At 38.4% G+C, this 115,343-nt stretch carries 127 protein-coding genes (1 of these 127 running past the window's edge); 109 read left to right on the top strand and 18 right to left on the bottom strand.

What is annotated here, in order from left to right; all coding sequences use genetic code 11:
- Both GH754_RS09100 and GH754_RS09095 read left to right on the top strand, forming a co-directional pair.
- Positions 1-1,347, top strand: the 3' portion of a protein-coding gene (locus tag GH754_RS09100) for a DNA topoisomerase III (protein WP_153728416.1). The gene continues 840 nt to the left of window position 1, outside the view; only the last 1,347 of its 2,187 coding nucleotides appear in the window; its start codon lies off the left edge, out of view; it ends in the stop codon at positions 1,345-1,347.
- A 37-nt stretch (positions 1,348-1,384) separates the two neighbouring features.
- The gene (locus tag GH754_RS09095; protein WP_153728415.1) at positions 1,385-1,975 is read left to right on the top strand and encodes a class I SAM-dependent methyltransferase; all 591 of its coding nucleotides are present in this window, start codon (positions 1,385-1,387) and stop codon (positions 1,973-1,975) included.
- A gap of 242 nt (positions 1,976-2,217) precedes the next feature.
- Here the strand turns inward: GH754_RS09095 and GH754_RS09090 are convergent, their stop codons facing one another.
- From GH754_RS09090 to GH754_RS09070, 5 genes are all read right to left on the bottom strand, one after another.
- Positions 2,218-3,510, bottom strand: coding sequence for an NCS2 family permease (locus tag GH754_RS09090; protein WP_153728414.1), 1,293 nt, complete (start codon positions 3,508-3,510; stop codon positions 2,218-2,220).
- Between the two features lie 179 nt (positions 3,511-3,689).
- Positions 3,690-5,066, bottom strand: a complete 1,377-nt coding sequence (locus tag GH754_RS09085; protein WP_153728413.1) for an aldehyde dehydrogenase — start codon at positions 5,064-5,066, stop codon at positions 3,690-3,692.
- Between the two features lie 12 nt (positions 5,067-5,078).
- Positions 5,079-5,993 carry a ribonuclease Z gene (rnz, locus tag GH754_RS09080; RefSeq protein WP_153728412.1) on the bottom strand — a complete coding sequence of 305 codons (915 nt, stop codon included), beginning with the start codon at positions 5,991-5,993 and terminating at the stop codon, positions 5,079-5,081.
- Positions 5,994-6,064: 71 nt separating this feature from the next.
- Positions 6,065-7,087: an NADPH dehydrogenase NamA gene (gene namA, locus GH754_RS09075; protein WP_153728411.1), complete on the bottom strand. Its 1,023-nt coding sequence runs from the start codon at positions 7,085-7,087 to the stop codon at positions 6,065-6,067.
- A 68-nt stretch (positions 7,088-7,155) separates the two neighbouring features.
- Entirely contained in the window at positions 7,156-7,929 is a 774-nt protein-coding gene (locus tag GH754_RS09070) for a glycerophosphodiester phosphodiesterase (RefSeq protein WP_323741938.1), read from the bottom strand.
- 164 nt (positions 7,930-8,093) lie between these two features.
- Between GH754_RS09070 and GH754_RS09065 the strand changes: the two genes are divergently transcribed.
- From GH754_RS09065 to GH754_RS09055, 3 genes are all read left to right on the top strand, one after another.
- Positions 8,094-9,725, top strand: a complete 1,632-nt coding sequence (locus GH754_RS09065) for a M20/M25/M40 family metallo-hydrolase (protein WP_153728410.1) — start codon at positions 8,094-8,096, stop codon at positions 9,723-9,725.
- Positions 9,726-9,814: 89 nt separating this feature from the next.
- The gene (locus GH754_RS09060; protein WP_153728409.1) at positions 9,815-10,777 is read left to right on the top strand and encodes an MBL fold metallo-hydrolase; all 963 of its coding nucleotides are present in this window, start codon (positions 9,815-9,817) and stop codon (positions 10,775-10,777) included.
- 12 nt (positions 10,778-10,789) lie between these two features.
- Positions 10,790-11,575 carry an SDR family NAD(P)-dependent oxidoreductase gene (locus GH754_RS09055; RefSeq protein WP_153728408.1) on the top strand — a complete coding sequence of 262 codons (786 nt, stop codon included), beginning with the start codon at positions 10,790-10,792 and terminating at the stop codon, positions 11,573-11,575.
- A 140-nt stretch (positions 11,576-11,715) separates the two neighbouring features.
- Here GH754_RS09055 and coaA read toward each other — a convergent pair whose 3' ends face one another.
- Positions 11,716-12,654, bottom strand: coding sequence for a type I pantothenate kinase (gene coaA, locus GH754_RS09050; RefSeq protein ID WP_153728407.1), 939 nt, complete (start codon positions 12,652-12,654; stop codon positions 11,716-11,718).
- A 247-nt stretch (positions 12,655-12,901) separates the two neighbouring features.
- Here coaA and GH754_RS09045 point away from each other — a divergent pair, with 247 nt between their 5' ends.
- From GH754_RS09045 to GH754_RS09010, 8 genes are all read left to right on the top strand, one after another.
- Entirely contained in the window at positions 12,902-14,176 is a 1,275-nt protein-coding gene (locus tag GH754_RS09045) for a Y-family DNA polymerase (RefSeq protein WP_153728406.1), read from the top strand.
- A gap of 84 nt (positions 14,177-14,260) precedes the next feature.
- Positions 14,261-15,244, top strand: coding sequence for a quinone oxidoreductase family protein (locus GH754_RS09040; protein ID WP_153728405.1), 984 nt, complete (start codon positions 14,261-14,263; stop codon positions 15,242-15,244).
- 1 nt (position 15,245) lies between these two features.
- Positions 15,246-15,698 carry a VanZ family protein gene (locus tag GH754_RS09035; protein ID WP_228550205.1) on the top strand — a complete coding sequence of 151 codons (453 nt, stop codon included), beginning with the start codon at positions 15,246-15,248 and terminating at the stop codon, positions 15,696-15,698.
- 167 nt (positions 15,699-15,865) lie between these two features.
- Positions 15,866-16,384: a YbaK/EbsC family protein gene (locus GH754_RS09030; RefSeq protein WP_153728404.1), complete on the top strand. Its 519-nt coding sequence runs from the start codon at positions 15,866-15,868 to the stop codon at positions 16,382-16,384.
- Positions 16,385-16,651: 267 nt separating this feature from the next.
- Positions 16,652-18,520 carry a GAF domain-containing sensor histidine kinase gene (locus GH754_RS09025; protein WP_153728403.1) on the top strand — a complete coding sequence of 623 codons (1,869 nt, stop codon included), beginning with the start codon at positions 16,652-16,654 and terminating at the stop codon, positions 18,518-18,520.
- Positions 18,495-19,142, top strand: a complete 648-nt coding sequence (locus GH754_RS09020; protein WP_153728402.1) for a response regulator — start codon at positions 18,495-18,497, stop codon at positions 19,140-19,142. Before GH754_RS09025 ends, GH754_RS09020 begins: the two co-directional genes overlap by 26 nt.
- Positions 19,143-19,284: 142 nt before the next feature.
- Complete coding sequence (locus tag GH754_RS09015; RefSeq protein ID WP_323741937.1) at positions 19,285-21,756, top strand: S8 family serine peptidase; 2,472 nt, start codon at positions 19,285-19,287, stop codon at positions 21,754-21,756.
- A gap of 204 nt (positions 21,757-21,960) precedes the next feature.
- A complete protein-coding gene (locus GH754_RS09010; protein WP_153728400.1) occupies positions 21,961-24,432 on the top strand; it encodes a S8 family serine peptidase in 2,472 nt (823 codons plus the stop codon).
- A 63-nt stretch (positions 24,433-24,495) separates the two neighbouring features.
- Here the strand turns inward: GH754_RS09010 and GH754_RS09005 are convergent, their stop codons facing one another.
- The 3 genes from GH754_RS09005 to GH754_RS08995 form a co-directional block, all read right to left on the bottom strand.
- Positions 24,496-25,674 carry a DUF4317 domain-containing protein gene (locus GH754_RS09005; protein WP_153728399.1) on the bottom strand — a complete coding sequence of 393 codons (1,179 nt, stop codon included), beginning with the start codon at positions 25,672-25,674 and terminating at the stop codon, positions 24,496-24,498.
- Positions 25,675-25,768: 94 nt separating this feature from the next.
- Positions 25,769-26,536, bottom strand: coding sequence for a DUF3888 domain-containing protein (locus GH754_RS09000; protein WP_153728398.1), 768 nt, complete (start codon positions 26,534-26,536; stop codon positions 25,769-25,771).
- 111 nt (positions 26,537-26,647) lie between these two features.
- Positions 26,648-27,565 carry an aldo/keto reductase gene (locus tag GH754_RS08995; protein WP_153728397.1) on the bottom strand — a complete coding sequence of 306 codons (918 nt, stop codon included), beginning with the start codon at positions 27,563-27,565 and terminating at the stop codon, positions 26,648-26,650.
- 115 nt (positions 27,566-27,680) lie between these two features.
- Between GH754_RS08995 and GH754_RS08990 the strand changes: the two genes are divergently transcribed.
- The 23 genes from GH754_RS08990 (at position 27,681) to GH754_RS08880 (ending at position 46,228) form a co-directional block, all read left to right on the top strand.
- Positions 27,681-28,223, top strand: coding sequence for an NUDIX domain-containing protein (locus tag GH754_RS08990; protein ID WP_153728396.1), 543 nt, complete (start codon positions 27,681-27,683; stop codon positions 28,221-28,223).
- Between the two features lie 3 nt (positions 28,224-28,226).
- Entirely contained in the window at positions 28,227-29,396 is a 1,170-nt protein-coding gene (locus GH754_RS08985; protein WP_323741936.1) for an endonuclease Q family protein, read from the top strand.
- Between the two features lie 103 nt (positions 29,397-29,499).
- Complete coding sequence (spoIIM, locus tag GH754_RS08980; protein WP_153728395.1) at positions 29,500-30,141, top strand: stage II sporulation protein M; 642 nt, start codon at positions 29,500-29,502, stop codon at positions 30,139-30,141.
- A 107-nt stretch (positions 30,142-30,248) separates the two neighbouring features.
- Positions 30,249-30,716 carry a ferric iron uptake transcriptional regulator gene (gene fur, locus GH754_RS08975; protein ID WP_153728394.1) on the top strand — a complete coding sequence of 156 codons (468 nt, stop codon included), beginning with the start codon at positions 30,249-30,251 and terminating at the stop codon, positions 30,714-30,716.
- A gap of 222 nt (positions 30,717-30,938) precedes the next feature.
- The gene (locus GH754_RS08970) at positions 30,939-31,157 is read left to right on the top strand and encodes a DUF4227 family protein (protein WP_153728393.1); all 219 of its coding nucleotides are present in this window, start codon (positions 30,939-30,941) and stop codon (positions 31,155-31,157) included.
- A gap of 3 nt (positions 31,158-31,160) precedes the next feature.
- Positions 31,161-32,048, top strand: a complete 888-nt coding sequence (gene xerD / locus GH754_RS08965; protein WP_153728392.1) for a site-specific tyrosine recombinase XerD — start codon at positions 31,161-31,163, stop codon at positions 32,046-32,048.
- An 81-nt stretch (positions 32,049-32,129) separates the two neighbouring features.
- On the top strand, positions 32,130-33,308 hold the full coding sequence (gene deoB, locus GH754_RS08960; protein ID WP_153728391.1) for a phosphopentomutase: 1,179 nt from the start codon (positions 32,130-32,132) through the stop codon (positions 33,306-33,308).
- A gap of 13 nt (positions 33,309-33,321) precedes the next feature.
- Complete coding sequence (locus GH754_RS08955) at positions 33,322-34,140, top strand: purine-nucleoside phosphorylase (protein ID WP_153728390.1); 819 nt, start codon at positions 33,322-33,324, stop codon at positions 34,138-34,140.
- Positions 34,141-34,169: 29 nt separating this feature from the next.
- The gene (locus GH754_RS08950) at positions 34,170-35,474 is read left to right on the top strand and encodes a pyrimidine-nucleoside phosphorylase (protein WP_153728389.1); all 1,305 of its coding nucleotides are present in this window, start codon (positions 34,170-34,172) and stop codon (positions 35,472-35,474) included.
- A gap of 208 nt (positions 35,475-35,682) precedes the next feature.
- Positions 35,683-36,849 carry a D-alanyl-D-alanine carboxypeptidase family protein gene (locus GH754_RS08945; RefSeq protein ID WP_153728388.1) on the top strand — a complete coding sequence of 389 codons (1,167 nt, stop codon included), beginning with the start codon at positions 35,683-35,685 and terminating at the stop codon, positions 36,847-36,849.
- A gap of 103 nt (positions 36,850-36,952) precedes the next feature.
- Positions 36,953-37,306, top strand: a complete 354-nt coding sequence (spoIIAA, locus tag GH754_RS08940; RefSeq protein WP_153728387.1) for an anti-sigma F factor antagonist — start codon at positions 36,953-36,955, stop codon at positions 37,304-37,306.
- Positions 37,303-37,740 carry an anti-sigma F factor gene (gene spoIIAB, locus GH754_RS08935; RefSeq protein WP_153728386.1) on the top strand — a complete coding sequence of 146 codons (438 nt, stop codon included), beginning with the start codon at positions 37,303-37,305 and terminating at the stop codon, positions 37,738-37,740. Before spoIIAA ends, spoIIAB begins: the two co-directional genes overlap by 4 nt.
- 16 nt (positions 37,741-37,756) lie before the next feature.
- Positions 37,757-38,512 (top strand): RNA polymerase sporulation sigma factor SigF, encoded by a 756-nt coding sequence (gene sigF, locus GH754_RS08930; protein ID WP_153728385.1) that lies wholly within the window; start codon positions 37,757-37,759, stop codon positions 38,510-38,512.
- Between the two features lie 111 nt (positions 38,513-38,623).
- Positions 38,624-39,238 carry a stage V sporulation protein AA gene (locus tag GH754_RS08925; RefSeq protein WP_153728384.1) on the top strand — a complete coding sequence of 205 codons (615 nt, stop codon included), beginning with the start codon at positions 38,624-38,626 and terminating at the stop codon, positions 39,236-39,238.
- Positions 39,228-39,644: a stage V sporulation protein AB gene (locus tag GH754_RS08920; protein WP_153728383.1), complete on the top strand. Its 417-nt coding sequence runs from the start codon at positions 39,228-39,230 to the stop codon at positions 39,642-39,644. The genes GH754_RS08925 and GH754_RS08920 overlap by 11 nt, the downstream gene beginning before the upstream one ends.
- Before the next feature lie 13 nt (positions 39,645-39,657).
- Entirely contained in the window at positions 39,658-40,110 is a 453-nt protein-coding gene (spoVAC, locus tag GH754_RS08915) for a stage V sporulation protein AC (protein ID WP_153728382.1), read from the top strand.
- A 17-nt stretch (positions 40,111-40,127) separates the two neighbouring features.
- Positions 40,128-41,144 carry a stage V sporulation protein AD gene (gene spoVAD / locus GH754_RS08910; protein WP_153728381.1) on the top strand — a complete coding sequence of 339 codons (1,017 nt, stop codon included), beginning with the start codon at positions 40,128-40,130 and terminating at the stop codon, positions 41,142-41,144.
- The gene (gene spoVAE, locus GH754_RS08905; protein ID WP_153728380.1) at positions 41,144-41,494 is read left to right on the top strand and encodes a stage V sporulation protein AE; all 351 of its coding nucleotides are present in this window, start codon (positions 41,144-41,146) and stop codon (positions 41,492-41,494) included. Before spoVAD ends, spoVAE begins: the two co-directional genes overlap by 1 nt.
- A gap of 26 nt (positions 41,495-41,520) precedes the next feature.
- On the top strand, positions 41,521-42,987 hold the full coding sequence (locus GH754_RS08900; protein WP_153728379.1) for a spore germination protein: 1,467 nt from the start codon (positions 41,521-41,523) through the stop codon (positions 42,985-42,987).
- Between the two features lie 136 nt (positions 42,988-43,123).
- Positions 43,124-44,404: a diaminopimelate decarboxylase gene (lysA, locus tag GH754_RS08895; protein ID WP_153728378.1), complete on the top strand. Its 1,281-nt coding sequence runs from the start codon at positions 43,124-43,126 to the stop codon at positions 44,402-44,404.
- 90 nt (positions 44,405-44,494) lie between these two features.
- Entirely contained in the window at positions 44,495-44,935 is a 441-nt protein-coding gene (locus GH754_RS08890; protein WP_194841320.1) for a peptidylprolyl isomerase, read from the top strand.
- Between the two features lie 146 nt (positions 44,936-45,081).
- Positions 45,082-45,543, top strand: a complete 462-nt coding sequence (locus GH754_RS08885; protein ID WP_153728377.1) for a M50 family metallopeptidase — start codon at positions 45,082-45,084, stop codon at positions 45,541-45,543.
- A gap of 322 nt (positions 45,544-45,865) precedes the next feature.
- On the top strand, positions 45,866-46,228 hold the full coding sequence (locus GH754_RS08880; protein ID WP_153728376.1) for a GNAT family N-acetyltransferase: 363 nt from the start codon (positions 45,866-45,868) through the stop codon (positions 46,226-46,228).
- A 9-nt stretch (positions 46,229-46,237) separates the two neighbouring features.
- On the opposite strand, the gene GH754_RS08875 is transcribed toward GH754_RS08880, so the two are convergent.
- Together GH754_RS08875 and GH754_RS08870 are read right to left on the bottom strand one after the other, a co-directional pair.
- Positions 46,238-46,708, bottom strand: a complete 471-nt coding sequence (locus tag GH754_RS08875) for a DUF309 domain-containing protein (protein WP_153728375.1) — start codon at positions 46,706-46,708, stop codon at positions 46,238-46,240.
- A gap of 147 nt (positions 46,709-46,855) precedes the next feature.
- Entirely contained in the window at positions 46,856-46,951 is a 96-nt protein-coding gene (locus GH754_RS08870; protein ID WP_153728374.1) for a YjcZ family sporulation protein, read from the bottom strand.
- Between the two features lie 238 nt (positions 46,952-47,189).
- Here GH754_RS08870 and GH754_RS08865 point away from each other — a divergent pair, with 238 nt between their 5' ends.
- The 15 genes from GH754_RS08865 to GH754_RS08795 all read left to right on the top strand — a co-directional run bounded on the left by GH754_RS08865 (position 47,190) and on the right by GH754_RS08795 (position 60,691).
- Complete coding sequence (locus GH754_RS08865) at positions 47,190-47,957, top strand: segregation/condensation protein A (RefSeq protein ID WP_153728373.1); 768 nt, start codon at positions 47,190-47,192, stop codon at positions 47,955-47,957.
- Positions 47,938-48,513: an SMC-Scp complex subunit ScpB gene (gene scpB, locus GH754_RS08860; protein WP_153728372.1), complete on the top strand. Its 576-nt coding sequence runs from the start codon at positions 47,938-47,940 to the stop codon at positions 48,511-48,513. Before GH754_RS08865 ends, scpB begins: the two co-directional genes overlap by 20 nt.
- A 66-nt stretch (positions 48,514-48,579) precedes the next feature.
- A complete protein-coding gene (locus GH754_RS08855; protein WP_153728371.1) occupies positions 48,580-48,969 on the top strand; it encodes a hypothetical protein in 390 nt (129 codons plus the stop codon).
- A 97-nt stretch (positions 48,970-49,066) separates the two neighbouring features.
- The gene (locus GH754_RS08850) at positions 49,067-49,930 is read left to right on the top strand and encodes a superoxide dismutase (protein ID WP_153728370.1); all 864 of its coding nucleotides are present in this window, start codon (positions 49,067-49,069) and stop codon (positions 49,928-49,930) included.
- Positions 49,931-50,080: 150 nt separating this feature from the next.
- Positions 50,081-51,190 carry a D-alanyl-D-alanine carboxypeptidase family protein gene (locus tag GH754_RS08845; protein ID WP_323741935.1) on the top strand — a complete coding sequence of 370 codons (1,110 nt, stop codon included), beginning with the start codon at positions 50,081-50,083 and terminating at the stop codon, positions 51,188-51,190.
- Positions 51,190-51,780, top strand: coding sequence for a nucleoside recognition domain-containing protein (locus GH754_RS08840; protein WP_153728368.1), 591 nt, complete (start codon positions 51,190-51,192; stop codon positions 51,778-51,780). Before GH754_RS08845 ends, GH754_RS08840 begins: the two co-directional genes overlap by 1 nt.
- Entirely contained in the window at positions 51,780-52,313 is a 534-nt protein-coding gene (locus tag GH754_RS08835) for a spore maturation protein (RefSeq protein ID WP_153728367.1), read from the top strand. Before GH754_RS08840 ends, GH754_RS08835 begins: the two co-directional genes overlap by 1 nt.
- A gap of 77 nt (positions 52,314-52,390) precedes the next feature.
- Positions 52,391-53,131: a pseudouridine synthase gene (locus tag GH754_RS08830; protein WP_153728366.1), complete on the top strand. Its 741-nt coding sequence runs from the start codon at positions 52,391-52,393 to the stop codon at positions 53,129-53,131.
- A gap of 65 nt (positions 53,132-53,196) precedes the next feature.
- Positions 53,197-53,754, top strand: coding sequence for a thiol-disulfide oxidoreductase ResA (resA, locus tag GH754_RS08825; RefSeq protein ID WP_153728365.1), 558 nt, complete (start codon positions 53,197-53,199; stop codon positions 53,752-53,754).
- 18 nt (positions 53,755-53,772) lie between these two features.
- Complete coding sequence (resB, locus tag GH754_RS08820) at positions 53,773-55,401, top strand: cytochrome c biogenesis protein ResB (protein ID WP_153728364.1); 1,629 nt, start codon at positions 53,773-53,775, stop codon at positions 55,399-55,401.
- Between the two features lie 28 nt (positions 55,402-55,429).
- On the top strand, positions 55,430-56,611 hold the full coding sequence (gene ccsB / locus GH754_RS08815) for a c-type cytochrome biogenesis protein CcsB (RefSeq protein ID WP_153728363.1): 1,182 nt from the start codon (positions 55,430-55,432) through the stop codon (positions 56,609-56,611).
- A gap of 55 nt (positions 56,612-56,666) precedes the next feature.
- Entirely contained in the window at positions 56,667-57,383 is a 717-nt protein-coding gene (locus GH754_RS08810; protein ID WP_153728362.1) for a response regulator transcription factor, read from the top strand.
- Positions 57,383-59,143, top strand: a complete 1,761-nt coding sequence (locus GH754_RS08805) for an ATP-binding protein (protein ID WP_153728361.1) — start codon at positions 57,383-57,385, stop codon at positions 59,141-59,143. The genes GH754_RS08810 and GH754_RS08805 overlap by 1 nt, the downstream gene beginning before the upstream one ends.
- 182 nt (positions 59,144-59,325) lie before the next feature.
- Entirely contained in the window at positions 59,326-59,859 is a 534-nt protein-coding gene (sigX, locus tag GH754_RS08800; RefSeq protein WP_153728360.1) for an RNA polymerase sigma factor SigX, read from the top strand.
- Entirely contained in the window at positions 59,849-60,691 is an 843-nt protein-coding gene (locus GH754_RS08795; protein ID WP_153728359.1) for a hypothetical protein, read from the top strand. The genes sigX and GH754_RS08795 overlap by 11 nt, the downstream gene beginning before the upstream one ends.
- 48 nt (positions 60,692-60,739) lie before the next feature.
- Here GH754_RS08795 and GH754_RS08790 read toward each other — a convergent pair whose 3' ends face one another.
- A complete protein-coding gene (locus GH754_RS08790; RefSeq protein WP_153728358.1) occupies positions 60,740-60,988 on the bottom strand; it encodes a ferredoxin in 249 nt (82 codons plus the stop codon).
- A gap of 196 nt (positions 60,989-61,184) precedes the next feature.
- Here GH754_RS08790 and GH754_RS08785 point away from each other — a divergent pair, with 196 nt between their 5' ends.
- Genes GH754_RS08785 through GH754_RS08770 form a run of 4 tightly spaced genes read left to right on the top strand, consistent with a single transcriptional unit; the run spans position 61,185 to position 64,694 of the window.
- Entirely contained in the window at positions 61,185-62,258 is a 1,074-nt protein-coding gene (locus GH754_RS08785; RefSeq protein WP_153728357.1) for a helix-turn-helix domain-containing protein, read from the top strand.
- Positions 62,242-63,795 carry a RecQ family ATP-dependent DNA helicase gene (locus tag GH754_RS08780; RefSeq protein WP_228550204.1) on the top strand — a complete coding sequence of 518 codons (1,554 nt, stop codon included), beginning with the start codon at positions 62,242-62,244 and terminating at the stop codon, positions 63,793-63,795. Before GH754_RS08785 ends, GH754_RS08780 begins: the two co-directional genes overlap by 17 nt.
- Entirely contained in the window at positions 63,770-64,384 is a 615-nt protein-coding gene (locus GH754_RS08775) for a CPBP family intramembrane glutamic endopeptidase (protein WP_153728356.1), read from the top strand. Before GH754_RS08780 ends, GH754_RS08775 begins: the two co-directional genes overlap by 26 nt.
- Positions 64,356-64,694 carry a hypothetical protein gene (locus tag GH754_RS08770; protein WP_153728355.1) on the top strand — a complete coding sequence of 113 codons (339 nt, stop codon included), beginning with the start codon at positions 64,356-64,358 and terminating at the stop codon, positions 64,692-64,694. The genes GH754_RS08775 and GH754_RS08770 overlap by 29 nt, the downstream gene beginning before the upstream one ends.
- 42 nt (positions 64,695-64,736) lie before the next feature.
- Here GH754_RS08770 and GH754_RS08765 read toward each other — a convergent pair whose 3' ends face one another.
- The 3 genes from GH754_RS08765 to GH754_RS08755 are packed head-to-tail and all read right to left on the bottom strand — an operon-like array spanning position 64,737 to position 65,811.
- A complete protein-coding gene (locus GH754_RS08765) occupies positions 64,737-65,306 on the bottom strand; it encodes a manganese catalase family protein (RefSeq protein ID WP_153728354.1) in 570 nt (189 codons plus the stop codon).
- 27 nt (positions 65,307-65,333) lie between these two features.
- Positions 65,334-65,597, bottom strand: a complete 264-nt coding sequence (locus tag GH754_RS08760) for a spore coat protein CotJB (RefSeq protein ID WP_153728353.1) — start codon at positions 65,595-65,597, stop codon at positions 65,334-65,336.
- Positions 65,590-65,811 (bottom strand): spore coat associated protein CotJA, encoded by a 222-nt coding sequence (locus tag GH754_RS08755; protein ID WP_153728352.1) that lies wholly within the window; start codon positions 65,809-65,811, stop codon positions 65,590-65,592. The genes GH754_RS08760 and GH754_RS08755 overlap by 8 nt, the downstream gene beginning before the upstream one ends.
- 209 nt (positions 65,812-66,020) lie before the next feature.
- On the opposite strand from GH754_RS08755, the gene GH754_RS08750 reads away from it, so the two are divergent.
- The 7 genes from GH754_RS08750 (at position 66,021) to prsW (ending at position 72,582) form a co-directional block, all read left to right on the top strand.
- Positions 66,021-66,662 (top strand): CBS domain-containing protein, encoded by a 642-nt coding sequence (locus tag GH754_RS08750; protein ID WP_153728351.1) that lies wholly within the window; start codon positions 66,021-66,023, stop codon positions 66,660-66,662.
- 102 nt (positions 66,663-66,764) lie between these two features.
- Positions 66,765-67,541 (top strand): metallophosphoesterase, encoded by a 777-nt coding sequence (locus tag GH754_RS08745; protein ID WP_194841319.1) that lies wholly within the window; start codon positions 66,765-66,767, stop codon positions 67,539-67,541.
- A gap of 118 nt (positions 67,542-67,659) precedes the next feature.
- The gene (locus tag GH754_RS08740; RefSeq protein WP_153728349.1) at positions 67,660-68,235 is read left to right on the top strand and encodes a genetic competence negative regulator; all 576 of its coding nucleotides are present in this window, start codon (positions 67,660-67,662) and stop codon (positions 68,233-68,235) included.
- A 241-nt stretch (positions 68,236-68,476) separates the two neighbouring features.
- Positions 68,477-69,757: a Glu/Leu/Phe/Val family dehydrogenase gene (locus tag GH754_RS08735; RefSeq protein ID WP_153728348.1), complete on the top strand. Its 1,281-nt coding sequence runs from the start codon at positions 68,477-68,479 to the stop codon at positions 69,755-69,757.
- Between the two features lie 78 nt (positions 69,758-69,835).
- The gene (locus GH754_RS08730; protein WP_153728347.1) at positions 69,836-70,828 is read left to right on the top strand and encodes a YpdA family putative bacillithiol disulfide reductase; all 993 of its coding nucleotides are present in this window, start codon (positions 69,836-69,838) and stop codon (positions 70,826-70,828) included.
- An 11-nt stretch (positions 70,829-70,839) separates the two neighbouring features.
- Positions 70,840-71,802 (top strand): asparaginase, encoded by a 963-nt coding sequence (locus GH754_RS08725; RefSeq protein WP_153728346.1) that lies wholly within the window; start codon positions 70,840-70,842, stop codon positions 71,800-71,802.
- 87 nt (positions 71,803-71,889) lie between these two features.
- Entirely contained in the window at positions 71,890-72,582 is a 693-nt protein-coding gene (gene prsW / locus GH754_RS08720; protein WP_323741934.1) for a glutamic-type intramembrane protease PrsW, read from the top strand.
- A gap of 30 nt (positions 72,583-72,612) precedes the next feature.
- On the opposite strand, the gene GH754_RS08715 is transcribed toward prsW, so the two are convergent.
- Complete coding sequence (locus tag GH754_RS08715) at positions 72,613-72,783, bottom strand: hypothetical protein (RefSeq protein WP_153728345.1); 171 nt, start codon at positions 72,781-72,783, stop codon at positions 72,613-72,615.
- Positions 72,784-73,228: 445 nt separating this feature from the next.
- Between GH754_RS08715 and sleB the strand changes: the two genes are divergently transcribed.
- The 31 genes from sleB to GH754_RS08560 all read left to right on the top strand — a co-directional run bounded on the left by sleB (position 73,229) and on the right by GH754_RS08560 (position 101,097).
- Positions 73,229-74,119 (top strand): spore cortex-lytic enzyme, encoded by an 891-nt coding sequence (gene sleB, locus GH754_RS08710; protein ID WP_153728344.1) that lies wholly within the window; start codon positions 73,229-73,231, stop codon positions 74,117-74,119.
- Between the two features lie 15 nt (positions 74,120-74,134).
- Entirely contained in the window at positions 74,135-75,475 is a 1,341-nt protein-coding gene (gene ypeB / locus GH754_RS08705; RefSeq protein ID WP_153728343.1) for a germination protein YpeB, read from the top strand.
- Between the two features lie 132 nt (positions 75,476-75,607).
- Entirely contained in the window at positions 75,608-76,258 is a 651-nt protein-coding gene (locus tag GH754_RS08700) for a flagellar brake protein (RefSeq protein ID WP_194841318.1), read from the top strand.
- A 105-nt stretch (positions 76,259-76,363) separates the two neighbouring features.
- Complete coding sequence (locus GH754_RS08695) at positions 76,364-76,522, top strand: DUF5359 family protein (RefSeq protein ID WP_153728341.1); 159 nt, start codon at positions 76,364-76,366, stop codon at positions 76,520-76,522.
- 102 nt (positions 76,523-76,624) lie between these two features.
- Positions 76,625-77,302, top strand: coding sequence for a (d)CMP kinase (gene cmk / locus GH754_RS08690; RefSeq protein WP_323741933.1), 678 nt, complete (start codon positions 76,625-76,627; stop codon positions 77,300-77,302).
- Positions 77,303-77,313: 11 nt separating this feature from the next.
- Entirely contained in the window at positions 77,314-77,892 is a 579-nt protein-coding gene (locus GH754_RS08685) for a lysophospholipid acyltransferase family protein (RefSeq protein ID WP_153728340.1), read from the top strand.
- A 92-nt stretch (positions 77,893-77,984) separates the two neighbouring features.
- Positions 77,985-79,115: a 30S ribosomal protein S1 gene (gene rpsA / locus GH754_RS08680; RefSeq protein WP_153728339.1), complete on the top strand. Its 1,131-nt coding sequence runs from the start codon at positions 77,985-77,987 to the stop codon at positions 79,113-79,115.
- A 15-nt stretch (positions 79,116-79,130) separates the two neighbouring features.
- The gene (fni, locus tag GH754_RS08675; RefSeq protein ID WP_153728338.1) at positions 79,131-80,162 is read left to right on the top strand and encodes a type 2 isopentenyl-diphosphate Delta-isomerase; all 1,032 of its coding nucleotides are present in this window, start codon (positions 79,131-79,133) and stop codon (positions 80,160-80,162) included.
- A gap of 54 nt (positions 80,163-80,216) precedes the next feature.
- Positions 80,217-80,810 (top strand): YphA family membrane protein, encoded by a 594-nt coding sequence (locus GH754_RS08670; RefSeq protein ID WP_153728337.1) that lies wholly within the window; start codon positions 80,217-80,219, stop codon positions 80,808-80,810.
- Between the two features lie 157 nt (positions 80,811-80,967).
- On the top strand, positions 80,968-82,278 hold the full coding sequence (gene der, locus GH754_RS08665; RefSeq protein ID WP_153728336.1) for a ribosome biogenesis GTPase Der: 1,311 nt from the start codon (positions 80,968-80,970) through the stop codon (positions 82,276-82,278).
- 15 nt (positions 82,279-82,293) lie between these two features.
- Positions 82,294-83,331 carry an NAD(P)H-dependent glycerol-3-phosphate dehydrogenase gene (locus tag GH754_RS08660; protein ID WP_153728335.1) on the top strand — a complete coding sequence of 346 codons (1,038 nt, stop codon included), beginning with the start codon at positions 82,294-82,296 and terminating at the stop codon, positions 83,329-83,331.
- 66 nt (positions 83,332-83,397) lie between these two features.
- Complete coding sequence (locus GH754_RS08655) at positions 83,398-83,661, top strand: stage VI sporulation protein F (RefSeq protein WP_323741932.1); 264 nt, start codon at positions 83,398-83,400, stop codon at positions 83,659-83,661.
- A gap of 286 nt (positions 83,662-83,947) precedes the next feature.
- A complete protein-coding gene (locus GH754_RS08650; protein WP_153728334.1) occupies positions 83,948-84,145 on the top strand; it encodes a DUF2768 domain-containing protein in 198 nt (65 codons plus the stop codon).
- A 20-nt stretch (positions 84,146-84,165) separates the two neighbouring features.
- Entirely contained in the window at positions 84,166-84,894 is a 729-nt protein-coding gene (locus tag GH754_RS08645; protein ID WP_153728333.1) for a hypothetical protein, read from the top strand.
- A 323-nt stretch (positions 84,895-85,217) separates the two neighbouring features.
- Positions 85,218-86,696 (top strand): stage IV sporulation protein A, encoded by a 1,479-nt coding sequence (gene spoIVA, locus GH754_RS08640; protein ID WP_153728332.1) that lies wholly within the window; start codon positions 85,218-85,220, stop codon positions 86,694-86,696.
- Between the two features lie 349 nt (positions 86,697-87,045).
- Positions 87,046-87,318, top strand: coding sequence for an HU family DNA-binding protein (locus GH754_RS08635; protein WP_153728331.1), 273 nt, complete (start codon positions 87,046-87,048; stop codon positions 87,316-87,318).
- A gap of 185 nt (positions 87,319-87,503) precedes the next feature.
- Positions 87,504-87,734: a trp RNA-binding attenuation protein MtrB gene (gene mtrB, locus GH754_RS08630; protein WP_153728330.1), complete on the top strand. Its 231-nt coding sequence runs from the start codon at positions 87,504-87,506 to the stop codon at positions 87,732-87,734.
- Positions 87,735-87,855: 121 nt separating this feature from the next.
- Positions 87,856-88,620 carry a heptaprenyl diphosphate synthase component 1 gene (locus GH754_RS08625; RefSeq protein ID WP_153728329.1) on the top strand — a complete coding sequence of 255 codons (765 nt, stop codon included), beginning with the start codon at positions 87,856-87,858 and terminating at the stop codon, positions 88,618-88,620.
- Positions 88,621-88,623: 3 nt separating this feature from the next.
- A complete protein-coding gene (locus GH754_RS08620) occupies positions 88,624-89,343 on the top strand; it encodes a demethylmenaquinone methyltransferase (RefSeq protein WP_153728328.1) in 720 nt (239 codons plus the stop codon).
- A 24-nt stretch (positions 89,344-89,367) separates the two neighbouring features.
- Complete coding sequence (gene hepT / locus GH754_RS08615) at positions 89,368-90,342, top strand: heptaprenyl diphosphate synthase component II (protein ID WP_153728327.1); 975 nt, start codon at positions 89,368-89,370, stop codon at positions 90,340-90,342.
- Between the two features lie 122 nt (positions 90,343-90,464).
- Positions 90,465-90,911 carry a nucleoside-diphosphate kinase gene (ndk, locus tag GH754_RS08610; protein WP_323741931.1) on the top strand — a complete coding sequence of 149 codons (447 nt, stop codon included), beginning with the start codon at positions 90,465-90,467 and terminating at the stop codon, positions 90,909-90,911.
- A 67-nt stretch (positions 90,912-90,978) separates the two neighbouring features.
- Positions 90,979-91,761 carry a CheR family methyltransferase gene (locus GH754_RS08605; RefSeq protein ID WP_153728326.1) on the top strand — a complete coding sequence of 261 codons (783 nt, stop codon included), beginning with the start codon at positions 90,979-90,981 and terminating at the stop codon, positions 91,759-91,761.
- 391 nt (positions 91,762-92,152) lie between these two features.
- Complete coding sequence (gene aroC / locus GH754_RS08600; protein ID WP_153728325.1) at positions 92,153-93,316, top strand: chorismate synthase; 1,164 nt, start codon at positions 92,153-92,155, stop codon at positions 93,314-93,316.
- Positions 93,316-94,419, top strand: a complete 1,104-nt coding sequence (gene aroB, locus GH754_RS08595) for a 3-dehydroquinate synthase (RefSeq protein WP_153728324.1) — start codon at positions 93,316-93,318, stop codon at positions 94,417-94,419. Before aroC ends, aroB begins: the two co-directional genes overlap by 1 nt.
- Positions 94,403-94,765, top strand: coding sequence for a chorismate mutase (gene aroH, locus GH754_RS08590; RefSeq protein ID WP_153728323.1), 363 nt, complete (start codon positions 94,403-94,405; stop codon positions 94,763-94,765). The genes aroB and aroH overlap by 17 nt, the downstream gene beginning before the upstream one ends.
- 14 nt (positions 94,766-94,779) lie before the next feature.
- On the top strand, positions 94,780-95,865 hold the full coding sequence (gene hisC, locus GH754_RS08585; RefSeq protein WP_153728322.1) for a histidinol-phosphate transaminase: 1,086 nt from the start codon (positions 94,780-94,782) through the stop codon (positions 95,863-95,865).
- A gap of 16 nt (positions 95,866-95,881) precedes the next feature.
- Positions 95,882-96,982 carry a prephenate dehydrogenase gene (locus tag GH754_RS08580; RefSeq protein WP_153728321.1) on the top strand — a complete coding sequence of 367 codons (1,101 nt, stop codon included), beginning with the start codon at positions 95,882-95,884 and terminating at the stop codon, positions 96,980-96,982.
- Positions 96,983-96,994: 12 nt separating this feature from the next.
- Complete coding sequence (gene aroA / locus GH754_RS08575; protein ID WP_407690664.1) at positions 96,995-98,284, top strand: 3-phosphoshikimate 1-carboxyvinyltransferase; 1,290 nt, start codon at positions 96,995-96,997, stop codon at positions 98,282-98,284.
- Between the two features lie 56 nt (positions 98,285-98,340).
- Positions 98,341-99,168 (top strand): hypothetical protein, encoded by an 828-nt coding sequence (locus GH754_RS08570; protein ID WP_153728320.1) that lies wholly within the window; start codon positions 98,341-98,343, stop codon positions 99,166-99,168.
- Positions 99,169-99,203: 35 nt separating this feature from the next.
- Positions 99,204-100,457 carry a tetratricopeptide repeat protein gene (locus tag GH754_RS08565; RefSeq protein ID WP_153728319.1) on the top strand — a complete coding sequence of 418 codons (1,254 nt, stop codon included), beginning with the start codon at positions 99,204-99,206 and terminating at the stop codon, positions 100,455-100,457.
- Between the two features lie 88 nt (positions 100,458-100,545).
- Positions 100,546-101,097: a ReoY family proteolytic degradation factor gene (locus tag GH754_RS08560; protein WP_153728318.1), complete on the top strand. Its 552-nt coding sequence runs from the start codon at positions 100,546-100,548 to the stop codon at positions 101,095-101,097.
- Positions 101,098-101,487: 390 nt separating this feature from the next.
- Here GH754_RS08560 and GH754_RS08555 read toward each other — a convergent pair whose 3' ends face one another.
- A complete protein-coding gene (locus tag GH754_RS08555) occupies positions 101,488-101,625 on the bottom strand; it encodes a hypothetical protein (RefSeq protein ID WP_153728317.1) in 138 nt (45 codons plus the stop codon).
- A gap of 208 nt (positions 101,626-101,833) precedes the next feature.
- On the opposite strand from GH754_RS08555, the gene GH754_RS08550 reads away from it, so the two are divergent.
- The 7 genes from GH754_RS08550 to GH754_RS08520 all read left to right on the top strand — a co-directional run bounded on the left by GH754_RS08550 (position 101,834) and on the right by GH754_RS08520 (position 106,813).
- Entirely contained in the window at positions 101,834-102,304 is a 471-nt protein-coding gene (locus GH754_RS08550) for a DUF2487 family protein (protein WP_153728316.1), read from the top strand.
- A 283-nt stretch (positions 102,305-102,587) separates the two neighbouring features.
- A complete protein-coding gene (locus tag GH754_RS08545) occupies positions 102,588-103,103 on the top strand; it encodes a ubiquinol-cytochrome c reductase iron-sulfur subunit (protein ID WP_153728315.1) in 516 nt (171 codons plus the stop codon).
- A gap of 3 nt (positions 103,104-103,106) precedes the next feature.
- Positions 103,107-103,781, top strand: coding sequence for a menaquinol-cytochrome c reductase cytochrome b subunit (gene qcrB, locus GH754_RS08540; protein WP_153728314.1), 675 nt, complete (start codon positions 103,107-103,109; stop codon positions 103,779-103,781).
- 32 nt (positions 103,782-103,813) lie between these two features.
- Positions 103,814-104,578 (top strand): menaquinol-cytochrome c reductase cytochrome b/c subunit, encoded by a 765-nt coding sequence (locus GH754_RS08535; protein ID WP_323741928.1) that lies wholly within the window; start codon positions 103,814-103,816, stop codon positions 104,576-104,578.
- A gap of 65 nt (positions 104,579-104,643) precedes the next feature.
- The gene (gene lhaT / locus GH754_RS08530) at positions 104,644-105,222 is read left to right on the top strand and encodes a lipoprotein heptaprenylglyceryl N-acetyltransferase LhaT (RefSeq protein ID WP_153728313.1); all 579 of its coding nucleotides are present in this window, start codon (positions 104,644-104,646) and stop codon (positions 105,220-105,222) included.
- Between the two features lie 63 nt (positions 105,223-105,285).
- Positions 105,286-106,074 (top strand): sporulation protein YpjB, encoded by a 789-nt coding sequence (locus GH754_RS08525; protein WP_153728312.1) that lies wholly within the window; start codon positions 105,286-105,288, stop codon positions 106,072-106,074.
- A gap of 55 nt (positions 106,075-106,129) precedes the next feature.
- Entirely contained in the window at positions 106,130-106,813 is a 684-nt protein-coding gene (locus GH754_RS08520) for a zinc metallopeptidase (RefSeq protein ID WP_153728311.1), read from the top strand.
- Positions 106,814-106,849: 36 nt separating this feature from the next.
- Here GH754_RS08520 and GH754_RS08515 read toward each other — a convergent pair whose 3' ends face one another.
- A complete protein-coding gene (locus tag GH754_RS08515) occupies positions 106,850-107,722 on the bottom strand; it encodes a YitT family protein (protein ID WP_153728310.1) in 873 nt (290 codons plus the stop codon).
- A 138-nt stretch (positions 107,723-107,860) separates the two neighbouring features.
- On the opposite strand from GH754_RS08515, the gene GH754_RS08510 reads away from it, so the two are divergent.
- The 9 genes from GH754_RS08510 to panD are packed head-to-tail and all read left to right on the top strand — an operon-like array spanning position 107,861 to position 114,893.
- On the top strand, positions 107,861-108,217 hold the full coding sequence (locus tag GH754_RS08510; RefSeq protein ID WP_153728309.1) for a nucleotide pyrophosphohydrolase: 357 nt from the start codon (positions 107,861-107,863) through the stop codon (positions 108,215-108,217).
- Complete coding sequence (dapB, locus tag GH754_RS08505; RefSeq protein WP_153728308.1) at positions 108,210-109,010, top strand: 4-hydroxy-tetrahydrodipicolinate reductase; 801 nt, start codon at positions 108,210-108,212, stop codon at positions 109,008-109,010. The genes GH754_RS08510 and dapB overlap by 8 nt, the downstream gene beginning before the upstream one ends.
- 12 nt (positions 109,011-109,022) lie before the next feature.
- Positions 109,023-109,424, top strand: a complete 402-nt coding sequence (mgsA, locus tag GH754_RS08500) for a methylglyoxal synthase (protein WP_153728307.1) — start codon at positions 109,023-109,025, stop codon at positions 109,422-109,424.
- Positions 109,425-109,447: 23 nt separating this feature from the next.
- A complete protein-coding gene (gene bshA, locus GH754_RS08495; RefSeq protein WP_153728306.1) occupies positions 109,448-110,581 on the top strand; it encodes an N-acetyl-alpha-D-glucosaminyl L-malate synthase BshA in 1,134 nt (377 codons plus the stop codon).
- Between the two features lie 3 nt (positions 110,582-110,584).
- Positions 110,585-111,793, top strand: a complete 1,209-nt coding sequence (locus GH754_RS08490; protein ID WP_153728305.1) for a CCA tRNA nucleotidyltransferase — start codon at positions 110,585-110,587, stop codon at positions 111,791-111,793.
- Entirely contained in the window at positions 111,757-112,755 is a 999-nt protein-coding gene (locus tag GH754_RS08485) for a biotin--[acetyl-CoA-carboxylase] ligase (RefSeq protein ID WP_228550203.1), read from the top strand. Before GH754_RS08490 ends, GH754_RS08485 begins: the two co-directional genes overlap by 37 nt.
- Before the next feature lie 5 nt (positions 112,756-112,760).
- Positions 112,761-113,597 (top strand): 3-methyl-2-oxobutanoate hydroxymethyltransferase, encoded by an 837-nt coding sequence (gene panB, locus GH754_RS08480; RefSeq protein ID WP_153728304.1) that lies wholly within the window; start codon positions 112,761-112,763, stop codon positions 113,595-113,597.
- Entirely contained in the window at positions 113,597-114,466 is an 870-nt protein-coding gene (gene panC, locus GH754_RS08475) for a pantoate--beta-alanine ligase (RefSeq protein WP_153728303.1), read from the top strand. The genes panB and panC overlap by 1 nt, the downstream gene beginning before the upstream one ends.
- A 43-nt stretch (positions 114,467-114,509) precedes the next feature.
- Positions 114,510-114,893 carry an aspartate 1-decarboxylase gene (gene panD, locus GH754_RS08470; protein WP_153728302.1) on the top strand — a complete coding sequence of 128 codons (384 nt, stop codon included), beginning with the start codon at positions 114,510-114,512 and terminating at the stop codon, positions 114,891-114,893.
- The last annotated feature ends 450 nt before the right edge of the window (positions 114,894-115,343 follow it).

Genomic DNA, 115,343 nt, shown 5'->3' with positions numbered 1-115,343 from the left:
CAGCGTGACGCGAACCGTATTTTTGGTTTTTCAGGTAAGGAAACGCTGTCTACTATGCAAAAGCTTTATGAGCAGCATAAGGTCTTAACCTATCCAAGAACTGATTCCCGCTATCTTTCTACAGACATTGTCCCAACCTTAAAAGAGCGGGTAAAGGCCTGTGGTGTAGATCAATATGCTAAGTTTGCCACCACAATTCTAAAAGGGAACATAAAGGCGAATAAAGGATTTGTCGATGATAAAAAGGTCTCCGATCACCATGCCATCATTCCAACCGAGCAAAAGGTTTATTTATCGGAGTTAAATGACAAGGAACGTAAAATTTATGATTTAGTAGTGAAACGCTTTTTAGCTGTACTTCTTCCTCCATTTGAGTATGAGCAAAAAACGATTACAGCTAAAATGGGCAATGAAACCTTCACAGCTAAAGGAAAAACCGTCAAAAAACAAGGCTGGAAGCAAATTTATCAAAACCAGAAAATGGATGACAGTGACGATAAAGAGGACCAAGCTTTACCGAATATCCAAAAAGGCGATACATTCACCAATATTCAATTGAAACAAACAACAGGTGAAACGAAGCCGCCTGAACGATTCACTGAAGGAACTCTTCTTCAAGCGATGGAGAATCCTGTGAAATATATGGAGCAAAAGGATAAACAGCTAGTTAAGACCATCAATCAAACAGGTGGGCTTGGGACGGTTGCTACTCGAGCTGATATTATTGAAAAGCTGTTTAACACCTTTTATATTGAGAAAAAAGGCAAGTACCTTTATATGACACCAAAGGGAAAACAGCTCTTAAATCTTGTTCCAGATGAACTAAAATCTCCAACACTAACGGCAGAATGGGAACAAAAGCTGAAGGCTATTGCGGACGGTAAGTTAAACAAAAATGCTTTTATTCAGGATATGAAAGGATATGCCAAATCAGTTGTCCATGAAATAAAAAACAGTGATGCTAAATATAAGCACCACAACATTACCGGTTCGAAATGCCCTGAGTGTGGGAAACAGATGCTTGAAGTTAACTCGAAAAAAGGAAAAATGCTCGTTTGCCAGGACCGTTCCTGTGGGCATAAGAAAAATATTGCTAAAAAAACAAATGCAAGATGTCCGAACTGCCATAAGAGAATGGAGCTGCGTGGTCAAGGTGAGGGACAAACATTTACATGTAGCTGTGGTCATCGTGAAAAGCTCTCAACCTTTAATGAACGCAAAAAGAAGCAACAACAAAACAAAGCTTCAAAACGGGATGTCAATAAGTATTTGAAAAAGCAGCAAAAGGATGAATTCACCAATCCTGCACTAGCTGAGGCGTTGGCGAAGTTGAAGAAGGATCAATAGTAGAGAAGGCACTTTGCCCGAGCATGAGGTGAATAAAATGGGGAAATGGTTCCCGCTAGTCTATGACGCGTTAATCCTGCCGTTAGAGAAAACAAAATTTAAGAGGATAAGAACTCAGCTGATTGCAAAGGTAGAGGGCGAAGTTTTGGAAATAGGTTCAGGAACTGGCGTGAACTTTCCCATCTATAAGAATGCCCATCAAGTTGTTGCAATAGAGCCTAACCCTGAAATGACAAAACATGCTGCTCAAAACATTAAAAAGTCAAAGGTCCCAATTCGGAGTATAACAGCAAGGGCAGAGCAATTACCCTTTGAAGATAACACCTTTGATACGGTTGTAGCGACGCTTGTTTTTTGTACCATTCCAAACCCCATAAAAGCACTACAGGAAATTGAACGTGTATGTAAGCCAGGGGCAACGATTCAGTTTTTCGAGCACGTGAAAATGAAGCAGCCCTTTTTGGCAAAATTACAGGAAGTATGTACACCTTTTTGGAAGAAAGTTTGCGATGGTTGCCATTTAAATCGGGATACATTAGAGTTGGTTAATCAATCTAATTTAAACATTAAACAGGTGGACTCCTTTTATAAGGGATTGCTTTTGACGATAACCTGTACTAAGGAATAAAAAAAGCGTATGGAGTCGAGTTCCATACGCTTTTTGTGTATAGTTTTTAAAGCTTTAGCATTTAGATACGCTCGTTCAGCATAAAGCCACCGAACATTAGCATACTTATCGTCACCTTCAACCAACCATGGACTTTCTTCAGCATTTCAAACCATCTTCAGCAAAAATAGCGCCGGCTTTAGACCAAGTAGCATAATGTTCAGCATTCCGCACAGTACAAGCACGCTTCCTACACAGCCCCATTAATGAACCGGGAAAAACACCAACTGAATAAGGAATAAAAATCCAAACAAGTAAAGAATCCAATGAACCTCTTTACCTTTCCCAGTTACGAGCTTTAACAGCGGATAAGTGATAAATCCGACAGCAATACCTGTTGCAATACTAGATGTCAGTGGCATCGTTAAAATGATTGCAAAAGTTGGAAAAGCTTCAGCAAAATTGTTCCAGCTTACCTTTGCAAGACCCTGCATCATATAAAAACCAACAATGATTAATACAGGTGATGTGATGGCTGGTAAGGACGATACAGCTCCGACAATCGGGGAGAAGAACATCGTCACGATAAACAATAGACCTACAACAAAAGAAGTTAACCCTGTTCTACCTCCAGCACCAACACCCGATGCAGACTCAATATATGCTGTTGATGGACTCGTTCCAAATGCAGAACCAACCGTAGTTGCAACCGCATCAGCCATTAACGCTGATTTTGCTTTTGGAAGCTGTCCGTTTTTCATTAGCCCCGCTTGTTCTGAAACACCAATTAAAGTACCAGTTGTATCAAATAGAGTAATAAGTAAGAATACAAACACAACCGCATATAGTCCATGGCTGAACACACCTGCAATGTCTAATTCAAAGAAGACAGGGGAAGGAGGTGTAGCCATAAAGCCGTTTGTAAATGACAATTGATTTGTAAAATAGCCAATAACCCCAGTCAAAAGCATTCCAAAAAAGAGAGCCCCTTTAACATCCAAGGCAATTAAAATTAACGTTGCAAATAGACCGACAATGGTTAGCAATGTAACAGGCTCTGTAAGGTCCCCTAACGCCACTATATTCGCCTCATTCGGCACAACAATCCCTGACATACGTAGTCCAAGAAAAGCAATAAACAAGCCAATTCCTGCCGTGATCCCAAATTTTAATGAGGAGGGAATCGATTTGATAAGTGTTTCACGTATTTTAGTTAAACTTAACAAAATAAATAAGATACCTGCTAAGAAGACTGTTCCAAAAATAATTTCGTATGATAACCCTTCAGCACCAACTACTGTTGCAAAATACGCATTTAATCCCATCCCAGGTGCAATGGCAATTGGATAGTTTGCAAAAAAGGCCATGATGAATGTTCCAATAACGGCCGAAATAATAGTAGCCATAAAAACTTGGTCAAATGGTACGCCCGCTGCTTGTAATATCGTTGGATTAACAAATACAATATAAACCATCGTAAGGAAGGTCGTAAAACCAGCGATGACCTCTGTTCGGACATTTGTGCCTTTCTTTGTGAGTTTAAAAAACTTGTCCATGAAAATCACCTATTCTTTATCCGTATATTTAAAAACAACATGTATAATAATATTCGTTTTTAAGTGTTATTTCAAGGGTTGATTTGATTTTCTCTTAAGTTAACAAATGAAACCCCATTTATTTTAGTCTCTCTTATCCAAAAAAACACTTCCTTTTAGCAATCAGGAAGTGCTTTTACTTACCTACTTTTCTTCATCATTTTTTTCAACAAACGTAACCCTAACTTGGAGCCCGGGTAGCGAAAGGCAAGATCAAAGGCTGTCGTTTGTTTTAATACACTTTTTTGGTGGGAAAAGGTATCAAACGAGGTTTTTCCATGATAGCTGCCCATTCCACTACTTCCAACTCCACCAAATGGAAGATAAGGGTTGGCTAGATGGAGGAGGGTGTCGTTGATGCATCCGCCTCCATAACTAACATTCTTGATCATCCATTCTTGGTTATGACTATTTTCAGAAAAATAGTAAAGGGCAAGAGGCTTAGGTGAATTTCGTATTCCTTCCTTTACCTCTGATAATTTTTTAAAGGTAATCAGGGGTAAAATCGGCCCGAAGATTTCTTCCTGCATGACCTCATCATCCCATGAAATCTGATCCAATACAGTCGGTTGGATGAGGTGCTGATCTTCGTCAACTTTTCCACCCATAATCGCCTTTCCATTTGATAAGTAGCTCTTTAAACGGTCAAAATGCCTCTTGCTGACTATCTTAGTATAATGTGGATTATGAAGAGAGTTTTGGCCATACAATTTCTCAACAGCTTGCTTAAACTTCTCCATAAACAAATCCTTAACATCCTCGTGGACATACAGATAGTCCGGGGCTACACATGTCTGACCAGCATTAGTAAATTTCCCCCAAGCAACGCGTCTAGCGGCTAAGTCGAGTTTGGCATCCCAATCAACTATGCACGGACTCTTGCCTCCTAATTCAAGCGTTACAGGAGTAAGATGCTTACTCGCTTTTTCCATGACAATCTTTCCTACCTTCTCACTGCCTGTAAAAAAAATATAGTCAAACGGTTCATCAAGTAACTCCTCACTAACCTCTTTTTCTCCTTCGACCACTGTAACAAAGTTGGCATCAAAGGTCTCCGTGATCATTTTTGCCAACAGGCTTGATACAGTAGGGGTGTGTTCAGATGGCTTTATGACCACGCAATTACCAGCCGCAATTGCACCAATCAAGGGAGCTAACGTTAAGTGCAGTGGATAGTTCCATGGACCGATGATTAAAATTACACCATAGGGCTCTTTATATATAAAGCTCTTTGAACCTTTATGGGAGAGAGGTGTTTTGACCTTTTGTGGTCTCATCCAATCTCCAAGGTTTTTCATCGCTTCCGAAAGCTCGGTATACAAAAAGCCAAGTTCTGTGACAAACGATTCATATTCTGATTTATTTAAATCCTGTTTTAAGGCTCTGTACATGTCCTTTTCATATCGTTCAAACATCTTTCTCAGCTTTTCAAGTTGATGCTTTCGAAATGTATAGGTCAGCGTTTTACTTCCCTGATACATATTTTTTTGTCTTGAAACAAGCTCATGAATGCTCATGACATTCCCCTCCTACACCGTTACCTGATCGAAATCATTAACAATTTGCGTGTTAGGAAAGATTTCTTTGGCCCCTTCTAACAGTTGGGGGATGTCTTTCGCCAGGTAACGGGATGAAATATGATTTAGTAATAGTCTCTTAACTTTAGCCATAGCAGCTAAACTTGCTGCCTGCCTGGTGGAGGAATGAAAATATTCATAGGCCAAATCCTCATCAGCTGGACCAAATGTAGCTTCGTGTACAAGAATATCGGAATTCTTAGCAAACTCCGCAAATTGAGGAGAGAAACGAGTATCCCCAAAAATACATATCGTTTTTCCTTTTTTAGGTGGTCCAACAAAGTCTTCACGATAAATTGTACGACCATCTGGTAATTGGACCGATGCGTTTTCTTTAATCTTTTGAAAAATTGGGCCTGGTTTCACTCCAGCAGTAAGTAACTTATCTGGAAGGAGTTCTCCAATTTTATTTTTTTCTTCAATACGATATGCGTATGACGCTACACCATGTTCTAATTTTTTCACCATGACTTTAAACTGCTCATCTTCAAATAAAAAACCTTCCGTAATTTCGTGGAACCTAATCTCATATTTGAGCTTCGTCTGACTCACCTTTAAGGAGGTTTGTACAAATTCCTTTAATCCCGGAGGACCGTAAATCTCAATCGGTGTCGTCCCTCCTTGGAAGGACCGACTACCTAATAGTCCAGGTAAGCCAAAAATATGATCGCCGTGTAAATGAGTAATAAAGATTTTTTCGATTTTCCGAGGTTTAATCGTTGTATGTAATATTTGATGCTGCGTTGCTTCCCCACAGTCAAATAACCAATTGGTGCCTCTTTCCTGGAGGAGCTGTAGGACGAGTGATGAAACATTGCGATGTTTAGATGGGACACCAGAACCTGTCCCGAGAAAAAATAACTCCATGAATAACTCCTCCTTTATATTAGAAAATAAGTAAGCATCCATAGAAGGATGCCTACTCTTCAATCAATATGTTATGCATTCCAGCCTCTTTTATATTGGACTGGACCTTCAAGTTTGATGCCAAGTTCATCTGCAGCCTGTTTAGGCCAGTATGGATTACGTAAAAAGGCGCGGGCGATAAAGATTAAATCGGCACGTTCATTCTGTAAAATCTCTTCCGCTTGTAATCCACTCGTAATCATGCCAACAGCACCGGTTGCAATTTGGGCCTCGTTACGAATTCTTTCCGCATATGTAACCTGATAACCAGGATAGGTATGAACTTTGACAGGCAAAACTCCACCTGAGCTACAATCAATTAAATCTACACCCTGTTTCTTCATCTCAACAGCAAAATAGTGGAAGTCCTCTGGTGTGTTGCCGCCTTCCGCGTATTCATTCGCTGAAATACGTACAAATAGGGGCCCGTTCCATACCTCTTTGACCGCCTCAATGACTTCACGCAAAAAGCGGTAGCGGTTTTCTGTCGTTCCACCATAAGAATCGGTGCGCTGATTCGTTAATGGAGATAAAAATTGATTAATGAGATACCCATGTGCACCGTGGACCTCTATGATGTCGAAGCCGGCCTCTTTGGCTCTTTTTGCCCCTGATTGAAAGGCTTGAACCGTTTCGTTAATTTTTTGTTGATCCATTTCCGTAGGAGTTTGAAACTGGTCGTTAAAGGCAATGGGTGATGCTGAGTAAATTTCAGATGGTAAATCTGCTTTTCGACCAGCATGACCCAATTGAATTGCCGTTTTAGCCCCATGACGATGAACAGCCTCATTAATTTGTGTAAAGCCCTCAACATGCTCATCAGACCAAATACCAAGGTCATGAACCGAAATACGTCCTTCAGGTGTCACACCTGTTGATTCAACCATGACAAGTCCTGCTTGACCAGCTGCGCGGCTTTCGTAATGTGTGATGTGAAAGGGCTGAACCTTTCCATCCTCAGAGTCAACAGAATACATACACATTGGTGACATCACTATTCTATTTTTAAGTGTAACATTTTTAATGGTGTAAGGTGAAAATAGCTTACTAGACATTGCTTTAACCTCCCGATGTTTGTTTTTCATTTTAACAATAGCACATTTTTCAGGAGGGACAAACTATCTTACATTCGTCTGAAAGGAAGCTTTCGTTTTACTCTACCATCTGCCGGGATACTCTCTCGTTGTTTTCTTGCTATATCAGGAACATCTGTGAAAATGGCAGTACATCCTAGCTTATAGCACCTCACCATATGGGCAGGTCGGTTAACCGTATAAACTCGCAAATCAATGTTCTTTGCTTGACATTCTTCAACTAGTTGAGGAGTGAGCACTCGGTACTTTACATGAACACCAGAGGCTCCAATTGACTGGACAAAGCTCGTTAGCCCTCGCATCTTATTGGAAGTCAAAAAGGCCGTTTGGGCATTAGGATCAATTCTCTGCATTCTTTTTATGCTGCGATCATTAAAGCTAGAGAAAACCGTACGTTCTAATAGCCCGTACTCTTTAACCATCTCATAGACAATATTTTCTAAATGTTTATAATCAATGATATTATTTTTAAATTCTAAATTTAATTGTAATGATTGCGGTGAAATCCATTCTAACAGTTTTTTTAATGTTACAATGGGTGTATTAGCGTACGTTTCGGAAAACCAAGCTCCTGCGTCCAGCTGTTCTAATTCCTGTAATGTGTAATCTTGGACAAAACCTGTACCATTGGTTGTTCGTCTAACATTTTCATCATGGATCAAAACGGGAATATTGTCCTTGGTAAGCTGGACATCCGTTTCAATTCCGTTTGCTTTCATTTCATTTGCAAGCTGAAAAGCAGGCATCGTGTTTTCAGGAGCGTAGCGACTAGCGCCACGGTGTGCAATAATTTTGGTTTTCACGATTCCACCCCTTTCCTAAACTCTTTATAGATTGTGGAAGATTTGATGTGAAAAGTCAATATAAATTTCGTGCTTTTAGAAAGTGTCATTTAAAGTATAAAAATAGCATCGACTTTCGCCATTGTTTACGAAAAGTTGTGTTGTTCAAAAAGGAGAGACATTTTATGAAAAAGTGGCAAACAAAGGAAGAATTAATTGAACTCCTTTGTTCTTTAGTTGATTATCCGAGCATAACAGAATCAGATGCAGAAATCGCTATTGTACAATACATACACCATTTGCTTTCTGAAAGGACCTATTTTCAACAAAATCCTAAACAACTAGCTCTTCACCCCTTAGATGATGGAAGGCAATTATTGACTGCTCTTGTAAAATCGAAAAAACCTACGAAAGATACGATTGTATTGGTTAGCCACATTGATGTGGTGGATGTTGAGGATTATGGATCGTTTATGAATCTTGCTTTTCATCCTAAAGAATTAACGCGAGAATTTCATAAGAATATTCATAATTTACCAGAGGATGCCCAGAATGATATCAGGCAGGGTGAATGGTTGTTTGGTAGAGGGACGATGGACATGAAAGCAGGTCTCACACTACAATTAAATGCCTTAGAAAAAGCCATGGATGGTAACTTTGATGGCAATCTTCTGTTATTAGTTGTACCTGATGAGGAAGCGAACTCCTCTGGTATGCTCGCTGCCATCCCAGTGCTAAACAAATTAAAGGAAGAAGAAAACCTTACCTATTCAGCTTGTTTAAATAGTGAACCTATGTTTCGGAAACATCCTGGTGATGAAAACTCTTATATGTATATGGGTTCAATAGGTAAAGTATTACCTGGCTTTTATTGCTACGGTAAGGAAACTCACGTCGGGGAGCCGTTTGGTGGAGTTAATGCCAATGTGATGGTTAGTTATTTAAATCAAGAATTAGAGTTACAAGAATCTTTTATAGAAAAAGTAGGAGAGGAAACTACTCCACCTCCTGTTAGTTTAATGAATCGTGACTTAAAGGAAAAGTATTCAGTACAAACACCGATTTCTGCCATTTCTATGTACAATGTCTTATTTATGAAACAAAGCATCTCAGACATTACTGAAAAGCTGTTATCTGCAGCGGAAAAGGCAACCAAACGAATTGAACATCATTATAAACAAAAGGCTGGACTGTTCTCTGAAAAGGCTAATATTGATTATGAATCTGAAGTAAAGGTTCGTGTCATGCTGTATGAGGATTTGTATAAGGAAGCGGTTAGGAGAGTTGGAGAACAAGAGGTTGATAGACGGCAAAAACTATTAATCAATAATCGGGATGAGGGAGACCGAGATTTTTCTACATTATTAGTTCAGGATTTGGCACTGCTTTGTAAGGACTTAGCACCGATGATGATTTTGTTTTATAGTCCGCCTTTTTATCCGTCAGTTTCCTCTAAGGAAAATGACATGATCCAAAATGTGTTAGGGAATGCGCAATCAAAGTTAAAAGAGCGTCATCAAATGGACTTAGAGTTAGTAGAATTCTTTCCAGGGCTTTCTGATTTAAGCTTTATCGGTCCTATGACATCGAAACAAAAAACTCGGTTATTACAACAAAACATGCCAATTGATCAAAAGGGATACACATTGGACACCGACGCGTTAAAAGCCATTACGATGCCAATTTTAAATATTGGCCCACTAGGCAAGGACGCCCATCAATGGACGGAACGATTAGAGCTTAACTATTCCTATGAAATCGTACCAGAAATTTTAGAGGAAGCGATTCAGGATATCTTTCGGCATAGTAGGAAATAAGAAATAAATATATGAAATGACAAAAATGAAAAGAAAAGGTAAAATAAGAGAATGAATACTCATTCATTTTTGTCTGGAGGCGCGCTCTAATGATTAAAACAGAAAATGTTTTTCAATTGACAGTTCCAACCCCATACCCAGTTGGGGATGTTCATATGTATGTATTAAAAGGAGATACCCTAAGTTTGATTGATGCTGGTGTAAATACGGCTGAGGCTTGGGAAGGGATAAAAGATCAGCTAAAGGCGATTGGCTATCAGGTAACAGACATTGAGCAGTTGATTTTGACCCATCATCATCCCGATCACATCGGCCTGGTTGATCGCTTTGATCACGTAGAAAATATTTATGGACATCAACTCGTTCAGCCATGGCTTACCCATGATCAAGCTTATTTTAATCGGTATCAGCAATTTTTTGAACAGCTATATGAGGATTGTGGGGTGCCAGACCAATTTCGTGCGTTATTAAAGTCGTTGATTGTAGAAAAATATTTATCAGGAAAAAGCAGCTTAACTGATTTTTTAAAGGAAGGGGATGCTCTACCAGGTCATGAGGATTGGCAGGTTTTAGAAACACCTGGCCATGCACAGAGTCATTTATCTTTTTATCACTCAGGTCATCATAGTCTGTTGGCTGGGGATCACGTATTGGCACATATCTCATCTAACCCCTTACTTGAGCCACCTAGTCAAGAGGGAGAGTCTCGCCCTAAACCGTTGTTACAATATCGAGATTCGATGACGAAATTGCTAAATTATGAAATTGATCAGGTGTATCCTGGCCATGGTGAACTGTTTCATAGGGTAAATCATTTAATTCGTGACCGGATTAAAAAACAGGAGGCCCGCGCGGAAAAAGTCTATCGTTTTTTAGCGGAAGGACCTTTAACCGCATATGAAACGTGCCAAAGGCTTTTTCCAAAACAGTATAAAACCCAGTTTGGACTTACGATGTCCGAGACGATTGGTCAGTTAGACTATTTAGAATCTGTTGGTAAGGTGACCGTCGAACAAGTCAAGGACTATTATGTTTATCGACCTAACAAATAGGAGTTTTGTTAAATGATACGCGGAAAAAATATTGTCATTACGGGAGCTTCGAGTGGGATTGGTATGCAGCTGGCTTACCAGGTTTCTCAAGCTGGAGCAACCCCTATTCTTGTCGCAAGATCCCGTGAAAAGTTACAGGAGCTCGTCTCTAATGTAAAAAAACATTTTGCTATCGATGCCTCATACTATGTTTGTGATGTCAGTCAGGAGAACGAGTGGAAAATCACAATGGAACAAATCGTAGAAGATTATGAGCAAATTCATGTACTTGTGAATAATGCAGGCTTTGGTTTGTTTAAACCGGTGACTGAGATGAAGCTTGAGGAATTTGACCAAATGTATCATGTGAATGTGCATGCTTTGATTCAAGCTTCCCACTTTTTTGCTGGTCATATGTTGCATCAAGGTGAAGGACACATTATGAACGTCGCTTCTCAAGCGGGCAAAATGTCCACCCCAAAGGCAGCAGGATATGCCGCGACAAAGCATGCTGTTCTCGGATTTACTCATGGTCTGCGAATGGAAGTGGAGAATGAAGGGATTTTTGTAACAGCCGTTAACTTAGGACCTGTGAAAACAAACTTTTTTAACACAGCTGACCCTGGTGGTGGTTATGCCAAATCGGTCGATAAGTTTATGCTTGACCCAACTGATGTGGCCCAAAAAATGGTGAGTAAGTTGTATCAACCTGTGAGAGAAATCAACCTGCCCTTATGGATGGAGTGGGGGAGTCGTCTTTATAGGCTATTTCCTGGGTTGATGGAGAGTGTGTTGAAAAAACAGTTTCGGAAAAAGTAAGTGGTCTACCGCAGGGATGTGGTGGGGCCTTTTTGGGTGAATGGAGTATATGACGTTTAGGCGAAATCCTTGGCCATAATAATAAACACTCCTGAAATTAGAGAATTGCTTGATTTCAGGAGTGTTTAACATACCAGTTACTAAATTTTCCGCAACTTAATCGTCGTGATTACATGATCTTCTTCTTTCCGTAAAATAATATCTGCTCGATTCTTCGTCGGCTCAATGTTTCTTTCCAGGTTTACACTATTAATATTATTCCATATACTTGTTGCTGTTTTGACCGCTTCCTCATCTGATAAGTTGGCGTAGCGATTGAAATAAGACTTAGGATTGGCGAATGCAGTCGACCTCAGCTTTTTAAAGCGGTTTACATACCAGCGGAGCAAGTCGTTTTCGCTCGCATCTACATAAATGGATAAGTCAAAGAAGTCAGAGACGAACACACTCGGAAGATTTCCTTTGGCAGGCCTTGGTGTCTGCAACACATTAATGCCCTCTACAATGACAATATCAGGCTGTTCGATGGTCTCGTAATAATTCGGTATAATATCATAATATAAGTGCGAGTAGACGGGGACCTTTACCTCTTTGGCACCCGATTTTAATTTAATGAGACAATCCACTAATGCCCTTGTATTGTAGCTTTCCGGAAATCCCTTTCGATTCATCAATCCCTTTTTTTCTAATGTTGCATTTGGGTATAAATATCCGTCTGTCGTAATAATTTCGACTTTCGGATGATTTGGCCACCGAGAGAGCAATGCTTTTATAATTCTTGCTGTAGTACTTTTTCCAACAGCAACACTTCCTGCAACCCCAATAATAAACGGAACTTTATTTGTGTTTTTTCCAAAAAACGTATCCGTAATGGAATGCAGCTGCTGGGACCCCGTAATATAGAGATTAATTAATCGTGTTAAAGGTAAATATATATTGGATACCTCGTCCATCGATAGCTCCTCGTTAACCCCTTGTAGCTCTTGGATTTCCGATTCTGTTAACGTCATCGGTGTATTAAATCGTAGTTTGGCCCATTCCTCTTTGGCAAACGTCATATAGGGTGAGTAATTTTCCATATTCGTACCTCGTTTTTTGTTGTTTGAAAAACTGGCTTGCGCAAACTCGAATGGCGAAAGTCTAAGTTTTTCTTACTATCAACCTATTATAAATGTAAATAATGTTACTATTTATCCATCATAATATAAAATCGTTTATTTCATCAACCAAAATAAATAGCGCTTTCATGAATTGGAAGAAAATACACTTGATAAATCGAACATATATTCGCATAATAGAATTAAAAGGTCTAGGAGCGGATGTGTGATGGGAAATCCAACCATTGATTATAATGCTTTTCCAAAACGAAAAATTCTTTGTATTGATATGAAAAGCTTTTATGCCAGCTGTGCGGCTGTGGCACGGGGGCTTGATCCATTAACCTGTCATTTAGCGGTTGTTGGGAATGTAGAACGACCAGGGAGTGTCATTTTGGCCGCTTCTCCAGCACTAAAACGGGATTTTGGTCTTCGGACAGGAAATCGACTATTCGAGATTCCGGATGACCCTCGGATTGTGGTTGTAACAGCGCAAATGAAAATGTATTTGGAAATATCAGTGGAAATCACCCGGCTTTTTCATCGCTACGTACCTAAGGAATCGATCCATACCTATAGTGTGGATGAAAGCTTTTTGGACATTACCGGAACGGAAAATATATGGGGAGATGCTCATCATTTAGCGAAAAGCATTCAAGATGAGCTGTTGGAAACCTTCCAAATTCCTTCAGCTGTAGGGATTGGTCCTAATATGCTTATGGCAAAGCTATGCTTAGATTTAGATGCGAAAAAACAAGGGATTGCCGAATGGACCTACGATGATATTGAATCCAGGCTTTGGCCTGTTTCGCCCCTAAGTCAGATGTGGGGGATTGGTTCGCGGATGGAGCGAAGATTAAATCGAATGGGAATTCATACTGTCCGACAGCTAGCTAATTACCCGCTTGAAAAGCTGGAGAAAGCCTTTGGTGTTATGGGCAATCAGCTTTATTATCATGCAAATGGTGTGGATTTATCTGAACTAGGAGCCCCCATTTTACAGGGACAAATTAGCTTTGGGAAAAGTCAAATTCTATTGCGGGATTATACGGATCCTGAGGAAGTCCGTTACGTCATTTTAGAAATGTGTGAGGAAGTGGCGAGAAGAGCACGTGAAAGCCACAAAGCGGGTCGTACGGTCAGCCTCGGATTAAGCTATAGTAAAAATGAAGGGGGAGGAGGATTTTATCGCTCCAAAACGATGGATGAACCGACCAATATAACCGCAGATATCTTTGAGGTTTGTATGCAGTTATTTCAGCAGTTTTATGATCAGAAGACGGTAAGAAAAATTTCGATTTCGTTATCCAATGTGATGGAGGATGACTATATGCAACTGAGTCTGTTCGATGGCGACCGCGAGAAAAAGCGAGCCCTAGCCTATACCATGGATGGCATTCGTAATAAATATGGCAGTGCGTCTTTACTTAGGGCGGTGTCGTATACGAAGGCAGGGACGGCTGTTCATCGGAGTGGATTAGTGGGTGGACATTATGCGGAGTAGCCTCTGTTTAAAAGAATTTAACCCTATTTCAACACGTCCTTTCGTGGTAAAATTTAGTTAATAAAAGGAAGGGGGGGAATTCATATGAAAGCAATCATGGCAACAGAATTTGGTGGACCTGACGTTTTAAAATACCTGGATGTCGATGTCCCAACCATACAAAAAGACGAGGTGCTCATAAGTGTAGAAGGGACTAGTGTCAATTTTGCCGATATCAAAGCGAGAAAAGGAAACAAGGGAAAAGGGAATCTACCATTTATTCCCGGCATTGACGTAGCTGGGGTAGTAGAAAAAGTAGGGTCAAACGTAGATACGGTAAAGGAAGGACAGCGTGTCATTGCTTTTCCGAAACAAGGGTCTTATGCTGAGTACGCAGTAGCCAATCAAAACCTAACATTTCGTATTCCGGACCAGCTAGATATTGAGACGGCAATCGCATGTCCCATTGTCTCATTTACTTCCTATCAGCTCTTACACGATGTAGCTAGAATAGAATCGGGGGAAACGGTCTTAATTCATGCTGCAGCCGGTGGAATTGGTACAACAGCTATCCAATTAGCTAAGCTTTTAGGAGCGGGTAAGGTAATTGGAACAGTAGGTAGCGAAGTAAAGATTCCAGTTGCATTAGAGGCTGGAGCTGATCATGTCATTAGTCATGACCATGAGGATTTTGCGCAAAAGGTCAATGAGTTAACCAATGGTGAAGGGGCCAATGTTATCTTAGACTCCATTGCAGGGTGGGTGTCAGAGAAAAGCGTAGCGTGCCTTGCTCCATATGGTCGGTTAGTCCATTTTGGTAATGCCAGCGGAGAGGTAGGCCATTTTCAAACGAAAGATTTACATGCTAGCTGTCGTTCTGTGCTAGGATTTAGCTTTGGCACCACTCGGAAAAAACGTCCACATTTGATTCGCCCAGTAGCAGAAAAAGTAATCCCTTATCTAGCAAATGGTCAGTTAAAAATTAACGTTGGTCGTAGTTTTTCCTTAGCAGAAGCAAAAGAAGCGCAAGAATGGGTAGAAAGTAGACAAAGCACTGGAAAAGTTATATTAAAAGTAAGGAATGATTAGGATGGTTGGTATTGGAATTGGGGAACTACTCATATTGTTTGGGCTCCCCTGGTTTATATATCGAGGGATTGCGTACATAGTAACGAAGAAATTTTCGTTAAAGATAGAAGGAATTAAGGGGCTGTTTTTCCTGTCCATTGTTTTTATATATGGTATGACCATATTTCCATTTCCCTTTTATACCTATCATCACGATTTTTCTGAAGGATACCGTTCTATGAATCTTGTTCCTTTTAAAAGTATCATAGGTTCGTTAAATCATTTTTATTATATGGTGCCGTTGAGGAATATCGTAGGAAACATCCTGTTGTTTGCGCCATTAGGTTTAGCGTTACCATTAAGGTTTGAGATACATAAACTTTGGAAAATAGTCCTAATAGGCTTTTTTACCTCGCTTATCGTAGAACTAATACAACTTATGAGTGCCATACGAGCTTTTGATTTGATGATTTGATTTTGAATACATTAGGGGCTTCAGTGGGCTATTTTTTATTCTTATTAATCAAAAAAATGAATGTGAAAAACGTTACAATTTCGTAAAAAATCAAAACCATTCAGTCGCTTTTCCCTGCTAAAATATGTTAATATTTTCTATAAAAATAACAGGAAGGGATGAAGCAAATGTCTTTAGAAAGCGTAAAAGCTCATTTCAAACAATGGAACAAAGAACAAGATGTGATGGAGTTTGAAACATCCAGTGCGACAGTAGAGCAGGCTGCAGAAACGATTGGAGTTGAACCCGCTCGAATTGCTAAAACGTTATCCTTCAGAGGAAAAGAGGAGCAAGCCATTTTAGTGGTAGCTGCCGGCGATGCAAAAATCGATAATAAAAAATTTCGCAAATCCTTTGGGTTAAAAGCACGTATGCTGAGCCCTGATGAAGTGTTGGAGCAAACAGGGCATGCAGTAGGTGGCGTTTGTCCATTTGGATTGAAAAATGATCTTAATGTTTATTTGGATGAATCTATGAAAAGATTTGACACTCTTTTTCCAGCCTGTGGCAGTACCAATTCTGCCATTGAGTTAACAAAAGAGGAGTTATTTAAGTATTCATTTGCAACAGACTGGGTGGATGTATGTAAAGGGTGGCAAGATGAAAACCTTGATGAAAAGGTTGCTCTTCAACAAGAAAGTCATTAGAAAACGACATAAAACTAAAGTACTATAACAAATATATCTTTTAGTGAATTGGAAAGAAGATTAATTTTTGTCATAATGATACAACGTTAGCCTCCTTGATGGAGCTAGCTAGTCATGGATTGGTCAGTGATTTCATCATTCGACCAGTCCATTTTTTTATAAAAGACTGTAAAGGAAGGCTTTAGTTAACGAGGTTCTTCTAGTGTTATTAGTGATATTTAGATAAAATAGTTAACGGAATATTCTTTTATTGGGGGTGATCCTGCCATGGAAAAAAATGTAAAATCAAATTATTTCCAAAGAGAAAGTAGCTCCAAAATATATATGACCCTTTTATCAATATTAGGTTGGATACTTGTAACATATTGCTTCTTACAACTGCAGCCTATAGAAGATGTTTATATTCTATCATTGATGATTGTGTGTTTAGCACTTGCGTTATATTATCCAATTCCAGTATGGAGAGGACATTCTTCCATTAGCTTTCCAGTTACATATGTGCTGTATTTACTCTATGGATTATCCTATACCTTGGTTATTTTCGCCATTATTATTTTCTGTACTTACGCTCTACGTCGGCATCCTTTTCGTATTGTTTGGTTTAACCCTGCCCAACTTTCGATTAGTTTTTACATTGCGGTGAAAGGTACAGAGTGGATAGCTCCTATTTTGGAGTCCACTTTTGATTCTCCTACCTGGTATGGCATCGCCCATTTCTTATTTCTTTTACTCATTTATTATGGGGTTAATAATCTTTTAGTTGATATTGTATTATTGCTGCGCCCTCAAAAATATACCTTTGAAGTTTGGAAGCATAAAATGGTGATGGAAACCATTGTGGTTGCTATTTCGCTAATTTATGGAATTTCATTTTACATTCTTGGAAGTCAAAATCGTGGTGAAATTGATGTAGTTGCTTTTTTCTTTTTCTTTTCACCCTTAATCGGACTTTCATTACTAAGCTCTGTTATAGCACGTTTGAAAAAGGAAAAAAATCGATTAAAAGCTTTGTTTTCTATTACAGCAGAACTAAACAACATGCTCCCAACCAAGGACTGGTTGAATAAATTAAAAACAAATTTTCGCACCTTTTTAGATGTTGATGCCTGTATACTTTGGATTAAACAAAATGGTGAATGGGTGCGAGGATATGTGGACGGAAATATACAGCCTAATATTTACTTATCCAAAAGTGAGCTTGCGGAGTTCGACCAAGTTAAAGAACCAATCTATTATGAGAATAAAAAGAAGAACTCAGTTATTGCTGCAAAAAGCTTTCACTCGGACATACAAGCTTTTGTCTATACCCCTCTTGTTATTGAAGGGGAGACGCTAGGAATGTTTGTAGTTGGTCGAAGTCGGACGAAAAGTTTTATGAAGGATGATATTCAGTCTATTGCAACGTTAGCCAATCAGTTAGCTGTTGCTATTAAGACAAAATCTCTTATTGAAAAACAAGAGCAATTAATCATTGTAGAGGAGCGTAATCGAATTGCGCGTGAAATACATGATGGGGTAGCACAAACACTTGCTGGGGCCATTATGAAACTAGAAACAGCAGAAAGAAAGTATAGGAGTAATAAGCAAGAAACGTTCATCTTGCTTCAGGATAGTATCCAAAAAATGCGTTTGATATTAAAAGAGGTTCGTGATTCCATCTATGCTTTAAGGCCAAATCCAACTTCAAGGATTACTTTATCCTCTGCTATTATGCAAAAAATCAATTCAATTGAAAATGATCATGATTTGGAAGTCTCCTTTGACATAAGGGGTGAAGAGAAGGAATTAAGCTCTTTAGTCGAGAAAGTAATGTATGAAACCTTTCAAGAAGCTATGCAAAATAGCATTAAACATAGTAGAGCAACAAAAATTCACGTTTTGTTAAGCTATCAAACGGAACATATTTTATTAAAAGTAACAGATAACGGGGTAGGTTTTTCTTTATATCAGGCAATGATTAAAGCACGTAATCACCCTCATTATGGAATACTGAATATAAATGAAGCAGCCGATAAGATAAACGCTTCCTTGCAAATTGATAGTAAAGAAGGTAAGGGGACTGATGTGACATTGACTGTGCCAAGAATGGGACTTGAAGGAGAGGAATTTAATGATCAAAGTGTTATTGGTGGATGATCATGCCGTATTAAGAGATGGTTTGAAAAATATATTGGAGATGGCTGAGGATATTACGGTTGTAGGAGAAGCTGTTTCAGGGGAACAAGCCTTAGAGCAGGTTGAAATGTGTCAACCAGACCTTATTTTAATGGATATTAATATGCCTAGTAAAAACGGGATAGATGCAACGAAAGAGCTTAAGAAGTCTTATCCCACCTTAAAAATTCTTATTTTAACCATGTATAGCCATGACGAATATTTTATGGCAGCCATTCGGGAAGGTGCCGACGGATATTTGTTAAAGGATTCCCCATCAAGTCAGGTTGTAGAGGCTATTCGTGCTTTGTCCAAGGGAGAATCAGTCATCCATCCAACTATGACTAAGAAGCTTTTGTCATTACATCAGCAAAAGGAAGACTCACCAAATGATAATCAGCTGACCGAACGAGAGAAAGAGGTTTTAATTTGTCTTGTAGAGGGGTTGAGTAATAAGGAAATTGGAGAAAGATTATATATCAGCGATAAAACAGTCAAAATTCATGTTAGTAAAATTTTTAAAAAATTAAATGTAAAAAGCCGTTCACAGGTTGTTATTTATGCTGTTCAAAATCAGTTAGTCCCACTTCCTCCAAGTTCATAGGGGGATTTTTTTATTCTTATACTACTTTAGTTGTATGGAAACTAGTACTCTTATATTTAAATTTATGTCCAATGCAGAATGGTGCAGGGATAGAGCCAGGTGAGATAATAAAAATAACCATTTTGAGTTGGAGGTGTTATATGTGAGAAGTAGATTTTTATTTTCAGTTGCTTTCGCGGTAACTTTTATTTTAATAGGCTCCCTATCAATAAATGCAACAAGCGACGGGGAACGAGAGCAAGCTGTTATAGGTGATAAGCTTTTGAGTGTCCTAGAAAGTTCAACAAATGAGCCTGTTGAAGTGATTGTGACATTTAAGGGGAAGGGGGGACCAACTGATTCCCATTTAAAATTATTGAAGTCGGTTGGAATCAAGAAAGGATATCATCTTACTAGTCTTCCAATGGTCGCTACATTGGCTACAAAAGATCAGATAAAACAATTGACCACAAATGATGATGTGTACTCCATCTATTTTAATAAACAAGTAACCTATGAAAATGAAGATGCAACTAGTATAACGGGCGTTGATAAAGTTCGTACGGATGATTCCTTCCGTAAAGCCAATGGAGGGCTCCCTGTATCAGGTGATGGTATAGGAGTAGTCATTAACGACAGTGGTGTAGATGGAACTCATCAAGATATTGAGTATGGCGACCATCTTGTGCAAAATGTAGACGCTTCCCTTAATTTACATGCCCTAGACCAAATGCTCCCCATTACATATGTAGAAAATATACCTAATACCGATACGGAATCTGGTCATGGAACTCACGTCGCAGGGATAGTGGGCGGAACTGGAGAAATGTCTGGAGGAAAATATGAAGGTGTAGCACCTGGGGCCGATTTAATCGGCTATGGTTCAGGAGCTGCGGTTGCCATTATCGATACGTTAGGCGGATTTGATTATGCACTAACCCATCAACAGGAATATAACATCAGAGTCATTACAAATTCTTGGGGTTCTACAAGTGATGTGGGTACAGACTTTGACCCATACGACCCAATAAATGTCGCTACTAAACAATTATACGACAGAGGAATTGTGACAGTGTTTTCTGCTGGTAATTCTGGACCTGGAGATTCTACCATATCCGGAAATTATAAAAAAGCGCCATGGGTAATAACTGTTGCTGCCGGGACAAAGCAAGGAAAGTTAACTGACTTCTCATCCCGTGGAGTCGAAGGAAAGTCAGGGAGTGTTGAAATTGATGGAGAAACTTGGACATGGGAAGACCGACCAACGATTACAGCCCCAGGTGAAAATATTATTTCAACAAGGGTAATTGCTCCAATTTCATCACTGGCTGTAGCTGACGATGCGGAAAATATAGATTCCGCTTATCTACCTTACTACACTACTATGAGCGGAACCTCCATGGCAGCACCACATGTGGCGGGAATTGTAGCGCTTATGCTAGACGCAAACCCAGAGCTATCACCAGCTGAAGTGAAAGAGATTATCCAGGATACTGCAACCAACATGCCTGGCTATGAGGCATGGGAGGTTGGAGCTGGTTATGTAAACGCGCATGCCGCAGTTGATGCTGCATTTAATGAAAATGAGTATGGACAAACAGTAAATATGTATCAAACCTTAAACGCAAGTGTGGACACAGAAGAAGTTAATGAGTCTTTTACAATTGATTACAGCCCGACGAACGTAAATGGAAATAGCTATTCTTTTCAGGTGAATGACGATACTAGTGAACTGGTTGCCCGTCTTAACGCTAAAGGGTTGTTAGATTTAACTGGCAACACTATAAATTTAACGTTAACAGCACCTGATGGAACAACGTACAGTTCAGGTATTTACGTATTATTCCCTTTATATACAGATCGAACCGTTCAAGTCGTTGATCCAATACCTGGTCAATGGAAAGTGAGCATAGAAGAGCTTGAAGGAAGCTTAGCTTTACCAGAAACGATAACAGGAGAATTATCTTTTAAAAATATTGCTGGATACAGTGGATTAGACGATATTAAGGGGCATCCAGCTGAAGAAGCGATTAAACTCGGAGTCAGTGAACATTTAGTTGATAGTTTTAATGATCACAAATATAAACCTGATCATGTTATCAAAAGAATAGATTTAGCTAAATTTTTAGTGATGGGTGCTGGTATTAGGCAGGATTCCACACATCAATATATGCTTGAAGATGTACCTGATCATCATTTACCATTTGCTCAAGCAGTCGTGACAAAAGGTGCAGCACTAAAAGATACAACGGCTGGGGATGATGGAGTTATGTTACTTACTAATGAAGGTGAGTTTGCTCCAAAAGATAAGGTAGTTCGTAGTGAACTAGCTTACTCCCTTGTCCAAAGTATTGGTTTACAAACAGAAGCGGAAAAATTAAATAGCAGTGATGTAACCGTCCAATATAAAGATCAAAGAATTCCACTTGAGGATGGAAATGAAATTCCCGCTCATCTTAGAGGTTATGTACAGCTAGCGCTAGATTTAAATATATTAAATGCTTTTTTTGATGTAAAGCAAGAACCGTATGACTTAGAGCCATCTGTAACCGCCAAATTTTTACCTAATGAATCAGTTACCCGCGGTGATTATGCAGTAGCGATCTCTAGATTCTATGAAACATATTTAAAGTAAGCTTACCCCTCCTCCCTCCATGATAGGGAGGGGGTTTTTATTACAGTAAAAAGCTATCAAATTTCAAAAGTACTAACCCGGATACTACTTTCGTATGAAGTGAATTTAGTTCTTTTTATACGTCCTTTTATATCCTTTGCTGAATAGGATTTCTGGTTATTCAATTAGATAATAGAAGAAGATCAATAGAGAGGAGTTTTGATAATGAAACGATTTTTACTTTTACTATTAACAGCTGGACTTGTATTGTCTTATTCTAACTTTAGTAAATCAAACAGTATCTCGGCAGAAATATCCCCTGTACTAGGCCCGCATCTCCAGGATGTACTTCACAATGAGCAAGGACCTTTTGAAGTGATTGTCACGTTTAAAGGTGATTCAGCACCTACAGAGGACCAAGTGAATCTTTTGGAGAAAATTGGAATTGATACAGGGCTTACGATGCAATCATTACCGATGGCTGGAATCATTGCAACTAACGAACAAGTAAACAAGTTAGCAAAAAAGGATGAAGTACGCTCAATTTATTTAAACCGCAAACTTGAATACTACAACGCGGATGCTACAGATATCACGGGCGTTGACAAGGTAAGAACTGATAGTGACATGACCAAAGAAAACGGAGGATTTCCGGTGTCAGGTGATGGAATTGGTGTCGTTGTGAATGATAGTGGTATTGATGGAACACACCCTGACCACAAATATGGTGAAAACCTTGTCCAAAACGTTACGGGAACTACTAATCTTAACGCTTTAGCTCCGGAACTCTTACCGATCACTTATGTAGAGAATATTCCAAATACAGATTCAAATTCGGGACACGGAACACATGTTGCTGGAACAGTAGGAGGAACTGGTGCAGCTTCAGGTGGAAAATATGAAGGGGTAGCTCCTGGTACAGACTTAGTAGGCTACGGATCTGGGGCAGCATTATTTATTTTAGATTCAATTGGCGGGTTTGATTATGCTATTACTCATCAGCAGGAGTATGACATTAGAGTAATAACAAATTCATGGGGATCTTCTGGTGATTTTGATCCAAACAACCCTGTTAACATTGCTAGTAAGAAGGCATATGATCGGGGAATTGTTGTTTTATTTGCTGCAGGGAACTCAGGTCCCGGAGAAAATACCCATAACCCTTATGCAAAGGCTCCGTGGGTCATTTCAGTTGCTGCAGGTGAAAAGGACGGAACACTTGCAGATTTTTCTTCACGCGGGACAAAAGGAGTAGGTGGAACCTTTGAAATGGATGGAAAAGAATGGGAATGGAAGGACCAACCTACGATAACCGCACCAGGTGTTGATATTATTTCCACTCGTGCCTTAGCTCCTGTAAGTTCATTAGCCATTGATGTTGATGCTACAGGAATTGAACCAGCATATGTGCCATACTATACAACGATGAGTGGCACTTCTATGGCAACTCCACATGTTGCAGGAATCGTTTCATTAATGCTCGAGGCAAATCCACAGCTATCACCAGATGAAGTAAAACAATTGATTCAAGAAACCGCAACAAATATGCCAGGATATGAGTCTTGGGAAGTAGGTGCGGGATATGTAAATGCGTATAGTGCAGTAGATGCGGCTCTTAACGGCAATAGTTATGGTGAGACTGTAAATCTATTGTCTACCTTTAATAGCGATGTGGAAACGGCAGTAGACCGTAGACCATTTACAGTTGATTATAACCCAGTGACTTTAGCTTCAGATAACCAGTATGAGTTTGAAGTAGCTGAAGGACTTTCGAACATTGTTGCCAAAGTCAATGCCAGAGGGATTATAGAGCAAACAGGTAATTCGATAAATCTAGTACTCATTTCTCCAGATGGTACAGAGTATAGTTCAGGAATTAGCTTGCTTTTTTCCTTATACTTTGACCGAACTGTTACAGTAAACTCTCCAAAGCCTGGTACGTGGAAGGTTGAGCTTCGGGGACTAAGGGGAGATGAAGCCAATTCTACGGATGGTTTAGCTCTTCCTGAAACAGTCAACGGAACACTAGCCTTTACCAAAATTAACGGTTTTTCTGGATTGGATGACATTGAAGGCAGCCCAGCAGCATCAGCTATACAAATGGGTGTTAAGGAAAGACTTTTCGATGGATACAGTGATGGTACTTTTCAGCCTGACCAGGAGTTAAAACGGAGTGAACTAGCAAGTTATTTAGTCATGGGTGCAGAAATACGTCAATCTCAAGAAGAAGGTAGCTTTTCCGATGTAACTGGGGAACTTCTTCCCTTTGTAAAGGCTGTTACGACAAAGGGGGCAGCATTCCGGGACAAAAAACAAATTCAAAACGGTGTTATGCTTCCTGTGAATGACAGTACTTTTGCTCCTAATGCTGGTATACCACGTGCAGAGCTCGCTTACTCACTCATTCAAAGCTTAGGGCTACAGGAACAAGCCCAAGGGTTTGAAGGTGAGTTAACGGTACAATATAAGGATGAGCGAGTCAAAATTGAAGATGGTGACCAAGTTCCTGCTCATTTAAAAGGATATGTTCAATTGGCATTGGACTTAAATGTACTAAACGCAAATTTTGATGTTACACAAGGCCAATATGACTTAGAACCAACAGTAACCGCTACATTTGATCCAACATCAAAAGTAACACGGGGTGATTATGCGGTTGCCATGACACGTTTTTATAATGCATTTTTATCAAACTAATTACAAAGGCAAGGTTTTCTCTCACAAATCGTGGAAAAACCTTGCCTTATTAGAATTAGATCACTAACCTTTTTCAGCAAATGCTTCAGGAATTATTGTAAATCCTTCAATTACCGTATCCTCTTCTACTTCAATCATAATGGAGCGTTTCCCTTGGAAATTGATTTGCCTAACATATTTTAAATCCTGTGGGCTTATGGATATGTCTGCTACTTTTGTTTTAATCTTAATAGACTTTGAATTGTATTTTGGCAAGACACTGCTAGCCTTCAGCTCATAATTTTGGTCATCAATGACGTTTTTGAAGGCCGTTTCTACCTTTTCTGTATTGACATCTTCCACACCACTCATTTTTAAAACATGCTCAACATCTTTATGGTCTAGTTTTGGTGGTTCTTCTTGATCATTTTTTTCGACTACACGATTAATTTCTTCATATACATTGCTAAGTGTTGATGTGTTTAGTTGATCGCTTCCTACAACGTTTTTTACAATTTCCTCGAAAACCGTTTTATCCTCTTTGGCCGTCATCGCCTCTTCACCGTTTAGGACTTCCTCAATGAAATGGGGATCAGGCTCATTTGCTTTTCCGGCAGAGTATAGAATATGGTTTACATCAGCCGCATTATCTGTGAAACAAGGGAATAAAAATCCGCCTACTGGTGTGTTAAGGTTGATAACAGGGTCGACCTCCACATTATATTTAAATTCCTTTTCTACGTAGTCAAATTGCAGTTCTTTTTTCGGGTCTTGTGTTTTATTAATACTGCAAAGAATAAAGGAATGAGAAAAAACAGCATCACGTTCACTTTCTTCTGCTTCGTCATTTCGACGTTTCATCGGTTTCAAATATTCCCCTCGAATGAAGGTAACGACAATATCCATTTCATATTGTTGGTCCTTAAGCATTTTTTCCACAATCTGAAGCATTTGTTCCTTCCAATCCTCCACTTCCTCGTTCAATAGCCCTTTATGAAGGATAAGCTGGCTAGAATTTTCAGCCTCACGCTGAAATTTTAATTCAAATAATTTTTCATCCAATTGGCCGGAAAGAACCTTTTTAAAATTATTCATAAATAACTCCTGCTGGTCCTGGTCCAACATTTCAAATGGCTGACTTTGATGATGGTAAATGTCACTTGATTCCTTCATGATGTACACATTAAATATTTCTTTGATATTCAATAAATCGTTGTCTACTTTGAATTGTTTTCGGATATTTGCGATGTCTTTTTTGTTCATATTTAGTCCCACCTCTAGAGATGTTTTCAGTAGAAAGTGGAGAGTAATGAATTACCCTCCACCTCATAAATCATTCTTATATTTTAACATAACGTTAAAGATACCATAGCAATTCCTTCTCCATTTTTTTGCCTGGTTTAGTACGATGACCGACTACCTTCCAATTTGAGTTTTGCTTTTTTAGCTTGTACATCACATTGACACCATTTGCTTGCTTAAACAAAATGTATCCATTCTTACTTTTTATATAGGTCATAGGTTTCATTACATTATGTAGAGGTGGGGTTTTATCCTCTCTTGTTGAGTATTTGTTTTGAATTTCTTTTGCATAGTCATACAGCTGTGTAAAACTCTGTTTTTTCTCCAATCTGTTATGTAAGTCGTCCATGTTATAGCGTTGATAGGATTCTAAATTAAGGCTAAAGGTTTGCTTTATGTCGGATATAGCATTTTTATAAAACCTTTCAACACGATAAAATTCGTCATCCCCTTCTAGTTGAATGTCTGTAACGCGTATTCCATACGGGTTTACTCTGAGGGAAATGGTTTCCGTGAAGTGTGGAGGATTATGTGCATGTTCAAAAGTACGAACCGTCAGCACAACGTTAAAGGAATAACCACCCTCTTCTTCCCGTTCAATATCGATGATTTTTACATCATATAATCCATAATTCATATTGTATGCACCATAAGTCTTCATTTTTTGTTTATGTTCTGCGATAGCTTCAGATATATGGGGCTCGAGGGCAGTTATGAAACTGTCATGTAGCAATTCCTGTGACACAGCTTCTCCATGAATTCGAACAGATGATGGAAACAAAATAACGAATATAGCTAAAAAGGTAAGGTAGAATTTTTTCATCACGATGCCCCCTGATACACAAGAATTATTATTTAACTTTTCCAAAAAAGGATTAAGTATGGTTAGCAAAAAAAGGAATAAAAAAGACACCTATTCAGGTGCCCTTCATAGTTAACGATGTTTATCATAAGTAATAGGCTTTGACAGTTTTTGAAGCTCTTGATAAAGAGAATCGTCTAAGCGTTCACTTTCATAATCTAAATTTGCTAGTAACTGCTCGATAGAACTAGCTCCAAAAGTTGCTGTGGCAAGAGCAGGATGATGGAGAACATAAGATAAGGCTAGGGCATTTGGTGAAATCTCCTGATCCGAATGCTCCAAAAAGTGGGAAATAATTGTTTTTAATTCGTTATAGCTATAGTCTAAATAGCCGTCATGTCCCTTCCTTTCAACTAGATACAAGCCCTTAGTGGTAAGCATTCCCTTTGCCATTGGACCACGAGCTATAACGCTTATCTGGTGATCATGTAAAAGGTCCAGTATTTCTTCCTCAGGCCGGCGATCAAGCAAGCTATACTGCATCATAACACTTACGATATTGGACTTTTGAATGTATTCTCGAATGACATTCGGTCTAATCGATGAGATTCCATAATAGCGAATAAGCCCTTCCTGTTTTAATTCCTCAAAGGCTTCGATGGTTTCGTCTATAGGATCTTCAATCGTGCCCCCATGAAGCTGGTATAAATCAATATAATCGGTTTTTAATCTTCTTAAGCTTTCCTTTACTTCTTCCTTTATGTAGGCTTTGGAAGGGTCCCAATACCAACCTTCCTTGCCAGGCTCAAAATGATTCCCTACCTTTGTACCAATGATTACTTGATCACGCTTGCCTTTAACAGCAGAACCAACTATTGATTCATTGACACCTTTATCATACAAATCTGCGGTATCCAAATAGTTAATCCCTGCATCAAGCGCTTGGTCGATGATTGTCTTTGCTTTCCTTTCGTCTGTCCCAAGCGACATACACCCAAGGGAAATTTCCGATACATATAAATCAGACGAACCAATTTGGCGTTTCTTCATCTTATCCATCCTTTCCAGTTCATGACTAGCTTTATTGTAATGAATGAAGGGAGAGTATGACAAATCTAACGGTTGTTTATGATAAGATAGGAGAAAAAGTTTAGGGGATGAAAACATGAAGAAGTTTGAAGAAAAGACACTGCAATCTGAAACGATATTTGAAGGTAAAGTCATTAATTTACTACATGAAGAAGTCCAGCTACCAAATGGAAAGACATCCAAGCGAGAAATTGTCAAACATCCCGGAGCAGTCGCGATAATCCCGGTGACTAAGGATAATAAAATAGTCATGGTCGAACAATACCGAAAACCTTTAGAAAGAAGTCTTGTGGAAATTCCAGCCGGAAAACTCGAAAAAGGAGAGGAACCAAAGCGTACGGCACTTCGGGAGCTTGAGGAAGAAACAGGATACACATCCCATGAGCTGACACATGTGATTTCTTTTTATACATCACCAGGCTTTGCTGATGAATTGATTCACCTTTATATAGCCAAAGACCTAGAAAAAGTAGAAAGTCCGATGGCGCCTGATGAAGATGAATTTGTGGAGTTAATGGAATGTACTTTAGAGGAGGCCAATCAGCTTGTGATAGAACAAAAAATTTACGATGCTAAAACGGCCTATGCTGTACTATATTTAAATACAAAAGGAATGTAACTTATGATGCTTCAAGATTATTTTGTTGATTTACACGTACATATTGGAAACACGATGTACGGGAAGCCTGTCAAAATTACTGCATCCAAAACGTTAACCCTAACGAATATTCTCCATGAATCCTCTAAACGAAAAGGGCTAGACATGGTGGGAATTATTGATGGACATGTTCCAGCTGTACAGGAGGAGCTCATACAGCTCATTGAAAAAGGAGACGCCGAACCCTTAGAGGATGGAGGCATTCAATATGGAAATGTTACTCTTCTGTTAGGCTCAGAAATTGAAGTGTATGATGACAATTGCCAAGGCCCCATTCATGTCCTATGTTTTTTTGAGGATCTATATCATATGCAGCAGTTTACTGACTGGTTCGGGAAGCGTGTAAAAAACATTACCTTAAGCTCACAAAGAATTTACGAAAATGCCCATAACCTGCAAAAACAGGTGAAAGAGCTTGGGGGAGTGTTTATTCCAGCGCATATCTTCACGCCATTTAAGAGTTTATTTGGAAAAGGTGTTGTGGCAAGCCTAGAAGAGATTCTCATTCCCGAACTCATAGATGCAGTTGAGCTCGGGCTAAGCTCAGATACGCAGATGGCAGATCAAATCAGTGAGTTACATTCATACACCTTTCTCACCAATTCTGATGCTCATTCTTTAAAAAAGATTGCCCGTGAATATCAAAAAATACGAATGAAGGCTCCAACCTTTATGGAGCTTAAAAAAGCACTTGCTTCGAAGGACGATAGAGGAATTGTGGCCAATTATGGGATGAATCCATTATTAGGGAAATATCACTCAACCGTTTGTGCCAATTGCTTATCACCGGCAAAGTACGGGGGGCCCTGTGAAAAATGTGGCCATAAAACCATTATTAAAGGAGTGTCAGAGCGTATTGGGGAGCTAGCGGATGTCAGGGTGAGTCCCAAACGAGAAAGACCTCCATATATTCATCAAGTTCCGCTTGAATATTTGCCTAAGCTCGGACCGAAAACATTGGAAAAAATGCTGTCGCAAATTGGTACGGAAATGTACATTCTCCATCATGCCACAGACCAAGAGTTAGCAGAGGTTTGCTCAAAGGATTTAATCCGGATGATTAAAGAAATGAGAGAAGGAAACCTATCTTTACTAGCAGGTGGTGGAGGGAAATATGGCAAGGTGAAGAAATAGTAGAAAATAAAAATCCTCTATTTAAAATGGTCTATTTTTTTTATTCATTTCATAGAGTGGAAATAGATAAAGATTTAATAGACACTTTGAATGGAGGATAAGCATGTTAAAGAGGAAAAACATACGTTCAAATATTCAATTAAATGAATATAGTAGTATCTACGTGTTTATGTTTGTATTATTTTTAATAGGCATCATTTTTGGAGCGATTATCGTAAACAGTATGAACACGATTCAAAAACTAGATTTATTTTTCTACCTCCATCAATTTTTTGAAGATGTAAAGGATGGCTCGGGTCTCGAAGTAAAGGAGTTATTTCAGTCAAGTTTCTTCTATCATTTTAAATACATTTTGCTCATATTTATTCTCGGTTTATCCATAATTGGGATTCCTATCATCTGGCTTTTTATCTTTATGAAAGGAATTGTGATTGGCTTTTCTGTCGGTTTTTTGGTAAACCAAATGGGCTGGCATGGATTGCTTATGGCGACGGCTTCGGTAGCACCTCATAATGTGTTCTTGATTCCGGCCTATCTAATAGCAGGCAGCTTTGCCATGATTTTTTCCTTACATTTAATTAGACGGTTATTCTCAGCAAAAATTTATCAGCAATCCATTCGTAAACATATAACCCAATATTCTACTGTTCTTATTGTAGTGATGGTTGTTGCGCTTATAGGATCAATCGTCGAGACATTCATCTCACCAAATGCAATGAGAATCATTGTTGACTGGGCTTTATAATTTTATTAAATTAAAATGATTATTCTAAACAGATTATAATTATTTTAATTTGACACTTCCCTTGTGTCTGCTTATAATGAAGGTGGAGTTACGAGGGAGGGAAACGTATGGAACACCGAATAGAAAAGATAAAAAAGCAGCTGCATTCCCAAAGCTATAAATTGACACCGCAACGGGAAGCGACAGTGCGTGTTTTATTGGAAAATGAGGAAGACCATTTAAGCGCTGAAGATGTATACCTCCTCGTAAAAGAGAAAGCGCCTGAAATTGGTTTAGCCACCGTGTACCGCACACTGGAGCTGTTATCTGAATTAAAAGTTGTTGATAAAATTAATTTTGGAGATGGCGTATCAAGATATGACCTTCGAAAGGAAGGCGCCGAACATTTCCATCATCACCTTGTTTGTGGTGAATGTGGCTCTGTAGAAGAGATTGAAGATGATTTACTAGAGGATGTAGAGAAAATTGTGGAGAGCGATTGGGGTTTTAAAGTAAAGGATCATCGCTTAACATTCCACGGCGTTTGCCGCAAATGTCAGGCTGATAGTAAAACAAATACAGCTTTATCGTCATAAAACGTTAGGTAAAACCTTTTTTCATGTTGTTGGAAAAGGGTTTTTTGTTTTATATAATATAGTAGTAGTATCTATTTACAAATGATCTATATTTCGTTACGTTATTTTGTGTATGTCTGGAATTTCTAATAAGGTTAAAGTATTTTTAGTATAAATCACAATAGAATTGGCATATCTTGTACTAAGTCCTTTTAAACATTGGAATAAAAAGGAGCTAAAAACATGACAAGATGGTACCAATATTTTAAAGAGTTTTTCAAAGTCTTTTTTATCTTTGTGGTTTGTACATTTTTCTTTTATTTTGGGTTACGAATGATGCATGAAGAATATGAAAATTTTCATCGATATAATCAACCAGAAGGTAATGCTGTTAAGGTGTTTGAATTAGAAGATTCCAATTGGTTGGATCGGGTTTCTATTTTTTTTCGATTAGGAGAATAGCAAATGAAGCATGAAATAAAGGATTTCTTGCATTACTTAACGATTGAACGTGGATTATCGGAGAATACATTAAAATCATATGAGCGTGACTTAAGGCAGTATCAGCAATTTTTAAAGGACAAGTCTCACATAACAGATGTACATGCCATTCAACGGCTGCACGTAATGCAATTTCTGAATCACTTACATAGTCTAGGTCGTTCCGCATCAACCGTTGCACGCTTTTTGTCCACTATTCGCGCCTTTCATCAATTTTTAATACGTGAGGCAGGGGTGGAACAGGACCCCAGTTTACATATTGAAACACCTAAAAAGGAACGAAAACTACCAAAAATTCTTTCCAGTGAGGAAGTCGAAAGTTTACTAGAGTTACAGGGGAAAGACCCTCTTGTCATTCGGAATCGCGCCATGCTAGAAGTTTTATATGCAACGGGCTTACGTGTTACAGAGCTATTATCTCTTACAATGAATGATCTCCATTTAACGATGGGTTTTGTCCGCTGCTTTGGAAAGGGATCTAAGGAACGAATAATTCCATTGGGTACCCATGCCCAAAAATCGGTACAGGATTACATAGATACAGCTCGTGGTGCCTTATTAAAAGGAAAAAAAGAGGATGCTTTATTTTTAAATAACCGTGGAAAGCCAATGTCTAGGCAAGGGTTTTGGAAAATATTAAAAGGGATTGCTCGTGATCGAGGGATTCGGAAGGAAATTACTCCCCATACATTACGGCATTCGTTTGCTACCCATTTATTAGAAAATGGAGCTGATTTACGTGCGGTACAGGAAATGCTAGGTCATGCTGATATTTCCACAACTCAAATTTATACACATGTGACCAAATCAAGATTGAAGGACATTTATAAAACCTTTCATCCGAGAGCTTAAATTTGGGAAAGCTATTCTAGGTGTGGATTCATTCATATTCAACATCGATTTAGGGAATGTCCTATTATAGGAGGGATTTTCATGACAACATTTAAACGAACTTTTTTAATTGTATTAGATTCGGTAGGAATTGGGGAAGCACCTGATGCAGGGAAGTTTAACGACAAGGGCGCAGATACGTTAGGGCATATTGCAGAGCGTATGAATGGCCTGAACATGCCAAACATGGGAAAACTGGGTCTAAGCAATATTCGAGAAATAAATGGAATTGAAAAAGCGGATAGCCCGATGGCACATTATACCATCATGCAGGAAGCATCAAATGGTAAGGATACAATGACTGGCCATTGGGAAATTATGGGTTTGTACATAGACAAGCCGTTTCAAACGTTTCCGGATGGATTCCCACCTGAGTTAATACAGCAATTAGAAGAGAAAACAGGACGTAAAATCATTGGAAATAAACCGGCTTCAGGAACTGAAATCATCAAGGAACTTGGTGAAGAACATATGGAAACAGGAGCACTTATTGTTTATACATCAGCTGATTCTGTACTCCAAATTGCAGCACACGAAGAAGTAGTCTCTATTAATGAGCAATACGAAATTTGTGAAATTGCACGTGAACTGACAAAAGATGAGAGATATATGGTAGGTAGAGTGATTGCACGACCATTTATTGGGAAGCCAGATGCATTTGAAAGAACATCCAATCGACATGATTATGCGTTAAAACCATTTGGTCGAACGGTAATGAATGAACTGAAAGATGAGGGCTATGATGTGATAGCTCTCGGCAAAATTTCAGATATATATGATGGTGAAGGCGTAACAAAATCGATTCGTACAAAGGATAATTTAGATGGTATGGTTAAACTGGTGGCATCCATGGATGAAGATTTTCATGGCTTAAACTTTCTCAATTTAGTTGATTTTGATGCAAAATATGGCCACCGTCGTGATCCACAGGGCTATGGGGAGGCTTTAGAGGCATTTGATCAGCGCTTACCTGAAGTGTTAGATAAGCTACGTGAAGATGATGTGCTTATCATTACAGCTGACCATGGGAATGATCCTGTCCATCATGGAACAGACCACACACGTGAGGTGGTTCCTCTTCTTGTCTACCATAAGGGTATTGAACGTGGTCAAGAGCTTTCTGTACGGAAAACCTTTGCCGATATTGGAGCAACTGTAGCTGAAAACTTTAAAGTAAAAATGCCTGAACATGGTGAAAGCTTTTTAAAGGATATAAAGTAGGAGGACCTAATCAATGAGTAAAATGAAAGATGCAGCATCATTTATTTCAAGTAAACTTAATCAACAAAAGCCGAGCCTTGGTTTAATTTTAGGCTCGGGACTTGGTGTGTTAGCTGAGGAAATTGAGAATCCGATTGCCATTCCCTACGAGGAAATTCCACACTTCCCAAAATCAACCGTTGCTGGACATAAAGGTCAGCTCGTTGTCGGTTCCTTAGAGGGGCAGCAAGTTATCGCCATGCAAGGCCGTTTTCATTATTATGAAGGGTATACAATGGAACAAGTAACATTTCCAGTTAGAGTGATGAAAGCTCTTGGAGTCAGTCAATTGATCGTTACAAATGCAGCTGGAGGCATTAATGAATCCTTTCAGCCTGGAGATTTAATGCTGATTCAAGACCACATTAATATGATGGGTGACAATCCGCTTATTGGACCTAATGAAGAGGAAATGGGCCCTCGCTTCCCGGATATGTCAGAGGCCTATAATAAAAAGTTAATCAAGCATGCTGAGGCATGTGCAGACAAGCTACAATTATCCGTGCAAAAAGGAGTATACGTCGGCAATCCAGGTCCCACTTATGAAACAGGTGCTGAAATTCGCATGCTACGTACTTTAGGTGGGGATGCAGTAGGAATGTCCACAGTTCCTGAGGTAATTGTAGCGAACCATGCAGGGTTAAAGGTTCTCGGTATCTCTTGCATTTCAAATATGGCAGCAGGTATTTTAGACCAGCCTCTTTCACATGAAGAAGTAATCGAGACAACAGAGCAGGTTCGACAGCATTTTTTAAGCTTTGTGAAAGAGATTGTAGGAACATTACCTGAATAAGTAACGCCTTTTTATGGGGGTATTAGGAAATGAGAATGTACGATGTAATTTCAAAAAAACGAGATCAAGTGGAGCTCACAAAAGAAGAAATTGATTTTTTTATTGAGGGATATACAAAGGGCGACATTCCTGATTACCAAGCCAGTGCCTTCTGTATGGCTGTCTTCCTTAGAGATATGTCAGAAGAAGAACGGGCCCATTTAACGATGGCGATGGTCAATTCAGGTGATACCATTGATCTTTCCTCTATTGATGGAGTCAAAGTCGATAAACATTCTACTGGTGGAGTAGGGGATACAACAACACTTATCTTAGCGCCATTAGTGGCCTCATTGGATGTTCCTGTTGCCAAAATGAGTGGACGGGGATTAGGGCATACAGGTGGTACAATCGATAAATTAGAATCCATACCAGGTTTTTCGGTTGAGATGGAAAAAGAGGATTTTATAAAATTAGTAAACCAAAACAAAGTAGCAGTGATTGGCCAGACTGGGAATCTAACGCCGGCTGACAAAAAGCTTTATGCCCTTCGCGATGTGACGGCAACCGTCAATTCTATTCCATTGATTGCTAGCTCCATCATGAGTAAAAAGATTGCTGCTGGTGCTGATGGAATTGTATTAGATGTGAAAACAGGCGCCGGCGCTTTTATGAAAAGTGAAGAGGAATCAAGAAAACTTGCTGAAGCAATGGTATCCATAGGTAACCGCGTAGGTAGAAAAACGATGGCTGTAATAAGTGAAATGAGCCAGCCGCTAGGAAAAGCAATTGGTAATGCTCTAGAAGTAAAAGAAGCTATGGACACACTGAAAGGGAAAGGTCCTGAGGATTTAACAGAATTGTGTTTAACACTAGGTAGCCAGATGGTTGTATTAGCTAATAAAGCCTCATCTTTAGAGGAAGCCAGAGAAAAATTACGTGCCAATATGGAAAATGGTAAGGCGTTAGAGAAGTTCAAGACGTTTATCAAGTCCCAGGGTGGAGATGAAAGAGTAGTTGATGATCCATCTCTTTTACCTCGGGCTTCATATCAGATTGATTTGCCAGCTTCAGAAAGTGGTTATGTCAAAGAGATGGTAGCCGACGAAATTGGAAAAGCGGCAATGCTATTAGGAGCCGGAAGAGCTACAAAAGAATCTGAGATTGATTTAGCGGTCGGTCTGGTGCTAAATAAAAAGGTAGGAGATCAAGTGCAAAAAGGGGAATCATTACTTACTCTTCATGCCAACCATGAGGATGTGGAGGAAATTAAAAATAGGCTATACGAAAACATTACCATAACTGAAAATCATGTAGATTCTCCAACTCTCATTCATGGTGTGATAAAAGAATAGTAAGCAGTTCTTAGAAAATCCTGATTAAAGACAGGATTTTCTTTTTTTATACTTATAATTTTCAGCAATCATGGAAAAAATATGAAAGATGAATAGAGAAACCTTCTAGAAAAACAAAAATGCTGGGTTAGTTTTTCTAGGTTTTACAGATGGTAATAAGGTAAAGATTAACGATATTCCTACATAACAGGAAGGTGGAGGGACTTTTATGAAAAAATTAGCAACTGTACTAACTCTATTTTGTTTGATGACATCATCAATCGTATTACCTGTCCAAGCTGAAGAACAAACCAAAGTAGATTTAGCGGAAAACTCTAAGTCAGCCATATTGATGGAAAAGGATACAGGCAAAGTTCTGTATAACAAAAATGCTGACGAACAATTACCCCCAGCAAGTATGACCAAAATTATGACATTGATTTTAATTATGGAAGCATTAGAAAAAGGAAATTTAAAATTAGATGAAAAAGTACGGGTAAGTGAGTACGCGGCATCGATGGGTGGGTCCCAAATTTTCCTAGAAGAAGGAGAGGAAATGACTGTTGAGGATCTACTCAAAGGTGTAGCAATTGCTTCAGGAAATGATGCTTCTGTTGCCCTAGCGGAACGTATTGCGGGAAGTGAAAAGGCCTTTGTTGAACAAATGAACAAAAAGGTTAAAGAATTAGGTTTAAAGAACACCCAATTTAAGAATACAACAGGGTTACCAGCAAAGGACCATTACAGTACAGCCCATGATATGGCATTAATGGCAAAAGAATTACTGAAGTATGAAAAAATCACAGACTATACAAGCGTTTATGATGATTATTTAAGAAAAGGAACAGAGGATGAATTCTGGCTTGTGAATACCAATAAACTTGTGAAATTTTATAAAGGTGTCGATGGGCTAAAAACGGGCTACACAAGCGAGGCCAAATATTGCCTGACTGCAACTGCTAAACGCGATGATATGCGTGTTATCGCTGTTGCAATGGGAGCTGAGACAACCAAAAAACGTAATAGCGATATTTCTACTATGCTAGACTATGCGTTTCAGCAATATGAAACGAAGCCAGTTTATGACCGATTTGCACCTGTAGATCAAATGACGTTGATAAATGCCGAGCAAGAAAAGGTTAATGTTGTTACAGGTGATAAAGTATCTATTTTAATGAGAAAAGGCGATGAAGCGGGAGACTTAGAGGAAGTTGTTAAATATAAAAAAGACATATCATTGCCCATCAAGAAAGGGCAGCAAGTGGGCGTTTTAAAGCTTAAAGCAGGTGACAAGGTGTTATCTGAGACCCCGCTCGTTGTTAATGAAACAATTGAAGAGGCTGGAATATGGACTTTATTAAAAAGAAGTATGAAAAAGTTTCATAAAGGATCCTAACGTAATTTGGCGAAATGGCACTAGTTTTGTCACGAAGCAGGAAAATTCTATGGCAAAGAAGAAAGACTCAAGAGAAGCACGAGTAAAAGGAGGCATATGAATCTTGAGTCTTTCTGTTCAATTTGAATGTAAAAATCAAGTACTGCTTGTTAGATTATCAGGTGAACTTGATCATCACACATCAGAAAATTTAAAAAAACAATGGCAAGATGAGATTCAAAAAAACGAGGTTAAGCATGTTGTAGTGAATTTGGAAACATTGAGCTTTATGGATAGTTCAGGTTTGGGTGTTATGCTAGGCAGATATAAAGAAATACAGGAGCTTGGTGGAGAAATGGTGGTCTGTTCCATTTCACCAGCGGTAAAGCGTTTATTCGAGCTTTCCGGTCTTTTTAAGATTGTTAGACTGGAAGAAAACGAAGAGTATGCGCTAAAAAGTTTGGGGGTGGCGTCATGAAAAATGAGATGCACCTCGAATTTTCAGCGCTTAGTGAAAATGAATCTTTTGCAAGGGTAACAATTGCTTCATTTATTGCCCAAATAGACCCTACAATGGATGAATTAACTGAAATTAAAACTGTCGTTTCCGAAGCGGTAACCAATGCTATTATCCATGGATATGAGAACAATCCAGATGGCAAGGTTCACATGCATTGTGTTTTACATGATCAGTACGTTGAATTAGAAATCAGAGATGAAGGAATTGGCATTGATAATTTAGATGAGGCAAGGCAACCTCTCTATACGTCAAAACCAGAATTAGAGCGTTCTGGAATGGGCTTTACCATCATGGAAAATTTTATGGATGAAGTTGACATTCAATCAGAAGAGGGTAAAGGGACGATTGTAAGTCTGAAAAAACACTTTCAAAAGAATCAAAACCTTGTGTGATTAAGGGGATATGTCTATGGATGTGGATTTGAAACATTCCAAAAAAGACAAGCAATTGTCTGATAAAGAAGTGAAAAAGTTAATTTTTGATAGTCAACAAGGTGACCAAGATGCACGGGACCTTCTTGTGGAAAAAAATACTCGTCTAGTTTGGTCTGTGGTCCAACGTTTTTTGAATCGTGGTTACGATGCGGATGATTTATTCCAAATAGGAAGCATAGGCTTATTAAAATCGATTGATAAGTTTGACTTATCCTATGATGTGAAATTTTCTACCTATGCTGTACCTATGATTATTGGTGAAATTCAACGTTTTATTCGTGATGATGGAAGTATTAAGGTAAGCCGATCACTAAAGGAAACGGGGAATAAAATACGTAAAAAACGTGATGAACTTACAAAGGAATATGGACGTTCACCAACTATTCAGGAGCTAGCAGATGAATTGGATTTATCCCCTGAGGATATTGTATTTGCACAGGAAGCGTCGAAATCACCTCATTCCATTCATGAAACTGTATATGAAAATGATGGAGACCCGATTACGCTCTTAGATCAAATGTCTGATGAGGACACAAAATGGTTTGACAAAATTGCCTTGAAAGAAGTTATCCGAAATTTGAACGAACGGGAACGCTTAATCATTTACTTGCGTTATTTTAAGGACCAGACACAGTCTGAGGTGGCCAATAGGCTGGATATATCGCAGGTTCAAGTATCAAGATTGGAAAAAAAGATTTTAGATAATATTCGCGATCAAATGAAAACCTAGAAGTAAGGCGTCAAGTGAAGTGTATTCACTGGCGCCTTTTCTTATGCATGAACAAACCTCTAACTACACATAATAAACGTAAACTTCTCATGAATGGGAGGAGTATCCATTATGGGGGATCAAGTATACATCCGTTTAAGAAATAAAACGAAAATCCCTAAAGAGAAAAAAATTTTATTAAAAGATATCGCCTATATCTCAGCAAGTGAAACATGGAAAAAACAATTAGAAAATGCGTTTATTTATCAGGTAAAGAAAGAAGATAAGAACATTGTTGTGTTCGATATTTTTTCCATCATTGAACTGCTTAGTCAGCAGCATCCTAACTTGGAATTTCAATCAATTGGACCTAATCAAACAATTGCTTACATTGCAATCCCGAATAAGCATCCACATTTTAGCCTGGTAGCTTTTATATGGTTATTGCTATTCATCGGATCTGGAATGGCAATTATGAACTTTCATTACGATGTCAGTATGCAGGAAGTTCAACAAAAACTTCATTATATGATTACAGGTCATCAGGATAAATATCCGCTGTGGCTACAAATTCCCTATTCGGTCGGGTTAGGGCTAGGGATGATTTTATTTTTTAATCATGTTTTCCAAAAGAGGATTAATGAAGAGCCAAGCCCATTAGAAGTGGAAATCCATAACTATCAACAGAATCTAGATCAGTATGTCACTATTCATGAAAATGAATTGAGAAAAAAAGATGATGATTAACCTCATAGAAGCATTTATTGGATTAGCTTCTGGGCTGGCTGTTGGAGCCGGGTTTGTTGCATTTTTAACTGTACTGGGAATAATCCCGCGGTTAGTTCAATTAAGTAAAAGTCATCGATATATCCCAAAATATGAAACAAGCGTAATTTCAGGTTCATTGTTTGGCACATTGTTATCATTTAGCTCCATAGTGTTTCATGTCCCCATTATTATCGAAATGGTTTGGGGATTATTTCATGGGATTTTTATTGGGATGTTAGCAGCAGCCTTAACGGAGGTGCTGAATGTATTTCCGATATTAGCCAAACGAATAGGCATGGATGGGCAAATATTGGTCTTTTTAATGGCTATTGTATTGGGGAAAATCTTTGGTTCGCTGTTTCAGTGGGTAATTTTTGTTAAATAAATGGGGTGTAATTATGAGTACTAAAAAATTTGACAAGCAAAATTATAAAAATACAGTCAAAACTTATCAGCCAAAACCAAACCTTCTACTCAACTGTGTAAAGGCATTTGTCGTAGGTGGTTTAATTTGTGTTTTAGGTCAGGCATTAACGGATTTCTATATAAATGTATTTGATTATAGTGAAAAGGATGCTGCTAGTCCTACCGCAGCCACTCTTATTCTTATTTCCGCCATTTTAACAGGGTTAGGCATATATGATAAATTAGCTCAATTTGCGGGAGCGGGTTCAGCGGTTCCGATTACAGGCTTTGCGAATGCCATAACAAGTGCTGCCTTAGAGCATAAAAGTGAGGGCTATGTCCTTGGGGTTGGAGGCAATATGTTTAAACTTGCTGGCTCTGTTATCGTGTTTGGTACGGTCTCAGCATATATCGTAGGAATTATTCGCTTTTTGTTAACTCAATAGGATAGGAGGTTAAATAGATGCGAAAAATGGGTCGGCAAACATGGTATTTTGAAAATAATGTTTATATTAATGAAGCAGCAACCGTTGCAGGGCCAATGGAAAAGCAAGGACCATTAGGGGAAACCTATGACATCACATATGATGACCTCCATTGTCATGAGGATAACTGGGAAAAAGCTGAGAGAAGAATACTCCAGCAATCCATTCAAACCTGTATTCAAAAGGCAAAGCTTCAGACAGATCAAATCGACATTTTATTAAGTGGAGATTTACTAAATCAAAATGTTTCTTCCAATTATGCAGCAAGAGCCCTATCCATACCATTATTGACGATGTTTGGAGCGTGCTCTACATCCATGGAAACACTAGCAACGGCGAGCGCTCTAGTAGATGCCGGTTTTGCAAACAACGCGGTAGCCGCTACCAGCAGTCACAATGCAAGTGCTGAAAGGCAGTTTCGTTACCCTACAGAGTACGGAAGTCAAAAGCCGGCATCTGCCACAACTACCATCACAGGAGCTGGCGCGGCACTAGTTTCCAAAAATCCATCTAACATCGGTATAGAATGTGCAACAATCGGAAAAGTTATGGACTACCAAATGGGTGATCCTTTTGACATGGGTACAGCGATGGCTCCAGCTGCCTTTGATACGATCAAGACTCATTTAGGAGACTTGGGTAGAACGCCAAATGATTATGATTTGATTCTATCAGGCGATTTATCTTCAGTAGGTAGTCCAATACTAAAGGATATGCTAAAAGAAGATGGGATTAATGTAGATGAGATTCATAACGACTGTGGATTGATGGTCTATAACAGTGATCAGCCAGTTTTTGCGGGAGGTAGTGGCTGTGCTTGTTCTGCAGTTGTGACATATGGTCATGTCTTGAATGAAATTCGTAAAGGGAATCTTAATAAAGTTTTTGTCGTTGCAACTGGAGCACTTTTAAGTCCTACCATGATACAGCAAAAGGAAACGATACCTTGTATAGCGCACGGTGTTGTACTAAAGAGAGAGGAGTTGACATCATAATGGACTACTTATGGGCCTTTCTCGTTGGAGGAGCTATTTGTGTTATTGGGCAACTCCTTTTAGATGTCGTGAAGTTAACACCTGGTCACGTATTATCATCATTTGTAGTGGTCGGTGCAATCCTGGATGGGTTTAGTCTCTACGATAAGTTAATTGAATTTGCCGGTGCCGGTGCAACGGTTCCGATTACAAGCTTTGGACATTCATTGCTGCACGGTGCAATGGAACAAGCGCAGGATCATGGATTTATTGGAGTTTCTATCGGGATTTTCCAACTTACCTCTGCGGGAATAGCGTCCGCCATTTTATTTGGTTTTCTCGTAAGTGTTTTCTTTAAACCTAAAGGCTAAGGAAGTAGAAAGGGTAGATATTGATTATGTCAAAATCACAAAAAGTACCAGTTTCAGACAACATTGCTGAAAATCAACGGTATTTAAAAGAGCATGTTGGCGTCGGTGTTTCCTTTGACGTTGGGTTTAGACAAATCAAGGTATTAAAAAAAGATGTGGATATTTATTACTTAACTGGTCTTTGTGATACATCATTCATCATAGAAATCGTTAAAAAGCTCGTTGAGATAAATGATTTTGAGTCCAATCATAGAAAAGTAAAAGAGATTATTCATAATCGCCTTGTTCACCAACAAGTAGAAGAAGTTAAAACTATGGATGAAGCAGTGGACCAGTTACTATCAGGTCTTATTGTTATTTTTATTGATGGTGTAAAGGAAGCTTTCATTGTTGATGTTAGGCATTATCCTGGGCGGAGCCCTCAAGAGCCAGATACGGAGAAGGTGGTTAGAGGCTCTAGAGATGGTTATACAGAAAATATCATTGAAAATACTGCTCTAACACGCAGGAGAATTCGGGATGAACGGTTACGAGTAGAAATCACTAAGGTTGGTGAGCGCTCAAAGACAGATATTGTGTTTATGTATGTACAGGATGTAGCAGATCAAGGTTTAGTGGACCTAGTGAAACAAGAAATTGAGAACATTGAAATCGATGGGATTTCAATGGCGGATAAAACTGTGGAGGAGTTCTTAGTTTCACAAGGATATAATCCATTTCCGATGGTCCGTTATACGGAAAGGCCAGACGTCGCAGCGGCTCATCTTTTGGAGGGGCATGTGATTATTTTAGTGGATACATCACCAAGTATGATTATTACACCTACCACATACTTTCATCATGTCCAACACGCAGAGGAGTACCGAGAATCTCCTGCAGCAGGAACGTTTGTACGTTGGGTCCGCTTTTTAGGGATTATGGCATCCATCTTTTTATTGCCGATTTGGTTAATGTTTGTGATGGATCCTACGCTTTTACCAAAAGGGTTAGAGTTTATTGGACCTACTGAAGAAGGTAACGTACCGATTGTCGCCCAAATCATATTAGCGGATATCGGTATTGAGTTTTTGAGGATGGCGGCCATTCATACGCCTACACCACTCTCAACTGCAATGGGTTTAATTGCTGCTGTATTGATTGGACAAATTGCGATAGATGTTGGGCTGTTTATGCCTGAAGTCATTTTATATGTATCCATTAGCGCGATTGGAGCGTTTGCCACCCCGAGCTACGAGTTAGGTGTAGCAAATAAAATGACAAGGCTAGTGCTAATATTAGCTGTTGCATTTTATGGAGTGAAAGGCTTAGTTATTGGGTGTACATTATATGTACTGTTTTTAGCAAGTCGGAGATCACTCAACACTCCTTATTTATGGCCATTAATTCCTTTTGATCCTAAAGGCATGTTTCAAATCTTATTTAGAGTATCTGTACCACTAACGAAGCGTCGCCCAAGTATTGTTCGTCCTAAAAACAACCACAGGCAACCTTAGGGGAAGTTATTGAATCCCTATAGGGGATATGATAAAGTAACGTTATACTTTATCGTACTGCAGTAAAAGAGGCAGTTTTAGCTGTCTCTTTTCTTTTTTACACAGGATTCATGTTTATGAAAAAGGGGTGAGAGGAATGACAAATAATCATTTGCAGTTTGCTAATATAGATACCATTGAGCTTGGAAAGAAATATGGAACTCCCTTATATGTTTACGATGTAAATGAAATTAGGGACCACGCAAGAGCATTTGTTGATACGTTTAAAGAACTTGGTGTGAATTTTCAGGTCGCGTATGCCAGTAAGGCCTTCTCAACTGTTGCGATGTTGCAGGTGGCTAAACAGGAAGGACTTAGCCTGGATGTTGTCTCTCAGGGCGAACTTCATACAGCTTTGAAGGCAGGCTTTCCTGCTGAACGTATTCATATGCACGGAAATAATAAAAGCATTGAGGAATTAGAAATGGCGCTTCAACATCAAATTGGTTGTATTGTCGTGGATAATTTCTATGAGATAGAATTATTAAAGCATCTAACCGAACAGTATAATCAAAATATTTCTATATTACTCCGTGTGACTCCTGGGATTGAAGCGCATACCCATGATTATATTTTAACAGGGCAGGAAGATTCTAAATTTGGTTTTGATCTATCAAATGGACAGGCGGACAAGGCGTTATTACAAGTCTTGGAGGATGAACGGATTCATGTTGCTGGAATTCATTGTCACATCGGTTCACAAATCTTTGAAACTACTGGATTTGTCATGGCTGTTCAAAAACTATTCCAAGCTATGAATCAATGGAACCTACAATACCACTATACCCCAGAGGTCTTGAATTTGGGAGGTGGTTTCGGAATTAGGTATACAGAAGAGGACGAACCAAAGCCGCATGGACATTATGTAGAGGCCTTGGTGTCTGAAGTGAAGAAGCAAGCTAATGACTTTGAACTACCCATTCCTGAACTATGGATTGAACCTGGTCGGGCCATTGTAGGTGAGGCAGGGATAACCTTATATACGATTGGTTCTATCAAAGACATCCCTGATGTTCGTACCTATGTTTCCGTAAATGGTGGAATGACCGATAACATCCGACCAGCTTTGTACAATGCCAAGTATGATGCAGTTGTGGCTAATAAAATGAATGAACCCGCCACCAAGACCGTTTCTATCGCCGGTAAATGCTGTGAATCAGGGGATATGCTTATTTGGGATCTAAAGGTACCTGAGTCCATTGAGCCAGGGGACACATTAGCAGTATTCTCCACTGGTGCCTACGGTTATTCCATGTCCAATCATTATAATCGCTTTCCAAAGTCAGCTGTAGTATTTATTGAGGACGGGAAGGAAAAATTAGTGGTCCAAAGAGAATCTTATGAGGAATTGACAAGATTAGATTTGTCTTATGAATAACTAAGATAACGGAGCCAAAACGAACTATGTGTTATTGGCTCCTTTTTATGATATGATTAGAATTGATTTTACATAAAGGAGCTGAAAATATTGTCAAAACAAGGCTATATTTTAATGGATAACAATGAAAAAATCGAATTTGAACTATACCCAAACGAAGCACCTGGTACTGTCGCAAACTTTGAGAAGTTGGCTAAAGAAGGCTTTTATGATGGACTTACCTTTCACCGTGTTATTCCAGGTTTCGTAAGTCAAGGAGGCTGCCCTGTAGGAAATGGAACAGGTTCAGCTGGCTACACCATCAAATGTGAAACAGAAGGGAACCCTCATAAGCATGTACCTGGGAGCCTATCAATGGCACATGCTGGTAAGGATACTGGATCATGTCAATTCTTTATCGTTCATGAGGCACAACCACATTTAGACGGAGTACACACAGTTTTTGGACAAGTAACTTCTGGTTTAGAAGCAGCGAAGGCAATGTCTAACGGGGATGTCATGAAGGAAGTCAAAGTATTTGACGCTGAATAACTCTGTACAGAAAAAGAGGGACTCCCTCTTTTTCTCAGTTTAAGAAAGAATACAAATTCAATTATGCCATTATTAACGATATTTGTGTTCTTCTAATGCCTAACAAGCGAGCTTGTTATATGGCAAGTAGAGGGGAAACGTAATAGATGATGAATTTAGTTGTGTTTCTATTTGTTATCGCTCCAATTTCAATTGTTCTTCATGAGCTAGGACATGCGGGATCAGCCTATTTATTGAAGGCTGATTGTATCCATTTTTCCATTGGGATAGGGAAGGAACGAAAAGTTATCCGAGTTGGACGACTTTTTATTCATCTTCACACACTCCCATTTATGGGCGGACATGCAGCTAGTGAAAAGGAATTAGACTTTTCAAAAATGGAAAAAATATTGATTTCTTCTGCAGGACCATTGGTTAATGGGTTGGTAGCTGTGCTGATTCTTTCACTTTTTCCATTGGGCACTAGTAATATATTATCATTAACCTTTTATTTTAATCTGTGGCTCGCTATAATGAATATCATTCCTTTTAGGGTCGGTCAGAAAAAGTCAGATGGATATGTTTGTATGGAAATTATCTTCAATACTTTCCGACGTAAAAGAAAGTAATTTGGTCTTTAAATTTTAAAAAAAAATGACTATAATAATGAAAAGTAAAATCCTTAATATCGAAGGAGACAGACATGAGGAATAAAAATGTTCGCTTATTTATAATATTAGCCACGCTATGTGTACTGTGGGGATTTGCTTATTGGTATTTCATTGTTTAACTAGACGGAGCAGGAGTTTCGAAATTACTATAGAATAGTGAAATTATATGGTTGGAATTGGATGATTATGGCAATCATAATAGTAAAAAGCTTCTTTACATAGGTTTATATTTTTAACAATTAAGAAGGAAAAAAGTTTTATGAATAATGAGGGATAATTAATGTTAATACGATACAAAAAATCGTTTGAAAAAATTGCTATGGGATTGCTATCATTTATGCCTGATGAAAAGGATGTTAAAAAACTTCAGCAAACCGTTAAGGAATATGAGAACAATCCTAATTGGCATTTATTCTTGTGGAAAGATGAAGATTTACTTGGTGCAATCGGGGTTCGCATAGAGGATGAGGAAAAGGCTGTTATACAGCACGTATCAGTTAATCCGTCACATCGTCATCAAGGAATTGGGAAAAAAATGATTGATGCAGTACGAAACCAATATAACAACCAATATGTTGTGTGTGCGAATGAAAAAACGGAATCGTTTGTGCAAAAATGTGATGAAGAGGCTGCAAAAGGCTAGGCCTTGGTTTTATTTTCTATGACGCATGATATGTTTATGAACTAAATATTCATCTGATAGATTACTTGTACCATGAAAGGTGCAATTTAACTGCTGGCATTTTGCTTTAACAAGCTTGATTAGTTTTTGGTCTTTTATCGGTAAAAAAATACTTTGATAGGGCTGTTGATTTTCAATCTTTAGCTTTAAGGTATCAAGGAGTTGTAAAAGTTTTTCTTTGTCTAGTCCGTAATGTTCAATCTTATTTTCGTGTAAGTGAAATTTATGTATGGACTTCGTTATTAAGCGTAAAGCCCCCTTCATATTTCCCCGCCGTTGATGATATAACGATACTGCTAATTGGATAAATGCAACCCATATGGAGTGACGGTCTAATGGTAGTTCCTTTTTCCAATGCTCTTCCAATATTTCGTGGCATTCAAAATAATCTCTCGTCCCTAATAGGTTAGTCAGATACTCAATGTATGCCTCATCATACATGCTTTTAACTCCTTTGTCTAGATACTAATCTAAGTTTAACAGGAAAAGAAATGTGATGCTAGAAATGCTTATTAAAATATATTTACTTAATAAAGGAGTCAAAAATAAAAGCGCTAAGCGATTATAGCTTAGCGCTGGTTCCGAGGCTTAGTAACCATATCCCCAACTAGCACCAACAATAATTAACAAAATAAACAACACTACGATTAGCGCGAAACCGCCGCCGTATCCATATGCACCCATGGTAAATCCTCCTTTTTTAGATTAAAATGATAAAAGGAGTTTAAAACCTTTTATCATGTTTTTTACATTACTACACTATGTAAGCATTCCTGATGTTGTATAGGCGGATATATGCTATTTTAAGATTTTTTCACTTTAAGAAAGCATTAGTTTTTAAGGTTTAAAGTATAAGAAAAGACATCGAATTTCGCCATTACTGGCTAAATTCGTGTTTTTCTAAATAGAGAGGAATTAACTAATGGGCGATGCTTATCATGTAAAATTAGATGCCTTTGAGGGCCCACTTGATTTATTGTTACATTTAATCAACCGTTATGAGATTGATATATATGATATACCTGTTGCAGAGATCACAGAGCAATATATGATTTACATTCACACGATGCAGCAATTAGAATTGAATATCGCGAGCGAATACTTAGTGATGGCTGCTACCTTACTGGAAATCAAAAGTAAAATGCTGATTCCGAACCAGGAGCTTGAATTAGAAGAGGACGAGTATGAGGAAGAGGATCCTCGTGAGGAGCTTATGCAGCGTTTGATAGAGTACAGGAAATATAAAGAGGCTGCGCAATCACTCAAGGATCGAGAATTAGACACAAATCAAATTTATACACGACCACCCTTAAACCTAGAACATTATAAGGTGGAGGGCTCACAGCCGATTGAAAACAACGGTGAAGTGACTATTTTTGATATGATTGGTGCTCTACAGAAAGTCTTTCAAAGAAGGAAGTGGGAACAGCCTTTAGAAACGCGTGTGCATCGGCAGGAAATACCCATTCAAGAACGAATGGAGCAAATGATGACCCAGATTTATGAGGCGAATGGAAAGATTCATTTTGGTGATTTATTTCCTTCACCACATCGCTCGCATATTGTCATTTCGTTCATTGCATTATTGGAGCTTATGAAAAAGAAAATGGTAACTTGTGAACAACAGGAAAATTTCTCAGATATTATGATTTACCAAATGGGGGATGGAGATGGAATTACAGAAGCTTAAGGCCGCAACAGAAGGTTTATTATTTGCTGCTGGAGAGGAAGGTCTTAGCAGAAAACAATTGGTTAAAATACTTGAAGTAGATAAAGAAACAGTTGATGTGATCGTGAATGAATTAAAATATGACTACGAACATAAGCATAGGGGTATAACCATTATGCAGTCAGCTGATTTTTTTCACTTAACGACTAAGCCTGAACATGCTTATTATTTTGAAAGACTGGTTCAATCTCCAACATCTACGAGGCTTTCTCAAGCAGCATTAGAGACTTTAGCCATTATTGCTTATAACCAACCAATCACGCGTACTGAAATTGAAGATATCCGTGGGGTAAGCAGTGATGGCCCTGTTCAAACGCTGTTATCTAGAGGATTGATTGAGGAAGCTGGAAGAAAAGATACAAGTGGAAGACCAATTCTCTTTACCACAACGAAACAGTTTCTTTCCTTCTTCGGATTAACAACCATAGAAGACCTCCCACCACTGCCTGAGGACTTGGTAGATGAAAGTATCGAACTTGAGGCCGATCTTTTCTTTGAAAAGTTCAAGGAAGAGTAAAAAAGTCTGATTTTTCTGAATGGGTATGATACGATAAATATAAACTATTTGTTTAGGGGGATGGGGTTGAATATTCAAGCATTTAACGGTCGTCAATTAGAAAAAAGTATGCCGACTTCTCCAGAGGATGCCTTTATTCGTTCCGAGGCTTCTTTTGAGGAAGATGGTGAATTGCGCGTTTTTCAACTAGTTTATTTGGAATATTTTGATCAGAAATTTCCTGAGATTTTACCCTTTGAAGAGGACCCTATTTTTACAATGAACAGTCATCAATACGATTTCAAAGAGGTCGCAGCACTTGCTGTTCTATTGTCGCACCCAGAATACAGAAGTCAGAAAAGGCTATATGTCCCCGATTGGGAGCAGTTTAAATCATTATTTGATAGTGTGAACTGGGATTCAGTTCAAGAAGTCGTAGAAGGACTTGCTGGTGCCCAACGAGTTGATCTTACATAGCAAAATACTTATACATTGGTCTGGGCTGATTTAGCTCGGGCTTTCTTATTTTCACAATTTTTCCACCTAGGCATATGATGATGCCGAGGTGATAAATATGAATCCGCAAACGAAACAATATTTACATGCTTTGCTCAATTGGGCAGAAGAGGTTGAATCTAAAATAAAAGCAACAGAGCGAGAAGTAGATTTTTCTTTATTAGAGGAAAAAATGACCCAATGGAAAGAAGAAATAAATCATTATTTAGAAGAAGACAAGGATATATCCCAAGCTGTGATGGGGAAAATCCAAGAAAATGGTCAGAACCTGCTTGATGATGTACTTCTATCACGAGGAGAACCCAATGCAGCTTATGTACCAGTTGGGGAACATAAGCTGCCACCCTTACCATATCCTTATGATGCGCTAGAGCCTGTAATATCTGAAGAAATCATGAGACTGCATCACGATGTACATCATAAAGGCTATGTTGATGGACTTAATAAAGCAGAAAAAATGATTGATAAGTGGAGTGAATCTCAAAACGGTCAAATGCTCAGACATTGGATGAGGGAGCAATCCTTTAATGGTAGTGGACATTTCCTGCATAGCATTTTTTGGGAAAACATGTCGCCAGACGGCGGGGGTAATCCAAACGGTATATTAGCTAGAGAAATTAATAAGGCATTTGGTAGTTTTAATCGATTTAAACAATTATTTTCTCAAGCAGCTAAATCAGTTCAAGGGACTGGTTGGGCGATGCTAGTTTGGGAGCTTCAATCAGGAAGATTAGCCATTCAATCAATCGAAAAGCATAATATGTATGCGTTATGGGATGTTATTCCTCTCCTTGTTTTAGATGTTTGGGAGCATGCTTATTATTTACAATACCAAACAGATAAAGGAAAATATGTAGATAATTGGTGGCAAGTTGTAAACTGGGATGATGCTCTACAGCGTCTAAAAAAAGTGAAAACGTAATTTCGTGCCTCGCCCCTGTCATCTAGGATAGGGGTTATTCTTTGCTTGTCTCCACTATTAAGGTTTCTTTCTTTACCTCCATTTTTATATCATATGCCCGTCCCTTCATTCATATTTTAGTACAAACACCAAGAAATGGAGGACTTGCTTTTGAAAACAATCAAACTATTGATAATGGTCATCACTATTTTAATCATACATCTTACCTGGTTTCCCACTTCTAGTCATGCTGCACCAGGTGTTTCTGCCGAAAACGCAGTATTAATGGAACAAGAATCGGGTCGGATGTTATTTGGTAAAAATCCGCATCAAAAGAAAAGCATAGCCAGTATCACCAAAATTATGACGGCAATTGTTGCCATTGAAAATGGAAATTTGGATGAAAAGGTAACCGTAAGCGAAAAGGCTGTACGAACAGAAGGCTCATCCATTTATTTAAAGCCAGATGATAAGGTGAAGCTCATTGATCTGATTTATGGCTTGATGCTGAGATCGGGTAATGATGCTGCGGTAGCCATTGCAGAACATGTAGGGGGAAGTATAGAGGGCTTTGCGCATCTAATGAATGAAAAAGCACGATGGATTGGTATGAACAACTCTCATTTTGCAAATCCTCATGGTTTGGAACAGGACGGGCATTACTCAACGGCATATGACATGGCTTTACTCACTAAATATGCCATGAATAATGAGCAATTTGCCAAAATTTCAGGTACGAAAAAATACAAGGCCGAAACGGAAAAGTATCCCTGGCATAACAAAAATAAAATGTTGACCCGTTATTATAAGTATTGTACAGGTGGAAAAACGGGATTTACGCGAAAAGCAGGTAGAACTTTAGTATCGACTGCGAAAAAGGAAGATATGAATCTCATTGTCGTTACCTTAAACGCCTCAGATGACTGGAATGATCATACGAGTCTTTTTGAATGGGGCTATAACACCTTTGATCTACAGTTGATCAGGGATTTGGGCGAAATGGAGATACCACTTCCAGGTGGAGAAACGGTTACTGGTGAGATCATTAACCCTGTTGTTTTACCGCTAACTGAAAGCGAAAGCGAGCAAATTAAAGACACTACCTACATTAAAAAGGATTTTCAGCCTGAAGTAGACGAGATTATCGGTAAACAAGTATTTAAGTTAGATAATCAAGTACTTGCTGAGCGAAATATTATTCAAGAGCCTCCCCTGCCCAAAGAAGAAAGTTTATTAGAAAAAGCTAGAAGTCTATTTAACCAATTAAGCGGGGTTTTTTAATGGTAAATCTTATTTGGGTGTTTTTAGCTGTTAGTGGAATTGTTTATGCCATGTTTAATGGAACGATGGATGATGTGAATGAAGCTATCTTTGAAAGCGCAGATGAAGCAGTCATGCTATCAATTGGGCTCATTAGTGTATTGGTTTTCTGGATTGGGATGATGAGGATTGCTGAGGAGGCAGGATTATTAAGGGGACTTGCTAATTTATTCAAGCCGATTTTTAAAAGATTATTCCCAGAGGTGCCGCCTGACCACCCTGCGATGGGGTATATTTTATCCAACTTTTCCGCCAACCTATTTGGACTGGGGAACGCGGCAACCCCTATGGGAATTAAAGCCATGAATGAAATGAAAAAATTAAACAACGATTCTAAAGCGGCGTCGAGATCTATGATAACATTTCTAGCATTAAACACATCTAGTGTAACGTTAATTCCGACTACCGTTATCGCAATTCGGATGCAATATGGTTCTGTTTCCCCAACTGAAATTGTCGGAACAACTATATTGGCTACAAGTATTTCTACGATTGGAGCTATTTGTATTGATCGATTTTTTTATTACAGAAGAATACGGAGGAATCAATGATGAGTATGATTACGACTATAAGCACATGGATTATTCCGTTTATTATTTTAATCGTTTTAATTGCAGGAACCATAAAGAAAGTACCAACCTATGAGACATTTGTGGAAGGAGGGAAAGAAGGGATTCAGATGGCCATTTCCCTTCTTCCTTTTTTGTTAGGTATGATTGTAGCAATTTCAATTTTTCGAGCTTCTGGGGCAATGGAGGGATTGGTTGCATTAATTTCACCGGTTTTGCAAATAATGGGAATACCGAGTGATATTGTGCCGCTCGCTGCAGTTCGTCCAATTTCAGGTACGGCGGCACTTGCGGTTACCACTGATTTAATCAAGGAATTTGGTCCAGACTCTTTTATCGGTAAACTTGCCTCTACAATGCAGGGAAGTACCGATACAACGCTTTATATCCTAACAGTTTACTTCGGTGCAGTTGGTATCAAAAAGATGGGAGATGCACTTAAAGTTGGACTGTTAGCGGACCTTATTGGTATAATAGCATCGATTACCATATGTACTTATTTCTTTGGTTTCTAAAGCGTTAACAATCGTTAGCGCTTTTTAAATGTATACAACACGAGAAATACATTAAAGATGATGGGTAGGTGAAAGAGATGGACCAGAATTTGGAACGTCTACAAAAAGCTATTGCAAATAGTGGTTATACATCAAGAAGAAAAGCTGAAACGCTGATTGTAGAGGGGAAAGTGAAGGTGAATGGTAAAACTGTAACCGAATTGGGAACAAAGGTGAAGCCTGAAGATAATATTGAAGTGGAAGGAATTCCTCTTGAGAAGGAAGAGCCTATATATTTGATGCTGTACAAGCCTAGAGGTGTCATATCAAGTGTAAAAGATGATCGTAACCGAAAAGTTGTGACTGACTTACTACCAGAAATTGAAGAACGAATTTACCCTATAGGTAGACTTGATTACGATACATCTGGGTTATTATTATTAACGAACGACGGTGATTTTGCCCAACTACTCATGCACCCAAAACACCAGATTCCTAAGGTTTATATTGCGAAAGTAGAAGGAATCCCAACGCCAATGGATTTAAAGCCATTAAAGCTAGGTATAAATGATAATGGAGAAAATCTTAAGGCTGTTAAGCATCGAATCTTATCGGTAGACCATAAGAAAAATACTGCCATTTTAGAAATCACTCTACATGAGGGAAAAAATCGGCAAATCAGAAGAATGCTTGAGTCTATTGGCTATCCTGTCCAAAAGTTAAAACGAGAAAGATATGGACATCTTAATTTACACGGTATGAACCCTGGTGATTTTAGAGAATTATCTCCCCATGAAGTCAAGCAATTAAGAGGGTATGCACAGAAAAATGTTAAATAATTTTCATAATTACCTTAAATGTGTACTTGCATAGCATTGTATAATGTCTTGAGGGAGTGGTTGTAATGGCTAAAAATAAGAAACAAAAGAGACTAATTTTCAGATCTGTTATATTACTTATATTAATTGGGGCTGTCGTTTTTGCTTTAGTCACAAATCTTAAGAAGGAAGAAGAGGTTGTAGCAGTTGGTGAACAGGCCCCACCCTTTGAATTGAAGCAAGTAAATGTGGATGGGGAACAGACATTGAATCTGCATGAGGATTTTGAAGGAAAAGGTGTTATGCTTAATTTCTGGGCAACTTATTGTGATCCTTGTAAGGAAGAAATGCCATATATGCAAAGTCTCTACCCAAAGTATAAAGAAAAGGGTGTAGAGATCTTAGCTGTTAGTGTTGATGCCACCGAGTTAGTGATTAACAATTGGATTAGCAAAAATGAACTAACTTTTCCAATCGTTCATGATCAAAAAGGAGCTGTTATGGACGCATACGACGTCTTTAATTTACCTTCTACCTTCTTTATTAATCCAGATGGGACGGTAGAGCGTAAAGTTGATGGAGCGTTAACGCTAGATAAGCTAGACGGCTATTTAGAAGAAATCGTGCCAGAGAGCGAGAAATAACAGAAATGAGTGTTTTGTATGAAGAATATTAAATGTGATTGTGGACATGTAAACCCCGAGGGAACTGTTTTATGTGAAGCTTGCGGGAAGCCGATTGAAAGCAATCAGCATATCGATGGTAACGAAAAAAACAAGCTGCTAAATATGCGCTATGAGGGAAGCGCTAGAAGATCGAAGACATATAACAGAACCATTGTTGATAAGATATGGATGTTTTTTTCATCTGTCAAAGTAGGTGTTTGGTTAATTATTTTAACCCTAATCGCCTCAGCCTTAGGAACCTTGTTTCCTCAGGAGATGTACATACCACCAGCGGTCGACCCAGCTGAACACTACCGAGATGAATATGGAATTATTGGTCAAATCTATTATCAATTAGGCTTTCACAATTTGTATAGTTCATGGTGGTATATGTTATTGGTTGCCTCAATAGGAGTATCACTTGTTATCTGTAGTATTGACCGGGTTGTTCCATTATACAGGGCTTTAAAAAAGCAACGACCTAAACGAAACTCGGTATTTATTAAAAGACAACGTTATTTTGCAAAGACTCAAGATGTTTCTAAGCAGGATGTAGAAAAGGTTGTTAGCCAGCTGAAAAAGAAAAACTATAAAATTAGGGAAGAGCAAGGACATATTCTCGCTGAAAAAGGGCGTTTCTCAAGATGGGGTCCTTATGTAAATCATATTGGTCTTATTATCATTTTAATTGCAGCCCTTTTAAGAGCTCATCCTTTTTTCTTTGTGGAAGATTATGTATGGGTTCGAGAAGGAGAAACCAAAATCATTCCACAAACAGACCAGCAGTACTATATTAAAAATAATGATTTCATATTTGAAGTATATGATGAAAATGACGAAAGATACGGAGAAGCGATAGAAAAAACAGGGGAAATGATTCCTAGTAACTTTCAGACCAATGCAGAGATTTTTAAGGTAAAGGGCGAACCTCTCCCAGGACAAGATCCTGAGCTCGTCAAGGTGAATGAAGGGGCAATTCAGGTTAATAAACCATTAAAGGTTAATGACCTTGCCATCTATCAATCCAGTTATCAGTTAAATGAATTTCAGTCGATGTCCTTTAAATTACATTTAAGGGATGATGAAAATGAAGAATCCCTTGGGGAGTTCACGTTTAATATGAATGATCCCAAATCAGAGTATGATTTAGGTAATGGATATAGAGTTGTCGTAGATGAATACTATCCAGAGTTTTATATGGATGATGGAGTTCCAGATTCGAAATCTAAGTATCCTAAGGATCCAGCCTTTATTTTCTTTGTTTATGGACCAGATATTGAGGAATATGAGGTCAACTTCCTAGCAGTAGGAACTAATTTGAACCCAACAGAGGATAATAAGTATAAATTAAGTATTACAGGCGTTGATATGCGTGATGTTACTGGGTTGACCCTGAAACGAGATCATACTCTTCCTCTATTTATGATTGGGGCTATCATTTTCATGATTGGTGTAGTACAAGGAATGTATTGGTACCATCGTAGAATATGGATTCATCCGAAAGATGGGGAACTATGGATTGCGGGTCATACGAATAAAAATTGGTATGGACTAAAAAGAGACCTTGAAAAAGTACTAGAGGATACTAAGGTTGAAATGCCTCAGGATCAACAAGAGTTGAAGTAAGGTTTGTTGGATTTAAGGAGGAAACAGAATGGATTACTTTACGATAAGTAGTAACTTTTTATATGCATCGTTTATTATTTACTTGATCGCCACCTTCTTTTTTGGAGCGACAATTCGGGATAAGAACAGGCCACATAAAAAGTCTAAAGTAGGTTCAATTGGCTTTGTTATAACGATTATTGGATTTTTATCACAAGTTGTTTATTTTATTACGAGGTGGATAGCAAGTCACCATGCTCCCGTCAGTAATATGTTTGAGTTCATGACATTTTTCGGGATTATGATTGTTCTTGCGTTTATCATTCTCTATTCAATTTATCGAATTAACTTATTAGGGTTATTTGCACTACCAATTGCGATTATCATAATTGGTTATGCTAGTGTGTTTCCGAATGAGATATCACCGCTCGTTCCATCGTTAAAATCACATTGGCTTTATATTCATGTAACGACTGTTTCCTTAGGTAATGCTATATTATCTGTAAGCTTTATCGCAGGTTTAATCTATTTAATTCGTCAAATAGATCAAAGCGTGAGAAGTAAGAAAACATTTTGGTTAGAGTTTATTATGTATTCAATTTTGAGTACAGTAGCCTTTATTGCAATTTCTACAACCTACAGTGCAATGGGGTATACAGCCGAGTTTGAAATTCCAGAGGTTGAAACAACGATTGAATATAATATGCCGGCAATTGCTGCACCAAATGATTCTGAAATGTTAACAACGGATAAAATGCCTCCGTGGTTTGAAACACCTGGTTGGATGAATGGTGTGGATGCGGGACGTAAATTTAACTCATTAGTATGGTCTTTGCTTGGAGGACTTGTTTTATATGGCCTGTTAAGAGTTATTCTTCGTAAACGAATTGCAGCTGCCATACAACCATTATTAAGAAGAACAAAACCGGATATATTGGATGAAGTAACATATCGTTCTGTTACGATTGGTTTCCCGGTATTCACATTGGGGGGATTAATCTTTGCAGCGATTTGGGCACAGGAAGCTTGGGGACGCTTCTGGGGCTGGGATCCAAAAGAAGTATGGGCTCTCATCACTTGGTTATTCTATGCCGGTTTTCTACATTTACGTTTATCAAGAGGCTGGCATGGAGAAAAATCCGCTTGGTTAGCAGTGGTTGGATTTGCCATTATTATGTTCAACCTAGTCGTTGTAAACTTAGTGATTTCTGGTTTACATTCCTACGCTTAAAATGCTTTTATGGTTAGGGGATTTTTAATGTGAGTGAGTAAAAGGGGGATTTATTATGGAGGAAAATGCAAAAATTTTAGTTGTAGATGACGAAGAACGGATTCGTCGCTTATTAAAGATGTATTTGGTACGTGAGAATTTCAATATAGAGGAAGCTGAAGACGGATACGAAGCACTTGAAAAGGCAACGGAAGAAGATTATGACTTAATATTATTAGATTTGATGATGCCTGGTATGGATGGGGAAGAAGTCTGTGCTAAGTTAAGAGAAAAGAAGACGACACCTGTTATTATGCTTACAGCAAAAGGGGAAGAGGCTAACCGTGTGCAAGGCTTTGAAGTTGGCGCTGATGACTATATTGTGAAACCATTCAGCCCAAGAGAGGTAGTTTTACGTGTTAAGGCCTTACTAAGACGTTCATCCACTACACCTTTGGTACAAACGCAAACCAAAACTAGCGATGTCCTTGTGTTTCCTCATTTGACAATTGAAAAGGAAGCACACCGTGTTACCGCAAATGAAAAGGAAGTCAATTTAACCCCAAAGGAATATGAGCTATTATTCTTTTTGGCAAAATCACCTGACAAGGTTTTTGCCCGTGAAGATTTATTAAAAGAAGTATGGAATTATGAATTTTTTGGTGATCTTCGAACGGTTGATACACATGTAAAACGCTTGCGTGAAAAGTTAAACAAAGTATCAAAAGACGCTGCCAAGATGATCGTAACCGTTTGGGGCGTTGGTTATAAATTTGAGGTCGGAGCAGAGTAATGTTTTGGCGTAGTGTTGTTGTTAAATTATGGTTTACCATTTTATTATTCTTTTCATTCGTTCTGATCACACTAACGATTTTGTTACTACAGTTCTTTGAAAACTTTCATGAAGCCGAAGCAGAAGAGGAGCTCATGCAGGCTGCGAATAAGGTGTCGAACATCGTAGAGGCTCATCCTGATCGTAATCTCATTACATCTACTATCGAACAAGTGATGGATCCCTCAAAACGAGTTGTGATTATTTTTAATGAAGATGACTACTGGATTTCGTCAAGTGAAGATGAACAGTTAGAATCTATTGATGTTGATTGGTTTTATTCAAATGAAGATTTTATGAAGGTTTTAAATCATGAAGATTCCATTCATAAAAAAACACAACCGCCTAATTCATCTAACGAACTCCTTATCGTGGGTCAACCGCTTGAGGGTGAACAAGGAGCAGTCTTTGTATATGAATCTTTAACGATCGTAAAAGAAACAACTTCTCAAACAACAACACTTATCTTTTTAGCGGCAGGAATCGCCATCGTTTTAACAACGTTTTTTGCCTTTTTCTTATCTACTCGAATTACAGCGCCTTTAATCAAGATGAGAAAAGCTGCACTTGAGCTTGCTAAGGGTGAATTTCATACAAAGGTTCCGATTTTAACAAAGGATGAAATCGGAGAATTGGCAATTGCCTTTAATCGTATGGGAAGACAGCTGAAGTACCATATTCAAGCATTAAATCAAGAAAAAGAGCAGTTAGCGAGCATTCTTTCGTCTATGGCTGATGGTGTTATCACATTGAGTAGAAATGGTGAAATGATCGTTACAAATCCACCAGCTGACCGATTTTTAGACTTTATGTCTTATGAGAATGGAGAGAAAGAAACACAAACCATACCAGGTGAGCTCAAAACGACATTGGATCAAGTTATTTCTACAGAAAAAGAAGTAATGAAAGAAATTACACTTCAAGGAAGAAGTTTTGTTGTCATTATGTCACCACTTTATGACCAAGTTTATATTCGTGGGGCAGTTGCAGTTATTCGTGATATGACTGAGGAACGTCAGCTTGATAAACTACGTAAAGACTTTATTGCCAATGTATCGCATGAGCTACGTACCCCTATTTCCATGTTTCAAGGGTATAGCGAAGCCATTGTAGATGATGTAGCTGAATCGAAGCAAGAGAAAAATGAGTTAGCACAAATTATATACGATGAGTCGTTGCGAATGGGAAGATTAGTTAATGACTTATTGGATTTAGCTAGGATGGAAGCAGGTCACATCCAGCTTAATGTTCATGAAGTAGAACTAGAGCCATTTTTGAACAAGGTTTTAAATAAATTCAAAGGGATTGCAGATGAAAAACAGGTATCCATTCAACCTAATTTCCATTTTGAAGACCAAGTTGTACAATTTGATTCTGATCGCATCGAGCAAGTGCTAACGAATTTAATCGATAATGCGATTCGCCATAATTCTGAGAATGGGGTTGTTGAGATAACAGTCCAATCAACAGAAGATCATTTGCAGTTTAGTGTGAAGGATTCAGGCGGGGGTATACCTGAGGAGGATTTACCTTTTGTGTTTGAACGCTTTTATAAAGGGGATAAATCCCGTGCTAAGAAAAAGGGTAGCTCAGGTACAGGCTTAGGATTAGCTATTGCAAAAAATATTGTCGAAGCCCATAAAGGGGTGATTGATGTGCATAGTAAACAAAACGAAGGAACATCTTTCATCTTTTTCTTGCCAAAAAATATCAAATTATAGTTGATTGTGTGGATTAATCTTGTTTCATATGAAAACTTTTGACCGTGATGTCAAGAGTTTTCTTTTTTTATGGCACGTTTTTACATATGGATGTGTTAAAATATGGATTAGTTCATTTTCTTCAAGGTGAAACTTATTCTTGTTTGGAACGACTAATGTTATTGAAACGGGAGGCTTTAACCATGAAAGAAGTCTTTCAGGATTTATATCAAAAATACCACCAAGATATATTTCAATTTTTATTTTATATGGTAAAAGATCGTAATTTAGCCGAGGATCTAGTGCAAGAGGTATATGTCAAGGTACTAAAATCCTATCATCGATTCAAGGGAGAGAGTACAGAAAAAACGTGGCTGTTTTCAATTGCCAGACATATTGCCATTGATCATTTTAGAAAACAAAAACGAACAAGAAAGCGGGTTATAGACTCATTTGACTTAAGTGAAAAGAATGATCTTATCCGGGATCATGCGAAGTTACCCGAGGAAATAGCCGTCCAAAACGAATCTATTCAAACGATGTATAAATGTCTCAAGCATTGTACAATCGATCAGCAAACCGTCATTATATTGCGTTACATTCAATTACTATCAATTCAAGAAACAGCAGATGTTTTAAATTGGAGTGTTAGCAAGGTGAAGACTACACAGCATCGAGCGATGAAGGCTCTTAAGAAACGAATGCTAGATGAGGAGGCGGGCACAAATGGGAAATAAAAATGAAGACCAGTACAACGATGACCACTTGAAATCTTTATTAAAAGAGATGCCCAAAATCCAAGATCAGCAGGATATAGATGAATTGTACAATCAAATATCAAATCGTTTGAAATCTGAGGAAAATACGCCAAAGGTTCAAGAAAAGAAGAAGAAATGGCGGATTACTTATTTGGTATCAGCGGCTCTAATTCTCATAGGAATAACGATTAGTTCTGTTATGATAGATGAATTTACTAATGACAACTATAGTACAAAACAGAATGATGCCTCCAACTCTACTAATGATGAGGTAACTGAATTTTCCGCACCTGGTGAGAGTTCAACCGAAGAGGAGAGTAGGGCTGAAATTGGAAAGTTACCTTCTGCTGAGGATCAAGGTGGCGAAAATGCTCATACAGAAAATATGGACCGTATTGGTTTCTTTGGTCTTCACTTTGATATGACTTACGAAGATGTGGTTCAGATTTTTGGGGAGCCAAAAGAGAGACAACAAACAAAAGAAGGCTGGGAACTTAAATACGTTGAAGACGACGTGGGGATAGAATTGTCTATGAATAATGAAGACAAAACGGTGTCTGAATTCGTATTTTACCCAAGACACCTAGCCGCTATAGAGGAAGAGACGATGGTGGACCCAATCTTTTTCTCAACTCATATTCAGGAGATTAAGGATGTGTTGGGAGAACCTGAAAATATAAAAACTACAGACTGCAAGGAGAATTCGGTATGTGAGGAATATAGCTACCCCGTACATCCAAAAGTTAAGTTTAAAGTGGCTATCCTACAAAAGAGTATCGAATCAATTAAATTAGAGCGAATAGAAAAGTAAGAAAAGCTGCTTCATTTTCTTGAAGCAGCTTTTCTCCTTTTTCATTACCTATTCAAACTTATTAGGGTCGCCATCAAATGCTTCCTCTGCTACCCGTATGGAATCTGTAGGGCATCCGTCAAAGGCATCCTCCAGGTCCTCATGGAGGTCTTCAGGGACTTCTTCTGACCCTGTATTATCATCTAAGATGACAAAGGATAACCCTTCATCGTCATAATCAAATATGTCAGGTGCAGTAGCTCCACATGCACCACAGGCGATACAAGTATCTTTATCTACAATGGTGTATTTTGGCATAAGTTGTCCTCCTATTGTTGCAAAATCCAAAAATCTATCAAATAAAAGTAATTTTTCAATTCTTCCTACTACATTATATTTTAAAACTGTTAAATTAACTTTTCAACTAATATCATGTTATCATCAAGTATGATAGGATATTGTAGAAGAATCATGATTCTTTTAGAAGATAGATGATTAAAGGGGGGAGATTGCAATGTTTCAAGCTGTTCTATTAGAGTGTTTTTACAAAATTGAAACCGAACGTAGTAAATCATCCATATTTCATCTACTTCGCGGTAAAAGGTCCTCACAGACCATTCAGGACGCTAAAGCCTTTCATCTTTCCCAATATTTCGGTATTTATAAATCATTAACAAGAAACGCATTTGATGAAGAAATTAAGCAGATGCTTACCTTACATATACTCACAACAGGTGACAATGACTCGATTCTCGTGACACCAGAGGGAATCCAATTGCTAAAAGATTATCAAAAGCGCATGCCTGAACTAGGCTGGTTGAACGGCTTTAACCTACAACATAGTGCGAGTGACTTTTGGCAAAGACTATTACTATTTATTCAAACTGGTTCAAATATGCTAAACAATAGGTCGCATTTTATACCGGTTCTTGATCACGCTGAGATCATGAAATGGGTCAAACGATACTATCAAAATCATAAAGAAGAATTAACTAGTCTTTTTCAGGATATTTATCATGAGGTTTATCAGTTATTAAAGGAACATCAACAATTTCATGCAGAAGTCATTGTAGCTCGCATGACGGGCTATCAAAAAATCGGACTAAGTAAACAGCAAATCAGCCCTAAATATGAGCTGTCTATCCATGATGTAGAAATCTATTTAAAGGCCTCCATGCATTTTATGGTCGATACAGTGAACAAAAATCAAGAACGATTTCCTCGCCTTCACGAGTTTATTCCAGAAGAATTAAATCAACTTCCCTTAACCACATCCGCGAAGAAGACCTATTATTGGTTTAAGAGTGGCTATACACCAGAACAAATTGCTCAAAAAAGAGGTTTAAAGCGAAATACAATTTACGATCATTTAATAGAAATTGCTATAGTAGACCCAAGCTTTGCGATTCATTCCTTTGTTAAGGAGGATGAAGAAATCATCATTTTAAACACTGTACAGCGATTAAATACTCAGAGGTTAAAGGCAATTAAAGATGAATTACCTAGTGAAATTGATTACTTTCAGATACGGTTGGTGCTGGCAAAGCATAATCAAATGAGGAGTAAAGTTAATGAATATGTCAAATGAACAATTGATAGCTGAGCTGAAAAAACATTTTGGCTTTACACATTTTCGTACAGGACAGCAAGAAATCATACAAGACCTAATGGCTGGCCAGGATGTTTTAGGGATACTTCCTACTGGCACCGGGAAGTCTCTATGTTACCAATTACCTGCAATGTGTCAGGAAGGGATTACAATTGTTGTTTCGCCTTTGTTATCACTAATGGTTGATCAGGTCAAACAGTTAAAAGCAAAAGGGTTTAAACGTGTGGTTGCTGTAAATAGCCTACTTGACCGACAACAGAAGAATGCCATTATGAAACATTTACACCAATATAAACTCATTTATTGTTCTCCTGAGATGCTGCAAAATGAATTCTTTTTAAATCGTTTAACATCTTTACGTATATCCTTATTTGTAGTGGATGAAGCACATTGTATTTCACAATGGGGACATGAGTTTAGAACGGACTATCTAAAGTTAAATGATGTCATTAAACAACTAAACCACCCAACCGTATTAGCACTTAGTGCAACGGCTACTCCGCAGGTTCAAGATGATATTAGCTATTACCTCGATAAACCCAATATAAGGAAAAGGGTATTTCAGATGGACCGTCCTAATATTGCCTTTGCGGTGGAGGTGGTTGACCATTGGCAAGATAAAATCAACCGAATTGTACAAATTTTAACTGAAAAGCCGGTACCAACTATGATTTATTTTTCTAGTAGAAATTGGTGTGAAATGACCAGTGAAACCTTAAAGAATCAACTAAAGCATTTGCGCATCGCCTTTTATCATGGTGGTATGGATACTGAAGACCGCTTATTAATTCAACAACAGTTTATGTCTAACCAATTAGACGTTATATGCTGTACTAGTGCCTTTGGCATGGGGGTAGATAAACAGAATATTAGACTTGTGATTCATTTTCATCTTCCAGCACAGATTGAATCCTTTATACAGGAAGTAGGACGGGCAGGACGAGATGGATTGCAGAGTGTGAGTCTTTCTCTTTATGCCAAAGGTGATGAACAAATCCCTTTAGCCTTTATCGAGCAAGAACTGCCAACTCAACGTCAAACTGAACACTTTTATCAGTATTTTTCTAAAAAAGAAAGCTTGTCAAATGTAGATGATGAAACGCAGGACATTTTAATGGAACACCTACAGCTCAACGAAACCCAGTGGCGATTTTTGCAATATCAATTAAACCAACATCATTTGGCCATTGTTGAAGAGCAGGAAGAAAACTGGAGAAAAGCTTTCCAGAATACCCTGGAATTAATCAAACAGAGGACTAGTCATAAAATGAATAAATTATTTGAATTAATGAATTGGTTTGAACATAAAGGGTGTAAGAGAGAGAGCTTGTATGAAGTGTTTCAGGATGGATTTCAAAGGCCGGACCAATTCTGCTGTGACTATTGTGATTTTACTTTTGAACAGTGGAATCCTGAAACCATTCAGCGAGTGCAGGAGAATAATCACTGGCAGGCCGAGTTAAGACGGCTTTTTCATCGGGAGGAGTTGGATGAAGAAACAGTTAAATCAAGCTGAATTAATAAAAAAAATAACAGATAAAGACCTTTTGCTAAATTTATATTTTTCTCAGGGAATTATTCTCTTTTTAGCCTTTGTTAGTAGTTACTTTCTATTTAGGGATTTTGGCCAATGGCTAGAACAATTGCATTGGCATCCAGAGGAAATCTTTACTTATGGAGTATTACCTGCTTTATTGATTGTGAGTATTGATTTATTACTGATGAGGCTCCTTCCTAAGGCTTACTATGACGATGGTGGGATTAATGAAAGGATATTTCAAAATCAAGGGCTTTTACATATTCTTTTCATCACATTTCTAGTCGCCTTATCAGAGGAAATGTTATTTCGAGGTGTCATACAGCATGAATTTGGCTATATCATAGCCAGTGTAACCTTTGCACTCATCCATTTTCGTTACTTAACTAAGCCTGTACTCTTCGTTTCGATTTTGTTTATTAGTTTTTTGATTGGTTACATGTATGAAATGACACAAAATCTGTTTGTAACCATTGTAGCCCATTTTTTAGTCGATTTTTTGTTAGCTCTATTCATCAAAGTAAAGTGGGGTATGAACCATGGTCACACAGAGACAGAGCCGAAATAGTGAAGAACCATCTCAAGATAAAGAGTCTTTTGATGTGTTTGAGTTACCACCGAGAAGTGCTGTTCACAATAAACGAAATAAGTCAAAGCCGGCAAATAAAGTTAAGACTAGTAAGCGTGAGGGCAAACAAAAGAAAAAACGAGCTTCTAGGTGGAATTTGATTATCTTAAGGATGATTTTATTTTTGTTTCTTTTATTAATCATTGGCATTCCTTTTTATTATTACTGGGAAAACATCAATGACAGTATAAAGCCAAATCAGGAATTCAATCCACTAGGTGAGGAAATCTTCTTTCAGGGAAACAATTAAATAAGGCTGACATGTCATGTCAGCCTAAATCCTCACCTTCTCTTAGAAATAGATTTGCTTATCTCTTTCTTCTTTTAAGATTTCAACGGCCTCTCGGAAACGTTGTGAGTGAACAACCTCCCTTTCACGTAGATATTTTAATCCATCATTTAAGTCAGGGTCATCTGATAAGTTGATAATCCATTGATAGGTAGCCCTCGCCTTTTCTTCAGCGGCTATGTCCTCATATAAATCAGCTATAGGATCACCCTTCGCTTGGATATAAGTTGCTGTCCAAGGAACACCGGCTGCATTATGGTAGAAAAGTGCTTTATCATGATTGGCATAATGAGGGGCGAGGCCCGCTTCCTTCATCATCTCTGGTGTTGCATCCTTTGTTAATTTATAAACCATCGTCGCAATCATCTCTAAATGTGCAAATTCCTCCGTACCAATATCCGTAAGTAGCCCAATTACTTTATCTGGAATAGTATAACGCTGGTTAAGGTAACGCAACGCTGCAGCTAATTCACCGTCTGCACCACCATATTGCTCAATCAAATATTTAGCAAGCCTTGGATTACATGAACTTACTTTTACGGGGTATTGCAATTTTTTTTCGTAATACCACATAAGATGTACTCATCCTTCCTTTAGATGTTAAACCTGCCATGGCCAAGGGGTATCGTCCCAGGACCATGGATATGTGGAATAGCTTGCACCATATTGTTTAAGGGGTCCGTAACTTTTCTCATATTGCTTTTTCAGTGTTTTACTTTGCTTTGCGTAATGATTAAACTGCTGTATAGCCTCATAATCATCAGGATGGGTATCTAAATAGAGGGTAAGTTCGACTAAAACGAAATCAACTGCCTGAATTTCCTCCAATAATTGATAAAACTCAGGAGGCATGGTTTTATTCATTGTCTACCACCTCTCTTTTACCTGGATAAGGACTAAATAATGCAGGCCACAACGTTCCGTGATATAATGCCTCCCTAGGCTGAAATTGCGGTAATGATGGGGGCTGGAATCCCATGTATAAATTTGGGGGTGTTTCGTAGCTCTTTACTTTTATTGGCTTACAAGGGTCAAATGGACTATGATAAGGATAGTAATATTTTGTTTGGGTATACAAAATGTTTCCTCCTTCCTAGAAAATCATGGTAGTTCATTTTATATGTATTCGATGCCAACCTGTCTAATTCAGTTTGATATCTAAATAAAAGGGATTCTTTTTGTCTCTGTCGAATATACTTTTTATAGTATTAGCGAGTATGAGAAGCGCCGAGGAGTTCCTCATTTCTATCCACAAAATTATAAAATAAAAAACGTGGGGTGAGATCTATGTTTGTTAAGGGGATTATGATTCCAAAGCATCACTGTGTGATTACAAACTCACAAGAGTCATTACATAACGTTTTAGATCGGTTAATTTCAAAGGATATTGAAGCGGTTCCGGTGGTGGATGACGATGAAAAATTTGTCGGGATGATCACAAAACAAATGATTTTTCAAGCATTCTTTGAAGACGGAAATGGAAGTAGTAAGCAGGAGTTTTTACAGTCTAAAAAAGTTTCAGATATTGTTGACCATGAGGACTTTCATATCACAGAGGAAGATGTTTTTGAGAGCACATTGACAACATTTAAAGGTTTTCCGATACTGGCCGTTATCGATCACAATCAATATTTTCATGGTATTGTGAGTCGTTATGATGTTTTAGAACAGTTTGAAAGTGCATTCGGGATGAAGAAGCAGGGCGTTCGGATTGCCTTTTCTTCCATAGAGGCTGAGGGACGTATATCCCGGTTGGCCGATTTAATTAAAAATTTCCATGGAAACATTATATCGTTGGCCACTTTTGACGAGACTGATAAACTAGCAAGAAGAATTGTTTTAAAGATTGAAAAGCACGAACAAATTGGTAAGTTTACGAAGAAGTTAGAAAAGGCAGGCTTTAGAGTTTTGGATGTGAAGGAAATTTAGCTTGGTCTCAAATGCTTTTGAATAGGTTGCCCTTGTCATTTCAGGTTGACAAGGGCTTACTATATAACAACGTTAAGAACACGATAGAAGGGAATGCCTCAAATGATTTTTCTTTATCTCCTTATTTTCCTTGGACTAGGATTACTGATTTATATGTATGTTCTAGCTCATTCTGATCATATCGAGTGGAAAACTATTACAGATAAACATTTCCCTTCAAATAAAGAGTCATTGACGATATTTTTTATATCAGATATTCATAAACGATTGATTAAACTAGAAACTTTAGATAAAGTTAGCGGAGTAGATATCGCCATTATCGGTGGTGACCTATGTGAAAAAAAGGTTCCATTTACCAGAGTGGAAGAGAATATACGGAGATTAAAAAAACTAAACGCACCCATATATTTTGTATGGGGGAATAATGATTATGAAGTGAACTATAGGGAGCTTGATGCGCGTTTATTGGATCAAGACGTACATATATTAGCTGACACTTCGACCACTCTTGAGTTTCGTTCGGGTGAAAAAATTCAATTAGTTGGATTGGACTCACTAAATATTAAAGAAATCAACACCAAGCAAGCTTTCGAACATGTTGATGATTCCTATACGATACTGGCTGTTCATGAGCCTGAGGCATATGATGAGTTATTAACCGATGAAGAGCGTAATATGATCAATATTATATTCAGTGGGCATACACATGGAGGTCAAATCCGAATTTTAGGATTTAGTTTACGTAAAAGAGGAGGGTGGGTCAAAAAGGGACAAACTCATTTTTTGACTAGTGAAGGGTATGGAACGACCAAATTACCCTTAAGATTAGGTACAAGAGCTGAATGCCATGTTGTAACAATCGAACAGTCTAAAGCTTAAACGAAGAAAAAATAAGAAAGAGGAAACTTTAGCCGGTGACCATACATAAACTAATCATAAGGAGACGTAAAGTTGAGTAACAAGTTTATAATTCTCTGAAATCGTTGGAGGTGGTTTGATGCGAATGGAGCGTCTGGATTCGAATAAATTTAAGATTTTTTTAACCTTTGATGATCTAGTTGATAGAGGCTTTACAAAAGAAGAATTATGGAAGAACTTCCCGAAAACGCATCAAATGTTTCAAGACATGTTGTTTGAGGCAAGTGATGAGCTTGGCTTTGAAATTGACGGCAATTTGTTAGTTCATGTCCATCTTCTTCAAGCTCAAGGAATGTTAATCGTCGTCACGCAGGATCTTGAATTTATAGATGATGAGTATGTTGAAATGAAAGTAACATTAGATGAAAACAAGGAATTTATGTTTAGTTTTAGTGACTTTGAATCCGTTATACAAGTTTCCAATCACCTTATTCAGCTAGGGGTTAAGCATGCCTCTGTCTATTACTGGAATAATCAATATTATATGAAATTGTATGATCAGGATTTACAGCTTTTAAATAAAGAAGGCATTATTGCGGTTATGTCTGAATTTTCTTTTCCAAGTACAGTCACATCTATTCGTTTAAAAGAATACGGAAAGCCAATTATGGAGTATGATGCCCTTTACCAAATTCAAACCTATTTCTTATCGTGATGATGGTTAGTGGGAGTGAATAAATCATGTACACCACCATTGCTCTTACAAAAAATAATGTACAAAAATATATTGAAAGACAAGGGTATTTCATCTATAATGAAATCGCTTACAAAAATAAAAGTGCTGTAATGGGAAAAATCTTTCACGTAATGGTTGCATATTAAAAATGAATGTGTATACTAATTGCTGAAAGTATTGGAATTATAATGATTTATTGACATTCATAGGAGGTAAGCAAATGGTTGCCGACAAACCAGCAGATTCTTCAAAGGAAAGTAAAGAGCACCTAGATATGCTAAAATCTACTCAAACAGTAATTAAAAAGGCGCTAGATAAGTTAGGGTATCCAGAGGAAGCTTACGAATTATTACGTGAACCCGTTCGTTTTATGACTGTACGTATCCCTGTCCGGATGGATGATGGACAGATAAAAGTATTTACAGGGTACCGTGCTCAGCACAACGACGCTGTTGGCCCAACAAAAGGTGGGGTAAGGTTTCATCCTGACGTAAATGAAAAAGAGGTAAGTGCCCTGTCCATTTGGATGAGTTTGAAAGCGGGAATTGTTGATCTACCTTATGGTGGAGGTAAAGGCGGAATTGTATGTGACCCACGCGAAATGTCCTTTCGTGAACTTGAAGGGTTAAGTCGTGGATATGTTCGCGCCATTAGTCAAATCGTTGGTCCAACAAAAGATATTCCGGCACCAGATGTGTTTACAAATTCTCAAATTATGGCTTGGATGATGGATGAGTATAGTAGAATCGATGAATTCAATAATCCAGGGTTTATTACCGGTAAGCCATTGGTATTAGGTGGTTCACATGGAAGAGATACCGCTACAGCAAAAGGTGTAACGATTTGTGTGGAAGAAGCGGCAAAACTTCGGGGTATTGACTTAAATGGAGCCCGAGTTATTATTCAAGGGTTCGGAAATGCTGGCGGATTTTTATCGAAATTTATGAATGATGCTGGAGCTAAGGTTGTAGCGATTTCAGATGCTCAAGGTGCATTATATGATCCAGACGGACTTGATATTGATTATTTACTTGACCGAAGAGATAGTTTTGGTACAGTAACCAATTTATTTGAAAATACCATTTCGAACGACGAAATGCTCGAGTTGGATTGTGATATATTAGTCCCAGCTGCTATTGCAAATCAAATTACGGAAGAAAATGCAAACAGAATTAAGGCAAACATTGTCGTTGAAGCAGCAAATGGCCCAACAACTCTTGAGGCTACCAAAATTCTTGCCGAACGTGACATTTTACTAGTACCTGACGTGTTAGCCTCTTCAGGTGGTGTAACAGTCTCTTACTTTGAATGGGTGCAAAATAATCAGGGTTATTATTGGACGGAAGAAGAAGTTCAAGAGAAGCTCCAAAAAGTCATTGTGAAGTCATTCCATAATGTTTATGATACGTCACAAACTCGTAATATCGATATGCGATTGGCAGCCTATATGGTCGGGGTTAGAAAAATGGCTGAAGCTGCACGTTTTCGTGGTTGGATTTAAACGAATAAGTTGATAATGCGAAAAGCATCTCCTATTATGGTTAGGGGATGTTTTTTATTTATCTTGAGGAGTGACATTATGGAAAATAAAGAAAAAATTATCATCATTGGTGCAGGCCCTTGTGGCCTTTCAGCAGCAATAGAATTGCAATCATGTGGCCTTGACCCATTGTTAATTGAAAAAGGGAATGTAGTCGATGCGATCTATCATTACCCGACTCATCAAACATTCTTTAGCTCTAGTGAAAAATTAGAAATTGGCGATATTCCATTCATATCTGAAAAACAAAAGCCAGTACGTAATGAAGCCCTATCCTACTACCGCACTGTAGCGGAACGTCGAAATTTAAGAATAAATACGTATGAAACAGTTACAACTATTGAAAAAGAAGATGACGACGATTTTCGCGTGGAAACAGAAGATCGGAATGGGAATCTGAAATCATATATAAGTAAATATGTAATTGTTGCAACAGGTTATTATGGTCAGCCAAACTTACTTCACATTCCAGGAGAAGAACTAGATAAAGTCATGCATTACTTTAAGGAAGCACATCCATACTTCAACACGGATGTTGTTGTTATTGGTGGTAAGAATTCAGCTGTGGATGCTACTTTAGAGCTAGTAAAAGCTGGCGCCAGGGTAACCGTGATTTATCGTGGTAGTGAGTATTCTAAAAGTGTAAAACCTTGGATTTTACCTTTATTTGATTCTCTAGTTCGAAAAGGAATCGTAAATATGATATTTGATGGTCATGTGACAGAAATTACCAAGGACCGGGTGTATTATACGGTGGGACAGGAGAAAAGTTCGTTAAAAAATGATTTTGTTTTCGCCATGACTGGTTATCATCCAGATCATGACTTTTTAGCTAGTATGGATATAAAGATTGACGAAAAATCAGGTCGACCTAAATATAATGAAGAGACTATGGAAAGCAATATACCTAATATTTATATCGCCGGAGTAATTGCAGCAGGCTTTAATAATAATGAAATCTTTATTGAGAATGGGAGATTTCATGGTAAACAGATTGCAAATTCCATTGTTGATAAAGAAAACAGCAAATAGGAGAGAGCTATATGAGTAAAGTGATACTTCTAACAACTGGAGGAACTATTGCAAGTGCACCAAACAAAGAGACAGGTAAATTAACCTCAGGGGCATTAACTGGTGAAGAGTTAGCAGCGATATGTGATTTGCCAACTGACATCGACATCGTGATCGAGTCGGTATTTCAAAAACCGAGTATGCACATAACGTTCCAGGACTATTTGCACTTAAAACAACGCATTGAACATCACTTTCAGCATGATGACGTTGATGGTATTGTGCTTACTCATGGTACTGACACCCTTGAGGAAACGGCTTACTTCTTAGATTTGGCCATTGAGGATGAACGACCAATTGTGGTTACTGGCTCTCAGCGCTCTCCAAGTGATTTAGGTAGTGATGTTTTTATTAATCTTCGTCATGCTATTTATTCAGCCCAGTGTAAGGCCCTTCGTCATGCTGGAACTGTTGTGGTTTTTAATGAGCGAATCTTTGCCGCTAAATACGTAAAAAAAGAACATGCGTCCAATATACAGGGCTTTAATGTTTTTGGCTTTGGGTATTTGGGGATTATTGACAACGACGAGGTATTTGTCTACCAAAAGCCCATTAAACGAGACACATATACGGTTAACCAGCCGCTACCGAGAGTCGACATCGTCAAGTGTTACATTAATAGTGATGGTATTTTTGTGCAGGCAGCAATTGATGCTGGTGCAAAGGGAATCATCTTAGAAGGTGTAGGTCGAGGTCAGGTATCTCCTTACATGCTGGAGGCGATTGAAAAGTGCGTTGAAAAGGGGATTCAGGTCGTTGTAACAACAAGCTCTGAGGAAGGTGCTGTTTATACAACCTATGATTATGACGGCAGCGCCTATGATTTGGTTACGAAGGGTGTTATCTTAGGGAGCGATTACGACAGTAAAAAGGCTAGAATTAAATTAGCCGTGATGCTGGCAGCGGGTGTTCAAGAATTCCCCCCAACCCTATAAAGATTCCCATGAATATGCATATTTTCAAGGGTGTTATTTCATGGTAGGATAAAAAAAGATAATGCTCTAAATAAAGGGGGGAGTCAAGTGGTTGGAATGATATCGGCAAGTATTGCTCCGGGTTTTGCATTACTTGCTTTTTTCTATTTGAAGGATCGCTTTGACTCCGAACCTTTATCTATGGTGATGAGAGCCTTTGTATTCGGTGTTTTGCTCGTTTTCCCGATTATGTTTATTCAGTATGCTTTCACAGCAGAGGGTATTGGGCAAGGACCTTTAGTCAGTTCTTTTTTACTAACTGGGCTGTTAGAAGAGTTCTTTAAATGGTTTATATTCCTTTATGTGATTTATAAGCATGTACATTTTGATAATCATTATGATGGTATTGTATACGGTGTGGCCATTAGTCTTGGCTTTGCCAGTTTAGAAAATTTGCTTTACTTATTTGCACACGGAATTGAGTTTGCCTTTACGAGAGCAATATTTCCTGTCTCCTCACATGCTTTATTTGGGGTGATTATGGGATATTATATGGGAAAAACAAAATTCAGTAAAAAATCCTCTTCCCATTTTTTAATTGCCGCTCTATTTATTCCTGCTTCTTTGCATGGACTATATGACTATTTACTTATTACAATAACAAGTAATTGGATTTATGTTATGATTCCGTTCATGGTTTTCTTATGGTTATTTGCAATGAGACGTGTGAAGATAGCCAATGAACTGACAGCGAATAAAAAGGTGGTTGTTTTTGAAGATTCGGATAAGCAAATGTTTTAGATAGGCTATTTTCGTAAACGTTGTTGCCTTTTATACTTTACAGTAGATATAGAAGGTGACATAGTTAGACTCTTTAGTGTTGCTTAAATCGTTCTGATGAATATTGAGTGCATGCATACCGTTCCGGCAGAATACTCCGCTTTCCATGGGCGTGGCCTCAGCCTCCTCGGAAGCAAAGACCGCTTCCTGCGGGTTCTTCACCATGCTTCCTCCCATAGGAGTCTCCGTATCCTGCCTCCACTATTGGAATGTTCTGATGAATGCATGGTTAAAAAGCTTTTGTCTGCCACAGGGACATGGCCGTTTTTAACCGAACAGGAGTCTCCGTGTATTTCCTACGCTAAAAGCAGTTCCTCATTCGTTTATTTAGAGCTGAACTATTGGTTATTGGGAGCAAAAGGAGAAAGGTGAGACCCCGGAGCGATGGTTGTGCACTCATCATAAATAAATGGAAATAGTCACGCTAGAGTTACGTCGCAGTTTATATCTAAGTAAAAGAAAGATGTTAGCAATTATAATGTTGATAAAATACCTTATCTAATAGTAGATGAGGTATTTTTTTGTTGTATGAAAGTATAAAAGTGTATTTTCAACAAAACATATAGAGGACAAAAAATGAATCGCTTAAATGCAGGAGGAATTGAAAATGACTCTTAAAAAGTTTCTCTTATGTTTTGTTGTATTTTTATTAATGTTAACTATTCCTCTATCTACTTATCAGGATCACAATAAGTCAGAGGCGTTTAGCCCGAGGATATTGCAAAAAGGATCAAGTGGTGACGATGTCATTGAATTGCAGGCTAGATTGCAATACTTAGGGTTTTATAAAGGCAAAATTGATGGACTTTTTGGCTGGGGTACGTATTGGGCTGTGCGAAACTTTCAGAAGGAATTTAGTTTAGATATTGACGGATTAGTTGGAGAAGAAACCAAAGCTAAACTAAGAAAAGCTAGTAAATACGATAAAAAGTGGGTTTATGAGCAACTACGAAGTGGAAAAGAGTTTACTTATTATGGTGGGACCTCGCTAGATAAGCAAACGAAAAAGAAAAAGCAAGGCACAGGAGGACAATCTGCTCAACAACAACAAGCCGAACAAGGGCAGAAGCAAGAAGCAAATCAAGGCGGTGGTGGAGAAGACACACCTCCACAACCAACATCTGTGAATGTGCCGAGTGGTTATTCCCAAAATGATATAAAGCTATTAGCAAATGCAGTTTATGGAGAGGCAAGAGGGGAGTCCTATGTAGGACAGGTAGCAATTGCAGCAGTTATCTTAAATCGTGTGGAGAGTCCGACATTCCCGAATACTGTATCTGGCGTTATATTTGAGCCGCGTGCTTTTACAGCGGTAAGTGACGGACAAATTTGGTTAGAACCAAACGACAAGGCTAGACGAGCAGTAATGGATGCTTTAAATGGCATGGATCCTTCAGGTAATGCCCTTTACTACTTTAATCCAGATACAGCGACATCAGACTGGATTTGGTCTAGACCGCAAATCAAAAAAATTGGTAAACACATCTTTTGTAAATAAGGAAGGAGTGAGAGGATGATTCGTTGGATATTGATCGCTGTTTTGGCCATAGGTGTAGCTGGTGTTGGATTTTGGGGATACCAAGAACATCAAGAAAAAAATGCGGTTTTAATACAAGCGGAAAACAACTACCAAAGATCTTTCCATGATTTAACGTATTATGTTGATTTACTACATGATAAACTTGGTACCGTTTTAGCAATGAATTCACCAAGAAGTCTTTCCCCAGAATTAGCTGAAATTTGGCGTATTACATCTGATGCTCATTCTGAAGTGGGTCAGTTACCATTAACGTTAATCCCGTTTAATAAAACAGAAGAGTTTTTATCTAATATAGGTGACTTTTCCTACCGTACCGCTGTGCGTGGACTTGATGATGATCCGCTAACAGTCGAAGAGACGAAAATGCTCGAAGAATTATATGCGCAGGCAGGAGAAATTGAAAGAGAGCTCCGCAAGGTACAGCATCTAGCTTTAGAAAATAACCTACGCTGGATGGATGTCCAATTAGCACTCGTCAATAATGATCAAAAGGCAGACAATACGATTATTGATGGATTTAAAACCGTGGAAAAAAATGTTGAATCCTTTTCAGAAGGGAATTTCTCACAACAGCTAAGTGGTGTATCTAAGGATAATGAAAAAGAGATTAAACTTGAAGGTGAAAACATAAGTGAAAACGAAGTGAAGTCGTTAGCTAAAGACCTTTTTAAGGTGAATGACGGCAATCTTAAGATTACTACTTCTGGAGAAGGTTCAGACATAAAGGTTTTTAGCGCTTCGTTTGAGCAGGATGATAAACATGGCTATATGGATATCACCCAAAAAGGCGGCTACTTAATATCTATGATTGTCAATCGTGACGTTGGTGAAAAATCCATTGGTTTATATGATGGCATGAATAAAGCAAAAAAGTTTCTTGAAAAGCTAGGCTATGACAATATGGAAGCACATAATAGTGCAGAATATAATAATGTAGGTGTTTATTCCTTCGCTTATCAACAGGATGATATCCGAATCTACCCTGATACCGTTCAGGTAAAGGTTGCTCTTGATAACGGTGATGTCATTGGTTTATCGGCGAGAGACTTTCTTGTCCATCACCAGGAGCGAGACATTAGTGAGCCTAAAATTACTGTTGAGGAGGCGAAGGAAGAAGTAAACCCAAATGTTAAAATTCAAGAAGAATCCCTAGCAGTTATCGAGAATGATCTCGGTGAAGAAGTATTGGTATATGAATTCTTAGGAACACTTGGTGACGATACTTATCGTATCTATATCAATGCTAATGATGGCTTTGAAGAACAAGTGGAAAAACTAAAACAAGCGGAGGAAAACTTTGAAACCTCAGCATAGAAACAAAAGACAAAAGCTCATGTAAAAGGAGCTTTTGTCTTTTTTTTGGAAATATTTCCTTACTATCTTGCCGACATGGAACCTTTTTTGTCATAATAATAGGTAATGGACAGATGGGGGAGAGGGAGCATAGTGAAGGTTGGAACAGTATTATCGCTATCGGTTAATGAACAAAATGAAAAAAACAATCAACAATACTCTTGTAAAATTATTGATATTCAAGAACACCTTTATTTTATTGATTATCCCAAAAATGATGCAACAGGAAAAACAACCATTTTTTTTGAAGGAACACAATTAAGTGCAAAGTTTGTAGCGAAGGATCAAAAGGTATATACTTTTCAAACTAAAGTTGTCGCTCGTAGAAAAATGGGCGATATTCCAGTGCTTGTTTTATATTTTCCTGGAAGACAAGAGCTATCAACTATTCAGCGAAGAGATTTTGTGAGGGTCAAAACAGCAGTAGATGTATCGGTGCATTGTATCGACAAAGAGCCCGTTCAGACCTTTTCTACTAGTACAGTTGATATTAGTGGTGGTGGAACTGCTATCGTAACACCTTATCATATTACACTGCATAAGGGGGAGCTGCTTGACATTTGGATTGTACTCCCATTTAAATCTACGAATTATCATTATGTACATACTACAGGTAAGGTGATACGACACTTTCAGAAGGAAAAAAACTTATATTACGCATCCATTGAATTTCTAGAAATTTCAAATTTTGATCGAGAAAAAGTTATACAATATTGTTTCCAAAAGCAACTGGAGGATAAGTAGGAAGTGTCTTAAGAATAATGAAGAAAAACTTTGGAAAAAGTAAGATTAGAATAAAGAATTGGACCTATTCAGGAACGTTCTCCAATGATAAGGGATTGATCAATAATGAAAACCTTTGAGCGTTATGTAAAAGCGGTCATCATCTTACTTTTTCTTCTATTAATTATAGTGCAATGGTTAGTCACTCAAACGAACATTAATCAATATGTCAACCCTGTGTATGACTATATTGGTGTTCAAAAACCTGTCACTTCATTTCCATAGACCAATAATATGGGGTATGGTATGATTTTATTGTGTATTACATAACCCAAGCAGGTAGAACCTGCTTGTCTTTTTTTTAAGGGTTAAGGAGGAGTCATCATCGTGAAGAAAGATATTGCAATTGCCATTGATGGACCAGCTGCCGCTGGAAAAAGTACTGTTGCCAAAAAGGTTGCTAAACATTTAGGTTATGTATATATCGATACGGGGGCCATGTATCGTTCATTAACACTAAAGGCCTTAGAGAAACAAATAGATGTTCAAGATGAATCAAAATTGGTCAAGCTTTTAATTGACACAGAAATTCAATTTAGTCATCATGGAGACCAACAAATAGTCTTATTAGATGAAAAAAATGTGACCAATGACATTCGCTCTCAAGCTGTCACAAACAATGTGTCCGATGTATCGAAACATGAAGGGGTCAGAACTGAAATGGTTAAACGCCAACAAGAAATGGCGCAAAGTAGAAGAGTTGTTATGGATGGTCGGGATATCGGTACACATGTAATTCCAGATGCCGAGGTGAAGGTGTTCTTAGTCGCTTCCGTTGAAGAACGGGCGATGAGAAGACATAAGGAAAATGAAGAAAAGGGTTTCTCATCTGATTTCGAACAGCTAAAAAAGGAAATAGAGAAAAGAGATCAAATCGATTCAGAAAGAGCCGCATCACCATTAGTCAAAGCCGATGATGCTGTTGAAATTGATACAACATCTTATTCGATAGATGAAGTAACAAACCAAATTCTAACTTTGGTAGAAAACCAAATGGAAAACTGAGGGGAAGAAACATGCTTTATAAGATTGGAAAAACGATATGTTGGTTCATATTTAAACCCCTATACCGAATTCGTGTGATTGGAAAACAAAATGTACCAAAAAGTGGTCCAGTGATTATCTGTTCCAATCATATATCGAATTTTGATCCACCCGTAGTAGGGTTAACATGTCCAAGAGACATACACTTTATGGCGAAGGAAGAACTATTTCATAATAAAGTTATTGGTTCGATACTTCGGAAGGTACACGCTTTTCCGGTTAAACGGGGAATGAAGGATCGTCAGGCGCTTCGTGATGGCTTACAAGTACTAAAGGACAATCATACTTTAGGGCTATTTCCCGAAGGTACCAGGAGTAAATCAGGAGAGCTGCAACGTGGTCTTGCCGGAACAGGTTTTTTTGCATTACGTTCAAAGGCTACAGTCATTCCGTGCGCAATTATTGGGGAATATGAACCATTAAAACCACTACGAGTGATTTATGGGGAACCTGTTGAATTAGAAGACTTAAGAAATCAGAATGCTTCACCACAGGAAGTTGTCGATCGAATTATGGACGAAATTCAAAAATTAATCAATCTACATAAATAACATATACAATAAGCTTGACAAATTAGTTAAAATGTTAGAACTTAGAAAAAAGGATATTTTTTCGTTAGGTGTATTTAAGGAGGCTATAGGTTATGGATGAAATGAACCAAGTGCAGCAACTTTCAGTCGGGGATGAAATCACAGGTAAAGTCGTGAAAGTAGAAGAGAAGCATGCTTTAGTAGATATTGGCTATAAAGTTGAAGGAATTTTACCAATTAGTGAATTATCTAATCTCCATGTAGAAAAAATAACTGATGTTGTGTCAGAAGGTGACGAATTAACCTTACAGGTAAAAAAGGCTGAAGAGGATGAAGTTGTTTTATCTAAACGCTTAGTTGAAGCAGAGGAGATTTGGAATACATTAGAAAAACAGCTAGAGACTGGTGAGGTCTTTGAAGCTGAGGTTAAAGAGGTTGTTAAAGGTGGACTAGTTGCGGATGTCGGCTTAAGAGGGTTTATTCCAGCATCCCATGTTGAAACATATTTCGTGGAGGACTTTGAGGATTATAAAGGTAAATCAATGACCTTAAAAGTTATTGAAATTGATCGTGAGAAAAACCGTGTGATTTTATCACATCGTGCTGTAGAAGAAGACAATCAGAGCAAGCAAAAGCAAGAGGTTCTACAGAATATTAATCAGGGAGATGTCTTAGAGGGCGTCGTACAACGTATAACTGATTTTGGGGCTTTTGTTGATTTAGGTGGTATTGATGGACTTGTTCATATTTCTCAATTATCACACGAACATGTGAATAAAGCTTCAGATGTTGTGTCAGAAGGTGAAACTGTGAAAGTAAAAGTACTTTCTGTAGACCGCGAAACAGAACGCATTTCTCTATCTATAAAAGATGCTCAGCCTGGTCCATGGGAAGGTGTTAGCGAGAAGCTATCCCCTGGAGATGTGGTTGAAGGTACAGTGAAACGGTTAGTGAATTTTGGTGCCTTTGTAGAAGTTTATCCAGGTGTTGAAGGTTTAGTTCACATTTCCCAAATCGCTGACAAACATATTGGTACACCAAGTGAGGTACTAGAGGTAAATCAACAAGTTCAAGTGAAAGTGCTTGACATCAATGAACAAGATAAAAGAATGTCATTAAGTATACGTGAAGTAGAAAATGATAAAAATAAGAAAGAAATTGAACAATATACGAAAGAACAAGATCAAGGTACATTCTCATTAGGAGATGTCATTGGAGATCAGCTAGGGAAATTAAAAGAATAAAATTTGGTGATAAACATGGAACGAGCTAAGCGTAAAATATCCCACATAGAAGAAGTCATTAAGCAAGGACAAACAACGCTTAATAGCTTTGATGAAATGGAAGTCATTCATCAAAGCTTGACTCACCTTAATTGGGATCAGGTCTCCTTAAGAACACAATGCGGCGAACTTTCTTTAAGTTCGCCTCTTTTTATCAATGCAATGACAGGTGGGGGAGGCAAAAAAACCGAAGAAATTAATCGCAACCTTGCAGCCGCTGCGAAAACAAAAAACATTGCCATGGCGGTAGGATCACAAATGTCTGCATTAAAAGATGAGACCGAAAAAAAGACATATGAAGTCGTACGTAAGGAAAACCCTAACGGTGTTGTGATTGCAAATATCGGTAGTGAGGCAAGTGTTGATCAAGCTTTAAGGGCTATCGATATGCTTGAAGCAAATGCTCTTCAAATCCATTTAAATGTAATGCAGGAATTAATAATGCCTGAAGGAGACCGAGACTTCTCTGAGCGGTTAAAAAATATTGAACAAATACGTGAGCATGTCTCCATTCCTTTAATCATAAAAGAGGTTGGTTTTGGCATTTCTAAGGAAAGCGCAAAAATGTTAAAGGAGATTGGGATTCAGTACATTGATGTGGGTGGAAAAGGCGGTACAAGCTTCTCCGTCATTGAAAATAACCGGCGAGACGAGCATTTACAATCATTTAACACATGGGGAATTCCTACGCTTATATCGCTTAAAGAGGTCTCATTTGCATATCCAGATGTAAATTTAATTGCCTCAGGAGGAGTTCGACATGGCTTAGATGGGGTGAAGGCATTAATCCTTGGCGCAAGGATGTTCGGCATAGCAGGCCCAATGATTCGTACACTTATGGAGGATGGATTTGACAGCCTTTTAACCAAAATTGACTCCATTCACGATGAAATCAAAATTGCCATGGTCACTCTTGGTGCTGACCATATAAGCAAGCTGAACAACTCTCCACATGTCTTATATGGTCGTACAAAGGAATGGATTGAACAAAGAACAAAGAATGTATAAAAGTGATTAAGTTCATAAAAAAACACCTATACTGAAAATGGTAGGTGTTTTTTTATGGAAAATTGGGTATTTTATTGGTTAGCTTGGTTGTTATGGATTATCGTTTATTTCTTTGAAAAAGATCATGTTAAAAGATTTTATTATTCATCAGGCGTTCTCATGTTAATCATCATATCAAATATGTATTTTATCAGCCTAGGCATTATGATTTATTGGCCATTATTGCCAAATTTACTGCTAGGTATGTTTTTGTTATCAAGAACGAAACAGAAATTGGTACCGATGTGTTTAACCATTAGTCTAAGCTTTGGATATAGCGGCCTACAAATCTGGGAAAAATTAAATCCCTTGTGGCTGTTTATATCAAGTTCTATTCTTGTTGTAGCAGTTAGTAGTCTCTTATTATTTATATTTATAGATGAACTAAAAGATCGAATTGCGGTCTGGATGGTCAGTACATCCTTTGGACAGCTATTATTTGGATTGGTTCGAAAATCCTATGGTTTTCAGGAAACTATAGGTGACTATACATATCTTATAGATTTAGTCTTAATGATTCTCTTGTTAACAACTGTGTATAAAATTCGACAATTTAGTGAAAAGGTAGAACAAGCTTTGCGAAATGCAAGAGTAAAGTTAAAAGTATAGAAGCAAGATTTGTTTATTTATACCACTTTTGCTAAAATATAAAAGCTAGATACAGGCTCTTCTGTATAAGAAGGGTTTTGAACACACTAGAAAAAAATGAATTCGCTAACGTGCGAAAATAAGTTTTTAACACGAACATATAAAGGGTGAACCTAAAATGCGAAAATCAGTAGTGGCGATCGTGGGGAAACCAAATGTGGGAAAATCAACTATCTTTAACCGATTAGTTGGTGAAAGAATTTCCATTGTTGAAGATATCCCAGGTGTTACACGTGACCGTATATATTCAGAAGCAGAGTGGTTAAATACGAGGTTTAACATAATAGATACAGGGGGTATAGAAATTGGAGATGAGCCCCTACTCGTTCAAATGAGACAGCAAGCCGAGATTGCTATCGACGAATCAGATGTCATAATCTTTATGATTGATGGAAGAGAAGGCGCAACCGCAGCAGATGAGGAAGTATCACGTATGTTATTTAAATCAAATAAACCTGTGGTGTTAGCGGTAAATAAGATGGATAATCCAGACATGAGAGATCGAATCTACGAGTATTACTCTTTAGGCTTTGGAGAGCCCTTTCCAATCTCAGGTACCCACGGTTTAGGCCTTGGGGATTTGCTTGATGAGGTAATCAAACATTTTCCAGAGCGTGAAATAGAGGATATCGACGATGACGTGATCCGCTTTAGCCTGATTGGCCGACCGAACGTAGGAAAATCCTCACTTGTAAACGCGATTCTGGGTGAAGAACGTGTCATTGTAAGTGACATTGCTGGAACAACAAGAGATGCCATTGATACGAATTTTACTCGTGATGGTGATGAATATGTCATTATTGACACGGCAGGAATGAGGAAACGCGGTAAGGTCTATGAAAAAACGGAGAAGTATAGTGTTTTGCGGGCACTTAAAGCTATTGAGCGGTCGGATGTTGTTTTAGTGGTATTGGATGCAGATTCAGGGATTATCGAACAGGATAAGAAAATTGCTGGTTATGCTCATGAAGCAGGGAAAGCTGTTATCATTGTCGTAAATAAGTGGGATACAGTAGAAAAAGATGATAAGACAATGAAAAAGTTTGAGGATAAGGTAAGGGATGGTTTTCAGTTTTTAGATTATGCCCCGATTGTCTTTTTATCTGCCATTACAAAGAAAAGAATACATACGTTAATGCCGAAAATTGTAGAGGCGAGCGAGAACCATGCGAAACGTGTACAAACGAACATCTTAAATGAAGTGATTGTAGATTCCCTAGCGATTAACCCTACTCCTTCGATTAAAGGAAGAAAGCTTAAAATCCTGTATGCTACTCAAGTGGCCGTGAAGCCGCCTACCTTCGTGGTATTTGTTAATGATCCAGAGCTTATGCATTTCTCTTATAAACGATTTTTAGAGAATCGCTTTCGGGAGGCTTTTGGTTTTGAGGGAACTCCAATAAAGATTTATGCACGTCAGAGGAAATGATAAGGAGGCTAGATGATGGGGAAAGTTGCTGTTTTAGGTGCAGGCAGCTGGGGAACTGCCTTAGCCTTAGTGTTAGGTGATAATCAACATGAGGTAAGACTTTGGACACATAGAAAAGAGCAGGCAAAAGAAATTAACGAAACCCATATGAATGAACGATACTTAAAAGGGATTGAGCTTCCCAAACAAATTACAGCCTACCATGATTTACAGAAGGCCATTAATGATGTGGAAGCCATTGTGCTTGTTGTGCCTACAAAAGCTATACGAGAGGTATGTCAACAGCTTAAAGGCCTTTTACATCATAAAGTAACCTTAATTCATGCGAGTAAGGGTATTGAGCCAGATTCGTTGAAGCGGGTTTCAGAGGTAATTGAAGAAGAACTGCCCAAGGACTTATATGGGGAAGTTGTCGTGCTTTCTGGACCAAGTCATGCTGAAGAGGTTGGGGCTAGACATCCAACCACAGTGACGGTTTCTTCTACGGATGAAACTCTTGCTCAGCATGCACAGGACCTTTTTATAAATGAAAGCTTTCGCGTGTACACCAATCCTGACATCGTAGGCGTAGAGCTTGGTGGAGCCTTGAAGAACATTATCGCATTAGGTGCGGGAATTTCTGATGGATTGGATTATGGAGATAACGCAAAAGCTGCTCTTATTACAAGAGGGTTGGCTGAAATTGCTCGACTTGGTTCTTCGATGGGAGCTAATCCCTTAACATTTGCTGGTTTAACCGGAGTGGGGGACTTAATTGTCACCTGTACCAGCTCCCACAGTCGAAACTGGAGAGCTGGTCACTTGTTAGGTAAAGGATATAAACTAGAGGACGTGTTAGACCAAATGGGCATGGTTGTGGAAGGTGTGAGGACGACGAAAGCTGCACACCAATTGTCAGCAGAACGTGGAATCGAAATGCCGATTACAAATGGGATATACAACCTGCTTTTTAACCAAAAGAAACCAAAAGATGTTGTGGACCAGTTAATGAATAGGGGAAAAACCCACGAAGTTGAAGAATTACCAGATGATTTAAGTAATCAAACGCTTTAATCATCTCACACCCCTACATTCCTTGCATATAATATTGGTGAAACGCACTGACAAGGAGGTAGGGCTGTGGGAAAAGACTCTCAAAACAATTTATTTGGTCACATCGAAAACAATGCGAATATATCATCCAATGAAATACTGAAAGTTGCCGATTCGGTTAAAAATGCAGATTTTTCAGATGAAAAAACCGTTCGCAAACTGGTTCGTAAACTTTCAAAAATGGCAAATAAACCTTTACCAAAAGCGAAGGAAGACCAAATTGTTAATATGATCACAAAACAAAACATGCCAATGGATATGAACACACTGCAAAAGATGTTAAAGAAATAAAGATTGCTTGGGCACATGAGTATACAACAATATTCGTGTACGCATACAATAAACCGCAGCAATAAATCTAAATAGAGCTGCAAGGTAAGGGATAAATTTAGTTAGACCGAGGTGTTAGCCCCTTCACCTCGGTTTTTGCTTGCTTTTTAGAGTGGTACTGTTTTTCTATCCATAATATGTCTTGATATGATATAATATTGTCGAATTTTATACTTGATATAAGGTATCAAAATATAGGACAAGTATAAATTAGTGGTTTTAAAGGGCTTTAAAGGAGCGTTTAATGATGAGTCAGAGTATGTTAAAGATGTACATATCCTTTGCTGGAATGATCTTTTTATTTCTTGCAATCGGTTTAATTTATTTAAGTAGAAACAAACTGCAGGGATTCTTCAGTGTGATTACTGGTATTCTTGCTTACATATTTATGGTTGTAGGTGGAATTATCATTTTTTATATTGTATTTAGTGGACCAACTGCGTAATAGTAACGGAGGAATTCAGCATGAAACGATTATGGCTTATGATAATCAGTGTAGTAGGTATAGCAATGTTATCTGGTTGTTTATATCCTCAAGAAGAGCTTAAAAAGAATCAGGTGCCAGATGATTTACAACTTGAGGTAGTTCAACAAGCCGTGACAGACTTCCAAAAACAAAATAATGGACGGCTGCCAATCAAAACAAGAGACAGCGATACACCGACTTTTATTAAATACCCAATCGATTTTAAAAAGCTAAAACAAAATGGATTTTTAGCATCAACGCCTGGTAATGCCTATGAAGAGGGTGGGTATTTTCAGTATGTTATCTTAGATCCAGAAAATGAAGCCAACGTAAAATTAGTGGATTTACGTTTTGCTGAGAAATTAAGAGAATTAAATTTTCAAATAGAAATATATCGAAATGAAAATCTATACCCGCCATTTGGTGAAAAAATTACAAATGAGGTGTATAAGGTGAATGCCGAGAAATTAGGATTAGAGCATCCACCAGTGGTAAAAAGTCCATATTCAGGCTCTAATTTGCCCGTTGTGATGGATTCAAATGGTAAGCTATTTATTGATTATCGAATTGATTTATTTAAGGCCTTACAAGAACATAAGCACAATTATAAACCTGGAGACGATATCCGAATGATTTTGGCCGAGCATTATCCGATTGTACCAGCCTATTCTCTTCCGTATACAATTGAAAAGGGAGAACCTGTTTTTCAAACTAATAAAGAAAATTAATAGCAAAAATAGTAAAAAAGATGCCTATTAGAGGTATCTTTTTTTGTTTGGAGGAATATAGTGTATCATGTTCGGATGAATTTGCTCTGTTGGTATGCTGTTTTTATGCTTGTGCTAAAGAAAGAATATGAGGAAAACTAAGGTGGTGTTAGTAGAACGCATCAAAATCTAAAAAAATACATATGAATACCTATCGTTTTCCCATTTTAAAATATTTTAGTCATATTTTGATAGGACAACATCATAGACTTTTAGTGTCACAGAATTGTATTCGTGTTTTGTCTTTATTTTTCTATGAAGTTTATGTATCGGGAGGGGATCACTTGGAAAGAGTCGATATTTTTAAGGACATATCGAAACGTACCAACGGAGATATTTATCTTGGCGTCGTAGGAGCAGTTCGAACTGGTAAGTCAACATTCATAAAAAAGTTTATGGATTTAGTTGTTTTACCAAACATAGAAGATGAAGGAGAAAGGGCTCGAGCACAGGACGAATTACCTCAAAGTGCAGCTGGAAGAACAATAATGACGACTGAGCCGAAATTCATTCCGAATCAAGCTGTTTCCGTTAGTGTGGATGAAGGCTTAGACGTAAATGTACGTCTTGTTGATTGTGTTGGGTATACAGTTGATGGGGCGAGAGGATTTGAGGATGAGAACGGGCCTCGGATGATCAACACTCCATGGTATGAAGAACCAATTCCGTTTCACGAGGCTGCAGAGATTGGAACGAGAAAGGTTATTCAGGAACACTCCACCATTGGGGTAGTCGTAACGACAGATGGCTCTATTGGAGATATTCCTCGTGGGGATTACGAAGAGGCTGAGGAAAAAGTTGTTAGTGAATTAAAGGAAGTAGGCAAGCCTTTTATTATGGTGCTAAATAGTGTTCATCCTCATTCTCAAGAAACCGAGCTGCTAAGAGAAGAACTAAAAGAGAAATATGATATCCCAGTTGTCGCGGTAAGTGTTGAGGATATGCGTGAGCATGATGTTTACAATGTGCTACGTGAGGCCCTTTATGAATTCCCTGTTTTAGAGGTGAATGTGAACTTACCTAGCTGGGTTATGGTGTTGAAGGATGAGCATTGGTTAAAGAACCGTTATGAGGAAGCCATTCAGGACACTGTAAAGGATATTAAGAGATTAAGGGATGTAGACAGGGTAGTTGGACACTTCTATGACTATGACTTTGTTGAGAGGGCTCAAATTGCAGGAATGGAAATGGGTGAAGGAATTGCAGAAATTGACCTGCAAGCCCCAGATGAACTCTATGATCACGTTCTAAAAGAAATTGTCGGCGTAGAAATTAGAGGAAAAGACCATCTGTTAGAACTTATGCAAGACTTTGCAACTGCAAAACGCGAGTACGATCAAGTTTCTGAGGCATTAAGTATGGTAAAACAGACAGGTTATGGGATTGCAGCTCCTACACTCGAGGATATGGTGTTGGATGAACCTGAAATTATTCGTCAAGGCTCTCGATACGGAGTTCGGTTAAAAGCGGTTGCCCCGTCCATTCATATGGTTAAAGTAGATGTCGAATCTGAATTTGCTCCGATTATTGGAACAGAAAAGCAAAGTGAGGAGCTGGTTCGATACTTAATGCAAGATTTTGAGGAAGATCCACTATCGATTTGGCAATCCGATATCTTCGGTAGATCGTTAAGCTCCATTGTTAGAGAGGGTATTCAAGCTAAACTTTCTTTAATGCCTGAGAATGCTAGATATAAATTAAAAGATACATTAGAAAGAATCATTAACGAAGGCAGTGGCGGGCTAATCGCCATAATTCTATAAATAATAGTGTCATAATCAAAAAGCGGCTTAAGCCGCTTTTTTGTTTTGTCTAAATAAAGGGGATAAAGGTTGATATGACAAGGTTTTGCCATTGCTAACCTTGTCTATATTGTGGTATCATGCAGTTAAACAAAGCAAAAAAATGATAGGAAAAATAAACATATCTTGAAGAATTTTGGCTAAATTTATTGAAATTCCTCGTAAATTCGGTTAAGATAAGGCTTGTCACCATATTTGGTGGGCTTTTCAAGTATAAAATGTACTAAAATTGTTAACTAATGGAGTGATTGGAATTTTAGATTCCTGTTATTCTAACTAGATTGTTTGATTTTGGGAGGAGGTGAAAGACATGAACAAAACAGAACTAGTAAATGCAGTTGCTGAAAAAAGTGATCTTTCCAAAAAGGATGCTGCTACAGCAGTAGACGCAGTTTTCGAATCCATTACTGATTCATTAACAAGTGGAGACAAGGTTCAACTAATTGGTTTTGGTAACTTTGAAGTTCGTGAGCGTGCAGCTCGTAAAGGACGTAACCCACAAACTGGTGATGAAATCGAAATTCCAGCTAGCAAAGTTCCTGCATTCAAACCAGGGAAAGCCCTTAAGGATGCTGTAAAATAATATGTACATAGGGCTTTTTGAAAAAAGAGGGTATCCCCCTCTTTTTTTTATGGAAAAAATTTCATCATTTTGCCGTCTATCTGTCGTTCTGGGTCTTTTTTGGCATTTTTCAATAGATTATCGTTGTTGTTAATGTTAAAATATGAACGTAACAAAAAATGGCGGGTAAGGAGGAACTATATTTTATGAGTTCCAATACTTCAAATAATGATTTTTTTGTCATAAAAGCTTTAGAGGACGGGGTCAATGTGATTGGCTTGACTAGAGGTACAGACACCCGTTTCCATCATTCCGAAAAACTGGACAAGGGTGAAGTAATGATTGCTCAGTTTACGGAACATACATCTGCTGTAAAAATACGTGGTAAGGCATTAATTCAAACAAGCCACGGAGAGATGAACAACGAGGCAGAGTGATGGTTTCTCTGCTTTTTATATTTATTACGGTTTAGAATGAGAAACTAAACCCTTGTGACATAATAAGTATTAAAGCGTCTGTTAAGAAGGGTCAAGGTGATTTGAGTTGGATCCCATTGTGATGCAAAATATAAAAGATAAATTAACAAAATATATGTCTGAACCTTTTCAGGAATTACCGCAAGAAGAGGCAATCATTTCTGATGATAAAATTTTATTTTTACATTCTATATTAACCGAAGCGGGCATTGAAAATCATGATAAAGAAAAATATATTTTAGCAACTATGCTGGTTCAAACAGCATTAGATATTCACGACTTTGTTGCAATTCAAAATGCTGATCAAACGAATTCTTTTAAGTCTGATAAACAAATGACGGTTTTAGCTGGTGACTTATATAGCGGACTATTCTACCATATTTTGTCAAATATAGAGGATATCCAGATGATTGGTGTTTTGTCTAGAGCCATTCGAGATATAAATGAACGGAAAATGATCATTTATCAGAGTGATATACATTCCATTAATCATCTTTTAGAGGAATTAAAAGAGGTTGAATCAGCCTTAGTTGTACAGGTAGCCAATTACTTTGAGGTTTCCGGTTGTAACATTGCTATTCAAAATTGGCTCCTTATGAAAAGATTATCATTAGAGTTAAGGCTTTATCAGAAACAGAACCAATCATCTGTTATTGGTCTGTTAACACAGAGGAATACCGAACAAGACGTCATTCGTATGTTCGAAAATATGATTCCGAGACTGGCCATGAAATTAGAATCTTATATAGATGATTTACCTGCAAAATTTGGAGAATTAAAGACCTTATTAAATCAGGAATTAAAAAATGTATCCTGGAAACAAGGTCTCGTATTGGGGGAAGGGTAAGCTATGGACCAGCGATCAAAAGCAGAGAAAGTCCACCATGTGTTCGAAAAGATATATGATAAATATGATGTGATGAATTCGGTTATTTCATTTCAACGACATAAAGCATGGCGCAAGGATGTCATGAAAAGAATGAATGTAAAACCTGGTGATCATGCCCTAGATGTCTGTTGTGGTACGGGTGATTGGACGTTTGCATTAGCAAATGTTGTTGGGGAAAAGGGTAAAGTCGTTGGTCTAGACTTTAGTCAGAATATGCTTTCAATAGCTAAAGAGAAATTAACACATGAGACTCTCCCTCAAGCATCTTTTGTTCATGGGGATGCAATGAACCTTCCATTTGAAGATCATACTTTTGATTATGTCACAATTGGATTTGGTCTTCGTAACGTTCCGGACTATTTACACGTACTAAAAGAAATGACCAGAGTTGTCAAACCTGGCGGGAAAGTGGTGTGCTTAGAAACCTCCCAACCTACCATCCCTGTATATAGGCAATTATATTATTTTTATTTTAAATTTATTATGCCATTCTTCGGTAAGTTATTTGCGAAGAGCTATCAAGAATATGCTTGGCTTCATGAATCAGCAAAAGATTTTCCTGACCGTAAAGCGTTAAAAGAACTTTTTCAACAGGCGGGATTGGAGAATATCCAAATCAAAAGCTATACCGGCGGTGTTGCAGCCATGCATCTTGGGGTAAAGCCAAATAATGGTCAATAGATAATAGAAAATTAGGTGAGCTACATGAAACTATCTACCTCTTATCAATTTATTACAAAAGATTTAAACAAAATTGAATCAGAGCTACTATCCATTGTACAAGCAGATCACCCTGTTTTGCGTGCTGCATCAACGCAACTTTTGAAAGCAGGTGGAAAAAGAATCCGACCTGTTTTTGTTTTGTTGGCGGCTAAATTTGGCCACTATGATTTTGATAAAATTAAGCATGTTGCAACTTCTTTTGAATTGCTGCACATGGCGTCACTTGTGCACGATGATGTGATCGATAATGCGCATATCAGGAGGGGCCGGGAAACGATTAATGCCAAATGGGATAATCGAGTGTCCATGTATACAGGGGATTATATGTTTGCACAAGCACTAGAAAGCCTCTCTTCTATAGATGATCCTAAAGCCCATCAAATTTTATCCAAAACCATGGTAGAGCTATGTCGAGGTGAGATTGAACAGCTTAAGGACCAATATAATCTTAATCAAAATTTACGGACCTATTTAAGACGAATTAAGCGTAAGACTGCACTTCTAATAGCGAGCAGCTGCCATTTGGGTGCCATAGTATCAAAGGTAGATGCTCCTTATGAAAAGGCTCTATTAAGATACGGATATTATATTGGTATGTCCTATCAAATTATAGACGATATTTTAGATTTTACGGCCACACCTGAAAAGTTGGGTAAACCAGCAGGAAGTGATCTGTTCCAAGGAAACATTACGCTGCCGGTTTTATATATGCTTCAGGAAGGGGATTTTAAACAACGCTTAGAAAAAGGCTTTGAAAAATCTCATTACTATAACGATTTCGAATTATTATCTGAAATTGTTCAAGAAATCAAACATTCTCATGTGATAGAAGAGTCCTATCGTGTAAGTGAGATGTATTTACAAAAGGCCTATAAAGAACTAGAGATTTTTCCAAATAATAAGGCTAAAAAAGCGATGATGGAAATTGCTAAATATATTGGCCGTAGAAGTTTTTAATGGTTAACATCTCCACAATTATTCGAATATTTGTTGAAAAACAATTGTCAAAGAACGTAATATTTGTTAGAATTTTAACGGCTTGAAGCGTTTTCACAAATACATAAAAAGAGGTGTTTAAAGTGGAGAAAACTTTTTTAATGGTAAAACCAGACGGAGTACAACGTGAACTAGTAGGGGAAATTGTTTCACGCTTTGAAAAAAAAGGCTTTCAGTTAGTGGGAGCTAAGTTAATGCAAATAACAAAAGAGCTTGCTGAAGAGCATTATGGCGAGCATAAGGACAAGCCATTTTTCGGTGAGTTAGTAGGATTTATCACTTCTGGGCCAGTTTTCGCTATGGTTTGGGAAGGTGAAAATGTAATCGCTACAGCACGTCAAATGATGGGTAAAACCAACCCACAAGAAGCGGCACCAGGAACCATTCGTGGTGACTACGGCGTAACAGTAGGAAAGAATGTTATTCACGGTTCTGATTCTCCTGGAAGTGCAGAGCGTGAAATTAATTTATTCTTTGAAAACGATCAAATCCTATCTTACACAAAAGATAGCAATCAGTGGGTTTACTAATACAGAGCAAAAGGCCAGTTAACAGCTGGTCTTTATTTCACTATTAGGGTTGAGAAGGGGAACATTCATGAGTGATTATGGGGAATTTATTGATTTAGTTCATAAGCGGACAGGCATTAATCTCTCACTATATAAAGAAAAACAAATGAAACGAAGATTAACCTCCTTAAAAGTAAAACGAGAATGTCAAACCTTTGTAGAATATTATCAGCTCCTATTACGGAATCAGGAATACTGGAATGAGTTTCTAGACCGGATTACGATTAATGTGTCTGAATTCTATCGCAATCGTAATCGGTGGGATGTATTGGAGCAAACCATCATTCCTGCCTTGTTAGCTAGAAAGAAAAAATTAAAGATTTGGAGCGCGGCCTGCTCAACAGGCGAAGAACCGTATACGATTGCTATGGTTCTCAGCCAGCTCACCTCCCTGCATCAGGTTGAAATTTTGGCTACAGATCTAGATGAAAAGGCATTGGAGTTTGCAAAAAAGGGCATTTATCCTAGTAAATCGTTAAAGGAAATTCCAGATTCGGTTCGAGAGCAATTTTTCACCAAAAAAGATGATCAGTATTACATTGATTCAAAGCTTAAGAGTGTTGTTACATTTAAACGTCATAATCTACTTAAGGACCGATACGAACGAGGCTTCGATTTAATTGTGTGCCGAAATGTTCTCATTTACTTCACAGACGAGGCCAAAACTACTATCTACCAAAATTTTAGCCAATCATTGAGAGAGGGTGGAGTATTGTTTGTGGGAAGTACAGAACAAATTTTTAATCCCAAGCTCTATCAATTTCAAACGATTGAGACATTTTTTTATGAAAAAATAAAATCAAGGAATTAGTAAATAACACTTGAGGAATCAGGTGTTATTTATTTTTTGGGAGGGTGGGGTGAGTGGATGCTGTAGATGTTCCTTTTTTGGTTGAAGTATTGGTGTCAAGTGCTAAACATGCTGTGGGAAAAGCTAAAGACTGGCTGAAATGCTAAAGATGCTTCATGAGTTGCTGAAGCTTGAAGTGCGTATGCTAAAATGGACGCCAACAATGCTAGAGTTTCCTTGAAAAAAACTAAAGCCCAACTATGTCCCACTTCACTCACGTCCAATTTATGCCGACACCTAGCCTATAATCATCTATTTTTTAAAAATTCTTGTTACTTAGCAAACACAAAAGTACGAGTCTATGATATAGTAATAAAAATACATACGTATACATAAATAGGAGGTATCGCTCTTGAGATATTTAACAGCAGGTGAATCTCATGGAAAACAGTTAACAACGATCATAGAAGGTGTTCCTTCAAACTTACCACTTCTAGCGGAGGACATAAGTGAGTCTCTTCTTAGACGACAAAAGGGACATGGTCGTGGGAGAAGAATGCAAATTGAAAAGGATTTAGTTGAAATCAAGGGTGGAGTCCGTCATGGTTATACATTAGGCTCTCCGATTTCACTTGTAATTGAAAATGATGATTTTAAACATTGGCGAAATATAATGGGCGAGCATCCGATTGATGAGGATGAAGAGGTCAAACGTCAAATTACGCGCCCACGCCCAGGTCATGCCGATTTAAATGGAGCAATGAAGTATGGTCATAGAGATATGAGAAACGTTTTGGAACGCTCATCTGCAAGAGAAACAGCTGCACGCGTTGCTGCTGGAGCTGTTGCCAAGAAGATTTTACATGAGCTTGGTATTCATATTGTAGGCTATGTGAAGGAAATTGCAGGCATTCGCGCACAGGATGTTGAGATGTCCCTTAAAGAAAAGCAAGAAGTATCAGAGGCCTCTCCAGTTCGAACATTAGATCAACAAGTAGAACAGGAAATGATGGATGCTATTGACCAAGCAAAAAAAGATGGAGATTCCATTGGTGGTGTTTGCGAAGTAGTGGTAGAAGGAATGCCAGCAGGGGTAGGCTCCTATGTTCACTATGATCGCAAGCTAGATTCCCGTATTGCGGGTGGAGTTGTAAGCATTAATGCCTTTAAAGGGGCTGAGTTTGGAATTGGCTTTGAAGCGGCACGTAAAAATGGTAGTGAGGTTCATGATGAAATTCTATGGAATGAAGAACAGGGCTATCACCGTCGCACCAATCGTTTAGGTGGCTTTGAAGGCGGTATGACAACAGGTATGCCAATTATTGTACGAGGTGTCATGAAGCCAATCCCAACACTTTATAAGCCATTACAAAGTGTTGATATTGAAACAAAAGAACCATTCCAAGCAAGTATTGAAAGGTCTGATTCCTGTGCTGTACCAGCTGCATCGGTTGTAATGGAGCATGTGGTTGCTTGGGAAGTGGCGAGAACACTGTTAGAGCAGTTCCCACATGATCAATTTCCAAAATTAAAGAAAGCTATCGAGGAATATCGTGAAGAAATCAGGTGTTTTTAATGCAGACATTAAAAGTTTCCTCATCACAAGGGGAGTACAACGTTTATATTGGGAAGGGGATCCGATTTAAAATCGACCAGCTTTTACCCAAATCGTATGAAAAAATTCTTGTAATCACTGACGATACAATTGAACGGCTGGGTTATTTACAGGATATTTGTGAGCCCCTCCATCAATCAGGTGCTAACATTTATTCCTATACCGTACCATCAGGAGAGCAGTCCAAAAGTATTCAGCAGTATGAACAGCTTCTAACCTATGCGATTGAAAAAGCCTTAGATCGACATTCACTAATTATCGCCATTGGTGGTGGAGTAGTCGGGGATTTGGCTGGTTTTGTGGCAGCAACCTTTATGAGAGGGATTGATTACATTCAGGTTCCGACTACGATTTTGGCCCATGACAGTAGTGTCGGCGGAAAGGTGGCGATTAACCATCCATTGGGGAAAAATTTAATCGGCTCCTTTCACGCTCCAAAGGGTGTGATTTACGATTTAGAAACACTGGACTCCTTATCGTTAGTAGAAAAACGATCTGGCTTTGCTGAAGTGATCAAGCATGCTCTCATCCGGGATGAAGAGCTTCTTGAGCTTTTAATGAATCAGGTAGATTCGTTAGAAAATATAGACTATGATATTCTCCACCAAGCTATTTATAAAGGAATTGAAATTAAAGCGAACATCGTTGCTGAGGACGAGCGAGAAAAGGGGATTCGTAGCTATTTAAATTATGGACACACTTTAGGTCACGCCATTGAGACAGAGGCAGGTTATGGTAAAATCACGCATGGTGAGGCCATAGCAATTGGGATGTTATTTGCACTCAGGCTTAGCGAGAAAAGCTATCAAATCGATTTACCAATAGCTAGGATTCAACAATGGTTCATTCGCCTACAATATCCATTAAAAGAGATAGGATCATTACAAGTAGATTCACTGGTTGAGAGAATGAAAAATGATAAGAAAAATAAGCAAGGAAAAATTCGGATGGTCTTATTAGAGGATGTTGCATCTCCACAATTAGTAACCATTCAGGAAGATGTATTGGCCGCTGAATTATCAATTTTTATCAATGAGGTGATAGGGAATGATAAGGGGAATTAGAGGAGCTACTACTGTATCTGAAAATAAAGCCGAAGATATTCACCAAGCAACAAAACACTTACTCATCGATGTTGCAGAAAAAAATGATATTTTGCCAGAAGATATAGTATCTGTCTTGATTTCGGTTACGCCTGATTTAACAGCTGCTTTTCCAGCAAAGGGAATGCGGTTAATTGACGGGTGGACCTATGTTCCTGTCATGTGTACGACCGAAATACCTGTGCCTAATGCACTTGAAAAATGTATTCGAGTGATGGTTACCGCACAAACCGATTTAAAGCAAAAGGATGTTACCCATATCTACCACAGAGAGGCAAAACAACTACGTCCAGATTTGGTGAAGTAAAGGAGGCTATACGCTTGAGAACAAAACAATCGATTCCAGCATTAAAGCCTTATCAGCCTGGTAAGAGCATTGATGAAGTAAAAAAAGAACATAATCTCTCACGCATTGTGAAGCTAGCATCCAATGAAAACGTATATGGACCTTCACCACATGTTATAGAAAAGCTTGGCAACTTTGCTCAGGAAATTCAGCTGTATCCAGATGGTTACGCAGAAAAACTAAGGGAAAGGGTTTCTGAATATCTACAGGTCGACATGGACCAATTAATCTTTGGGGCAGGCTCCGATGAAATTGTGCAGATGATTTGCCGCACTTATTTGGAGGCAGGAACTAATACGGTCATGGCTCATCCAACCTTTCCACAATATAAACATCATGCAACAGTAGAAGGGGCTGAGGTTCGGGAAGTTCCCGTTAAAGATGGGCATCATCAATTAGAAAAAATGCTCCAGTACATTGATGAAAACACAAGAGTGGTTTGGCTATGTACGCCAAATAATCCAACTGGCAGTTATATCAATGAGCAAGAACTGAACCATTTTGTGCAAGAATGTCCAAAACACGTTTTAATCGTGATAGATGAGGCTTACTATGAATTCGTCATGTCAGGGGATTACCCAGAGACGATTCCTTATCTAAAAGACCATGAAAATATGATCATATTACGTACGTTCTCAAAGGCTTATGGTCTTGCAGGCTATCGTATAGGATATGGAGTCGGTTCAACGGATATTATCCGCTATTTAAATACAATTAGAGGTCCTTTCAATGTAAGCTCGATTGGACAATATGCAGCCTTAGTAGCATTAGAGGATCAAGATTATATTGAACAGATAAGACAGCTGAATGCTAAGACCCGCAAGCAAGTTGAACGTTTTTGTAAGGAAAATGATTTAGCTTATGATCAATCAGAAACGAATTTTTTACTTATACATCTGCCGAAATCTGGCTTAGAGGTTTCAGAGCAATTACTAAGTAATGGATTTATTGTCAGACCAGGTGAATTGTTAGGCGTTGAACAAAGCATGCGAGTAACCATAGGAAAAGAAGAGGACATGAAAGAGTTTACGAGTGTCCTGCAAAACTGTTTGCAAAATTAAGGAGAGTCGAGTGTAGATGAGTAGAGTTTTCATAGTAGGGTTAGGTTTAATTGGCGCGTCACTTGTGAAAAATATTAAATTTAATCAACCAAATAGCTATATTTATGGACTAGATTTAAATGCTGAAACGATAGAGCGCGCCTTAAAATATAATATCATTGATGAATCGGTTGACTCTTTTGAAGAGGGTGTTCAAAAGGCGGATGTCGTTATTTTGGGGACACCGATACATATTACGATTGATTACATTAATCAGCTACAAACAATCCCTGTCACGACGGAAAAAATTGTAACAGATGTATCCTCTGTAAAGGGTTCGATTATGAAGGTAGCGAAACAAATCGAGAACCCTAATATTAAGTTTATTGGTGGACATCCTATGGCGGGGTCCCATAAACAAGGCATTGAAGCGGCGAAGAGTCATTTGTTTGAAAATGCTTATTATATATTGATCCCTGCTCGAGATGGCTTTGAATCACAAATAGCGATTTTAAAGGAACTCCTTAAAAATACGAAAAGCTACTTTGTAGAATTAACGGAAAAAGAACATGACAAGATGACTGGGATTGTATCTCATTTTCCGCATTTGATTGCCTCATCTTTGGTCCATCAAGCGAGAAATTGGCAGGATGAGTATCCTTTCCTCCCCCAATTGGCGGCAGGTGGATTTCGGGACATTACAAGGATTGCTTCAAGTAATCCCGATTTGTGGCAGGATATTCTGTTTCAAAACAAAACAGAAATGGTACAGTTTTTAGATGAGTGGATTGAAGAGATGGATAAGGTTAAAGGTTTACTGGAAACAGATCAACGAGGAGATGTTCGAGAATATCTGGACCGGGCAAAAATTTACCGAGACGGTCTCCCGAAAAAGAAAAAAGGTGCTCTGCCTAACTTTTATGACATCTATGTTGATATTTTTGACCAACCAGGTGAATTGTATAAAGTTATTAAACGGCTGGCCGAATATGAATTAAACATTACGAATATTCAAATCTTGGAAATTAGAGAAAATATGACGGGAGTACTGCGGTTGACCATGCAAACCGAAGAGGAGCAGCTAGCGGCCATGAAAGTACTTGAAAGTCATCAATATGAGGTTTCATTAGAAGAATAAAAAGAGGTTGTGATTGTGGTGAAAAACATTCATTTAAATAATGTCTCATTACGTGGAGCTTTACAGGTGCCTGGGGACAAGTCCATGTCTCATCGCTCCGTAATCTTTGGTGCTTTGGCAAAAGGAAAGACAGTCATTCATCAGTTTTTATTAGGTGAGGACTGCTTGCGAACAGTAAAAGCATTTGAGCAAATGGGTGTTCGAATTGAACAAACAGGTCAAACGATAGAGATTGAGAGTAAGGGAGCCTATCAATTAAAAGAGCCACTCTATCCTATTGATTTTGGGAACTCTGGAACCACTGCTCGATTGATGCTAGGTGTATTAGCAGGTCAGCCATTTCATTCTGTCCTTGTAGGAGATGATTCCCTGTCAAAACGACCTATGGACCGTGTGACTGTTCCGATTCAGGAAATGGGAGCACAAACAGACGGCAGATTGGGTGGTAAATTTTTACCGATGAGTATAAGAGGGGGACAGCTATCCCCCATGACATATGAGCTACCAGTAAATAGCGCTCAAGTGAAATCAGCCGTTTTATTAGCTGGGTTATTTGCTAAGGGTACAACAACTGTCATTGAACCTACAGCAACAAGAGATCACACAGAACGAATGATTCGAGCCTTTGGCGGGGAAATCTCACGTGAGGGTCAGCACATTTCCATACAGGGCGGTCAAGAGCTACAGGGTACCGAATTGACAATACCTGGTGATATTTCATCGGCTAGTTTCTTTGTTACAGGTGCAATCCTGGCTAATAATAGTCAGTTAGTGATTCAAGGAGTTGGCCTAAATGAAACAAGAACGGGAATCTTAGATGTATTAAAACAAATGGGAGCACAGATCACGCTTGAGCAAACGGAAAGTATTGGCGATGAACCAGTTGGCAATATACATGTTGAAACTAGTTCACTTAAAGGGATTACCATCTCGGGTGATATGATTCCGCGTGTTATTGATGAAATTCCGTTACTAGCTTTAGCGGCTACGCAGGCAGAGGGAGAGACCATTATTCGTGATGCAAAAGAGCTTCGCTTTAAAGAAACAGATCGCATTGAGGCTGTTGTACAAGTGTTGTCTGTTTTAGGCGCCAAAATTACAGCATTAGATGATGGCATGAAAATTACAGGTCCTACAGCACTGAAAGGGGGACAGGTTTCATCCTATGGTGACCACCGGATTGGGATGATGGCAGCTATTGCCTCTTTTATTACACAAGAGGAAGTGGCAATTGAGAATCCGTCCTGCATTAATATTTCATATCCGAACTTCTTTGAACATTTAGATTCAATAACAAAATGAGTATAATTAGTGTTGAGTCTTCATATTTTGTATCAACCGATGAAGGGGGGCAAAATGTGAAGGCTTATTTTTTTAAGCGGATGCCCGTTTGGATTGAGAACGATTGGGAACAGAAGGATATTGTATTTACAAAAGAAAAATTTGTTCCTAAACATTACGTAAACCAACTCCCAAAGCGTCAAATCCACGCCAATATTTTTCAAATGACTCCTGGAAATGTCTATGTAGATAACGAATTCCCTTTATCCTCCAAAGCCTTACGAGATCATCATGTCAGAAGGTATTTATATCAAGGCTGCTCTCTTCTTCTCTCCTCAATTGATTTAGAAAGAACTTACAATTGGAAGGATCTTTTTCAAGAATATAAGCAAGAATTAGCTGGGATTGCCATTGATCATATAGTCGTCCCTAAAATCAATCTAAAATATCTAACAGCAGAAATGGTCCGATACTTCGCCCTACAACGCACTCCTTTTATATTAGTGTACACAAGTGAAGATTTAGACCTCGATCATGTTAAATGGGGTTGGTTAAATCAAATGCAGAGCATATCCCAGATTCCACTGGCATGTCTTGAACACCCAAATTCGACTACATTGTTTAAATTCATGCATAAGCATTCCCTCCACACCCTCCCTGAAATCATTTCAGTACATCCTCTATCAAAAGAAAGTCTCACATTAACAGGAATTTCACCAAAGAAAGGCGAATTACAAATATATGGAGATGCTGATTTTAATCTCCATGTTCCATCAAATCGAGGGAATATCAACCTTCAAAATCCATATATTTCGATTATAAGAGGGAACGTGGTAAAATTGAACCAAACCGTATATGACCAAAAAGGCTTTGGTCAATACTTTGAAATCATGAATAAACCTTAGCAAAATAGACAGAAGACAAAAGGAAGGATTGCAATATGCATATCATAGAAGAAGCACAGCACCTTATTGAAGAAGGCCAGACAGAGAAAGGATTAGAGCTTTTAGAATCCTATGAATCTGAGGCAAATGATGATGAAAAATTTACCATGGCTCTCCTCTATCACCAACTAGGATTATTAAATCAAGCCGAAAAGCTATTTAGTGAATTATGGAGCAAATATCCAAATGAAGGAGAGCTCATGCTTTATTTAGCTGACATCTATGTTGATCAGGAAAAAGATGAAGAGGCCATTGAACTATTGAGTCAGTTAAATCAAGAGGATGATTTCTATGTCCAATCCTTAATTCAACTAGCAGATTTATATCAGTCACAGGGCTTATTTGAGGTTGCAGAGCAAAAGCTGCTCGAGGCAAAGAAACAATTACCAACAGAACCACTGATCGATTTTGCATTAGGTGAATTGTTGTTTGCATCAGGTGAATATTTGAAAGCCATACCTTATTATGAGAAAGCATTAAAGACAAACACTCACTTTAATGATGTGGATATTACACATCGTTTAGCAGAGGCTCTAGCACTCACAGGGAAATGGGAAGAGGCCTTAGAATACTTCCAGAACTCTTCTAATTTAGATAATCCAGACGTATTATTTCGTTACGGATTTACGGCTTATCAGTCAGAGCGAAGTGATATCGCGATAAACATGTGGGAACAGCTAATCGAACTAGATCCCTCATATAGCTCCGTGTACTTTTTACTAGCACAAGCCTATGAAGAGGAGGGCATGTTAGAAAAAGCATATGAAACAGCCCAAAAAGGCTTGAAAGAGGACGAATTAAATAAAGAGTTGTTTTATTTTGCTGGACAAGTCGCCAACCAATTAGGGAAACAAACAGAGGCATTTTCACATTTACAAGAGGCGATTGCGATCGATCTTGGCTACAAAGAGGCAGTCATTTCCCTTATTGATTTATATAAAAAGCTAGAGGAATATGAACAAATTAAAGATTTAGTTGAAGAGCTGAATCGTGAAGGGGAAGGCGATCCGCTGTATCAATGGGAATTAGCAAGGGCAAATTATGAATTAGAAGAATTTGATTTAGCATTAAACAACTACCATGAAGCATATAATGCATTTACAAGCGATGCAGATTTCTTAAAAGAATATGGCTATTTTCTAGTAGAAGAAGGGAGGATGGATGAAGCCTATCAAGTCTTAAGCAAGTATATGACCATTGAGCCATCTGACACAGAAGTAGAGGAGTTCTTACTCCGTTTAAACCAATAAGTTGTCTGCGGGTTAGCTAGTTTTCAATGCAAGGATGTCTAGCTTAAGCGTACTTGCGCTTTTCTAATTGGAGGGAGGGATTTGATTCATGACCGTATCGGTACTACAGAAAAAAAGATTTATTAATTGGTTTCTTAATAATTATCAGTTAAAGCGAAGAGAAAGTGTATGGATACTGAATTACTTAATGAACCATGAACGAGTATTAAAACACGTTCATTTTGTTGAAGAAGCAAGGCTTTGTCCTAAGGGGGTTATTATCTCAACAAAATGCGTAGACGATCCTCCATTTCGATTTTACAAAGAACAAGTGATGACATCTGATCCTGAAAAATCGTTCCATGATATCCGATTAAATGACCACGAAACCATTTATATTCAACTTAATTTTTCCAATGCAAACCAATGCTATCGATATGCCGGAGTGCTTGAAGAAAATCCTTATTTACCAGAGGATTACTTTATCACCGAAAAGGATCAAAGAGCAGCAGAAGATTTGTTAAATCATATGGTTTATGAATTTCAAGTTAAAAAAATTCAAGAACAGATAGATCAAGCACTGGATGAGGGAGATAGAGAGAGATTCCATGACCTGATCCAGCAACTGAATCAATTAGCAGATGAAAAATGTATTAAATAAAATTACTCCTTACATAGGGAGTAATTTTTATTTTTGTACGGACCCGTGTGGTGTGGGTTGGTTTGCGGGTTTAGCGAATGGAAGGGCAACTTTGGGATTAATGCCGCGAACTTTAGTATTATCGTGAGGAACTTTAGCTGACTAACGGTTAGGTTCAGCATATAGAGGGGGACTCAGCATTTACGTGGTGTACTTCGTCATTTTGGGAACAATCTTTAGCATATTCTCGGCTCGAGCACTGATGTTTAGCAATTAGAGGACGAACTTTAGTTAACAACGCTGAAACATTAGCATATGCAGAGTGAACTATAGCTAAGTAAGGGTTATCTTCAGCATAACGAGTAGTTTTCAGCATATTGATGACGCACTTCATCAAATCGGACCTAAACATTAGCATTTCCGCACACGCGATCGGACTTTAGCAATTGCAAGAGCAACTTCAGCATTATGCTCTTGATTATCAGTAACTCCTATATTATCTTCAGCCAATGAAGCCTCAACTTCAGCTAAATCATCAATCTTCAGCATTTAGTCGCCACTCTTTAGTAATTTAAGCTCGATCTTTAGCTTCCGCCCGCTTTGCCACCCCCTGCGCCATCCCCCAGCCAAATATCCTAAAGCCCACTTAAAAACAACAAAATCCATCCATAAACTTCATTTTTCAATGAAAAAAGTTTAACTTCATGAATAGTTTTAGTAAAATGTAGTAGAAAATATAGATATAGAGGTGTAAGGAATGAAATGGAAACGGCAAGACATGCAGCAGTACCTTAAGTCTAAGGAATACATCGACACAGCCATTGTTCCACTTCTCCCGTTTTCGATGGAGGGGAATGACGAAGACCTTTTGTCATTAACGTACCAACACGAGGTGATGGATGTTTTTACAGAACGCCTCGAAAAGGAATACAAAGGGAGAATTTTTCGTTTCCCTACCTATTCCTATTTAGCTACAAGTAAGATAGAGGATGAAGTTGAACGGCTAAATGGGTATTATGAACAATTGAAAACACAGCCATTTCAGTTTGTTTTTTATTTAACCTTCGATGCGAAGTGGAAAAAACATGAGAAAAACCTAGAAGGTCAATTGCTATGGTTACCTATTCTAAAAGATGGTGATATTCATCAGGAAGAAACGAAGAAGGTTATTTTAGACCAAAACGAGCAAATCACAGATCTTATCCGTGCTTATTGGTCAGAAACGTGAGAGTTAGGACTCTAGTATGAAAGAAGTTGTTTTATCTTATACTAAAATGGTACATGCCCAATATTTTTCCACGATAAGGAATATTCACTAGTTATAGGAGTACAATGCTTTTGTCATGGGGTTCATAGTATACTTCATTATTTTGAAAAGAAACCTAGCACAAAATTGTGAATTTGATTGACCATATTTCAAGTTTGCGCTATCATTGTAATGTCCTAGTAAGCATGTATACAATTAATGACCCTGATCGTTGAAATATATGAGAAGAGGGGGGAAAAGCAAAATGAGTAAAGACAAGAAGAATCAAGTTTCCCGTCGGCAGTTTCTAAACTACACGTTAACAGGCGTTGGAGGTTTTATGGCTGCTGGTATGTTAGCACCAATGGTTCGGTTTGCAATTGATCCAGTATTACAACCAGATGAGGGTGGAGAATTTGTATCTGCCAAAATCTCTGAGGAAGATATTACGACTGAACCAAAAAGAGTAGCCTTCAATGTTGAACAAGTTGATGCTTGGTATGAATCAACAGTTGAAAAGGTTGCTTGGGTTTATAAGCAAGAGGATGGAAGTATTATTGCTCTCGATCCAACCTGTACTCACTTAGGTTGTTTTGTAGGCTGGAATGATAATGAAAATTATCCTGAACACTTCTATTGCCCTTGTCATGATGGGTTGTACACAAAAGATGGTGTAAACGTACCAAACACACCACCTACAGCTCCATTGGCTGTTTATGAACACAAAATTGAAAATGGAATTCTTTATCTAGGAAAAGCTATACCAAGAGAGGAGGCGTAATACATGTTGCAAAAGATTTATGACTGGATTGATGAGCGCGTAGATATAACCCCAATATGGCGTGATATTGCAGATCATGAAGTTCCTGAGCATGTAAACCCGGCTCACCACTTCTCTGCATTCGTATATTGTTTTGGTGGTTTAACATTCTTTGTAACGGTAATCCAAATCCTATCAGGAATGTTTCTAACCATGTATTACGTACCCGATATTGAAAATGCGTGGAACTCAGTCTTTTACCTACAGCAAGAAGTAGCACACGGACAAATCGTTCGTGGCATGCATCACTGGGGTGCAAGTGTTGTTATAGTGATGTTGTTTTTACATACGTTACGTGTTTTCTTCCAGGGTGCATACAAGAAACCACGTGAATTAAACTGGATTGTTGGTGTACTTCTATTTTTCGTTATGTTAGCGCTTGGACTTACAGGTTACTTACTTCCATGGGATAACAAAGCGTTATTTGCAACTCAGGTAACATTACAGATTGCTGAAAGTGTGCCATTTATCGGGGAAGACCTAAAAATACTATTAGCCGGAGATCCTGAAATTGTCGGAGCTCAGACTCTTACAAGGTTCTTTGCGATACACGTATTCTTCCTACCTGCAGCACTATTTGCCTTAATGGCTACTCACTTTATCATGATTCGTCGTCAAGGTATCTCAGGACCATTGTAAGATTCAATTGAGTGAATAAAGGAGGGATTACTGTGCATAGAGGAAAGGGCATGAAATTTGTTGGCGACTCACGTGTCCGTGAAAACGATGATCGCCATATACCGAAAGATTATTCGGAATATCCAGGAAGAACAGAACCATTCTGGCCGAACTTCCTATTGAAGGAATGGCTAGCAGGCGCTGTGTTTCTCGTTGGATTTTTATGTTTAACAGTTGCGGCTCCTGCCCCGCTTGAAAAATTGGCAGATCCGTCAACTCCAGGTTATATACCTTTACCAGACTGGTATTTCTTATTCTTATACCAATTATTAAAGTACCCATTTGCAAGTGGTGATTGGGTTGTTGTTGGTACAGTGATTATACCAGGACTTGCCTTTGGTGCATTAATGCTTGCACCGTTCCTGGATAAAGGACCAGAACGTAGACCAACTCGTCGTCCCATTGCTACTAGCCTAATGCTTATTGGGATTGCTGCTGTCTTTTGGTTAACTTGGGAAGCGGCTGACCACGTAGATTGGGAAACTCGTGCAGAAGCAAACAAAATTGTCGAGAGTGTTGAAATTGATAAAGAGAGTGAAGGCTATCAAATATACTCTCAACAAAGCTGTATCAATTGTCATGGTGAAAACTTAGAAGGTGTGAGTGGACCGCCGCTTCTTGATATTGACCACACAGCTGACGAAATTAAAGACATTGCTGTCAATGGTATAGGTAGTATGCCAGCAAACGCATTTGAAGGGTCTGACGAAGAACTACAAAAGCTTGCTGATTTCATTATTTCTTTAAATGAAAAATAATCTACTCAAAGAGAAAGCTGACTTGTATAGAGTCAGCTTTTCTTCATACATAAGGAGTTATCACAATGTTTAAGATATTGCTCATGGACAAGCGCATATTGGTCTTATTATTTGTCATTAATTTATTAGGTACAATTTATGGCTATTTATGGTATGGAAGTCAATTGTCCGTAACTCCAGCAAAATTTCTGATTTTTGTTCCTGACAGTCCAACGGCTAGCCTGTTTTTCGTCATTGTACTTTTGTATTTTATTTTAGATAAAAATGCACCTTACATCGAAGCGTTAGCCTTTATCACACTAGTAAAGTACGGAGTCTGGGCTGTCATCATGAATATATTAACGATGCAAATAAGTGGTGGGCTTAGTATGGCGGGCTATATGTTAATTTTTTCACATGGGGCAATGGCTATTCAGGCTATGATCTATGCCCCTTTTTATAAAATCAAATTGCGTCATTTAGCTGTCGCGGCAATCTGGACCCTCCATAATGATGTCATTGATTATGTATTTGAAATGATGCCTGTCTATGGTCAATTAATGGACTATATGAATGAGATTGGCTACTTTACATTCTGGTTAAGCATCTTTTGTATTGGACTGGTGTATGCCTTTAATGTAAGGAAAACGATTCAAATAAGATAGGTTCTAGTTTGTCCACTCCTTGCATACGATTTACTAGAAGTGTGAGGAGAGGGGACAAGTCTTATGGTAGTAAAAAATTTCAAAAGAATTTTTAATGTATTTGTGTTTACGGTTTTCCTATTATCGATGTCATCACCGTTGCTTGCACACCATGAAGAAGGAAAAGCATATGATCTATCGGATGAAGTGTATACGGTTCTTGAGTTGACGGAAGCCAAAAAGTATAATGCTGCTAAAGAAAAGTTGAATCAAATTGTAGTTGCATTGGATACGGGACACTTATCTGTATCCAAACAGAAGCTCGATTATGTATATGATATTACGCATAATACAATCAGACACTTGGAATCAGACATTCAAAATGATGAGCTGAAGATGGACAAGGTTTTAAGCTTTGTTTTAATGATGGAAAGTGTTCAAAATCCAAACAGTCAAATGGTTTCCGCCTGGGAAGATCGTCTAACTGAACAAATCCAAGTAGGCTTAGAAAGTGAAACAACTGAACTGAAAAGTGAATTTTCTAAAACGATGGACTTCTATAGTGTCATTTACCCAGCTTGGAAAGCGAAACAAAGCACAGAACTTTGGGAGGAGTTGGACGAGCAGTTTATTAATTTAAATAATGTGAACAATGAAGAGGACATGTTGAATGCATTACATGTGATGCAAAAAACCGTTGATCAACTTCAAACCGAACAACCAACAGACAGTAAAGAAGATGATGATGCATCCTTTGGCTGGCTCATCATTTCTGTTGGAGGGGTCATTGTTTTTACATTAATGTATGTAGGCTGGAGAAAATATAAGGGTGAAAAGAAACAGGAGAAAGTCAAAAAAGTTGACGATTTATAAGTATCTGACTATAATTGACCTTAGAAAGATACTTATATGATGGAGGAGTTGCCTAATGACTTTGGGTGCATACCTGATCTATTTCGCGATACTTCTTATTGTTCCATTATGGGCACAATCAAGGGTGAAGAGTACGTATAAGAAATATTCAAAAATCGAGAATTCATCTTATATGACAGGTGCTCAAGTAGCTCGTAAAGTATTGGATGATAATGGGCTGTTTGATGTACAAATTGAGGAAGTACGCGGGCTAATGACAGATCACTACGATCCTAGATCCAAAACGGTACGTCTATCAACAAATAACTACCACGGACATTCTCAAGCTGCGGCAGCCGTTGCAGCTCACGAAGTTGGACACGCTATACAAGATGCAGAAAGTTATGCCTTTCTACGCTTTAGACATACCCTTGTACCAGTGGCAAGCTTAGGTTCAAATATGTCATTCTTTCTGATTCTTGCAGGTATAATCATGGGAGCAGGACAATTGTTCCTATTAGGTATCATCTTTATGGCAGCTGCTGTGTTATTCCAAGTCGTGACACTACCGGTTGAATTCAATGCCTCAACAAGAGCAATGGATCAACTCGTTTCAACTGGAATTATACGTAGTAATGAAGAAAGAGAAACGAAAAAGGTTCTCAATGCTGCGGCATTAACTTATGTAGCTGCTGCTGTTGTAGCGCTTATGGAATTACTTCGTTTTGTTTTGATGTACATTGGAATGAATGAAGATTAAAGGTAAGCCTAGTACTTAGAAGTACTAGGCTTTTTGTTATTCAGATATGGGGTTTTTATGTTCATCTAGGGTAAAACCTTCTCCCATCACATCATGCACTGAGCTCAAGGCTACAAAAGCATGAGGATCTATGGATGTAATAATACTCCGCAACCTGACTATTTCGTTTCTGCCCACAACACAATATAACACATCACGTTTTGCCCCGGTGAAACTTCCTCTACCTTCCAACACGGTAACTCCACGGTCCATGTCTTTTAAAATCTTTGCAGCGATTTGATCACTTTTTTCGGAAATGATGGTAGCGCCTCTCGCTGCATATGCACCTTCTTGAATTAAATCAATAACGCGAGCACCAATAAACACGGCTACAAGGGTATACATTCCTTCTAAAGGCTGCAAGTAAAAGATGATGGACGCAAAGATTACCAATGCATCAAATAAAAACATTGATCTACCCATACTCCAACCTGCATACTTATGGGCTAGACGGGCGATAATATCAGATCCACCTGTAGTTCCCCCATAACGAAATATAATCCCTAAACCTACCCCAACAAAGGTACCGGCAAACAAAGCTGCAAGCGTCATGTCATCTTCAAGCGGAAATTCAAAATAATGCTTCTGGAAGAGCCATAAGAAAATAGATACTGCAACCGTGCCTAAAATAGTATACAAAAAGGTTAATCTCCCAAGTAGCTTCCACCCTACTAAAAAGACAGGTATATTTAGCACAATATTCATAACAGCTGGGTCCCAATTAAATAAGTAAAACAAGAGCAGTGTAATTCCAGTGAACCCGCCCTCTGCTAAGTTATTTTGCATGTTAAAATGAACCAAGCCAAAGGAAAAAATAGCTGAACCAACTATGATTAGTACTAAATTTTTAATTTTTAAGCCACGAAACATGACGTCACCTCCACATTCAGTCACATCCACTATTATACCCAGTGGAAAATTTTACATCAACATAGGTAAAAGATTTGTCAAATCGTGCGTCTTTAGCTAACATGAATGTGATGAACATGTTTTGAAAGAGGGATTTTCATGACAAAAACAGAATATACAACAAAGGAAATGCAAAAACGAGTAGATGATTACATATCACAATTTAAAGAAGGTTATTTTTCCCCTCTTAGCTTAATGGCACGACTCACTGAAGAGATGGGGGAAATGGCTCGAGAGGTTAACCATTATTATGGAGAAAAACCAAAGAAGAAAACGGAAAAGGAAAACACCATAGAAGATGAGCTTGGGGATTTAATGTTTGTAGTTCTATGCTTTGCCAATTCTTTAAACATTGATGTTAGCCAAGCCTTTGATAAAGCCATGACGAAAATTGAAACAAGAGATAAAGACCGATGGACAAAAAAAGAGCAGCAGGATGGTGAAGAGAATGAGTAATGTAAAAATTATTGTAGCAGGACCTAGAGGGAAAATGGGGAGTGAAGCCTTACGATTAATTGAAAACACGCCTGAATTTGAACTTGTAGGCTGTATTGATCGTAAGCATGATGGTGAGAAAGTAAGTGATCTTGAAGGACTACCTAAATTAGATGCAGAGATTTTTTCAGATGTCGAAAAGGCGTTTCAGCAATTGGATGCTGATGTCTTAATTGACTTAACATCACCTGAAGTCGGTTATAAACATACGCGTCTTGCTTTAGAGAATGGAATTAGACCTGTGGTTGGTACTACTGGCTTTACTCAGGAACAGCTTGAGGAATTACAGGATTTATCCGAACAAAAAGAGCTTGGGACGGTAATTGCGCCAAACTTTGCTGTTGGAGCTGTGCTCATGATGCAATTTTCGAAATGGGCAGCCAAATATTTTCCTGATGTTGAAATCATTGAAAAGCATCATGACCAAAAACTAGATGCACCATCTGGAACAGCCGTGAAAACTGCCCAATTAATTGAAGAGGTTAGGGACAGCAAGGTTCAAGGGCATCCTGAGGAAAAGGAAACCATTCCCGGTGCCCGTGGCGCCAATGAAGATGGCATGAGAATACATAGTGTTCGCTTACCTGGATTAGTTGCACACCAGGAAGTTATATTCGGAGGTACAGGTGAGACCTTAACAATCAAGCATGACTCCCATCATCGCCAATCCTTTATGAGTGGAGTGAAGCTTGCTGTTGACCAAGTTCAACGAATTCACACATTGGTATATGGCCTTGAAAACCTATTAGAATAGAGGGGGAAACTAATGAACATTGCATTAATAGCTCACGATCAGATGAAAAAGGAGCTCGTCAATTTTGTGTTAGCCTATAAACCCATTTTTGAAGAACATACTTTATATGGGACAGGGACCACTGGGAAAATCATTATGGAAAAGGTGGGGTTACCGGTTCAACGCTTTCAATCGGGTCCATTAGGTGGTGATCAGCAAATTGGAGCTATGATTGCTCAAAATGACATGGATATCGTTATCTTTTTCCGAGATCCATTAACTGCTCAACCACATGAACCTGACGTGAGCGCTTTATTACGCTTGTGTGATGTATACAAAATTCCGTTAGCAACAAATATTGCTGCTGCAGAGGTTTTAATCCACGGACTAGACCGTGGAGATCTTCAATGGAGGGAATTAATAGACAAAGAATAGACATCGAAGTTAGGGTGAAAATAATGAGTTTAAAAATAGGGATTACCTGCTATCCTTCCGTTGGTGGATCTGGAGTCATTGCAACTGAGTTAGGTAAGTTGCTGGCCGAAAGAGGACATGAAATTCATTTTATATCCTCAAACATGCCGTTTCGTTTAACAAGATTATATCCAAACATTTATTTTCATGAGGTTGAAGTAACGAATTATCCGATATTTCAGCATCCCCCTTATGATCTAGCCTTATCTAGCAAAATGGCTGAAGTGATAGACCGTGAAAAGCTAGATATATTACATGTTCATTATGCCGTTCCCCATGCTATATGCGCAATCCTAGCAAAGCAAATGGCAAAACGAGATGTGAAGATCGTGACTACCTTACACGGAACAGATATTACCGTACTAGGGGTAGATTTAAGTTTAACGAATGTAATAAGGTTTGGCATTGAGAAATCGGATAGCGTTACAGCAGTTTCTGAAAGTCTTAAAGAACAAACGAAAGACATGTTAGATGTTCAGAAGGATATTAACGTGATTTATAATTTTGTCGATGAACGTGAATATAGCAAAAAGTCCATCAATCAACTAAAAAAGGAACTTGGTATTCAAGAACATGAAAAGGTCCTGGTACATATATCCAACTTTCGCAAGGTGAAAAGAGTTCCTGATGTTATTCAGGTTTTTGCTAATGTGGTGGATCAAATGCCCGCCAAGCTTTTACTTATTGGGGATGGACCGGATTATATGACAGTTCGGCACCTAATTGAGGAACTAGGTATTGAGGAACATGTATTATTTTTAGGAAAGCAAGAAAATGTTTCAGAGCTACTTTCAATTGCCGATTTAAAATTATTACTATCGGAAAAGGAAAGCTTCGGATTAGTTCTTTTAGAGGCGATGGCATGCGGCGTTCCTTGTATTGGTACGGATGCAGGTGGTGTACCAGAAGTAATTGTTGATGGACAAACAGGTTACATATGCTCTGTAAATGACATCGAAAACATCAGCTTGAAGGCATTGCAATTGTTGAAAAACGATCAACTGTGGAGTCAATTTTCACAGGCAGCTATTGAACGAGTGGAACAACATTTTCATTCCAATCAAATTGTTGAGCAATATGAAGACCTTTATCAATCACTCTTATTGAAGGATGAATAATCCATGAATCCATTATTTAAAGAAGCTATTCCTATCCTTGAGCACCTTGAATACCATGGATACGAAGCTTATTTTGTTGGTGGGGCGGTTCGAGATGAGCTTCTCAACCGTTCTATTAGTGATATTGATATTGCGACTAGTGCACCTCCTGAAGAAGTAGTGAAACTTTTTGAGAAAACTGTGCCTGTCGGTATTGAACACGGTACAGTTTTAGTCAGACATAAGCAAAAGTCCTTTGAGGTCACAACTTATCGTATCGAAAGTGGGTATGAGGATTATCGGCATCCAGACAAAGTCGATTTTGTGAAGGATTTACATTTAGATCTTTCTAGAAGAGATTTCACCATAAATGCAATGGCAATGAACAAAAATGGAGACATCATTGATCCATTCCATGGTCAGAGTGATTTAAAATCTAACACCATCAAAACTGTTAATGAAGCTGCCGGGCGCTTTCAGGAAGACCCATTACGTATGATGCGTGCCCTAAGGTTTGTAAGCCAGCTCGGCTTTTCCTTAGAAGAACGTACGAAAGAAGCAATCATGGAATATGGTTATTTACTCGAAAAAATAGCGGTAGAGCGTTTAGCTATTGAAATGGAAAAACTCTGGTTAGGCAAACATATTCAACAGGCTCATCAGCATTTAGTACATACAGACATTTATCGTTTTTTGCCATGCTTTAACAAAGATCATGATTTAGTCCATAAAAGTCAGCTTCATGTTAAAACACCATTTTCTTCATTGTCTGAAGCCATTACCTGCATGCACCTATTTAATGAAAGCTTCACTATCGATTATTGGTGTAAAGAATGGAAACTCTCAAATGCAGTTAAAAAGGATAGCCTACAGCTATTGCAGGCTTTTCAGGCTTACATGCAGTATAAAGAATTACGTCCAGACATTTTATATCAATTACAGCCACAGCTACTTCAACCCTTTGCACATTTAACGACTATTTTGATAGGTGAGCATGTAATATCTGAAGCGGATTTACAAATGCAATATGATCACTTACCGATAAAAAGTCGAAATGACCTTGCTATCAATGGTAATGACATCTTAAAGCTAAAACCAGAGGAAAGGCCTGGGCCATGGATACAAGAGCTCATAAAGTCTCTTGAATCAAAAGTCTTATTTGGAACGGTTAAGAATAATAAAGAAGAATTACAGGAATGGGTGAGGGCATGGAATCGACAAGAAAAAGGTTGATAACCCTTTTAGCTAAGAAAAAGGACGAATATATTTCAGGACAAAAGCTTTCTGATGAGCTTAATATCTCAAGGGCGGCCATTTGGAAGCAGATGAAAAGTCTTGAAAATGAGGGCTATCAAATTGAGGCCGTTTCCCGTAAAGGGTACCGCATCGTTCGTTTTCCGGAGCGAATGAGTGTCAATACAATTCAATGGAACTTAAAGACGGACTGGTTAGGCCAAAATATGCATTTTGAAGAGCAGGTGGACTCTACACAAACGGTTGCTCATCAGCTTGCCCGTGAAGGCGCGGAGCATGGAACCGTAATTGTCGCTGATGAGCAGTTGAAGGGGAGGGGCCGATTACATAGGCCATGGCATTCTCAAAAGGGTTCAGGAATATGGATGAGCATCATTTTACGACCTGATATTGAACCACACCGAGCCCCTCAATTAACGTTGGCGAGTGCCGTTGCCATTACAAAAATGCTCAAATTTTTGACTGGGGTTCAACCGAAAATAAAATGGCCAAATGATATCTTTGTAGGTGATCGTAAGCTTGCAGGGATTCTTACGGAAATGCAGGCAGAACAAGATTTAATTGAGTATGTCATTATTGGAATTGGGCTAAATGTGAATTTAGATCAAAAAGCTGTCCCCGATGATTTACAGGATGTGGCCACATCCATACAACTTGAAACAGGTAAGGCATGGAAGAGAGAGGAATTAATCCAGGAGCTTTTATATCAAATGGAATCCATCTATGAATTATTTCTTCAACAAGGTTTTTCTTCAATTAAACAGGCTTGGGAGCAGGATGCTTATCGCTTAGGTGAAACCATCACCGTCAAGGCTAGAAGAAAAGAGTGGGAGGCCACATTAATTGGTATTCATGAGGATGGCGCACTCATAGTAGAGGATGAAAATCAAAGTAAAAGCGTATTATATTCTGCTGAAATTGATTGGAAAAAGGGGGAATAACCACGATGATTTCACGTGTGAAATTACGAAAAATGAAAGAGAACAAAGAAAAAATTTCAATGATTACCGCCTATGATTTTCCATCAGCAAAGCTTTCACAGGAGGCTGGAGTAGATATTATTCTTGTAGGGGATTCACTCGGAAATGTGGTCTTAGGCTACGATTCTACAATTCCAGTGACCGTCGATGATATGATTCATCATGGGAAAGCGGTAAAGCGAGGCGCAGACGATACATTTGTCGTAGTAGATATGCCGTTTATGTCATTTCATGTCTCAAAGGCTGATACAATGCAAAATGCTAAGCGAATTTTTCAGCAAACAGATGCGCAGGCTTTAAAGCTTGAGGGTGCCGGAGAGGTTATCGAAACAATTGAATACTTAACACATGCTGGTATTCCCGTTGTGGGCCATCTAGGACTTACCCCACAAACAGTTAATGTATTAGGTGGATATCGTATACAAGGGAAGAACAAAAAAGATGCTGAAGAGCTTATCGAGAATGCGAAAAAACTTGAAGAGGCTGGCGCAATTGCAATCGTGTTAGAATGTGTACCTGAATCCTTAGCAAGATTAGTAACTGAGTACATCTCCATTCCTACGATTGGGATTGGCGCTGGTAAACATTGTGATGGACAGGTTCTAGTTTATCACGATATTCTTCAGTATGGTGGTGACTGGTTACCTAAATTTGTGAAACCATATGGGAATATGAATGAACTCGTGAAGTCGTCAATTTCCCATTATGTCCAGGAAGTAAAAGAAGTTTCTTTTCCAACTGAAGACCATAGCTTTCATATGGATGAAGATGAGCTACCATCGCTATATGGAGGCAAAGAATAATGAAAATCATTCGTTCTATTGCTGAGATGCAACAAATCGCACTAAGTGCAAAAAGAGATTCTCAATCCATTGGCTTCGTCCCAACCATGGGTTATCTTCATGAAGGGCATCAGCAACTATTGCGTGCGGGGCGTGAAGAGAACCATATACTAGTAATGAGTATTTTTGTTAATCCACTACAATTTGGACCTAACGAGGATTTTGATCGATATCCTCGTGATGAGGAGCATGATTTTGAAGTAGCGAAACAGGAACAAGTAGACTACGTATTTATTCCTTCAGTAGAGGAGATGTATCCGACCCCTATGTCCCTCACATTAACCATGCAAAAACGGGTGGACGTTTTATGCGGTCGGTCAAGGGAAGGACATTTCGACGGTGTTGTAACGGTGTTAACAAAGCTATTTCACATCGTATTACCAGAACGAGCTTATTTTGGATTAAAGGATGCTCAACAATTTGCCGTTGTAGATGCTTTGGTGCAGGACTTTAATTTTCCAATTGAATTAAGGCCCATTTCAACTGTAAGGGAAACAAGTGGGCTAGCGAAAAGTAGCCGTAATGTGTATCTTTCCTCTGAAGAAAAGGAAGAAGCTCAATATATTTATAAGGCCCTTCAACAAGGACAAGCCCTTATCCAGAATGGCCAAAAAACGAAATCATTGATCATAAATGAAGTTATCCAGTTCATAAAAACACATACTCGTGGTAAAATTGACTACGTTGATCTCCTCACTTATCCTACATTGAGGGAAATAGAAGAGGTGAATCAAAGAGTCATTATTGCTGTCGCTGTCTATTTTGAAAAAGCTCGGCTAATTGATAATTTAATTTTAGAGGAGAACGGAGAACTCACCTACTCGTCTTGAGTAGAAATGATAAATGAGCCGTATATTATAGGGGGAGAAGAAAATGTTCCGCACCATGATGAATGCCAAGATCCATCGTGCTCGTGTAACAGAAGCCAACTTAAATTATGTGGGTAGTGTGACCATTGATGAAGATATTATTGATGATGTAGGTATTTTACCTCACGAAAAAGTACAAATTGTTAATAACAACAATGGAGCTAGAATTGAAACCTATGTAATCCCTGGTGAACGTGGTAGTGGTGTGATTTGTTTGAACGGAGCTGCTGCTCGCTTGTTTCAAAAAGAGGATGTCATTATCATTGTTTCATATGCAGTTCTTTCTAGAAATGAACTGAAAGGTCATCGTCCAAAGATCGCCATTATGAACGAAAAAAATGAAATCGTTGAAATGATTACAGAAGAACCACCACTAACGATAAAATAGCTCCCTGCTGTGGGAGCTATTCTCTTATTGTATTTGTAAACTTTGTTGCTTTTTGTACTTTGCAGTAGATAGAAAATGCGACGTAACTATAGCATGACTTGTTTCCAAATATCAATTTGATGAGTGCGGAACCATCGCTACGGTAATACACTTCGCTTTCCGCGGGCGAGCGGTGAGCCTCCTCACTACGTTGCGGGGTCTCACCTGTCTCTTTGATCCCACAGGAGTCTTCGTGTATTTCCTCCGCTTTAGACTGTGTCTCATTCGTTTATTTAGAGCTGAACTATTGGAAAACAAAAGCTTTTAACCCCGCATTCATCAAAACACTCCAATAGTGGAGGCAGAATACGGAGACTCCTATGGGAGGAAGCGTGGTGAAGACCCCGCAGGAAGCGGTCTTTGCTTCCGAGGAGGCTGAGGCCGTGCCCATGGAAAGCGGAGTATTCTGCC

It is taken from the genome of Salinibacillus xinjiangensis (genome assembly GCF_009649735.1).
Taxonomy (GTDB): domain Bacteria; phylum Bacillota; class Bacilli; order Bacillales; family Alkalibacillaceae; genus Salinibacillus; species Salinibacillus xinjiangensis.
Note: the sequence above shows the minus strand (reverse complement) of the source record. Positions and strands in the feature narration are given on the sequence as shown.

What these genes read in the sequence shown, in the direction of transcription:
- GH754_RS09095 (WP_153728415.1), top strand. Translation starts at nt 1,385, where the DNA reads ATGGGGAAATGGTTCCCGCTAGTCTATGACGCGTTAATCCTGCCGTTA.
- GH754_RS09090 (WP_153728414.1), bottom strand. Translation starts at nt 3,510, where the DNA reads ATGGACAAGTTTTTTAAACTCACAAAGAAAGGCACAAATGTCCGAACA.
- GH754_RS09085 (WP_153728413.1), bottom strand. Translation starts at nt 5,066, where the DNA reads ATGAGCATTCATGAGCTTGTTTCAAGACAAAAAAATATGTATCAGGGA.
- rnz (WP_153728412.1), bottom strand. Translation starts at nt 5,993, where the DNA reads ATGGAGTTATTTTTTCTCGGGACAGGTTCTGGTGTCCCATCTAAACAT.
- namA (WP_153728411.1), bottom strand. Translation starts at nt 7,087, where the DNA reads ATGTCTAGTAAGCTATTTTCACCTTACACCATTAAAAATGTTACACTT.
- GH754_RS09065 (WP_153728410.1), top strand. Translation starts at nt 8,094, where the DNA reads ATGAAAAAGTGGCAAACAAAGGAAGAATTAATTGAACTCCTTTGTTCT.
- GH754_RS09060 (WP_153728409.1), top strand. Translation starts at nt 9,815, where the DNA reads ATGATTAAAACAGAAAATGTTTTTCAATTGACAGTTCCAACCCCATAC.
- GH754_RS09055 (WP_153728408.1), top strand. Translation starts at nt 10,790, where the DNA reads ATGATACGCGGAAAAAATATTGTCATTACGGGAGCTTCGAGTGGGATT.
- coaA (WP_153728407.1), bottom strand. Translation starts at nt 12,654, where the DNA reads ATGGAAAATTACTCACCCTATATGACGTTTGCCAAAGAGGAATGGGCC.
- GH754_RS09045 (WP_153728406.1), top strand. Translation starts at nt 12,902, where the DNA reads ATGGGAAATCCAACCATTGATTATAATGCTTTTCCAAAACGAAAAATT.
- GH754_RS09040 (WP_153728405.1), top strand. Translation starts at nt 14,261, where the DNA reads ATGAAAGCAATCATGGCAACAGAATTTGGTGGACCTGACGTTTTAAAA.
- GH754_RS09035 (WP_228550205.1), top strand. Translation starts at nt 15,246, where the DNA reads ATGGTTGGTATTGGAATTGGGGAACTACTCATATTGTTTGGGCTCCCC.
- GH754_RS09030 (WP_153728404.1), top strand. Translation starts at nt 15,866, where the DNA reads ATGTCTTTAGAAAGCGTAAAAGCTCATTTCAAACAATGGAACAAAGAA.
- GH754_RS09025 (WP_153728403.1), top strand. Translation starts at nt 16,652, where the DNA reads ATGGAAAAAAATGTAAAATCAAATTATTTCCAAAGAGAAAGTAGCTCC.
- GH754_RS09020 (WP_153728402.1), top strand. Translation starts at nt 18,495, where the DNA reads ATGATCAAAGTGTTATTGGTGGATGATCATGCCGTATTAAGAGATGGT.
- GH754_RS09010 (WP_153728400.1), top strand. Translation starts at nt 21,961, where the DNA reads ATGAAACGATTTTTACTTTTACTATTAACAGCTGGACTTGTATTGTCT.
- GH754_RS09005 (WP_153728399.1), bottom strand. Translation starts at nt 25,674, where the DNA reads ATGAACAAAAAAGACATCGCAAATATCCGAAAACAATTCAAAGTAGAC.
- GH754_RS09000 (WP_153728398.1), bottom strand. Translation starts at nt 26,536, where the DNA reads ATGAAAAAATTCTACCTTACCTTTTTAGCTATATTCGTTATTTTGTTT.
- GH754_RS08995 (WP_153728397.1), bottom strand. Translation starts at nt 27,565, where the DNA reads ATGAAGAAACGCCAAATTGGTTCGTCTGATTTATATGTATCGGAAATT.
- GH754_RS08990 (WP_153728396.1), top strand. Translation starts at nt 27,681, where the DNA reads ATGAAGAAGTTTGAAGAAAAGACACTGCAATCTGAAACGATATTTGAA.
- GH754_RS08985 (WP_323741936.1), top strand. Translation starts at nt 28,227, where the DNA reads ATGATGCTTCAAGATTATTTTGTTGATTTACACGTACATATTGGAAAC.
- spoIIM (WP_153728395.1), top strand. Translation starts at nt 29,500, where the DNA reads ATGTTAAAGAGGAAAAACATACGTTCAAATATTCAATTAAATGAATAT.
- fur (WP_153728394.1), top strand. Translation starts at nt 30,249, where the DNA reads ATGGAACACCGAATAGAAAAGATAAAAAAGCAGCTGCATTCCCAAAGC.
- GH754_RS08970 (WP_153728393.1), top strand. Translation starts at nt 30,939, where the DNA reads ATGACAAGATGGTACCAATATTTTAAAGAGTTTTTCAAAGTCTTTTTT.
- xerD (WP_153728392.1), top strand. Translation starts at nt 31,161, where the DNA reads ATGAAGCATGAAATAAAGGATTTCTTGCATTACTTAACGATTGAACGT.
- deoB (WP_153728391.1), top strand. Translation starts at nt 32,130, where the DNA reads ATGACAACATTTAAACGAACTTTTTTAATTGTATTAGATTCGGTAGGA.
- GH754_RS08955 (WP_153728390.1), top strand. Translation starts at nt 33,322, where the DNA reads ATGAGTAAAATGAAAGATGCAGCATCATTTATTTCAAGTAAACTTAAT.
- GH754_RS08950 (WP_153728389.1), top strand. Translation starts at nt 34,170, where the DNA reads ATGAGAATGTACGATGTAATTTCAAAAAAACGAGATCAAGTGGAGCTC.
- GH754_RS08945 (WP_153728388.1), top strand. Translation starts at nt 35,683, where the DNA reads ATGAAAAAATTAGCAACTGTACTAACTCTATTTTGTTTGATGACATCA.
- spoIIAB (WP_153728386.1), top strand. Translation starts at nt 37,303, where the DNA reads ATGAAAAATGAGATGCACCTCGAATTTTCAGCGCTTAGTGAAAATGAA.
- sigF (WP_153728385.1), top strand. Translation starts at nt 37,757, where the DNA reads ATGGATGTGGATTTGAAACATTCCAAAAAAGACAAGCAATTGTCTGAT.
- GH754_RS08925 (WP_153728384.1), top strand. Translation starts at nt 38,624, where the DNA reads ATGGGGGATCAAGTATACATCCGTTTAAGAAATAAAACGAAAATCCCT.
- GH754_RS08920 (WP_153728383.1), top strand. Translation starts at nt 39,228, where the DNA reads ATGATGATTAACCTCATAGAAGCATTTATTGGATTAGCTTCTGGGCTG.
- spoVAC (WP_153728382.1), top strand. Translation starts at nt 39,658, where the DNA reads ATGAGTACTAAAAAATTTGACAAGCAAAATTATAAAAATACAGTCAAA.
- spoVAD (WP_153728381.1), top strand. Translation starts at nt 40,128, where the DNA reads ATGCGAAAAATGGGTCGGCAAACATGGTATTTTGAAAATAATGTTTAT.
- spoVAE (WP_153728380.1), top strand. Translation starts at nt 41,144, where the DNA reads ATGGACTACTTATGGGCCTTTCTCGTTGGAGGAGCTATTTGTGTTATT.
- GH754_RS08900 (WP_153728379.1), top strand. Translation starts at nt 41,521, where the DNA reads ATGTCAAAATCACAAAAAGTACCAGTTTCAGACAACATTGCTGAAAAT.
- lysA (WP_153728378.1), top strand. Translation starts at nt 43,124, where the DNA reads ATGACAAATAATCATTTGCAGTTTGCTAATATAGATACCATTGAGCTT.
- GH754_RS08885 (WP_153728377.1), top strand. Translation starts at nt 45,082, where the DNA reads ATGATGAATTTAGTTGTGTTTCTATTTGTTATCGCTCCAATTTCAATT.
- GH754_RS08880 (WP_153728376.1), top strand. Translation starts at nt 45,866, where the DNA reads ATGTTAATACGATACAAAAAATCGTTTGAAAAAATTGCTATGGGATTG.
- GH754_RS08875 (WP_153728375.1), bottom strand. Translation starts at nt 46,708, where the DNA reads ATGTATGATGAGGCATACATTGAGTATCTGACTAACCTATTAGGGACG.
- GH754_RS08870 (WP_153728374.1), bottom strand. Translation starts at nt 46,951, where the DNA reads ATGGGTGCATATGGATACGGCGGCGGTTTCGCGCTAATCGTAGTGTTG.
- GH754_RS08865 (WP_153728373.1), top strand. Translation starts at nt 47,190, where the DNA reads ATGGGCGATGCTTATCATGTAAAATTAGATGCCTTTGAGGGCCCACTT.
- scpB (WP_153728372.1), top strand. Translation starts at nt 47,938, where the DNA reads ATGGAATTACAGAAGCTTAAGGCCGCAACAGAAGGTTTATTATTTGCT.
- GH754_RS08850 (WP_153728370.1), top strand. Translation starts at nt 49,067, where the DNA reads ATGAATCCGCAAACGAAACAATATTTACATGCTTTGCTCAATTGGGCA.
- GH754_RS08840 (WP_153728368.1), top strand. Translation starts at nt 51,190, where the DNA reads ATGGTAAATCTTATTTGGGTGTTTTTAGCTGTTAGTGGAATTGTTTAT.
- GH754_RS08835 (WP_153728367.1), top strand. Translation starts at nt 51,780, where the DNA reads ATGAGTATGATTACGACTATAAGCACATGGATTATTCCGTTTATTATT.
- GH754_RS08830 (WP_153728366.1), top strand. Translation starts at nt 52,391, where the DNA reads ATGGACCAGAATTTGGAACGTCTACAAAAAGCTATTGCAAATAGTGGT.
- resA (WP_153728365.1), top strand. Translation starts at nt 53,197, where the DNA reads ATGGCTAAAAATAAGAAACAAAAGAGACTAATTTTCAGATCTGTTATA.
- resB (WP_153728364.1), top strand. Translation starts at nt 53,773, where the DNA reads ATGAAGAATATTAAATGTGATTGTGGACATGTAAACCCCGAGGGAACT.
- ccsB (WP_153728363.1), top strand. Translation starts at nt 55,430, where the DNA reads ATGGATTACTTTACGATAAGTAGTAACTTTTTATATGCATCGTTTATT.
- GH754_RS08810 (WP_153728362.1), top strand. Translation starts at nt 56,667, where the DNA reads ATGGAGGAAAATGCAAAAATTTTAGTTGTAGATGACGAAGAACGGATT.
- GH754_RS08805 (WP_153728361.1), top strand. Translation starts at nt 57,383, where the DNA reads ATGTTTTGGCGTAGTGTTGTTGTTAAATTATGGTTTACCATTTTATTA.
- sigX (WP_153728360.1), top strand. Translation starts at nt 59,326, where the DNA reads ATGAAAGAAGTCTTTCAGGATTTATATCAAAAATACCACCAAGATATA.
- GH754_RS08795 (WP_153728359.1), top strand. Translation starts at nt 59,849, where the DNA reads ATGGGAAATAAAAATGAAGACCAGTACAACGATGACCACTTGAAATCT.
- GH754_RS08790 (WP_153728358.1), bottom strand. Translation starts at nt 60,988, where the DNA reads ATGCCAAAATACACCATTGTAGATAAAGATACTTGTATCGCCTGTGGT.
- GH754_RS08785 (WP_153728357.1), top strand. Translation starts at nt 61,185, where the DNA reads ATGTTTCAAGCTGTTCTATTAGAGTGTTTTTACAAAATTGAAACCGAA.
- GH754_RS08780 (WP_228550204.1), top strand. Translation starts at nt 62,242, where the DNA reads ATGAATATGTCAAATGAACAATTGATAGCTGAGCTGAAAAAACATTTT.
- GH754_RS08775 (WP_153728356.1), top strand. Translation starts at nt 63,770, where the DNA reads ATGAAGAAACAGTTAAATCAAGCTGAATTAATAAAAAAAATAACAGAT.
- GH754_RS08770 (WP_153728355.1), top strand. Translation starts at nt 64,356, where the DNA reads ATGGTCACACAGAGACAGAGCCGAAATAGTGAAGAACCATCTCAAGAT.
- GH754_RS08765 (WP_153728354.1), bottom strand. Translation starts at nt 65,306, where the DNA reads ATGTGGTATTACGAAAAAAAATTGCAATACCCCGTAAAAGTAAGTTCA.
- GH754_RS08760 (WP_153728353.1), bottom strand. Translation starts at nt 65,597, where the DNA reads ATGAATAAAACCATGCCTCCTGAGTTTTATCAATTATTGGAGGAAATT.
- GH754_RS08750 (WP_153728351.1), top strand. Translation starts at nt 66,021, where the DNA reads ATGTTTGTTAAGGGGATTATGATTCCAAAGCATCACTGTGTGATTACA.
- GH754_RS08745 (WP_194841319.1), top strand. Translation starts at nt 66,765, where the DNA reads ATGATTTTTCTTTATCTCCTTATTTTCCTTGGACTAGGATTACTGATT.
- GH754_RS08740 (WP_153728349.1), top strand. Translation starts at nt 67,660, where the DNA reads ATGCGAATGGAGCGTCTGGATTCGAATAAATTTAAGATTTTTTTAACC.
- GH754_RS08735 (WP_153728348.1), top strand. Translation starts at nt 68,477, where the DNA reads ATGGTTGCCGACAAACCAGCAGATTCTTCAAAGGAAAGTAAAGAGCAC.
- GH754_RS08730 (WP_153728347.1), top strand. Translation starts at nt 69,836, where the DNA reads ATGGAAAATAAAGAAAAAATTATCATCATTGGTGCAGGCCCTTGTGGC.
- GH754_RS08725 (WP_153728346.1), top strand. Translation starts at nt 70,840, where the DNA reads ATGAGTAAAGTGATACTTCTAACAACTGGAGGAACTATTGCAAGTGCA.
- sleB (WP_153728344.1), top strand. Translation starts at nt 73,229, where the DNA reads ATGACTCTTAAAAAGTTTCTCTTATGTTTTGTTGTATTTTTATTAATG.
- ypeB (WP_153728343.1), top strand. Translation starts at nt 74,135, where the DNA reads ATGATTCGTTGGATATTGATCGCTGTTTTGGCCATAGGTGTAGCTGGT.
- GH754_RS08695 (WP_153728341.1), top strand. Translation starts at nt 76,364, where the DNA reads ATGAAAACCTTTGAGCGTTATGTAAAAGCGGTCATCATCTTACTTTTT.
- GH754_RS08685 (WP_153728340.1), top strand. Translation starts at nt 77,314, where the DNA reads ATGCTTTATAAGATTGGAAAAACGATATGTTGGTTCATATTTAAACCC.
- rpsA (WP_153728339.1), top strand. Translation starts at nt 77,985, where the DNA reads ATGGATGAAATGAACCAAGTGCAGCAACTTTCAGTCGGGGATGAAATC.
- fni (WP_153728338.1), top strand. Translation starts at nt 79,131, where the DNA reads ATGGAACGAGCTAAGCGTAAAATATCCCACATAGAAGAAGTCATTAAG.
- GH754_RS08670 (WP_153728337.1), top strand. Translation starts at nt 80,217, where the DNA reads ATGGAAAATTGGGTATTTTATTGGTTAGCTTGGTTGTTATGGATTATC.
- der (WP_153728336.1), top strand. Translation starts at nt 80,968, where the DNA reads ATGCGAAAATCAGTAGTGGCGATCGTGGGGAAACCAAATGTGGGAAAA.
- GH754_RS08660 (WP_153728335.1), top strand. Translation starts at nt 82,294, where the DNA reads ATGGGGAAAGTTGCTGTTTTAGGTGCAGGCAGCTGGGGAACTGCCTTA.
- GH754_RS08650 (WP_153728334.1), top strand. Translation starts at nt 83,948, where the DNA reads ATGAGTCAGAGTATGTTAAAGATGTACATATCCTTTGCTGGAATGATC.
- GH754_RS08645 (WP_153728333.1), top strand. Translation starts at nt 84,166, where the DNA reads ATGAAACGATTATGGCTTATGATAATCAGTGTAGTAGGTATAGCAATG.
- GH754_RS08635 (WP_153728331.1), top strand. Translation starts at nt 87,046, where the DNA reads ATGAACAAAACAGAACTAGTAAATGCAGTTGCTGAAAAAAGTGATCTT.
- mtrB (WP_153728330.1), top strand. Translation starts at nt 87,504, where the DNA reads ATGAGTTCCAATACTTCAAATAATGATTTTTTTGTCATAAAAGCTTTA.
- GH754_RS08625 (WP_153728329.1), top strand. Translation starts at nt 87,856, where the DNA reads ATGCAAAATATAAAAGATAAATTAACAAAATATATGTCTGAACCTTTT.
- GH754_RS08620 (WP_153728328.1), top strand. Translation starts at nt 88,624, where the DNA reads ATGGACCAGCGATCAAAAGCAGAGAAAGTCCACCATGTGTTCGAAAAG.
- hepT (WP_153728327.1), top strand. Translation starts at nt 89,368, where the DNA reads ATGAAACTATCTACCTCTTATCAATTTATTACAAAAGATTTAAACAAA.
- GH754_RS08605 (WP_153728326.1), top strand. Translation starts at nt 90,979, where the DNA reads ATGAGTGATTATGGGGAATTTATTGATTTAGTTCATAAGCGGACAGGC.
- aroB (WP_153728324.1), top strand. Translation starts at nt 93,316, where the DNA reads ATGCAGACATTAAAAGTTTCCTCATCACAAGGGGAGTACAACGTTTAT.
- aroH (WP_153728323.1), top strand. Translation starts at nt 94,403, where the DNA reads ATGATAAGGGGAATTAGAGGAGCTACTACTGTATCTGAAAATAAAGCC.
- GH754_RS08580 (WP_153728321.1), top strand. Translation starts at nt 95,882, where the DNA reads ATGAGTAGAGTTTTCATAGTAGGGTTAGGTTTAATTGGCGCGTCACTT.
- GH754_RS08565 (WP_153728319.1), top strand. Translation starts at nt 99,204, where the DNA reads ATGCATATCATAGAAGAAGCACAGCACCTTATTGAAGAAGGCCAGACA.
- GH754_RS08560 (WP_153728318.1), top strand. Translation starts at nt 100,546, where the DNA reads ATGACCGTATCGGTACTACAGAAAAAAAGATTTATTAATTGGTTTCTT.
- GH754_RS08555 (WP_153728317.1), bottom strand. Translation starts at nt 101,625, where the DNA reads ATGCTGAAGATTGATGATTTAGCTGAAGTTGAGGCTTCATTGGCTGAA.
- GH754_RS08550 (WP_153728316.1), top strand. Translation starts at nt 101,834, where the DNA reads ATGAAATGGAAACGGCAAGACATGCAGCAGTACCTTAAGTCTAAGGAA.
- GH754_RS08545 (WP_153728315.1), top strand. Translation starts at nt 102,588, where the DNA reads ATGAGTAAAGACAAGAAGAATCAAGTTTCCCGTCGGCAGTTTCTAAAC.
- qcrB (WP_153728314.1), top strand. Translation starts at nt 103,107, where the DNA reads ATGTTGCAAAAGATTTATGACTGGATTGATGAGCGCGTAGATATAACC.
- lhaT (WP_153728313.1), top strand. Translation starts at nt 104,644, where the DNA reads ATGTTTAAGATATTGCTCATGGACAAGCGCATATTGGTCTTATTATTT.
- GH754_RS08525 (WP_153728312.1), top strand. Translation starts at nt 105,286, where the DNA reads ATGGTAGTAAAAAATTTCAAAAGAATTTTTAATGTATTTGTGTTTACG.
- GH754_RS08520 (WP_153728311.1), top strand. Translation starts at nt 106,130, where the DNA reads ATGACTTTGGGTGCATACCTGATCTATTTCGCGATACTTCTTATTGTT.
- GH754_RS08515 (WP_153728310.1), bottom strand. Translation starts at nt 107,722, where the DNA reads ATGTTTCGTGGCTTAAAAATTAAAAATTTAGTACTAATCATAGTTGGT.
- GH754_RS08510 (WP_153728309.1), top strand. Translation starts at nt 107,861, where the DNA reads ATGACAAAAACAGAATATACAACAAAGGAAATGCAAAAACGAGTAGAT.
- dapB (WP_153728308.1), top strand. Translation starts at nt 108,210, where the DNA reads ATGAGTAATGTAAAAATTATTGTAGCAGGACCTAGAGGGAAAATGGGG.
- mgsA (WP_153728307.1), top strand. Translation starts at nt 109,023, where the DNA reads ATGAACATTGCATTAATAGCTCACGATCAGATGAAAAAGGAGCTCGTC.
- bshA (WP_153728306.1), top strand. Translation starts at nt 109,448, where the DNA reads ATGAGTTTAAAAATAGGGATTACCTGCTATCCTTCCGTTGGTGGATCT.
- GH754_RS08490 (WP_153728305.1), top strand. Translation starts at nt 110,585, where the DNA reads ATGAATCCATTATTTAAAGAAGCTATTCCTATCCTTGAGCACCTTGAA.
- GH754_RS08485 (WP_228550203.1), top strand. Translation starts at nt 111,757, where the DNA reads ATGGGTGAGGGCATGGAATCGACAAGAAAAAGGTTGATAACCCTTTTA.
- panB (WP_153728304.1), top strand. Translation starts at nt 112,761, where the DNA reads ATGATTTCACGTGTGAAATTACGAAAAATGAAAGAGAACAAAGAAAAA.
- panC (WP_153728303.1), top strand. Translation starts at nt 113,597, where the DNA reads ATGAAAATCATTCGTTCTATTGCTGAGATGCAACAAATCGCACTAAGT.
- panD (WP_153728302.1), top strand. Translation starts at nt 114,510, where the DNA reads ATGTTCCGCACCATGATGAATGCCAAGATCCATCGTGCTCGTGTAACA.